General features: G+C 43.2%; 98 protein-coding genes, 9 tRNA genes and 1 pseudogene (2 of these 108 running past the window's edge). 34 read left to right on the plus strand and 74 right to left on the minus strand.

Features of this window, described 5'->3' with window-relative positions; all coding sequences use genetic code 11:
• The 3 genes in view from nrdA to yfaE are tightly spaced (at most 11 nt apart) and all read left to right on the plus strand, a layout consistent with a single transcriptional unit that may run on beyond the window.
• Positions 1–2,059 carry the 3' portion of a class 1a ribonucleoside-diphosphate reductase subunit alpha gene (nrdA, locus tag ACIH2S_RS12040; protein WP_108478595.1) on the plus strand. The gene continues 233 nt to the left of window position 1, outside the view, so only the last 2,059 of its 2,292 coding nucleotides appear in the window; the start codon falls outside the window, past its left edge; the stop codon is at positions 2,057–2,059.
• A gap of 11 nt (positions 2,060–2,070) precedes the next feature.
• Positions 2,071–3,207, plus strand: coding sequence for a class Ia ribonucleoside-diphosphate reductase subunit beta (gene nrdB, locus ACIH2S_RS12045; protein WP_036952796.1), 1,137 nt, complete (start codon positions 2,071–2,073; stop codon positions 3,205–3,207).
• A 2-nt stretch (positions 3,208–3,209) separates the two neighbouring features.
• Positions 3,210–3,473, plus strand: coding sequence for a class I ribonucleotide reductase maintenance protein YfaE (yfaE, locus tag ACIH2S_RS12050; RefSeq protein WP_108478594.1), 264 nt, complete (start codon positions 3,210–3,212; stop codon positions 3,471–3,473).
• Between the two features lie 162 nt (positions 3,474–3,635).
• Here yfaE and ACIH2S_RS12055 read toward each other — a convergent pair whose 3' ends face one another.
• A complete protein-coding gene (locus ACIH2S_RS12055) occupies positions 3,636–4,976 on the minus strand; it encodes an anaerobic C4-dicarboxylate transporter (protein ID WP_108478593.1) in 1,341 nt (446 codons plus the stop codon).
• Between the two features lie 483 nt (positions 4,977–5,459).
• Between ACIH2S_RS12055 and tyrP the strand changes: the two genes are divergently transcribed.
• On the plus strand, positions 5,460–6,608 hold the full coding sequence (tyrP, locus tag ACIH2S_RS12060) for a tyrosine transporter TyrP (RefSeq protein WP_230082430.1): 1,149 nt from the start codon (positions 5,460–5,462) through the stop codon (positions 6,606–6,608).
• 245 nt (positions 6,609–6,853) lie between these two features.
• Here tyrP and ACIH2S_RS12065 read toward each other — a convergent pair whose 3' ends face one another.
• Positions 6,854–7,396, minus strand: coding sequence for a YfaZ family outer membrane protein (locus ACIH2S_RS12065; protein WP_006661376.1), 543 nt, complete (start codon positions 7,394–7,396; stop codon positions 6,854–6,856).
• A 334-nt stretch (positions 7,397–7,730) separates the two neighbouring features.
• Here ACIH2S_RS12065 and ACIH2S_RS12070 point away from each other — a divergent pair, with 334 nt between their 5' ends.
• On the plus strand, positions 7,731–9,170 hold the full coding sequence (locus ACIH2S_RS12070; protein ID WP_036952784.1) for a catalase: 1,440 nt from the start codon (positions 7,731–7,733) through the stop codon (positions 9,168–9,170).
• 85 nt (positions 9,171–9,255) lie between these two features.
• Here ACIH2S_RS12070 and menE read toward each other — a convergent pair whose 3' ends face one another.
• From menE to ACIH2S_RS12100, 6 genes are all read right to left on the minus strand, one after another.
• On the minus strand, positions 9,256–10,671 hold the full coding sequence (gene menE, locus ACIH2S_RS12075; RefSeq protein ID WP_108478592.1) for an o-succinylbenzoate--CoA ligase: 1,416 nt from the start codon (positions 10,669–10,671) through the stop codon (positions 9,256–9,258).
• A complete protein-coding gene (menC, locus tag ACIH2S_RS12080; RefSeq protein WP_154609455.1) occupies positions 10,659–11,630 on the minus strand; it encodes an o-succinylbenzoate synthase in 972 nt (323 codons plus the stop codon). The genes menE and menC overlap by 13 nt, the downstream gene beginning before the upstream one ends.
• Entirely contained in the window at positions 11,630–12,487 is an 858-nt protein-coding gene (menB, locus tag ACIH2S_RS12085; protein WP_036952775.1) for a 1,4-dihydroxy-2-naphthoyl-CoA synthase, read from the minus strand. Before menB ends, menC begins: the two co-directional genes overlap by 1 nt.
• Positions 12,488–12,499: 12 nt before the next feature.
• Positions 12,500–13,282 (minus strand): 2-succinyl-6-hydroxy-2,4-cyclohexadiene-1-carboxylate synthase, encoded by a 783-nt coding sequence (menH, locus tag ACIH2S_RS12090; RefSeq protein ID WP_036952772.1) that lies wholly within the window; start codon positions 13,280–13,282, stop codon positions 12,500–12,502.
• The gene (menD, locus tag ACIH2S_RS12095) at positions 13,276–14,955 is read right to left on the minus strand and encodes a 2-succinyl-5-enolpyruvyl-6-hydroxy-3-cyclohexene-1-carboxylic-acid synthase (RefSeq protein WP_108478590.1); all 1,680 of its coding nucleotides are present in this window, start codon (positions 14,953–14,955) and stop codon (positions 13,276–13,278) included. The genes menH and menD overlap by 7 nt, the downstream gene beginning before the upstream one ends.
• 139 nt (positions 14,956–15,094) lie before the next feature.
• On the minus strand, positions 15,095–16,420 hold the full coding sequence (locus ACIH2S_RS12100; RefSeq protein WP_272533491.1) for an isochorismate synthase: 1,326 nt from the start codon (positions 16,418–16,420) through the stop codon (positions 15,095–15,097).
• Positions 16,421–17,068: 648 nt separating this feature from the next.
• On the opposite strand from ACIH2S_RS12100, the gene ACIH2S_RS12105 reads away from it, so the two are divergent.
• Complete coding sequence (locus ACIH2S_RS12105; protein WP_108478589.1) at positions 17,069–18,280, plus strand: alpha-xenorhabdolysin family binary toxin subunit A; 1,212 nt, start codon at positions 17,069–17,071, stop codon at positions 18,278–18,280.
• Between the two features lie 11 nt (positions 18,281–18,291).
• Positions 18,292–19,305, plus strand: a complete 1,014-nt coding sequence (locus ACIH2S_RS12110; protein WP_430247500.1) for an alpha-xenorhabdolysin family binary toxin subunit B — start codon at positions 18,292–18,294, stop codon at positions 19,303–19,305.
• Between the two features lie 78 nt (positions 19,306–19,383).
• On the opposite strand, the gene nuoN is transcribed toward ACIH2S_RS12110, so the two are convergent.
• From nuoN to ACIH2S_RS12180, 14 genes are all read right to left on the minus strand, one after another.
• Entirely contained in the window at positions 19,384–20,895 is a 1,512-nt protein-coding gene (gene nuoN, locus ACIH2S_RS12115; RefSeq protein WP_036952758.1) for an NADH-quinone oxidoreductase subunit NuoN, read from the minus strand.
• A gap of 9 nt (positions 20,896–20,904) precedes the next feature.
• Positions 20,905–22,428, minus strand: a complete 1,524-nt coding sequence (gene nuoM / locus ACIH2S_RS12120; RefSeq protein WP_036952755.1) for an NADH-quinone oxidoreductase subunit M — start codon at positions 22,426–22,428, stop codon at positions 20,905–20,907.
• A 19-nt stretch (positions 22,429–22,447) separates the two neighbouring features.
• Complete coding sequence (gene nuoL / locus ACIH2S_RS12125; protein ID WP_036952752.1) at positions 22,448–24,304, minus strand: NADH-quinone oxidoreductase subunit L; 1,857 nt, start codon at positions 24,302–24,304, stop codon at positions 22,448–22,450.
• Positions 24,301–24,603 carry an NADH-quinone oxidoreductase subunit NuoK gene (gene nuoK, locus ACIH2S_RS12130; protein WP_006660292.1) on the minus strand — a complete coding sequence of 101 codons (303 nt, stop codon included), beginning with the start codon at positions 24,601–24,603 and terminating at the stop codon, positions 24,301–24,303. Before nuoK ends, nuoL begins: the two co-directional genes overlap by 4 nt.
• Positions 24,600–25,145 (minus strand): NADH-quinone oxidoreductase subunit J, encoded by a 546-nt coding sequence (gene nuoJ, locus ACIH2S_RS12135; RefSeq protein ID WP_036952750.1) that lies wholly within the window; start codon positions 25,143–25,145, stop codon positions 24,600–24,602. The genes nuoK and nuoJ overlap by 4 nt, the downstream gene beginning before the upstream one ends.
• Before the next feature lie 12 nt (positions 25,146–25,157).
• Positions 25,158–25,700 carry an NADH-quinone oxidoreductase subunit NuoI gene (nuoI, locus tag ACIH2S_RS12140; protein WP_004259834.1) on the minus strand — a complete coding sequence of 181 codons (543 nt, stop codon included), beginning with the start codon at positions 25,698–25,700 and terminating at the stop codon, positions 25,158–25,160.
• A gap of 14 nt (positions 25,701–25,714) precedes the next feature.
• A complete protein-coding gene (nuoH, locus tag ACIH2S_RS12145; protein WP_036952747.1) occupies positions 25,715–26,692 on the minus strand; it encodes an NADH-quinone oxidoreductase subunit NuoH in 978 nt (325 codons plus the stop codon).
• Positions 26,692–29,424, minus strand: coding sequence for an NADH-quinone oxidoreductase subunit NuoG (gene nuoG / locus ACIH2S_RS12150; RefSeq protein WP_108478586.1), 2,733 nt, complete (start codon positions 29,422–29,424; stop codon positions 26,692–26,694). The genes nuoH and nuoG overlap by 1 nt, the downstream gene beginning before the upstream one ends.
• An 88-nt stretch (positions 29,425–29,512) precedes the next feature.
• Positions 29,513–30,874: an NADH-quinone oxidoreductase subunit NuoF gene (gene nuoF, locus ACIH2S_RS12155; protein WP_036952742.1), complete on the minus strand. Its 1,362-nt coding sequence runs from the start codon at positions 30,872–30,874 to the stop codon at positions 29,513–29,515.
• Complete coding sequence (gene nuoE / locus ACIH2S_RS12160; protein WP_230082422.1) at positions 30,871–31,443, minus strand: NADH-quinone oxidoreductase subunit NuoE; 573 nt, start codon at positions 31,441–31,443, stop codon at positions 30,871–30,873. Before nuoE ends, nuoF begins: the two co-directional genes overlap by 4 nt.
• Before the next feature lie 2 nt (positions 31,444–31,445).
• Positions 31,446–33,248 (minus strand): NADH-quinone oxidoreductase subunit C/D, encoded by a 1,803-nt coding sequence (gene nuoC, locus ACIH2S_RS12165; protein ID WP_181477305.1) that lies wholly within the window; start codon positions 33,246–33,248, stop codon positions 31,446–31,448.
• A gap of 74 nt (positions 33,249–33,322) precedes the next feature.
• Entirely contained in the window at positions 33,323–33,997 is a 675-nt protein-coding gene (locus ACIH2S_RS12170; RefSeq protein ID WP_004912254.1) for a NuoB/complex I 20 kDa subunit family protein, read from the minus strand.
• Between the two features lie 18 nt (positions 33,998–34,015).
• Positions 34,016–34,459 (minus strand): NADH-quinone oxidoreductase subunit A, encoded by a 444-nt coding sequence (locus ACIH2S_RS12175; protein WP_036952734.1) that lies wholly within the window; start codon positions 34,457–34,459, stop codon positions 34,016–34,018.
• 977 nt (positions 34,460–35,436) lie between these two features.
• A complete protein-coding gene (locus tag ACIH2S_RS12180; RefSeq protein ID WP_036952731.1) occupies positions 35,437–36,345 on the minus strand; it encodes a LysR family transcriptional regulator in 909 nt (302 codons plus the stop codon).
• Between the two features lie 809 nt (positions 36,346–37,154).
• Between ACIH2S_RS12180 and ACIH2S_RS12185 the strand changes: the two genes are divergently transcribed.
• A complete protein-coding gene (locus ACIH2S_RS12185; protein WP_036952728.1) occupies positions 37,155–38,369 on the plus strand; it encodes a pyridoxal phosphate-dependent aminotransferase in 1,215 nt (404 codons plus the stop codon).
• Between the two features lie 700 nt (positions 38,370–39,069).
• Here ACIH2S_RS12185 and ACIH2S_RS12190 read toward each other — a convergent pair.
• Positions 39,070–39,453 (minus strand): hypothetical protein, encoded by a 384-nt coding sequence (locus tag ACIH2S_RS12190; protein ID WP_108478585.1) that lies wholly within the window; start codon positions 39,451–39,453, stop codon positions 39,070–39,072.
• A 174-nt stretch (positions 39,454–39,627) separates the two neighbouring features.
• On the opposite strand from ACIH2S_RS12190, the gene yfbR reads away from it, so the two are divergent.
• Complete coding sequence (yfbR, locus tag ACIH2S_RS12195) at positions 39,628–40,209, plus strand: 5'-deoxynucleotidase (protein WP_108478584.1); 582 nt, start codon at positions 39,628–39,630, stop codon at positions 40,207–40,209.
• 95 nt (positions 40,210–40,304) lie between these two features.
• Here yfbR and ACIH2S_RS12200 read toward each other — a convergent pair whose 3' ends face one another.
• From ACIH2S_RS12200 to yfbV, 5 genes are all read right to left on the minus strand, one after another.
• Positions 40,305–40,724: a hypothetical protein gene (locus ACIH2S_RS12200; RefSeq protein WP_051422684.1), complete on the minus strand. Its 420-nt coding sequence runs from the start codon at positions 40,722–40,724 to the stop codon at positions 40,305–40,307.
• A 156-nt stretch (positions 40,725–40,880) separates the two neighbouring features.
• Positions 40,881–42,710, minus strand: a complete 1,830-nt coding sequence (locus tag ACIH2S_RS12205; RefSeq protein WP_036952721.1) for an SLC13 family permease — start codon at positions 42,708–42,710, stop codon at positions 40,881–40,883.
• Positions 42,711–42,797: 87 nt separating this feature from the next.
• Positions 42,798–43,472: a sugar phosphatase gene (locus ACIH2S_RS12210; RefSeq protein WP_036952718.1), complete on the minus strand. Its 675-nt coding sequence runs from the start codon at positions 43,470–43,472 to the stop codon at positions 42,798–42,800.
• 69 nt (positions 43,473–43,541) lie between these two features.
• A complete protein-coding gene (locus tag ACIH2S_RS12215) occupies positions 43,542–44,036 on the minus strand; it encodes a YfbU family protein (RefSeq protein WP_036952716.1) in 495 nt (164 codons plus the stop codon).
• Positions 44,037–44,197: 161 nt separating this feature from the next.
• Complete coding sequence (gene yfbV, locus ACIH2S_RS12220; RefSeq protein WP_036952713.1) at positions 44,198–44,653, minus strand: terminus macrodomain insulation protein YfbV; 456 nt, start codon at positions 44,651–44,653, stop codon at positions 44,198–44,200.
• A gap of 636 nt (positions 44,654–45,289) precedes the next feature.
• On the opposite strand from yfbV, the gene ackA reads away from it, so the two are divergent.
• From ackA to ACIH2S_RS12235, 3 genes are all read left to right on the plus strand, one after another.
• A complete protein-coding gene (gene ackA, locus ACIH2S_RS12225) occupies positions 45,290–46,492 on the plus strand; it encodes an acetate kinase (RefSeq protein WP_036952711.1) in 1,203 nt (400 codons plus the stop codon).
• 81 nt (positions 46,493–46,573) lie between these two features.
• Entirely contained in the window at positions 46,574–48,703 is a 2,130-nt protein-coding gene (gene pta, locus ACIH2S_RS12230; RefSeq protein ID WP_154600249.1) for a phosphate acetyltransferase, read from the plus strand.
• A gap of 138 nt (positions 48,704–48,841) precedes the next feature.
• A complete protein-coding gene (locus ACIH2S_RS12235; protein WP_108478583.1) occupies positions 48,842–49,969 on the plus strand; it encodes a hypothetical protein in 1,128 nt (375 codons plus the stop codon).
• A gap of 46 nt (positions 49,970–50,015) precedes the next feature.
• Here ACIH2S_RS12235 and yfcD read toward each other — a convergent pair whose 3' ends face one another.
• Positions 50,016–50,558: an NUDIX hydrolase YfcD gene (gene yfcD, locus ACIH2S_RS12240; RefSeq protein ID WP_036952704.1), complete on the minus strand. Its 543-nt coding sequence runs from the start codon at positions 50,556–50,558 to the stop codon at positions 50,016–50,018.
• A gap of 270 nt (positions 50,559–50,828) precedes the next feature.
• On the opposite strand from yfcD, the gene ACIH2S_RS12245 reads away from it, so the two are divergent.
• Entirely contained in the window at positions 50,829–51,734 is a 906-nt protein-coding gene (locus tag ACIH2S_RS12245; protein ID WP_036952702.1) for a TIGR01777 family oxidoreductase, read from the plus strand.
• An 18-nt stretch (positions 51,735–51,752) separates the two neighbouring features.
• On the opposite strand, the gene ACIH2S_RS12250 is transcribed toward ACIH2S_RS12245, so the two are convergent.
• From ACIH2S_RS12250 to pdxB, 10 genes are all read right to left on the minus strand, one after another.
• Complete coding sequence (locus tag ACIH2S_RS12250; protein ID WP_036952700.1) at positions 51,753–52,325, minus strand: UbiX family flavin prenyltransferase; 573 nt, start codon at positions 52,323–52,325, stop codon at positions 51,753–51,755.
• A 332-nt stretch (positions 52,326–52,657) separates the two neighbouring features.
• Positions 52,658–54,175 (minus strand): amidophosphoribosyltransferase, encoded by a 1,518-nt coding sequence (gene purF / locus ACIH2S_RS12255; RefSeq protein ID WP_036952698.1) that lies wholly within the window; start codon positions 54,173–54,175, stop codon positions 52,658–52,660.
• Positions 54,176–54,189: 14 nt separating this feature from the next.
• Positions 54,190–54,693: a colicin V production protein gene (cvpA, locus tag ACIH2S_RS12260; RefSeq protein WP_006660265.1), complete on the minus strand. Its 504-nt coding sequence runs from the start codon at positions 54,691–54,693 to the stop codon at positions 54,190–54,192.
• A 177-nt stretch (positions 54,694–54,870) separates the two neighbouring features.
• Positions 54,871–55,593 (minus strand): cell division protein DedD, encoded by a 723-nt coding sequence (dedD, locus tag ACIH2S_RS12265; protein ID WP_108478582.1) that lies wholly within the window; start codon positions 55,591–55,593, stop codon positions 54,871–54,873.
• A 5-nt stretch (positions 55,594–55,598) separates the two neighbouring features.
• Positions 55,599–56,888 carry a bifunctional tetrahydrofolate synthase/dihydrofolate synthase gene (gene folC / locus ACIH2S_RS12270; RefSeq protein ID WP_108478581.1) on the minus strand — a complete coding sequence of 430 codons (1,290 nt, stop codon included), beginning with the start codon at positions 56,886–56,888 and terminating at the stop codon, positions 55,599–55,601.
• On the minus strand, positions 56,878–57,846 hold the full coding sequence (accD, locus tag ACIH2S_RS12275) for an acetyl-CoA carboxylase, carboxyltransferase subunit beta (RefSeq protein ID WP_108478580.1): 969 nt from the start codon (positions 57,844–57,846) through the stop codon (positions 56,878–56,880). The genes folC and accD overlap by 11 nt, the downstream gene beginning before the upstream one ends.
• Before the next feature lie 161 nt (positions 57,847–58,007).
• Positions 58,008–58,715 carry a DedA family protein gene (locus ACIH2S_RS12280; RefSeq protein ID WP_108478579.1) on the minus strand — a complete coding sequence of 236 codons (708 nt, stop codon included), beginning with the start codon at positions 58,713–58,715 and terminating at the stop codon, positions 58,008–58,010.
• 35 nt (positions 58,716–58,750) lie between these two features.
• Positions 58,751–59,566, minus strand: coding sequence for a tRNA pseudouridine(38-40) synthase TruA (gene truA, locus ACIH2S_RS12285; protein ID WP_108478578.1), 816 nt, complete (start codon positions 59,564–59,566; stop codon positions 58,751–58,753).
• Positions 59,566–60,576: an aspartate-semialdehyde dehydrogenase gene (locus ACIH2S_RS12290; protein ID WP_108478577.1), complete on the minus strand. Its 1,011-nt coding sequence runs from the start codon at positions 60,574–60,576 to the stop codon at positions 59,566–59,568. The genes truA and ACIH2S_RS12290 overlap by 1 nt, the downstream gene beginning before the upstream one ends.
• 72 nt (positions 60,577–60,648) lie before the next feature.
• Positions 60,649–61,773 carry a 4-phosphoerythronate dehydrogenase PdxB gene (gene pdxB / locus ACIH2S_RS12295; protein ID WP_108478576.1) on the minus strand — a complete coding sequence of 375 codons (1,125 nt, stop codon included), beginning with the start codon at positions 61,771–61,773 and terminating at the stop codon, positions 60,649–60,651.
• Positions 61,774–62,039: 266 nt separating this feature from the next.
• Here pdxB and ACIH2S_RS12300 point away from each other — a divergent pair, with 266 nt between their 5' ends.
• Entirely contained in the window at positions 62,040–62,903 is an 864-nt protein-coding gene (locus ACIH2S_RS12300) for a hypothetical protein (protein WP_349487898.1), read from the plus strand.
• An 11-nt stretch (positions 62,904–62,914) separates the two neighbouring features.
• Here ACIH2S_RS12300 and ACIH2S_RS12305 read toward each other — a convergent pair whose 3' ends face one another.
• The gene (locus ACIH2S_RS12305; RefSeq protein ID WP_108478574.1) at positions 62,915–63,712 is read right to left on the minus strand and encodes a helix-turn-helix transcriptional regulator; all 798 of its coding nucleotides are present in this window, start codon (positions 63,710–63,712) and stop codon (positions 62,915–62,917) included.
• 98 nt (positions 63,713–63,810) lie between these two features.
• Here ACIH2S_RS12305 and ACIH2S_RS12310 point away from each other — a divergent pair, with 98 nt between their 5' ends.
• Complete coding sequence (locus ACIH2S_RS12310; RefSeq protein WP_036952672.1) at positions 63,811–64,731, plus strand: DMT family transporter; 921 nt, start codon at positions 63,811–63,813, stop codon at positions 64,729–64,731.
• Positions 64,732–64,903: 172 nt separating this feature from the next.
• On the opposite strand, the gene ACIH2S_RS12315 is transcribed toward ACIH2S_RS12310, so the two are convergent.
• Together ACIH2S_RS12315 and tctD are read right to left on the minus strand one after the other, a co-directional pair.
• Positions 64,904–66,340, minus strand: a complete 1,437-nt coding sequence (locus ACIH2S_RS12315) for a sensor histidine kinase (RefSeq protein WP_036952669.1) — start codon at positions 66,338–66,340, stop codon at positions 64,904–64,906.
• On the minus strand, positions 66,337–67,005 hold the full coding sequence (tctD, locus tag ACIH2S_RS12320) for a transcriptional regulator TctD (RefSeq protein ID WP_036952667.1): 669 nt from the start codon (positions 67,003–67,005) through the stop codon (positions 66,337–66,339). Before tctD ends, ACIH2S_RS12315 begins: the two co-directional genes overlap by 4 nt.
• A 374-nt stretch (positions 67,006–67,379) precedes the next feature.
• Here tctD and ACIH2S_RS12325 point away from each other — a divergent pair, with 374 nt between their 5' ends.
• The 3 genes from ACIH2S_RS12325 to ACIH2S_RS12335 are packed head-to-tail and all read left to right on the plus strand — an operon-like array spanning position 67,380 to position 70,315.
• A complete protein-coding gene (locus tag ACIH2S_RS12325) occupies positions 67,380–68,354 on the plus strand; it encodes a Bug family tripartite tricarboxylate transporter substrate binding protein (protein WP_108478573.1) in 975 nt (324 codons plus the stop codon).
• A 10-nt stretch (positions 68,355–68,364) separates the two neighbouring features.
• A complete protein-coding gene (locus ACIH2S_RS12330; RefSeq protein ID WP_036952661.1) occupies positions 68,365–68,796 on the plus strand; it encodes a tripartite tricarboxylate transporter TctB family protein in 432 nt (143 codons plus the stop codon).
• Between the two features lie 10 nt (positions 68,797–68,806).
• Positions 68,807–70,315, plus strand: coding sequence for a tripartite tricarboxylate transporter permease (locus ACIH2S_RS12335; protein WP_036952658.1), 1,509 nt, complete (start codon positions 68,807–68,809; stop codon positions 70,313–70,315).
• A 102-nt stretch (positions 70,316–70,417) separates the two neighbouring features.
• Here the strand turns inward: ACIH2S_RS12335 and ACIH2S_RS12340 are convergent, their stop codons facing one another.
• The gene (locus ACIH2S_RS12340) at positions 70,418–70,888 is read right to left on the minus strand and encodes a DMT family transporter (RefSeq protein ID WP_430247504.1); all 471 of its coding nucleotides are present in this window, start codon (positions 70,886–70,888) and stop codon (positions 70,418–70,420) included.
• A gap of 102 nt (positions 70,889–70,990) precedes the next feature.
• On the opposite strand from ACIH2S_RS12340, the gene ACIH2S_RS12345 reads away from it, so the two are divergent.
• Entirely contained in the window at positions 70,991–71,917 is a 927-nt protein-coding gene (locus ACIH2S_RS12345) for a LysR family transcriptional regulator (RefSeq protein ID WP_430247505.1), read from the plus strand.
• Positions 71,918–72,001: 84 nt separating this feature from the next.
• Here ACIH2S_RS12345 and ACIH2S_RS12350 read toward each other — a convergent pair whose 3' ends face one another.
• The 3 genes from ACIH2S_RS12350 to fabB all read right to left on the minus strand — a co-directional run bounded on the left by ACIH2S_RS12350 (position 72,002) and on the right by fabB (position 74,129).
• Positions 72,002–72,325 carry a hypothetical protein gene (locus ACIH2S_RS12350; protein ID WP_036952649.1) on the minus strand — a complete coding sequence of 108 codons (324 nt, stop codon included), beginning with the start codon at positions 72,323–72,325 and terminating at the stop codon, positions 72,002–72,004.
• Positions 72,326–72,579: 254 nt separating this feature from the next.
• A complete protein-coding gene (locus ACIH2S_RS12355) occupies positions 72,580–72,756 on the minus strand; it encodes a hypothetical protein (protein WP_154600210.1) in 177 nt (58 codons plus the stop codon).
• A 161-nt stretch (positions 72,757–72,917) separates the two neighbouring features.
• Positions 72,918–74,129: a beta-ketoacyl-ACP synthase I gene (fabB, locus tag ACIH2S_RS12360; RefSeq protein WP_108478571.1), complete on the minus strand. Its 1,212-nt coding sequence runs from the start codon at positions 74,127–74,129 to the stop codon at positions 72,918–72,920.
• Positions 74,130–74,330: 201 nt separating this feature from the next.
• Between fabB and mnmC the strand changes: the two genes are divergently transcribed.
• Positions 74,331–76,361, plus strand: a complete 2,031-nt coding sequence (gene mnmC / locus ACIH2S_RS12365) for a bifunctional tRNA (5-methylaminomethyl-2-thiouridine)(34)-methyltransferase MnmD/FAD-dependent 5-carboxymethylaminomethyl-2-thiouridine(34) oxidoreductase MnmC (protein ID WP_430247506.1) — start codon at positions 74,331–74,333, stop codon at positions 76,359–76,361.
• Positions 76,362–76,589: 228 nt separating this feature from the next.
• Here mnmC and ACIH2S_RS12370 read toward each other — a convergent pair whose 3' ends face one another.
• The 11 genes from ACIH2S_RS12370 to hutI all read right to left on the minus strand — a co-directional run bounded on the left by ACIH2S_RS12370 (position 76,590) and on the right by hutI (position 88,506).
• On the minus strand, positions 76,590–77,123 hold the full coding sequence (locus ACIH2S_RS12370) for a GNAT family N-acetyltransferase (RefSeq protein WP_430247507.1): 534 nt from the start codon (positions 77,121–77,123) through the stop codon (positions 76,590–76,592).
• Positions 77,124–77,127: 4 nt separating this feature from the next.
• Entirely contained in the window at positions 77,128–77,400 is a 273-nt protein-coding gene (locus ACIH2S_RS12375) for a YfcL family protein (RefSeq protein ID WP_430247509.1), read from the minus strand.
• Between the two features lie 30 nt (positions 77,401–77,430).
• A complete protein-coding gene (locus ACIH2S_RS12380) occupies positions 77,431–77,979 on the minus strand; it encodes an elongation factor P hydroxylase (RefSeq protein ID WP_036949374.1) in 549 nt (182 codons plus the stop codon).
• 17 nt (positions 77,980–77,996) lie between these two features.
• Positions 77,997–78,800: a TSUP family transporter gene (locus tag ACIH2S_RS12385; RefSeq protein ID WP_036949371.1), complete on the minus strand. Its 804-nt coding sequence runs from the start codon at positions 78,798–78,800 to the stop codon at positions 77,997–77,999.
• 176 nt (positions 78,801–78,976) lie between these two features.
• On the minus strand, positions 78,977–80,065 hold the full coding sequence (gene aroC / locus ACIH2S_RS12390; RefSeq protein WP_132495488.1) for a chorismate synthase: 1,089 nt from the start codon (positions 80,063–80,065) through the stop codon (positions 78,977–78,979).
• Positions 80,066–80,181: 116 nt separating this feature from the next.
• Positions 80,182–81,114, minus strand: a complete 933-nt coding sequence (prmB, locus tag ACIH2S_RS12395) for a 50S ribosomal protein L3 N(5)-glutamine methyltransferase (protein WP_108478567.1) — start codon at positions 81,112–81,114, stop codon at positions 80,182–80,184.
• A gap of 193 nt (positions 81,115–81,307) precedes the next feature.
• Positions 81,308–82,696 carry an amino acid permease gene (locus tag ACIH2S_RS12400; RefSeq protein WP_132495490.1) on the minus strand — a complete coding sequence of 463 codons (1,389 nt, stop codon included), beginning with the start codon at positions 82,694–82,696 and terminating at the stop codon, positions 81,308–81,310.
• 115 nt (positions 82,697–82,811) lie between these two features.
• Positions 82,812–84,344 (minus strand): histidine ammonia-lyase, encoded by a 1,533-nt coding sequence (gene hutH, locus ACIH2S_RS12405; RefSeq protein ID WP_108478565.1) that lies wholly within the window; start codon positions 84,342–84,344, stop codon positions 82,812–82,814.
• Between the two features lie 12 nt (positions 84,345–84,356).
• Positions 84,357–86,036: a urocanate hydratase gene (hutU, locus tag ACIH2S_RS12410; protein WP_036949358.1), complete on the minus strand. Its 1,680-nt coding sequence runs from the start codon at positions 86,034–86,036 to the stop codon at positions 84,357–84,359.
• A gap of 311 nt (positions 86,037–86,347) precedes the next feature.
• A complete protein-coding gene (gene hutC, locus ACIH2S_RS12415) occupies positions 86,348–87,079 on the minus strand; it encodes a histidine utilization repressor (protein WP_187129357.1) in 732 nt (243 codons plus the stop codon).
• Positions 87,080–87,270: 191 nt separating this feature from the next.
• Positions 87,271–88,506, minus strand: a complete 1,236-nt coding sequence (gene hutI / locus ACIH2S_RS12420; RefSeq protein ID WP_108478564.1) for an imidazolonepropionase — start codon at positions 88,504–88,506, stop codon at positions 87,271–87,273.
• A 279-nt stretch (positions 88,507–88,785) separates the two neighbouring features.
• Between hutI and smrB the strand changes: the two genes are divergently transcribed.
• Positions 88,786–89,331 (plus strand): endonuclease SmrB, encoded by a 546-nt coding sequence (gene smrB / locus ACIH2S_RS12425; RefSeq protein WP_036949350.1) that lies wholly within the window; start codon positions 88,786–88,788, stop codon positions 89,329–89,331.
• Positions 89,332–89,373: 42 nt separating this feature from the next.
• Here the strand turns inward: smrB and sixA are convergent, their stop codons facing one another.
• The 4 genes from sixA to ACIH2S_RS12445 all read right to left on the minus strand — a co-directional run bounded on the left by sixA (position 89,374) and on the right by ACIH2S_RS12445 (position 94,184).
• The gene (gene sixA, locus ACIH2S_RS12430) at positions 89,374–89,859 is read right to left on the minus strand and encodes a phosphohistidine phosphatase SixA (protein WP_108478563.1); all 486 of its coding nucleotides are present in this window, start codon (positions 89,857–89,859) and stop codon (positions 89,374–89,376) included.
• 231 nt (positions 89,860–90,090) lie between these two features.
• Positions 90,091–92,304: a fatty acid oxidation complex subunit alpha FadJ gene (gene fadJ, locus ACIH2S_RS12435; protein ID WP_108478562.1), complete on the minus strand. Its 2,214-nt coding sequence runs from the start codon at positions 92,302–92,304 to the stop codon at positions 90,091–90,093.
• Entirely contained in the window at positions 92,304–93,623 is a 1,320-nt protein-coding gene (gene fadI, locus ACIH2S_RS12440; protein ID WP_108478561.1) for an acetyl-CoA C-acyltransferase FadI, read from the minus strand. Before fadI ends, fadJ begins: the two co-directional genes overlap by 1 nt.
• Before the next feature lie 264 nt (positions 93,624–93,887).
• A complete protein-coding gene (locus ACIH2S_RS12445) occupies positions 93,888–94,184 on the minus strand; it encodes a YfcZ/YiiS family protein (protein WP_080675607.1) in 297 nt (98 codons plus the stop codon).
• A 352-nt stretch (positions 94,185–94,536) separates the two neighbouring features.
• On the opposite strand from ACIH2S_RS12445, the pseudogene fadL reads away from it, so the two are divergent.
• A pseudogene (gene fadL, locus ACIH2S_RS12450) lies at positions 94,537–95,862 on the plus strand (long-chain fatty acid transporter FadL).
• A gap of 524 nt (positions 95,863–96,386) precedes the next feature.
• Here the strand turns inward: fadL and mlaA are convergent.
• A complete protein-coding gene (mlaA, locus tag ACIH2S_RS12455) occupies positions 96,387–97,136 on the minus strand; it encodes a phospholipid-binding lipoprotein MlaA (protein ID WP_108478638.1) in 750 nt (249 codons plus the stop codon).
• A 392-nt stretch (positions 97,137–97,528) separates the two neighbouring features.
• On the opposite strand from mlaA, the gene ACIH2S_RS12460 reads away from it, so the two are divergent.
• Together ACIH2S_RS12460 and ACIH2S_RS12465 are read left to right on the plus strand one after the other, a co-directional pair.
• Positions 97,529–97,600: transfer RNA gene (locus ACIH2S_RS12460), tRNA-Arg, on the plus strand.
• A 116-nt stretch (positions 97,601–97,716) separates the two neighbouring features.
• Positions 97,717–98,088, plus strand: coding sequence for a hypothetical protein (locus ACIH2S_RS12465; RefSeq protein WP_036949337.1), 372 nt, complete (start codon positions 97,717–97,719; stop codon positions 98,086–98,088).
• Between the two features lie 26 nt (positions 98,089–98,114).
• On the opposite strand, the gene ACIH2S_RS12470 is transcribed toward ACIH2S_RS12465, so the two are convergent.
• Positions 98,115–98,531 carry a GNAT family N-acetyltransferase gene (locus ACIH2S_RS12470; RefSeq protein WP_108478559.1) on the minus strand — a complete coding sequence of 139 codons (417 nt, stop codon included), beginning with the start codon at positions 98,529–98,531 and terminating at the stop codon, positions 98,115–98,117.
• Positions 98,532–98,739: 208 nt separating this feature from the next.
• Between ACIH2S_RS12470 and ACIH2S_RS12475 the strand changes: the two genes are divergently transcribed.
• A complete protein-coding gene (locus tag ACIH2S_RS12475) occupies positions 98,740–99,975 on the plus strand; it encodes an SLC13 family permease (RefSeq protein ID WP_108478558.1) in 1,236 nt (411 codons plus the stop codon).
• A gap of 49 nt (positions 99,976–100,024) precedes the next feature.
• On the opposite strand, the gene ACIH2S_RS12480 is transcribed toward ACIH2S_RS12475, so the two are convergent.
• Together ACIH2S_RS12480 and ACIH2S_RS12485 are read right to left on the minus strand one after the other, a co-directional pair.
• Positions 100,025–100,762 carry a cyclase family protein gene (locus tag ACIH2S_RS12480; RefSeq protein WP_108478557.1) on the minus strand — a complete coding sequence of 246 codons (738 nt, stop codon included), beginning with the start codon at positions 100,760–100,762 and terminating at the stop codon, positions 100,025–100,027.
• A 157-nt stretch (positions 100,763–100,919) separates the two neighbouring features.
• Complete coding sequence (locus ACIH2S_RS12485; RefSeq protein ID WP_036949328.1) at positions 100,920–101,762, minus strand: MetQ/NlpA family ABC transporter substrate-binding protein; 843 nt, start codon at positions 101,760–101,762, stop codon at positions 100,920–100,922.
• A 242-nt stretch (positions 101,763–102,004) separates the two neighbouring features.
• Between ACIH2S_RS12485 and ACIH2S_RS12490 the strand changes: the two genes are divergently transcribed.
• The 5 genes from ACIH2S_RS12490 to ACIH2S_RS12510 all read left to right on the plus strand — a co-directional run bounded on the left by ACIH2S_RS12490 (position 102,005) and on the right by ACIH2S_RS12510 (position 108,381).
• A complete protein-coding gene (locus ACIH2S_RS12490) occupies positions 102,005–103,138 on the plus strand; it encodes a CMD domain-containing protein (protein ID WP_430247512.1) in 1,134 nt (377 codons plus the stop codon).
• 4 nt (positions 103,139–103,142) lie between these two features.
• Complete coding sequence (locus ACIH2S_RS12495) at positions 103,143–104,552, plus strand: FAD/NAD(P)-binding protein (protein ID WP_430247514.1); 1,410 nt, start codon at positions 103,143–103,145, stop codon at positions 104,550–104,552.
• Between the two features lie 54 nt (positions 104,553–104,606).
• Positions 104,607–105,620, plus strand: a complete 1,014-nt coding sequence (locus ACIH2S_RS12500) for a methionine ABC transporter ATP-binding protein (RefSeq protein WP_036949320.1) — start codon at positions 104,607–104,609, stop codon at positions 105,618–105,620.
• A complete protein-coding gene (locus ACIH2S_RS12505; RefSeq protein ID WP_036949317.1) occupies positions 105,617–106,285 on the plus strand; it encodes a methionine ABC transporter permease in 669 nt (222 codons plus the stop codon). Before ACIH2S_RS12500 ends, ACIH2S_RS12505 begins: the two co-directional genes overlap by 4 nt.
• A gap of 368 nt (positions 106,286–106,653) precedes the next feature.
• Positions 106,654–108,381, plus strand: coding sequence for a potassium/proton antiporter (locus tag ACIH2S_RS12510; protein ID WP_108478554.1), 1,728 nt, complete (start codon positions 106,654–106,656; stop codon positions 108,379–108,381).
• A gap of 244 nt (positions 108,382–108,625) precedes the next feature.
• Here the strand turns inward: ACIH2S_RS12510 and ACIH2S_RS12515 are convergent, their stop codons facing one another.
• The 7 genes from ACIH2S_RS12515 to ACIH2S_RS12545 form a co-directional block, all read right to left on the minus strand.
• Positions 108,626–108,925, minus strand: coding sequence for a helix-turn-helix domain-containing protein (locus ACIH2S_RS12515; RefSeq protein WP_430247516.1), 300 nt, complete (start codon positions 108,923–108,925; stop codon positions 108,626–108,628).
• 1,383 nt (positions 108,926–110,308) lie between these two features.
• A tRNA-Val gene (locus ACIH2S_RS12520) sits at positions 110,309–110,384 on the minus strand.
• A 21-nt stretch (positions 110,385–110,405) separates the two neighbouring features.
• Positions 110,406–110,481, minus strand: a tRNA-Lys gene (locus ACIH2S_RS12525).
• Between the two features lie 44 nt (positions 110,482–110,525).
• A tRNA-Lys gene (locus tag ACIH2S_RS12530) sits at positions 110,526–110,601 on the minus strand.
• 42 nt (positions 110,602–110,643) lie between these two features.
• Positions 110,644–110,719, minus strand: a tRNA-Val gene (locus tag ACIH2S_RS12535).
• 31 nt (positions 110,720–110,750) lie between these two features.
• Positions 110,751–110,826: transfer RNA gene (locus ACIH2S_RS12540), tRNA-Val, on the minus strand.
• A 27-nt stretch (positions 110,827–110,853) separates the two neighbouring features.
• Positions 110,854–110,929: transfer RNA gene (locus ACIH2S_RS12545), tRNA-Val, on the minus strand.
• Positions 110,930–111,284: 355 nt separating this feature from the next.
• Between ACIH2S_RS12545 and gltX the strand changes: the two genes are divergently transcribed.
• The 4 genes from gltX to ACIH2S_RS12565 all read left to right on the plus strand — a co-directional run bounded on the left by gltX (position 111,285) and on the right by ACIH2S_RS12565 (position 114,654).
• Positions 111,285–112,706 (plus strand): glutamate--tRNA ligase, encoded by a 1,422-nt coding sequence (gltX, locus tag ACIH2S_RS12550; protein WP_108478553.1) that lies wholly within the window; start codon positions 111,285–111,287, stop codon positions 112,704–112,706.
• Positions 112,707–112,900: 194 nt separating this feature from the next.
• Positions 112,901–112,976, plus strand: a tRNA-Ala gene (locus ACIH2S_RS12555).
• A gap of 49 nt (positions 112,977–113,025) precedes the next feature.
• Positions 113,026–113,101: transfer RNA gene (locus ACIH2S_RS12560), tRNA-Ala, on the plus strand.
• Positions 113,102–113,313: 212 nt separating this feature from the next.
• Positions 113,314–114,654: a flavin monoamine oxidase family protein gene (locus ACIH2S_RS12565; RefSeq protein ID WP_108478552.1), complete on the plus strand. Its 1,341-nt coding sequence runs from the start codon at positions 113,314–113,316 to the stop codon at positions 114,652–114,654.
• Positions 114,655–114,676: 22 nt separating this feature from the next.
• Here the strand turns inward: ACIH2S_RS12565 and ACIH2S_RS12570 are convergent, their stop codons facing one another.
• Together ACIH2S_RS12570 and ACIH2S_RS12575 are read right to left on the minus strand one after the other, a co-directional pair.
• Positions 114,677–114,892, minus strand: a complete 216-nt coding sequence (locus ACIH2S_RS12570) for a DUF3820 family protein (RefSeq protein WP_108478551.1) — start codon at positions 114,890–114,892, stop codon at positions 114,677–114,679.
• An 81-nt stretch (positions 114,893–114,973) separates the two neighbouring features.
• Positions 114,974–115,343, minus strand: partial view of a NupC/NupG family nucleoside CNT transporter gene (locus ACIH2S_RS12575; RefSeq protein ID WP_036949543.1) — the 3' end only. 815 nt of this gene lie beyond the right edge of the window; only the last 370 of its 1,185 coding nucleotides appear in the window; the start codon falls outside the window, past its right edge — the gene reads right to left on this strand; its stop codon occupies positions 114,974–114,976.

The following is a 115,343-nucleotide window of genomic DNA, read 5'->3' on the forward strand; positions in this document are numbered from 1 at the left end:
ATATCTTGCTGCACGTTTAGCGATTTTTAACCTGCGCAAAAAAGCCTATGGTCAGTTTGAGCCACCAAAATTATATGCCCACGTAAAACATCTGGTTGAGATGGGTAAATATGATAAGCATTTGCTGGAAGACTACACTGAAGCAGATTTCGAGCAAATGGATGGTTTTATTGACCATTGGCGTGATATGAATTTCTCCTACGCCGCTGTTAAACAGTTAGAAGGGAAATATTTAGTTCAAAACCGTGTCACTGGTGAAATCTACGAAAGCGCCCAGTTTTTATATATTCTGGTTGCCGCATGCTTGTTCTCTCATTATCCACAAGCAACCCGTTTAGATTACATCCGCCGCTTCTATGACGCGGTATCAACATTCAAAATTTCTTTACCTACGCCAATTATGGCGGGGGTACGTACACCAACACGTCAATTCAGCTCATGTGTTCTGATTGAGTGCGGTGACAGCCTTGATTCTATCAATGCAACCTCAAGTGCTATCGTGAAATATGTCTCTCAGCGTGCCGGTATCGGTATCAACGCGGGTCGCATCCGTGCACTGGGTAGCCCAATCCGTGGTGGCGAAGCATTCCACACTGGCTGTATCCCATTCTATAAGCATTTCCAAACTGCGGTAAAATCTTGCTCTCAAGGTGGCGTACGTGGTGGTGCAGCAACCCTGTTCTACCCTATCTGGCACTTAGAAGTAGAAAGTTTATTAGTGCTGAAAAACAACCGTGGGGTTGAAGGGAACCGTGTTCGCCATATGGACTACGGTGTACAGCTCAACAAATTAATGTACGAGCGCCTGATCAAAAACCAAGATATCACCCTATTCAGCCCGTCTGATGTTCCGGGCTTGTACGATGCATTCTTCGCGGATCAAGACGAGTTCGAACGCCTCTATGTGCAATATGAGCAAGATGAGAAAATCCGTAAATCCAGCGTGAAAGCGGTTGAATTATTCTCATTGATGATGCAAGAACGCGCATCTACAGGTCGTATCTATATTCAAAACGTTGACCACTGCAACACCCACAGCCCATTTGACCCACAGGTTGCCCCTGTTCGTCAATCCAACCTGTGTCTGGAAATTGCACTGCCAACTAAACCATTAAATAACGTCAATGACGAAAATGGTGAAATTGCCCTGTGTACGCTGTCAGCGTTTAACTTAGGCGCCATTGAAAGCCTCGATGAGTTAGAAGAGTTAGCTATCTTAGCGGTTCGTGCATTAGACGCACTGTTAGACTACCAAGATTACCCAATCCCTGCGGCGAAGAAAGGCTCTATGGGTCGTCGTACTCTGGGTATTGGTGTGATTAACTACGCTTACTATTTAGCGAAACACGGTGTTCGTTACTCCGATGGTAGCGCCAACAACCTGACGCACAAAACATTCGAAGCGATTCAATATTACTTACTGAAAGCCTCAAATGAATTAGCGAAAGAACAAGGTGCTTGCCCATGGTTCAATGAAACCACCTATGCACAAGGCGTGTTACCTATCGATACTTACAAACGTGAGCTCGATAAATTAACTGACGAACCACTGCATTATGATTGGGAAGCGCTGCGCCAAGAGATCAAACAGTACGGTCTGCGTAACTCAACGCTGTCTGCATTAATGCCATCAGAGACCTCGTCTCAGATTTCTAACGCGACCAATGGTATCGAACCACCACGTGGTTATATCAGCATTAAAGCATCAAAAGACGGTATCCTGCGCCAAGTGGTGCCAGATTACGAAAATCTGAAAGGTGCTTACGAGCTATTATGGCAAATGCCTTCCAATAGCGGCTATTTGCAGTTAGTTGGGATCATGCAGAAGTTTATCGACCAGTCGATTTCTTCTAACACAAACTATGACCCAACCCGTTTCCCGAATGGCAAAGTGCCAATGAATCAACTGTTAAAAGATTTATTGTTAGCCTACAAGTTTGGTGTGAAAACACTTTACTACCACAACACCCGCGACGGTGCTGAAGATGTTCAGGGGGATCTGGAAGAAGTTGTTGAAAGCGCAGATTCTGATTGTGAAGGCGGGGCTTGTAAAATTTAATAGGGATGGTTATGTCACATTCATACACGATTTTTTCTCAGAAAAAAAATAACCAGCTGCTGGAGCCGATGTTTTTCGGCCAGCCTGTGAACGTTGCCCGTTTTGATCAGCAAAAATATCCTATTTTTGAAAAACTGATTGAAAAGCAACTCTCATTCTTCTGGCGCCCAGAAGAAGTTGACGTGGCGCGCGACCGTATTGACTATAATGCGCTGCCTGATCATGAAAAACACATTTTTATCAGTAACCTGAAATACCAAACGCTGCTCGACTCTATTCAGGGTCGCAGCCCTAACGTGGCATTTTTGCCACTGATTTCAATCCCAGAATTAGAAACTTGGGTTGAGACTTGGTCATTCTCAGAAACAATTCACTCACGTTCATACACACATATTATTCGTAATATCGTGAATGACCCGGCGATTATCTTCGATGATATCGTTGAAAATGAAGAAATTCTCAAGCGTGCAAAAGATATTTCTGAGTACTACGACACGCTGATCGAAATGACCAACTATTACCATATGTTTGGTGAAGGGACCCATACGCTGGGTGGTAAACAAGTCACTGTTTCACTGCGAGCACTGAAAAAGCAACTTTATTTATGCTTAATGAGCGTTAACGCCCTTGAAGCAATTCGTTTCTACGTCAGCTTCGCGTGCTCTTTCGCCTTTGCTGAGCGCGAATTGATGGAAGGTAACGCAAAAATCATCAAGCTGATTGCTCGAGATGAAGCGCTGCACTTAACGGGAACTCAGCATATGCTGAACCTGTTACGCTCAGGTCAAGACGATCCTGAAATGGCAGAGATTGCCGCTGAGTGTGAAGATGAATGCTATCGCCTGTTTGTGGATGCGGCAGAACAAGAAAAAGAGTGGGCTGAATATCTGTTCAGCGAAGGCTCGATGATTGGTCTGAACAAAGATATTCTGTGCCAATATGTGGAATATATTACCAACATTCGTATGCAAGCAGTTGGCCTGAAATTACCATTTGAAGCGCGTTCTAACCCTATTCCATGGATCAACGCATGGTTAGTGTCTGACAACGTTCAAGTGGCGCCACAAGAAGTCGAAGTCAGCTCTTATTTAGTCGGTCAGATTGACGCTGAAGTTAACACCGATGATTTGAGTGATTTCGAACTGTAATTATGGCAAGTCATAAAATCACCCTGCGTCTTACGCAGGGTGTGCAAGTTCCCTACCACACGGATGTTCACACCAGTTTATTGGATGCCCTTGAAGATAGCCGAGTGCCTGTCGAGTACCAATGTCGAGAAGGCTACTGTGGCTCATGCCGCGTAACATTATTAAAGGGAAAGGTTGGATACAAACGTAAACCGCTCGCTTTTGTTCAAGAGGGTGAAATTCTGCCCTGCTGTTGTCACCCGCTATCCGATATTGAAATCGAGTAACGACGTTAGTAACACTGTGTATCTAACCATAATATAATACCCAAAATAATTCGAGTTGCAGGTAGGCAGCAAACGAAGATAGTCGGGGAGCATACACAAGTATGTGACCCGACTAGCTGAGTGCAGCTAACACCCCTGCAATTTGAAGTATGAAGGGTATTTTTATAGATAACCGTACATCGCAGCAAATACCCAACCAAACACACAGGATACACCCACCCCAATTAGACCAGGCAAGATAAAGCTGTGGTTGATAACAAACTTACCAATACGTGTAGTACCAGAACGGTCAAACTGAATCGCCGCAAGGTCACTTGGATAAGTTGGCAGGATATAGTAACCGTAACACGCTGGTGCAGAAGCAATAATATATGCAGGGTCAACACCAATACCCAGAGCGATTGGCACTACTGCCGCTAATGCCGCTGCTTGTGAGTTAACAAACTTGGATACCAACAGCAAAATCACCGCATACGCCCAAGGGAAATCTTTGACTAATGAACCTAAAGTGCCTTTGATTTCATCCATATGGGCACCGAACATGGTTTCTGCCATCCACGCGATACCATATACCGCCACGATAGCAATCATCCCTGACCGGAACACTTCGTTTTTAGAAATCTGTCCTGGATTGGTTTTACAGATGATAATGATCAGCGCACCCGCTAATAACATAAACATCTGGATCACTAACACCATCGATAACGGCTTACCGTTAATTAATGGTCTGAGCTCAGAAAATGCACCCAGTAATGCCACCACCACGATGGATGCTAAGAAAATCCACATTGCTACCCAGTTAATTTTTGGCAATTTTTTATCTAACAGCGTAACGCTATCACCATAAACATAGTCATGGTTTTCAGGCACTGAGATAAATTCTTGGAATACCGGGTCTTTATCCAGATCTTTACCGCGGAACCAGCTAAAGATACCTATCGCTAAGATACCGATTAAAGTTGATGGGATGGTGATTGCCAGTAAATCTAAAAATTCTAGTGATTTACCGTTGATGGACACGCCATTTAACATTGCGACTAAAGAAACAACTGCCACGGAAACAGGGCTGGCAATAATCCCCATTTGCGCCCCGATACTACTCGCCGCCATTGGTCTTTCAGGACGAATATTATTCTTGATCGCTGCATCGTAAATGATTGGCAAAATGGTATATACCACATGCCCGGTACCACACAAAATGGTTAAAATACAGGTAACGAAAGGTGCAACAATAGAGATGTATTTTGGATTTTTACGCAGTAAACGTTCTGCGATTTGTAGCATAACGTCCAAACCGCCTGATGCTTGTAAGGTTGCTGATGCTGCAACAACAGCAATGATAACAAGCATAACGTCTACAGGCGGTTTTCCTGGAGGCAAACCAAAACCAAAGACAAGTATAACTAGGCCAACACCGCCTAGCAGCCCGAGCGCCATACCCCCTTTTCTTGCTCCGTAGAACAAGCAGACAAGAATAATGGCAAGTTGAATCATAAAGTCCATAGGTCCATCCTTTATTTATAGGTTTCCCTTATTATCCAGATGATCTTAACGTATTAATTTGATTTATATTAATTTAAAAAACAATATTGTTTTATTTTCATTCCTAATATTTTGGTCCCATCACAAAATTCCCCTTTAGTTGCTGCCATAATGCTCAGTTAAATAATATAATGAGTAAAATCAATCTTATAAACCCCATTTTTTAACATTTAACCCTCATCAAGTTTCACTTCTTATTTTCATTCTTAACAAAAATTCACCCTTAGCGAGCAAGTTGTTACTTCCCCATACATTAATAGAATTTTTGACTCATTTAGACTGTTAATATTTATTTACACACACTGTAATTCAGATTTGACAGAGTAATCGCAATCGCATAATCTGCTTAAATTATTAATAACCCGAATTCAATCAGAGGAATTTGTGAAGAATCGTACCCTTGGCAGTATTTTGATCGTGGCAGGAACAACAATTGGCGCAGGAATGCTAGCAATGCCGCTAGCGGCAGCAGGTGTTGGCTTCACTGGAATAGTATGTTTGTTGATTGGTTTATGGATGCTAATGAGTTATACCTCATTACTACTAGTCGAGGTATATCAACATAATCCTGCCAATATGGGGCTCGGTAGTGTTGCGAAAAAGTACCTCGGTCCTGTCGGTCAAATTGTCACTGGTTTGAGTATGTTATTACTGATGTATGCTCTGACAACTGCCTATATTGGCGGGGCTGGAGTGCTTATCTCTGATAGCCTATCTTCTTGGTGGGGGATTACGGTTTCGACTCAAACAGCCATTATTATGTTCACCATTGTTGGCGGTGCTGTGGTCTGTGTGGGTACACACTCTGTTGATTTTATTAACCGTATTCTTTTCACCGCTAAGACGATTTTCTTAGTGATTATGCTTGCCGTTATGATGCCTCATGCCGAGGCGGTTAACCTAAGCACCATGCCGCTGGAAAAAGGCCTTATACTCGCCGCTGTTCCCGTGATTTTTACCTCTTTTGGGTTCCACGGAAGCGTACCTAGTTTAGTCAATTACATGAATGGTGATGTACGCAAGCTGCGTATCATTTTCATTACAGGGAGTGCAATTCCTCTGGTTGCCTACATTTTATGGCAAATCGCAACTCTCGGCGCTATCCCATCCAATACATTTATGGGGATCCTTGCCCAGTCTTCAGGTTTAAATGGATTATTAACCGCAATCCGTGATGTGGTTGCCACCCCTCGTGTGAATATGGCAGTTGCCCTGTTTATGGATTTAGCGTTAGCGACTTCCTTCTTAGGTGTGGCTTTAGGTTTGTTTGATTACCTTGCAGACTTATTTAAGCGTAGTAATGATTTTATTGGTCGTGCACAAACCACGCTGCTGACCTTCGTACCCCCGTTACTCGCAGCGTTGTTCTTCAGTAGTTTTGTTCAAGCATTAACTTACGCCGCTGTCGCATTATCAGTCCTAGCATTAATCATACCGGCACTGTTAACCATGCGCGTACGCAAGTTAGAAGCGAATGGCATTTACCGCGTCAAAGGCGGCACACCAATCCTCACTTTAGTTCTGCTGTGCGGTATCGCAGTCATCGCCATCCAATTCGCCATCGTGGCCGGCTTCCTACCAAACGTTGGTTAATCCCTAGAGTTTCATTCATAAAAAACACCCCAATTTGGGGTGTTTTTCTTGGCATTTTTTGATGTTTTTTTTGAAAAACTATCACTGCCATTTTTCAACTCATAATGAGCACTAGCATTATTCTCTAAATAGTTTGAATTGTGGCTAGGCGGCAAACGAGGATATCTTGGGGAGCATACATGAGTATGTGACCCGAGTATCCGAGTGCAGCCAACAACGCCACAAATCAAAATATGACGAGAATATTAGAAGGATAGGCCGGCGCCCACATACCATCCATCTGCCAACTTCTCATTACGATCATCATGCGCGCCTTTCATCTCAATCAGACGATAACCCGCATCAACCGACAGCGGTTTAAACACGGTATAGCGCGCACCTGCTTTCGCTTCCATGTAGGATTTGCTGCCTGAAGTCAGTGATTCTGGTGCGCCATACGCTTCACCGTAGAAACTTAATGATGGCAGTGCTTGCCAGCTTAAGCCACCACCTAATGCTGCCGCTGCACCGTTAGAACCATCTTCAGGAGATAAATACAATGCTTTACCACCTACATAGGCATTAAATGGTCCTAATGGCAGACCGAAAGTTGCGCCTAAGCTACCTAACTCGCCATTATGATCGCTACGAGCCCAAGAGCCATTAAATGCTAAACCGGAACCTTGAGTTCCTAAACCAGCACTTAATTCTGTAAAATGTTCACCCGCGCTGAAATCAGCAGAAATTGCTTGGGCAGCACCCATATAAAATGCAGAGGTCGCTGCAACAGCTAAAAGAACTTTGCGCATTATCATTTCCTTTATTATTAAAAATTAAAGTATCGTGACGATGTTACGTGATTTAGTGCACGTACTCAGTCTTTTTTGCTTAAATTTACGTTAGAACACCGTTTAACGCACAATAAGTGAAATTCATCAGTGGTTTACTTCAATCAATTCTTCATTTTCTGACTAAACTTCTTACTATGATTACAGTGATTGGTCAGAGCGATTAGATAATTAAATCTTTGCTTATTATACTGTTCATCAAGTTTATTATAGAGATGAAGTGATATTCTACAAATATTCATCCAGTTAGTTACTTTTGTGTAGTCTATAAATCTAATAGTTTGGGAGTATTGTGATGAAAAAAAGAGGTCTAACTACCGCTTCAGGCGCACCTGTTGTGGATAACAATAACGTGATGACTGCGGGCAAACGTGGTCCGATGCTGTTGCAAGATGTTTGGTTTTTGGAAAAGCTCGCCCACTTCGATCGTGAAGTGATCCCAGAGCGCCGTATGCACGCTAAAGGTTCAGGGGCATTCGGTACTTTCACTGTCACCCATGACATTACCCGCTATACCCGCGCAAAATTATTCAGTGAAATTGGCAAGAAAACTGATTTATTTGTCCGCTTCTCCACCGTAGCCGGTGAACGTGGTGCAGCTGATGCCGAGCGCGATATCCGTGGTTTCGCTATGAAGTTTTATACCGAAGAAGGCAACTGGGATATGGTGGGTAACAATACCCCTGTATTCTATCTGCGTGACCCACTGAAATTCCCTGACTTAAACCACGTTGTCAAACGCTGCCCTTATACCAATATGCGTAGCGCCGCCTATAAATGGGATTTCTTCTCCCACTTACCTGAAGCGCTTCATCAATTAACCATTGATGTCAGTGACCGCGGCTTACCGAAAAGTTATCGCTTTATGCACGGTTTTGGTAGCCATACCTATAGCTTTATCAATGCGAATAACGAACGTTTTTGGGTGAAATTCCACTTCCGTAGCCAGCAAGGTATCGAAAACCTTATGGACGACGAAGCAGAAGCGCTGATTGGTAAAGATCGTGAAAGCTCTCAACGTGACCTGTTCGATGCTATCCAACGTAAAGAATATCCTCGCTGGAACTTACAGATTCAGATCATGCCAGAAAAAGAGGCGTCAACCGTCCCTTATAACCCATTTGATCTAACCAAAGTGTGGCCACACAAAGATTATCCATTGATTGATGTGGGCTATTTTGAACTGAACCGCAACCCAGATAACTATTTCTCGGATGTGGAACAAGCGGCATTTAGCCCAGCGAATATCGTTCCGGGCATTGGATTCTCTCCGGACAAAATGCTGCAAGGTCGCTTATTCTCTTACGGGGATACTCAGCGTTACCGTTTAGGTATTAACCACTATCAAATTCCGGTGAATGCCCCACGCTGCCCATTCCATAATTATCATCGTGATGGTGCAATGCGCATTGATGGTAATAGCAGCAATACCGTGACTTATGAGCCAAACAGCGCCGGGATGTTCCAAGAACAACCGGACTACAGCGAACCACCATTATCTATCGAAGGTGCGGCTGATCACTGGAATCACCGTGAAGATGAAGATTACTTCAGCCAACCTCGAGCACTGTATGAATTGCTGGACGATGCCGAACATCAACGTATGTTCCAACGTTTAGCGGGTGAGTTGATTGAAGCGTCAGAAGAGACGCAAAAACGTCAAATCGAGTTGTTCAAGAAAGTGCATCCAGAATACGGCGCGGGTGTTGAAAAAGCGTTAAATGCGCTGAAATAAACAAGCATTTCCTGTTATGACCAAGCGCTAGAACTTTCTAGCGCTTTTTATTTATTCCTTAATTCATTCCGCGTTTAGTTCATCACTATCTTTGTGTTAACACCCATCGCTTCACCTGCTGGCGAGAAACTTTAATTCCCCCCGCTTTCAATTCAGGTTCTAGGTGATAAAACGCCATGGGGAATTGATACGGGGCTAATTTATCTTTTAGCCAATCAGCCAACATGTTCAAATTCATTGATTCATCCGCGTCAATCACTGCCACTGGGCGCTGTCCAAATTGCACATCATCAACAGGAACAATAAAGCTTTGGTGCACACCAGGATGAGCATTGATCACCGCTTCAATATCTTCAGGCTGCACACACTCCCCGCCACTAATGAATAGATTATCCAAACGACCTAAAACCTGATATTCACCCTCAATAAAGGCACCTTTGTCATTGGTTTTAAACCATCCATCCACTAAATTTAAAGGATGTAATTGCCCATCAAACCAATACCCTAAAGATTGGCTGTCCGACTGAATTTGAATTTCATCATCCACCAGCCGTACTTGTTTACCCGCTAATGGAAGCCCTACACCTTTCTTACCATCTGTACGTTTGGCACACACGGTTGACGCCATTTCTGTCATCCCATAACCACTCCAACATACAATACCACGTTGCTCGGCTAGCTCCGTTAAACTGGTTGGGATCATAGCCCCCCCCAACAAGACTTCTTTTAACGAAAGATTTAACGGCATCTCGTCATTCAGTAACCGCCATAGTTGAGTCGGCACTAATGATGCATGGGTGACACCCTGTAATGCTTCGGGCAATGGTGTAGAACGAATGGCGAGTTTTGCACCGCTCAGTAACCAACGCCATACAATTCCTTGCCCTGAAACGTGAAATAATGGCAATGAAAGTAGCCAGCAATCCTCTTGCTGATAATTCATGGCATCCAACACGCCAGCCGCACTGTTCAAATGCGCCGAAATACTGTGTACAGCCGCTTTAGGTAACCCCGTAGAACCTGAGGTTAAAATTAACGTTGCAGGTTGCTCAGCAATTTTCTGAAAGCTTACCGAAGGAAAATCGTCATATTCAATAAAATGATAATAAAGCTGGTGGTCCAAATGACGATAATTCGCGAGCGCGTTTTGTTCATCGGTAAAATCAATCACTGCGCTAATATCAAGATGTGGCAGTAATTCATCTAATAACCGTTCAGGAAGGCGAGGATTGATAGGCAAGACTTTCGCCCCACAAGCTAGCAACGCCAATTGACTGAGTAGCAGTTCAACGGAGTTTTTACCGCGCAAAGCGACACATTGCCCTTCTTGCACGCCTTGCATCGCAAAGTAAGTGACTAAATCGGCAATCTGCTGATTTAATGCCGCCCACGTTACCGCATCAGTATCCGTAAAAAGTGCAATGTTATTTGGTTGAAGACTGGCCCAATGCTGCCAAGGCCAGTCGGTAAAGCGGCTAGACGATGATGCTAACTCTGCCATACAACTGTCAGCTCATCTAACTGTTGAACAGGAATTTGGCATTGTGGCCAAGGTCTCACCAATTGAGATTGGATCAGTGAAACCGTATCTAAACCTGGAATGGTATTCGGCGTTAGCCAATTTGCGACCCGCGCTAATTGGGTTAAACCAAAGCTGCTTTCGATGGATGAGCTGATCACAGCCTGCATCCCTAACTGATGAGCTTGCTCCACCAAACTGCGGCAATAACTCAAGCTGCCCGTTAAGGTCGGTTTAATGATAATAGCCGCCACACCCGGTTGCGCTTCTACTTTGAAGTCATCTTCGCGCACACTTTCATCCCATGCGATGGCGATGCCAGTATCCGCAGAAAATTGCAAAGACTCCTCACGGGTTTTGCATGGCTCTTCAAGGAACGCAATTCGTGCACGGTAATCTGGATTCACATATTTAGCGAAACCATCTGCTTTTGCTCGGGTCCAGCTGCGGTTAGCATCTAAGCGCAGTTTTAGCTCAGGCACCGCTTCCAATAATAAGTTTGCCACCATGCCATCACGCACAGCTTCATAAAGCCCCACTTTCACTTTGGCGACTTTTTCCCCTTCCATGGCATCGAGGCTTAGGATTAGGTCATCAGGGTCACCGCTGCATAATGGCGCTTTACGATAATTAGCTTGTTGTGGAAGTTCACCGGTCAGCTCTGCTAATGCACAGCTACAGCCAAAGGCAACTGAAGGTAAATGGCTTGGCGTCATTGTGCCTTCATTCACCCATTCATTTAGCCATGCGATGGTGTCGGCTGTTGCTTCTTCCAACGTTTCACGGCTAAATTCTGGCAGAGGTGAAATTTCCCCCCAGCCTTCGCTATCCCCATCTTGTAAACAAACCAAAAGCCCATCACGGGTTTTTAGTCGTTGATAGCGAAGGATAACGCCTGCCTCCATCGGCAGGCTGAACGAGTAAAGTTTGGCTTTTCTCATTATGGATTACGCTTATATTTAGAAAAATCTGGCGCACGCTTTTCGTTGAATGCGTTACGCCCTTCTTGACCTTCATCGGTCATATAGAACAGCATCGTTGCGTTACCCGCTAATTCTTGCAGACCCGCTTGACCATCACAGTCAGCGTTCAGTGCCGCTTTCAAGCAACGTAATGCCATTGGGCTGTTTTCCAGCATTTCACGGCACCAGCGTACTGTTTCTTTTTCTAAGTCAGCATAAGGTACAACGGTGTTTACCAGACCCATGTCTAACGCTTCTTGCGCATTGTACTGACGGCACAGGAACCAAATTTCGCGGGCTTTCTTTTGACCGACGATACGCGCCATATAAGATGCGCCCCAGCCGCCATCAAACGAGCCAACTTTAGGACCCGTTTGACCGAAAATCGCGTTATCGGCTGCGATGGTTAAGTCACACATCATATGTAAAACGTGACCGCCACCGATGGAGAAACCGGCAACCATTGCAACAACAGGTTTTGGACAGGTACGAATTTGACGTTGGAAATCCAATACGTTCAGATGGTGCGTACCGCTTTCATCGCGATACCCGCCGTAGTCGCCACGAATTTTCTGGTCACCACCAGCACAGAACGCTTTTTCACCTTCACCCGTTAGGATGATAGTCCCGATATGGTCGTCATAACGCGCGTCTGATAATGCTTGGATCATCTCTTTTACGGTTTGCGGACGGAATGCATTGCGCACTTCAGGGCGGTTAATGGTAATTTTAGCAATCCCTTCAGGGGATTTGTGATATCGAATATCGTCAAAACCTGCTGAGCAATCTTGCCACTCAATCGGTGCGTACAGTTTTTCTTCGCTTGGATAAATCATTATCAAGTTCCTTTAACCACAGTGTGATAAAAAATAGTGAAGTGCAGCTGCATAATGTTGGGGATTTTCCCGATGCGCATTATGCCCTGCATTATCAATTAGCGTAAACGGCAATGCATATTGTTGCGAAACGCCTCGAAATTTTTGGTCTTTCTCACCGCAAAAATAACAGTAAGGGACCGATAATTGCTTTAATGACTCAGCTAAAAATGGTTGTTTGGATAGCGACGTATTTTCTAGCATATCGGCAACGGCCAATGGGTTATTTTGACCTCGGAGTGCTACCAATTTTTCACGCTGAGCCGATGTAAGGTCGGCAAAAACCGCTTGTTGATACCAATCATTCAAAACCTGTTCGATTGGTTGATGTCGAAAACGTTCTGCCCAGCGATGGTCGTTATCAGCTCTCGCAATACGTTCTTGTTCACTCTGTAAACCAACGTTGCCCCCTTCAATCACCAACCCTTGTAGCCCTTGATGAGTGCTAAAGCAGGCAAAGTGCATCGCTAAGCGGGCGCCGAGCGAATAGCCAATCAACACATATTGCGAAACAGAGTAACGCGCCAACAACTGAGTCAGTTGCGTATCAAAATCAACAAAACCTTGGCAGCCGATATTGCGTGAATCACCATGCCCCGGCAAATCGACCACTAAGCGCGGATAATTGGGGCAAGCCTCAACAATCGATGACCAATCATCGTGACTCCCTAATAAGCCATGAAGGAAAACTAGCCACGGTGTTTTTTTGCCGTTGGCAGGTTGTTCCTGACTCGGATAATAGTGCGCCGCTAGCACGGTAAACTTTCCACGTCTTGCAGTAATTGTTTTAGTGTTCGAGCACCTTCATCCCCATCAACCACTAACTCAATCAGCAGTGTACCGCGTTGCTTGAACCAGAATTCTTGCACTGTCTCTTTTAAGCTCGACCAATCTGTTGGCGCGCAGTATTGCAGACCAAACATCATCGCCGCACCTTCAAAGCTTACATTTTGTGGCATGCAATAATAGTTTTGGCGAGCTTCTGGGGAGGTTGGCAGCATCGAGAAAATTTGCCCGCCATTATTGTTCACAATAATCAACACACTAGGAGCAGAAGGTTCGCGCAACAATGCCAAACTGTTCAAATCATACAATGCGGATATATCCCCGACGATACCGAGTGTCGGTTTTGCTGTCGCTCTCTGTACACCAGCCATCGTCGAGATCAACCCGTCGATACCACTGGCGCCACGGTTACTAAATACCGGGTAACCCGCAGGCAATTGAGCCAGTGCATCAATTAAACGCACAATTAAGCTATTCCCCACGAAAAGTTGTCCGCGAGGCGGGAGAAGTTCAGGGAGTTGATGCGCTACCGCAGCTTCAGAAAATTGGTTTTGCAGCTGGGTTTGAACATGTTGCAAGGTACGATTTGTTAAGTCCGTTAAGCCTTCGCACCATGCACCGCGCGGTTGAGCAGGATGTTGCTCTATCCACCCTTTTACGCTGCAAGTGAGCTTACGACCCTGATGGTTGGCAGGATCTAAACGCCCGGGAATAGTATCAATTATCCAATACTCTTGAGGATGACACTGGCTTTGCCACTGTAATGCGCGTTTTCCTGTTATGCTGGAGCCAAACTGAACCACTAATTCTGCTTCATCTAACCAGGCTTTAGCGTTCGGATGTTGTAACCATAAATCAGCACATGGATAAGGTTGTCCAGTCTGAGAGAGCACATCACCGATAACTGGCCAGCCTAGTTCTGCCGCCCATTTTGCAACAAGCTCGCCATCATTGCTGCTCATACGCCCTGCGATCACGACCCCTTTTTTCTGACGCCAGAAATACCAGTCAGCCACTAATGCGACAGTATGGGTTAGAGGTTCGCTTAGCCACGGGTGAGATGATTGCCACCAATTACCTAAACTGGCTTGCCACTCGGTTTCCCCTTCAGTTTCACCATACAGCGGTTCAGCAAAAGGACAGTTCACATGGAATGCCCCATGACGCAGCTGATTCATCCCGTTATCTAGCGCAGAAACCAGCCACTTCGCTGAAATATCGCGCGTGGGTCTTGGTAGCATTAAACTTTCGAACGGATGGCTAGCAAAAATATGGGTTTGGCGGATAGCCTGATTGGCACCGCAGTCAATTAATTCTGGCGGTCTGTCTGCCGTGAGGAAAATGACTTTTTCCCCCGTTAATCCAGCTTCTATCAGTGAGGGATAAAGGTTAGCGACTGCCGTCCCTGAGGTGACAATCACGCCAACAGGTTCTCCACTCGCTTTCGCAAGCCCAAGAGCAAGATGACCTAATCCGCGCTCATCAAAGTGCGTATGGCAATGAAGTTTTGCATTATTCACAGCGGCTAACGTTAACGGCGTGGAGCGAGAGCCGGGAGCTATGCAGATATTTTTCATTCCGTGACGGGCTAGCGCCTCAATAATTACCTCAGCCCAACGGAGATTAAATGCTGAATTCGACATAATGTGCTCGGTAAATTATTCATGATGCTGAGTGTAATAGGATTGAGAAAAATTTCTTGATCTCAAAACAATTTTTCATGAACTAATTGAAAATAAAAAAGAAATAACCATTTTAGCTATAGGGTTTTTAGGCTATTTTTCATTGCGTTTTAAGTAAGGATTTCAGCCCAGCCGCTTTGTTTTCAATTTCTTCCCACTCTTGTTCAGGATCTGAACCACTCACAATCCCTGCGCCTGAATAGAGGGATATCTGGGTACCATCAATTTGAGCGCAGCGCAGAGAAACCGCAAATTCACTGCGATTTAAACTGACAAAGCCACCCGTTCCTGCATACCAACCACGAGAAAATGGCTCGTGCTCGGCAAGGAATTCACGAGCAACGCGACGGGGTAAGCCGCATACCGCTGCCGTCGGTTGTAAACGTTGCAAACAATCGCTGTCTGAGGGCGCTAATAGGGTCGCGGCAATGGAGCGATATAAATGTTGGATTTTTCTCAGGCGGATCACCTTCGCGGGGGAGACATCAATACCCGTTACCGCACCTTGTAATTGCTGACAAATATCATCAACCACCACTAAATTTTCATGCTGGTTTTTACTGTCTTCCATTAACCATTTGGCATTTTCAGCCGCAACCCCATCATCAACATGGTTAGCAACCGTACCGGCTAGTGCTTCAGAATTAAGTTGAGTGCCTTGGCGCAAGTAAAGGCGCTCTGGGGTCGATGACATAAAGCCGGAGTGCGCACTAAACGCCATCATAAAATGGTAGCAATGGTGATTCACTTTTTGGCTAGCAGATAAAAACTCTGCCGCAGTTATGGGCTTAGATAGTGACAATTTGGTTTCCCGTGCCATCACCACTTTCTCCATTTTACCTGCACGCATATCGTGAATTGCCCCAGTGAGTAACGCACACCATTCATCATGATCGGGAATATGCTGCTGCCCAATGATTTGAGTGGATAATGGGGATACGCTATTCGATACCGAATTTAACTGCTGTACAAAAGCAATAGCGGCTTGGAGATCCTGTGCACCATCAATATTTAGAGCAACAGTCACCGTTGAGCGCAAGCGGAAGATTTCTAATCGAGGTAGAAAATAGAATGCGGATTCTCGCTTAAGGGTTTCACTGATACCTTCGCCCACACCATTCCAACCATTGAGGCCCCATAATCGCATATCAGGGATTTCAGTATGCTCGGAGATAAATCGCTCAGCATCCATGATAGCATTAAATGATTTTACTGTGCCTAACGCACTACATTCCTCTGAGCCAGTACGGTGATACCAATAGAATTGAGGGTAGCTATCTTGGGACGATAACCACGCTAATCCAGGAAACGCCTCTTTTGCATCCATCTTCCACGCTAAGCGGGTATATTCGTTAGGATTGAGTACTAATGTAGACAAATGGGTCAGAATTTCAGCTAATAATTTATCAATTTTTGTTTTTGTCACTTTAGATTCCCACTGCACCATCACAACGACATCGATTTACTTACAATTATTATATATCGCAATGTAATTTATTAATACATTCATTATTAATAGCACAAGATGTTTAAAAAACCGTCAGATAGAAATCAAAAATGATAAGCTTACGACATGGGGGCATTTTCAAAATCATGTCATATCAAACTGTTAAATAAAGTCTCTCACCCTTCTTATTTGTATAACTCCACGATCAACTTATGAGTAAAATATAAAATTTCAATAATTCACCTTATAAACCACTTTTATTCTTTAATTAGTTCTAGATATTGAATCCTAATTAAGATTAATTACTTATTATTTGAAATCATAATATTCAGCTTAAGAACTCAGTGATGATCCTATATCTAAATTTTAAAATTGTAATTTATGTAATAAATGAATATTTAAAACTACAACCAATGAGTTATTTTTTAGCGCTGATTTTCATTTTTTAATATCAACATAAGCCCTGCGTTTCTAGTAGGTTATGAGTTATAAATTTGAACGTTACAAGCCCCTTATTTATTACTATTAAAAACGAAAAGTAAAAAATAAATTAATCATCAAAGCAACAAGATAATTAGCTATCTAATTTTATCATTCCACCTTCATTTAATTAATTGGAAATCCAGAATGAATACTCAGTCTAACTATGACAGAATTATTGAAAAGGAAAATATTGGTGATGCAACATTGGCATTGCTAACCAATCAAGACTCCTTATCCGCAAGATCAGCGGGTATATTCACCCTCGAAGATTTAATTAATATTCACCGACACGTCCAGTTTGCGCTAACCCTTCCTATCAAAGAAATTGATATTTTAAAATGGTTCGGAATTAATGATAAAAATGATTCATTACTACCAGCTAGTGAATTAACTGAGACGATTCTGAGTATTCGTAAACACGCTAACACCTGGGATAACGTTGAACTCAAAGTGAAAGAGCAATCCATTGATTTGTCATTAACAAGTCGTAACATCATACAAACTGGTGATCAAATTCTTGAATATATTAATCACATGCCGATTATTCAAAAAATCTCAGATAGCTTAGAGGATTTATCTGAAAGCGACTTAAACCAAATCACCTATCAAAATGACGACCAACAAATTGCCACTGAACTTTTAAGTATTTTGCAGTTAATTAAAGGAGATATAAAACAGCAATCGATTAAAACCATTAAAATTAAAAACACAGTCTCAGATTTTCGTGCGCATATTACCGGTGGATATCTTTCAGACTACACCCATGTAGATTCATTACTCTTCACAATAAAAGGACTATATCAACAATTAGAATCTAACGAGGATCCCAGCAATAACGAGTCATTTTATAAAGAGCTTATCGCCTTTAAGAAAAACGAACTATACCAATTAGAGCAGGAATATAGCCACTTTGTTAAGCTTTGCTTTACAGGTCTTGCGGGGGGCATTATTGGTTTAGTGATTACAGGCAGTATTTTTGGTGTAAAAGCAGAAAATATCCGTGATAGGAAAAATAAATTAATCAAAGAAATCGAAGGAATAAATCATAAGTTACATCAAGAACAGCTATTACAGAAAACTATCTTTGATATTCAAATTAATTTACAAAAAATTGAAAGTTTATTTAAAGATGCACGTCTAGCTATTGACCACTTAGATTATATGTGGCTCGTAATCCTCACAGAGATTAAACAATCTATTGATATATTTGCAAGGATAAACAATGCAGAAAAACTGATCCGGTTTATCACGCAATTCAAACGTATCATCACATCTTGGACTTCTATTCAAGATTATTCAGTTCATTTGATTAAGCTATTTGATGAGCTACAAATCAATGAAAAAAACTCACAATAAAAGGCGTTAATATGCATGATAACCTCGAATTACCTATGTTACCCTCCATTGATATCTACCAATTAAGGTGTATTTCAAATAGCATTAGCTCTTTTAATAAAAATATTCTTAACTACGACTATATTATTTATGGTCGCATTCAAAAAATTGCAATTAAGATTGAAAGACTCAATGAACTGATTAGAAACTCTGTTCCCATTCTAAAAATCAAATTGAACTATATTATTAAAAATGATGATTATGCATTGCTGACATATGAAAATAATGATGATGATGATCTATCTGATATTCGCCGAAAAATTGCAATTACAGGCTTTGTCGATGACTTAATGGATGTCAAATTTGAACTTGAAAAGCTTATTTCAAAAACACGCTATACATTAGAATCATTATTAGTTTTTCATCTAAATGAACCTAACAAACTGAAGCATTCTCAATATACCAAACAAAAAGAATTTCTTGTTAACTCTAAAAATAGTAAGCAATCTAAGATTAATGAATTAAATAACAATCTCTCTGTGATCCTCGCAGCAGAAGATATTATATTAAAGCATAAAATTACAGATTTCTTTGACCGATATTTTCAAGGGAAAGAGCTTATTGATTCTATTGATATCCAACCCAATAAAAAAGACATTCTGAAAGCGGCTATTAGTTATATTCGTAATTTATTAACGATGGTGGATGATGGGCTCGAGTTTAGTCAACTTGTTGATGTAAGGATCTATATCAGTGACCAAATTATTGAGGCGCGTGAAGAAATAAATACGATAGATAATAATATATTTCGACTCTCGCAGCTCATGAGCTATGCCAATGATATTAATCAGATAGAAACCCATAAACAGACCATTATCACTCAAGCCGGCGCTTTAAAATCTTATTGGGAGTCTTGGTGCGGTTTTATGAGTGAAAAAGTCTCAGAGGAGTGTTTGAATTTCGATCAAATTAAAACCGTTAGCCAAATGCTAATGACCTATTTGAACGATATTGAGTACCAATATCAACGACAATTACCAGATTAAAAAAATCCCCGTTACTGTTAAGTAACGGGGATTTTATCGGAACTGACTTGTTGACTAAACCTAGCTGTTTACTAAAACTTAGCTAAGTGCTGGCAGTGTTGATGTTGCAATATCAATAATCGGTTGTGGCCACAGACCAAACACAATAACCGCTATCGCACACAGCGCTGCAAACACAGTTCCCAACGTCATTTTTTCTGGTCCAGTATAGCGGTCTGCATGTTCTGCATCACGGCTATATAAGCTCGCCATAAAGCGCAAGTAGTAGAACAATCCAAGTGCACTACCTACCACCACAGCCCCTGTCAGCCACCACAATTGTGCGTATACGGCCGAAAGGATGGCATAGAACTTACCAATGAACCCAAGCGTAATAGGAATACCCGCTAGAGATAACATCATCACCGTCATCACCATCGCCAAGACTGGCTTGTGCCAGAATAAGCCGCGGAATGCACTGAAATCATCTTGGTCATCACCACGGTATGGGCTAGAAATTACGCTAACCACACCAAACGCACCCAAGCTCGCTAACAAATAGCTCACCAGGTAGATAGCAATGGTGACTTGTGCCAATTGAGCATCAACACGCATTGCCACTAACGTAACCAGTAAGTACCCCATATGAGCGATAGATGAGTAACCAAGCAGACGTTTCGCACTCTTCTGAGTCAATGCCAGCAAGTTACCAAACAAGATTGACGCAATCGCAATCACACCAACAACTGCTAATAATGTATCTGTTTGTGCGATGCCATCAACATGCGTAATTGGTGCTTCTAAGAAGATGCGAACCAACACCGCAAAGATAGCGATTTTACTGCCCGTTGCTAAGAAAGCGGCAACGGGTGCAGGTGCACCTTGATAAACGTCTGGGGTCCATAATTGGAATGGGAACAACGATAATTTAAAGCCAAAGCCCACAATCATCATACCTAAACCAACTAAAATCAGTGGCGCGTGAATGCTGCTATTCGCTAAACTTTGACCGACGACGCTGAAGCTTAAGCTACCTGATTCTGCGTATAATAAAGCGATACCAAACAGCAGGAATGACGACGCTGCTGCGGATAACACCATATACTTGATACCCGCTTCTAAAGTACGGCTACGTTCAAAGGTATAAGCCACCAGGCCAAATAGTGGAATAGAGATCAATTCAATACCGATGAACATCGAAGCCATATGGTTCGACATTCCCAGTAGAACACCACCCGTCACCGCAATGCTCAATAAGAGGTAAAACTCTTCTTTGTTATCATTAAAGCCTTCTAGCCAATGATAAGCAAAAATAGCGGTACCCATACCTGCGATCAGAACCAGTCCTGAGTAGAACAGTGCAAAACCATCAACTAACAGCAATGAAGTCACTGCTCTTGGTAGTAATGCTTCTTCGCCCACTGATGTAGGAATGGCATAGCCGTTAACCCAAATCAGTGAAACAAATGTCAGGAGAAAGCCAACAACCGTTATTCCGGCACTGGTTAAATGATCTCGCCGCCACGCAATTGACAGCATCACAATCACTGCAGTCAATCCAGAAAGGATTAACGGCAGCATTGCTAACAATTCTAAAGTTGTTATTGTCATGGCGAATTACTACCCTTGTGTTGAAAGTGAAGCAGAATACAGGTTATGCAGTGTTTCCATCGAACCCGCAGACGTATCTAAGATAGGTTGTGGGTAGAAACCAATGATAACCAATAAAGCCGCCAGAACCAGTAAAACACCAAACTCACGAGCCGTTAGCCCTTTCAGTTCAGTCTCTGATTTCGGCGTTCCGTAGTAAGTCTGCTGCATCATCCATAGTGCATAGATAGAGGCAAACACCACACCAAACACCATAATGCAGGTCACTAATGTGAATTGGCTGAAGCTACCGAAGAAGATCATGAATTCGCCGATAAAGTTACCTGTGCCCGGCATACCTAAGGTTGCTGCGGCAAAGAACAGGGATAAACCCGGTAACCATTTGATGCGTTTCCATAATCCACCCATCATGCGCATATCACGAGTCTGAGTACGTTCGTACAGCTGACCACTGATAATAATCAGCGCCGCACCCGACAGACCGTTAGTGATCATTTGCACCACAGCACCTTGATAGGCCAGTGTCGATGCTGCATAGATAGCCACGGTCACAAAGCCCATGTGCGATAAGCTACTGTACGCCGCTAAACGTTTAATATCCGTCTGTTTGAATGCTAACCATGCACCGTAGAAGATACTGATCACACCCAGCGTCATTGCCACTGGTGTAAATTGCAGTGAAGCTTCAGGGAACAATGGCAGTACAAAACGTAACAAACCGTATGCGGCTGTTTTCAGCATGATACCGGAGATATCGACAGAACCCGCCGTTGGCGACTGTTCTTGGGTATCTGCCATCCACCCATGGAATGGCACTAGTGGCATTTTTACTGCGAAAGCAATAAAGAAGCCCAGCATCAGCAAGAAGCCCGCCGTACCTGACAACGCACTTTCAGTACCTAGCAACGCGTTATAGTCGAATGTCAGCTCATTGAACGCAATCCAGTGAAGGATAACTAAGCCGATAATCGCCACCAGCATGATCAAACCGCTGACTTGCGTATAGATAAAGAATTTTGTCGCTGCCTTAACATGCTGGCGGTTACCTGACCCTTTGTGTCCCCAATTCGCAATCAGGAAGTACATCGGGATCAACATCATTTCCCAGAAGAAGAAGAATAAGAACAGGTCAACCGCCGTGAAGATCCCCATCACACCTGCAATAATCCATAACAGGTTAAAGTGATAAGCACCTTGGTTCTCTTGCTGCTCGCTCCACGAACTGAGGATTGAAAACGCGCCCATGATGGCGGTTAACACCACCATCAACAGCGATAATCCATCAACCGCTAACGAGAAATTGATACCTAGCGCAGGGATCCATTCCCTTGAGTATGTATTTTGCCACTCTGGAATACCTTGCGGGTTAACCAGCGAATAATCCCCTTGCGCCCAAAATAGTACCGCAAGGATAAGCGTGATCCCCATTGTCCCCAGCGCAACCCAACGAGGTGCACGGTGACTGAATCGGTCGGCCTGCCAGCTTAGCAGGGCACCGATAAAGGGAATAAGTATTAGCCAATATAATTGCATGGCGCAATGTGTCCCTTAATTAAACCAAAAGCAGCAGAGCAAGAATCAGCACTGCACCCAGCCCCAGAGAGGCAACATACCAACGGATCTGACCGTTTTCACTCACTGCAAGCCCTTTGTTTGCCCAACGTGAAAGATGTGCAGGGATATTCATCAGTGAGTTAATCGGATCGCTTTCGAGTAACCATGCAATTCCTTTGAAAGGTTTTACAAAAATTACATCATACAACCAGTCGAAGCCCCATGCGTGGTACCACCACGTTGAGAAGAAACGACCAATTGCTGTTTTCGCAATCGCATCAACGATAGAACGTCTAAACAGATAGAGGAACGTCGCAATCAACAGACCTGCGATAGCAAAACCACCCGAGATAGCTTCGATAAACAGTTTACCGTCTTCAGCTTCCATAGGTTTTGCAGGGAATACGCCCTCTAATGGCTGGTGGATCATCGCACCCACGAAGGTTGCAAGGATTGCCAAAATAGCCAGTGGTACAGTGTGAGTGATGCCTTTAACTTTATGCGCTTTGATTTTGGCTTCACCGTGGAAGACGATGAAAATCATACGGAAGGTGTAAATTGCGGTCATTAATGCACCGATGATACCCGCCCATAACAGCACAGTTTGCCCATCCACTTTCGCGCCCCACAAGATGGCATCTTTACTGTAGAAGCCAGAAGTAAACAGAGGCAACGCGGCCAATGCACTACCACCGATTAACATCACAATATAAACGAATGGAATTTGCTTACGCAGCCCACCCATTTTGAAGATGTTTTGCTCGTGATGACACGCGATGATCACCGAACCTGCGGACAGGAACAGTAACGCTTTGAAGAAGGCATGTGTCATTAAGTGGAAAATTGCCGCATCCCATGCTTGTACACCGAGAGCCAAGAACATGTAACCAATCTGGCTCATAGTAGAGTAAGCAAGAACACGTTTGATATCCGTTTGAACCAATGCTGCGAAACCTGCAAACAGCAATGTTACCGCACCCACAACACCCACTAAATGCAGAATATCTGGGGTTAATAGGAACAGACCATGAGTACGCGCGATTAAGTACACACCCGCAGTAACCATGGTTGCGGCGTGGATCAGCGCAGATACTGGCGTTGGACCCGCCATCGCATCAGCTAACCATGTTTGTAATGGCAGCTGAGCTGATTTACCTACCGCACCGCCTAATAACATCAGCGTTGCCCAGTTCAGCATCGATAAGCCTTCTGGAGACAACTGAGTCGCACGTTGTGCCATTTCGCTGAAGTTTAAGGTACCCAATTCGTTGTACAGGATAAACATGCCGATAGCCAAGAACACGTCACCGATACGGGTCACGAAGAAGGCTTTCATTGCCGCTTTGCCGTTCTCTGGATTGGTGTAATAGAAACCAATCAACAGATAACTGCACAGCCCTACCCCTTCCCAACCGAGATACATCAGCATCATGTTATCAGCCAGCACTAATACCACCATGCTCGCGATAAACAGGTTAGTGTAAGTGAAGAAACGTGAGTAACCTTCCTCGCCACGCATATACCAAGAGGCATACACATGAATAAGGAAGCCCACACCCGTTACCACACCTAACATGGTCAGAGAAAGACCATCAAGGGACAGGCTAAATGGGATGGTGAAATTACCCACAGACATCCAAGTCCATAACATTTGTGGGTATGGCTCATATCCACCATTAGCTAAAACAGGTTGGGCTAAAAATTCAGAGCCTGCATAAAATGCAACTAGAGCGGCCAGACCCACTGAGCCTGCACCGATAATCGCGGATACATTTTCTGACCAACGACCGCGGGAAAATGCGAGAAGCACAGACCCTAACAGCGGGAACAGAATCGTTAAATAGAGTAAGTTCATTCGCGCATCTCACTGACTTTATCAATGTTCAGGTTTTGACGATGACGATGGAGTTGCAGTAACAACGCCAATCCAATACTCGCCTCCGCTGCCGCCAGAGTGATTGCCAGAATATACATAATCTGACCATCTGGTTGCCCCCAAAAACTGCCTGCGACCACAAAGGCTAATGCCGTTGCGTTCACCATGATTTCCAGTCCGATCAGCATGAAAAGCAGGTTACGGCGAATAACAAGACAGCTCAGTCCCATTACAAAGATAATTGCCGCTAAAATCAGACCATGTTGAAGAGGTATCATTGTTTCTCCCCCGCATTACGGCTGTTGCTGACAAGATCAGCGCTGTTTTCTGAACGGTCACGACCCACGTGGAAGGCAACAACCAGACCCGCGAGCAATAATAACGATGCTAATTCAACGGCTAAGACGTAAGGACCAAACAAGCTGATACCCACTTCTTTCGCTGTGATAATCACACCTTCCGTTTTTTCTTGGTGAGAAAGGCTGGTGATCCCATACACTAAAATGCCCAGTAAAACGGCAGATAGCACTGCGGGACCAATCCACGTTTTCGGTGTTAACCAAGCGCGCTCTTGTTCTTGTACTGAGCGACCTAAGTTCAACATCATCACCACGAAAACAAACAGAACCATAATGGCGCCAGCGTAAACGATAATCTCCAACGCTCCGGCAAAATACGCCCCGAGCGAGAAGAACACCATTGACAGTGCCAACAGAGAAACCACCAGATACAGTAGCGCATGCACTGGATTGGTATTAGTAATCACCCTCAAAGTTGCTAGAACAGCAACTAGACCGGCGATATAAAATGTAAATTCCATGAATATCGCTCCTTACGGCAACAGGTCTTTGACGTTGATAGGTTTCGCTTCGTTATCCGCTTCGCCTTTATCTTTGCCTGCGATCGCCATACCTGATTTACGGTAAAAGTTATAATCAGGATATTTACCCGGTCCTGAAATCAACAGGTCGTTTTTCTCATAAACCAGGTCCTGACGACGCCAATCTGCCATTTCGAAATCTGGTGTCAATTGGATTGCCGTGGTTGGGCAAGCCTCTTCACACAGACCACAGAAAATGCAGCGAGAGAAGTTCACGCGGAAAAATTCGGGATACCAGCGTCCATCTTCGTGCTCAGCTTTTTGCAGTGAGATACATCCCACTGGGCAAGCAACCGCACATAAGTTACACGCAACACAACGCTCTTCACCGTCAGGATCGCGCGTTAGCACAATGCGCCCACGGTAACGGGGTGGCAGATAAACCGGCTCTTCTGGGTACATTTGCGTTTCCCGTTTATCGAACGCATGTAGACCCACCATCCAAATACTGCGTACTTGGGTGGCGAAACCGACCAATAACTCTTTTAATGTCATGGTTCAATCACCCCTTACTGAGCGTTGTATAAAATCACTGCTGCGGTACCCAGCAGGTTAAGCAGTGTCAGCGGCAGACAAATTTTCCAGCCGAAGGACATTACTTGGTCATAACGTGGGCGCGGTAATGAAGCACGGATCAAGATGAACATCATCATGAAGAAGGCTGTTTTAATCGCAAACCACAGGAAAGCAGGCAGGAATGGACCATGCCAACCACCAAAGAACAGTGTCACAATCAGCGCGGACACGGTCACGATACCGATATATTCACCCACGAAGAACAGACCGAATTTCATACCGGAATATTCTACGTGGTAACCGTCGGCAATCTCTTGTTCCGCTTCTGGCTGGTCAAATGGATGACGGTGACACACCGCGACACCCGCAATCGCAAACGTGATAAAACCAAAGAATTGTGGGATCACGTTCCACATACCCTCTTGGGAATTCACGATGTCGATTAAGTTGAATGAACCCGCTTGCGCGACCACACCCATCAGTGACAAGCCTAAGAACACTTCATAACTCACCGTTTGAGCCGATGCACGCATCGCACCCAATAAGGAGTATTTGTTGTTACTTGACCAACCAGCGAACAGTACCGCGTACACTGCCAGACCTGCCATCATCAGGAAGAATAAGATCCCGATGTTCAAGTCAGCGACGTGCCAAGTCGGGCTGACTGGCACAATGGCAAATGCTAAGAACAGAGAACAAAATGCGATAACCGGCGCAAGCGTAAAGATTTTCTTGTCCGCGAACTCTGGGATCCAGTCCTCTTTAAACAGCATTTTGAACATGTCGGCAATCAGTTGTCCCATACCAAATGGACCCACACGGTTAGGACCGTAACGGTTCTGGAATAGACCGAGAATACGGCGTTCACCGAGACTCATGTATGCCCCGCAGGTCACAACAACCAGCAAGATAACAACCGATTTAAGGATGGAAATCAGGACTTCCATCACCGCAGGAGAAATCCAATCCATCATGCGCCCCTCCGCAGATTATTCACTGACACGCCCGCCATTACCGGAGCAATTCCCGGCATACCCAGAGGTAAACCGATTTGACCCACTGCAAGGTGCTGACTAATGCGCACTGGCAGATTAAAGGTTTGACCTGCATGACTAAATTCAGCTTTCACGCCAGCATTTAGACCGAGTGTCGCCGCATCTTGCGCGTTCAACATGATATAAGGCTCTGGCATACGTTGCTGGATCACATCAGAACGTTGTGAAGTTTCATCACTACCAAATAGATGATAGTAAGGTGCCACAACCCACTGTGCTTCGCCGCTTTGGTAAGCCGCCGGAACCTCAGTGAAGTACGCCAATTTGCTTTCTTTCGAATTGAATAAACGCACACCCGGATCACCAAACAGTAAGTGTCCGCCCACCTCTGCTTGGAATTTGTTCCATGCTTGTGGTGAGTTCCAGCCCGGTGCCCATGCAAATGGAATTTGCTGGCGTGGCGCTTTCGGTTGGTTATTCCCTTCCATTGAGAACGCAAATGGTGAGTCGATATCTTGCGGTTGACGCGGTTCATGAACCGATTTGTCTGCCAGCATTGCCGTACGACCGCTGTAACGATGAGGTTCACGTGCCAGTTTCTGCCCACGAATGCGGAAAGAGGCTTTCGGTGCCGTATCTCTAATACCCGCAAATTGTGGCAGAGCTGCCACACACTCTTCGATAACGTGGTCTAATTGCGACCAATCTGCATCACGTTGCTGCGCTTCAGTTTGCAGTGAATGCATCCAGCGCCAGCTTTCGTTCATCACGATGCTGTTATCGTAGTAAGTTGGGTCAAAGACTTGGAAGAAGCGTTGAGCACGACCTTCTTGGTTGATAAGCGTACCGTCCGCTTCAGCAAAACTTGCCGCTGGCAGGACTAATGTCGCTTTATCCATGATGTCCGTGTGCTGGTGGTCTGCCACGATCAGGTGCTTCAATTTCGCTAATGCGCTATTGACAGCATCCACGGTGCTATGACGGTAAAGGTCATTTTCCATCACGATAGCCACATCCGCTTCATTAGCTTCAATGCGTGAGAACGCATTTTCTAATGGCAATGCGTTCATCATCGCAAGACCAAAGCTGTTGGCATGAGACGCGACATAAGACAGACCGACGTTCGCACCCTTCGCTTTCAGCGCAAATGCCACGTTAGCGGCGGCTTCGATCACCGCATCGCTAGCGCTATGGCTACCACTGATAATCAGAGGTTTTTTCGCACCCGCTAAGGCTTGAGCTACGGTTTCTACTTTCGCTTTCACATCAGCCGGTAAATCATTTACCGCCGGTGCGTCACCGTTGATCAGGTTAGCAATCGCAAAACCGAAACGTGCTTGATCAGTCACTGGCGCACGGTAGTTGTATGCGGCTACATCATCTAAACGCGTGTCATCCACGTTAGTGATAAACAGTGGATATTTGGCGTGTTGACCAATGTTTTGAATCGCTGCGATTTGCCAGTCAGCGACTTTCTGTGCTGCTGCCATTTCACGGGCTTTACCTTTCACCGCTTGGCGAACAGATAATGCCATACGGGCGCCTGTCTGAGTTAAATCTTCACCCAGAACTAATACCGCATCATAGCCTTCGATTTCACGCAATGTTGGGGTGTAAACACCGCCGTTTTGCAGAATGTTTTGCATCAACGCTAAGCGGCGCTGTTCATCCTTAGAAATACCGGAATAGAAGTTTTCAGCGCCAACTAAAGCACGCAGTGCATAGTTGCTTTCGACGCTAGCACGTGGAGAACCGATACCAATCACTTTCTTCGCTTGATTGATGATCTGTGCACCACTTTGCATTGCTTCAATCGCCGAAACCACCTGCTGTACGCCATCTTTGGTTAACAGCGCTTGGCGAGGACGGTCTTTACGGTTCACGTAACCATAACCGAAGCGACCACGGTCACACAGGAAGTAATGGTTTACAGAACCGTTATAACGGTTTTCAATACGGCGCAGTTCACCATAACGCTCACCTGGGCTGGTGTTACAACCGATGCTGCACTGTTGGCAGATACCCGGTGCAAATTGCATATCCCATTTACGGTTATAGCGTTCTGAATGCGTTTTGTCGGTGAATACCCCTGTTGGGCACACTTCGACGAGGTTACCGGAAAATTCACTTTCCAGCGTGCCGTCTTCAGTACGACCAAAGTAGACATAGTTATGCGCGCCATACACACCTAAATCGGTGCCATCGGCATAATCTTTGTAGTAACGAACGCAACGGTAACACGCGATACAACGGTTCATTTCATGACTAATGAATGGACCGAGATCTTGGTTTACGTGCGTGCGTTTTGTAAAACGATACTTACGCATAGTATGACCAGTCATCACCGTCATATCTTGTAAGTGGCAGTTACCACCCTCCTCACAGACTGGGCAGTCGTGTGGGTGGTTGGTCATCAGCCATTCAACAACACTTTCACGGAATTGTTTGGCTTCTTCATCATCGATTGAGATGTAAGTGCCTTCCGTTGCCGGTGTCATACAAGACATCACGAGACGACCACGAGTGTCATCTGCGTTTTGATACTGCTTCACCGCACACTGGCGGCAAGCGCCAACGCTTCCCAGCGCCGGATGCCAGCAAAAATAAGGAATATCTAGCCCCAACGATAAGCAGGCTTGTAACAGGTTTTCAGACCCGTTTACGTCATATTCTTTGCCGTCTACATATATCGTAGCCATAGTCAGCATGCTTCCCAAAGGCCCGCTTTAGCAGGCGTTAAACATAAATACGTTCTTCGTCAAAAATTCGTTTAGCGGTTGCTCAATCGCTAAATGCTTACCAACGCTGCTTGAGCAGGTTTGGCTGGATCCCGGCAATCTGCACGATGTTGCGCAGATCTTTTTTCGAGATACCCGCTTCGAACTCTCCACGGAAATATTTGATGGCGCTTTGTAATGGCTCAACCGCACCCGGTGCGTGTGCACAGAAGGTTTTGCCTGGTCCTAAGAAACGGCAAAGTTGTTCAAGAGTTTCGATATCCCCTTCTTGACCTTCACCTTTTTCTAATGCCTGTAGAATTTTTACGCTCCAAGGCAGACCATCACGGCACGGTGTACACCAACCACAGGATTCACGCGCGAAGAAGGTTTCTAAGTTACGTACTAAAGAAACCATGTTGATTTCGTTATCGACTGCCATCGCTAGCGCTGTACCTAAACGACTGCCTGCTTTTGCAATATTTTCGAAATCCATCGGTAAATCGAGGTGATCGTTGGTCAGGAAGTCAGTTCCTGCACCACCCGGTTGCCATGCTTTGAGTTTTAATCCATCACGCATACCGCCCGCGTAGTCTTCTAAGACTTCACGTGCAGTTGTACCAAATGGCAGTTCCCACAGACCCGGATTTTTCACGCGTCCAGAGAAGCCCATCAGCTTAGTGCCCGCATCTTTACTTTTGCCCGCGCTTAAATCGATATACCACTGGTCACCGTGCTCTAGAATTGCTGGCACGTTACAGATAGTTTCAACGTTATTAACGCAGGTCGGTTTACCCCATGCACCTGAACTTGCAGGGAATGGTGGTTTAGAGCGTGGGTTTGCACGACGACCTTCAAGGGAGTTAATCAATGCGGTTTCTTCACCGCAGATATAACGACCTGCACCGGTATGCACGAATAGCTCAAAATCAAAGCCCGAACCGAGAATATTTTTACCTAATAGCCCCGCTGCTTTGGCTTCTTCGATGGCACGACGCAAATGTTTAGCCGCTTCAACATATTCGCCACGTAAGAAGATATAACCACGATACGCTTTCAATGCATAAGCGCCGATAATCATCCCTTCCACTAATAAGTGTGGCAGTTGTTCCATCAGTAAACGGTCTTTGTAAGTGCCCGGTTCCATTTCATCCGCATTACATAAGAAGTAACGCAGTTTCATGTTTTCGTCTTTCGGCATTAAGCTCCACTTCAGACCCGTCGAGAACCCTGCACCACCACGACCTTTCAGTCCGGCGTCTTTGACAAGGTTAACCACTTCATCAGGAGCCATGCCTTTAAGGGCACGTTCGACACCTTTGTATCCGTTTTTACTGCGATACTCATCTAACCAGACTGGCTGCGCGTCATCGCGTAGACGCCAAGTTAATGGATGAGTTTCCGCGGTACGGATCACAGGGTTTGCGGAGAAGTTTGTCATGGATACTGCTCCAGTAGCTTTTGAATATTTTCAGGCTGCACATGACTGTGGGTATCGTCATCGATCATCATCGTTGGACCCTTGTCACAATTACCTAAGCAACAGGTTGGCAGCAGCGTAAAGCGACCATCAGCTGTGGTTTGACCTGGGCGAATACTCAGCTGTTTAATAATTTCAGCTTCTAAGCCTTGGTAGCCCGTAATATGGCAAACAACACTGTCGCAATAACGAATAATGTGGCGACCCACTGGTTGACGGAAAATTTGGCTATAGAATGTTGCCACGCCTTCCACATCACTCGCAGGAATGCCGAGAACTTCTGCGATAGCGTGAATTGCGCCATCTTCGACCCAGCCACGATTTTTTTGCACAATTTTCAGCGCTTCAATTGAAGCCGCGCGTGCATCTTCATAGTGGTGTTTTTCCCCTTCAATTTCCGCACGCTCATGTTCGGTTAACACAAAACCGTGATTGACTTGCGGTTCGAAGGTATTCACCACGTCAGACTGGCTGTTACAGCCGCATTGGCTCGTGCCACATTGACCTTGTTTATCTTGTTCATTATGCATGGTTAGCGATCCACATCCGACATTACAAAATCGATACTACCCAGATAGACAATTAAGTCAGAAACCAAGCTACCTCTGATTGTCGCCGGAATTTGCTGCAAGTGCGCATAACTCGGAGTACGAATACGTGTACGGTAGCTCATGGTGCTGCCGTCACTGGTTAAGTAGTAGCTGTTGATCCCTTTGGTTGCTTCAACCATCTGGAATGATTCGTTAGCTGGCATTACCGGCCCCCAAGACACTTGTAAGAAGTGGTTGATCAGGGTTTCGATATGCTGCAATGTGCGCTCTTTCGGTGGCGGCGTTGTCAGTGGATGGTCAGCTTTAAATGGACCTTCAGGCATATTCTTCAGACACTGCTCAAGAATACGGATACTTTGACGCATCTCTTCCACTTTGATCATTACGCGGTCATAGCAGTCACCGTTATGGGCGATTGGAATGTCGAATTCAAAGTTTTCATAACCTGAATAAGGACGTGCTTTACGTACGTCAAAGTCCACACCCGTTGCACGCAAGCCTGCACCTGTCACACCCCACGCTAATGCCTCTTCCTTGGTGTAAGATGCCACACCAATAGAACGACCTTTCAAAATGGAGTTTTTCAGCGCAGAGGTCACATAGGATTCTAGACGTTTCGGTAACCAGTCTAATAATTCACGCAGTAATTTATCCCAGCCACGCGGTAAATCGTGAGCAACCCCACCGATGCGGAACCAAGCTGGGTGCATACGGAAACCAGTGATTGCTTCAATGACGTTGTACACTTTTTGTCTATCAGTAAACGCAAAGAACACCGGCGTCATCGCACCAACGTCTTGAATATAGGTACTGATATACAGTAGGTGACTGTTGATACGGAACAGTTCAGACATCATCACACGGATAGTTTTTACGCGATCCGGTACTTCGATACCTGCCAGTTTTTCAACTGCAAGAATATATGGCATTTCATTCACACAGCCGCCGAGGTATTCGATACGGTCGGTATAAGGAATGTAGCTATGCCATGACTGACGCTCACCCATTTTTTCCGCACCACGGTGGTGGTAGCCGATGTCGGGAACGCAGTTAACAATCTCTTCACCATCCAATTGCAGCACGATACGGAATGCACCGTGAGAAGATGGGTGGTTTGGACCCAAGTTCAGGAACATGAAATCTTCGTTTTCATTTCCACGATCTAAGCCCCACTCTTCTGGTTTGAAAGTTAATGCTTCCATTTCCAGATCTTGCTTTTGCTTAGTCAGAACAAATGGGTCGAATTCCGTGGCGCGCGCAGGGTAATCTTTGCGCAGCGGGTGACCTTCCCAGCTTGGAGACATCAGCAAGCGACGTAAATTTGGGTGACCTTGGAAGGTGATCCCGAACATGTCCCACACTTCACGCTCATACCAGTTGGCATTTGGGAATAAAGAAACCACTGATGGCACGTTTAAGTCTTTCTCGTTAAGAGCCACTTTCAACATGATATCGCGGTTTCGGTCAATGGAAATGATGTGGTAGAACACACTAAAGTCCGCTTCAGGCAGACCTTGGCGATGAATACGCTGGCGTTCATCGACTCCATGTAAGTCGAACAACATCACATAAGGTTTAGGTAGCTTCTGTAAGAAATCTACAATTTCCAGTAATTGTTCACGGCGCACCCAAACCACTGGCATGCCAGTGCGGGTTGCTTGAACTGAAAAGGCATCCGGGCCAAATTGGTTGCGCAGTTCCAGAAGCACAGGATCATTAATGTGATCTTGTGTCTGCCATTCTGGCTGATTATGACTCGCTTGCGCTATCTGATCTGTCATCATTCTTCACCATAACGCTTGATCAGGTTTATTATTTCGCAACAACATTGCTCTGTTACGCTGTATGGCTAAAAGCCTTAAATTTCGTCAGGGGTACGCAGGTTGGTTACTGCAATACGTTCACCGTGTTTTCTTTCTCTTTCTGACTGCATATTCGCACGATAAACACCCTGATCACCGACAACCCATGAAAGTGGGCGACGTTCTTTGCCGATGGATTCTTGTAACAGAAGGAGAGCCTGCATATAGGCTTCAGGGCGTGGCGGGCAGCCTGGAATGTACACATCCACGGGAATAAATTTATCGACGCCTTGAACAACAGAGTAGATGTCATACATCCCACCGGAGTTCGCACATGAACCCATGGAGATAACCCATTTTGGTTCAAGCATTTGGTCATAAAGGCGCTGGATGACGGGAGCCATTTTGGTAAAACAAGTTCCCGCAACAACCATAAAGTCGGCTTGACGAGGAGAAGCACGCAGTACTTCCGCACCAAAGCGGGCTACGTCATGAACAGCCGTGAACGACGTCACCATTTCTACATAGCAACATGAAAGACCGAAGTTGTATGGCCACAGGGAGTTTTTACGTCCCCAGTTCACCACATCATGAAGTGCATGGGATAATTTCCCCATATACACGCTGTTTTCAACTTGCTGCTCAAGAGGATCAGTAACGATTTCTTGAGTTTGCAGTGGGTAACGGTCGTTCTCACCGTTCGGATCTATGCGGGTGAGCGTATAATCCATTGTATAATGCCTCGCTTTTTACTGCGGATGACGATTGCTGATTTTAATAACTTCACTAGGACCTTTAACTGCGCGACGTGAACGGATTGGAGTCCAATCGAGTGCACCAACGCGGATCAGATAAAATAATCCCGCCAACAATACCAAGATAAAAATAGCGGCTTCGATGAAACCGACCCATCCCGCTTCGCGGATGGCGACAGACCATGCAAATAAGAACATAGCCTCCACATCGAAGATCACGAAAAACATCGCGACCAAGTAAAACTTGGCTGACATACGAAGACGAGCACTACCGACAGAGTCAATACCTGACTCGTAGGGAACATGTTTTGTTCTGGCTTTAGCGCGGCTACCCAAGAAATGACCTGCGGTCAACATGAAAGCGCAAAGACCAATAGCGCCGAGAAGGAATATAGCAAAGCCCCAGTTATGGGCTAACTCTAGGATTGATGTAGACATACTCGTTGCTTACTCATTACTTATGGCACTTAACTGCTCTTTTTATAACACGGCAGTATTGCACCACAATTGCCCAGTTAATCGAGAAGAAAGACTAAAATTGACCTCTAAACTAAAAGATCCCCCAAACTAAAATCAGCCTGACGACTGCTGTTTGGTTTGCCCTTCTCTCACTACATTTTATTTTGCTCAAATGAGACAAAATAACCGTATTTATTACAAATAATTCACACGTCAAAAACATTTGTGAAACAAAAATAACTCATTAACTGCTAAAACGTGTCAGTGTTACTATACACAAATAAACACGCAAAGTAGTCTAACTGATTATTCGCTTTTACTACACTATTATCTCAGGAAAAACCTGTCTTAACAGACGAAAAAATGTGCTTTTTATTTGATCTAACGCACAGATTTATTGAAAAAATACTCAATTTGTTTACATAACATCCGAATTTAATTTAATAAGCGATAACGAATTTTTATTCATCATGCCCACTAAGCCACTGACTACTCTCAGCTATTTTATCAATTCAGCAAATAAATTTTGTTAACGGCGTAACAAATCGTTAACTAACTAATGAATTTCATGTTATGCCATATACATCACAATTATTTCATGCTCTTACGCGTAAATCCATACTCAATAAGTGGTTAATTCGTGTGTTTTGTCACCTATTGAGCAGAAACATTGTTCACTATTTTGTCACCTGAACTTTAAGTAAAATATCGTACTGGCAAAATCCCCTTCTTCCCCTATTAACCACTTAATGAGTATGGTCAGTAAATTTCAGTTAAAAACAATTTGATAACAATATAAATGCGTAAAATAGTCAGGTCGGTTTTAAGGAAGATATAGATGGAAAAAAAACGGCTGAGCCAGAATTAACTGACTCAGCCGGATAAACATATTTTGATTTATTTGATACTTATCTTTGATAAAAATCCTATTTTATCGATAAGGACAGTTCTCTATCTTATTGAGCGCCGTTCTCAACTTGTTCAGCGACAGAATAAGAGATTTTTTTGTTTTCAATTGCATTAAAAACAGTGAGCACGAAATCTTTTTGCTCATCCGCATTTTTATATAGCCAGTACTGAATATCTGGTAAACGAGGTAAGCCATCTGACTCGCCTAAAACACGCAGATCCGCATTTTGCATTTCCATTGGACGTGCAGTTACTCCAACTTCGGCATTCACCGCTGCGCGAACAGCAGGTAATGATGCCGCTTCATAAGCCACATGCCATGGTAATCCTGCTTCATCTAATGCATGAGTACATAACTTACGGTATGGGTTAGTTTCATCCATTACCACCAATGGGATTGGCTCATTTGGGCGTAGCTGAAAATCAGGTGCGCTGTGCCATAAAATCGGGACAGTTCTTAATGCTGTTTTTGGGTGCTGAGGAATACGACTTGTCGTTAATGCTAGATCAATTTCATGATTATCTAACATTGACTCAATAAACTGAGCACGTTTAATTCTCACTTCTACCGCGATGCGTGGAAATACGGAGGCAATACGGTTTAGTAAGAAAGGTAATAAGATATCGACGGTATCGTCGGATGCCCCGATACGCAATTCGCCATCTGCATCGTTATAGGTTAAAGATGCGGTGGCATCATCATTAGCGCGTAAAATTTGTCTCGCATAACCGAGTAATTGCAAACCGTGGGCGGTTAACAGCTTATTACGCCCGTGACGTGCAAATAATTCACGACCAACTAATTGCTCTAAACGTTGCATCTGCTGGCTAACAGCGGACTGGGTTCGACATACTGCGGCAGCAGCAGCGGCAAAAGTGTTAAGATCAGCCACTGCGACAAATGTGCGTAGTAAATCGAGATCTAAGTTCATTATGGGACGATTGGAATTTATCATCGTACATTCTCTTTATATAATTTTATGATACCTGGTGTTTCTGCTCTCCTCCGTGAGAATCAGCGAGTCTTAAAAATAATCCAACTTTTGCATTTCTAATCCGTAGATCTGCATTTATTGTATTCAATACTCTATATTGCTATATCTATTTGATAATTAACTTAAACAGCTTAATTATCCAATTAGTGTTTTAAATTTCTATCAATTAAAGCGGGGTTGATTAACGTAAAACTCAATAAGCGCGAAATAATTGAAGAAGACTAAATAGTAACATATTTAATGTAGTTGCAATTATTTTAATGTAAGCTGTTTATGTAACATATGATGTAAATTAACAATTTTATTAATTATCAATACACTAAACATTATAACCACGGTTTCACTAAGAATATTCTCATTAAAATAATCAATATTGCTAACAAAAAAAGTCAAAAAGCACCCAAAATGCCCCGACCAATAGTTAAATTTATTTCTAATTTAATGATTTAAGATGCAAACTTACAGAGTGATACAATTTTTGTTACTTTGTCATTATGCGACTTTTCTGCCATTTTTTTATAACTCATCCACTGACACACTCCAAAACAACGATAATTATCAGAATTAGATTCCAACTTAATAACTATAATTGGAATCATCATCTAACTTATTCAATACTTTAAGATAGCACATATCTGATTTATGTCTAAACCAACCTTTTACACCAAAAATTATCTAGCATCTTCAAAAGCTTCCGAGGGAGGAGTACAGTAGATAGTAACGCCGGAAGTCCCCTATGATTGCTAGCCCGTTAGGGTAATGAGAGAACCATGAATACGATAATGAAATCCAATAAGCTTGATAATGTTTGCTATGACATTCGCGGGCCAGTTTTAAAAGAAGCTAAACGCTTAGAAGAAGAAGGCAATAAAGTCCTAAAACTGAACATTGGTAACCCGGCACCGTTTGGCTTTGAAGCACCTGATGAGATCCTCGTTGATGTCCTGCGCAATCTGCCAAGCTCACAAGGTTACTGTGATTCTAAAGGCTTATATTCTGCGCGTAAGGCAATTGTTCAACACTACCAAGCCCGTGATATCCACGATATGACGGTTGAAGATGTTTATATTGGTAACGGTGTTTCTGAATTAATCGTTCAAGCAATGCAAGCGCTATTAAACAATGGCGATGAAATGCTGGTTCCAGCCCCTGATTATCCACTCTGGACAGCGGCTGTTTCGTTATCGGGCGGTAATGCTGTTCACTATATGTGTGATGAACAACAAGGCTGGATGCCGGATATTGACGATATCCGCAAAAAAATCAGCCCACGTACCCGTGGGATTGTCATCATCAACCCAAATAACCCAACAGGTGCGGTGTACAGCAAAGAACTATTAATGGAAATCGTCGAGATTGCTCGCCAACATAGTTTGATTATCTTTGCCGACGAAATTTACGATAAAATTCTGTATGACGATGCGCAGCACCACTCTATCGCAGCATTGGCTCCTGACTTACTGACAGTGACCTTTAACGGGTTATCAAAAACCTACCGTGTCGCAGGTTTCCGCCAAGGTTGGATGGTATTAAATGGTCCGAAAAAGCAGGCCAAAAGTTATATTGAAGGCTTAGAAATGTTAGCCTCCATGCGCTTATGCGCTAACGTGCCAATGCAACACGCTATCCAAACAGCATTAGGCGGTTACCAAAGTATCAGTGAATTTATCCAACCGGGTGGTCGTTTATATGAGCAGCGTAATCGTGCATGGGAATTGATTAACCAAATTCCTGGTGTCTCTTGTGTTAAGCCACAAGGCGCTCTGTATATGTTCCCGAAAATTGATATTAAACGTTTTAATATCCACGATGACCAAAAAATGATCCTTGACCTGCTACTGCAAGAAAAAGTGCTATTAGTTCAGGGAACTGCATTTAACTGGCCACATCCAGACCATTTCCGTATTGTCACCCTGCCTTATGCAGATGATTTAGAAATGGCGATTACCAAGTTCGGGCGTTTCCTTAGCGGATATAAGCAGTAATTAGAACATTACTAAGATTTTTGTTAGTCAATAAATAGCTCCTCAGTGAGCTATTTATTTTTGATAGCCTATAAAATGAAATATTACTGTTATAACTAATTAAAATGACCCATCCTATAATCAAAGTTATCTCAAAATACTTTAAATTATTTAAGCGTGATTAATTTCAGGATGAGCAGGCAAATAGAATAGTCCTAAAAGAACCATTCTATTTATTACATATCATCTCTTAATACGACTATCTTTATCTGATATTTAAATGATAGAAATAAGATAAACTGCCGCAAGAAAAAACAACACTAATATTACTGGAAAGTATTTCATAAAAACCTCGATTAGCTGACAAGTTAGAATAATATCGATGATTATAAATCATTCTTCCTTTATATCAATTAATCGTTCAATAAATTAATTTCAATCCATTTAAGAGCATCCTTATGAGATTGACTGAATTCCTATTTATATATAACAATAAATCCATCCTTAGATTAACCATGTACTACAGCTATTAGAATGTATAAACACCACAGATATTGTTTTAGCATAACCATTTATGGATTAAATCTCTAAAAACTCAAAACCATTCAAATTAATATACTCTGCATGACACTATTTATTTCTTTTTTCACCCTACTTTACATTAAGCTTATGGTTAGCAAAATTATGTTTAACGACTGTTAAATCTTTACACTAGAAACTTTCAAAGGTAATACATAGACATTTTTGTCGAAAAAGTTCCTGATACTGGGTATGTAACATTTAATTGCTTGTTTTTACCATCAACGGATAATTTAACTCGCCCTATTTTTTTATCTTCCTCACTAATTGAGCAAAAAAATCCGTCAGGCGTAGTATAAGAACCCGACAACGTTACAATATGAACACGCCAGTAATCACTTGTTTGTCCAACATCATGTTGAATAATATATTCAAATGCATTTTCAATCAGTTCATTATTTTGTATACCCCCAAGTGAAATTGAAGCCAATCTAATTGAAGTGTGCTGTAAATTAGCCATCAATATCTCTTCTCCCCAATGGTTTTCAAATGAGGCAATACCACCACTTAGTTTTTCTATGTTCATACATCCTCCTTTTTAGATAGAGTCTCATCATAGCGGTATTTAAGTAACCTTAAACCACTTGTATTTATTAGTTTTTTATAAGAAAAGCCCTCTTAAGCCTGACAAAATAAACTTACCAGCCTCATAAATTTTGAGATATAATTTAGACCATCACCGGATCACTGAAGAGGGATTATGAGTTATTTTTTTGCCCACCTTGCTAGAATGAAACTTATTCATCGCTGGCCACTCATGCGCAATGTGCGTACCGAGAATGTCTCCGAGCATAGCTTACAAGTTGCCATGGTAGCACATGCTCTTGCGGTCATTAAAAACCGCAAATTCGAGGGAAATGTCAACCCTGAAAAAATTGCGCTATTTGCCATGTATCATGATGCCAGTGAAGTCATCACTGGTGACTTACCAACGCCAATTAAATATCACAATCAGCAAATCGCCCACGAATATAAAAAAATCGAGAAATTTGCCCAGCAAAAATTGTTGGATATGCTGCCAGAAGAGTTGCAAGACGATTTTAAATGCTTACTGGTAGAAGATCTGCAATCCGAGGAAGAACATTTTATTGTAAAACAGGCAGATACCTTATGTGCCTATTTAAAATGTTTAGAAGAGCTATCCGCAGGTAATAGCGAATTCAAGTTAGCCAAAAAACGTCTTGAAAAAATGTTAGCGGAGCGCAATAGCCCTGAAATGGAATATTTTATAAAAACGTTTGTACCTAGCTTTACTCTGTCTTTAGATGAAATAAGCAATTAATATATAAGTAGTGGTATGCGATGCCCACTTATATAGTATATTTATTGTTCTACCAATCTAAAAACTTCAAGTCTAAACTCGTCTAACAAAAGAGCTTAATCAACCTTTTCTAATTTTACATTACAACCTATCATTACAGAGAATGCAATATAAAATGTTTTTGCATCCCCATTAATACCCAATATTACAAACTCAGAATCATCAATTGAAATAGTACAACGTAAAGGTTCTTTCGTTTCATAAACCTCTCCACTCTTCGTGACTAATTTTAATGACCAAAAATCATATGAATCTATTTTATTTCGCTCAAATAATATAGTGAACACCTTTTTCAGTTCAGCCTTATTCGGAATGTCATATATTTCTTTTGAAGTTAACAGTTTTTTAGTTATATCAAAATAACCAGAGACAAAGTGAGTTAACACAACATGTGATAAATCCTCCCCCCAATAATTTTCAAAATCGCAATAACCGTAAACAAACTTCTCATTACCCCACGATTCATTTTTACTCATATCATCCGCCTATAATTAATAGATATTGAATTGAGGAGAATATCAACAAAAGATTTATCATTAAAACATATTAAATATTATAAATTTATTATTTTTAATATAAAAAGAGCCCTAATATATAATAGAGCTCTTTATTGATACTATTTTTGTATTTACTTAAAAAGGAAATAAGATAGGAATAACTGCCACACTGATAAACATTACAATTATCGTAAATGGCACGCCGATCTTCAGAAAATCTGCAAATTTATAACCACCGGGACCCAATACCAATGTATTCACAGGGGAAGAAACAGGGGTCATAAACGCAGCGGATGCCGCAATACCAATCACCATCGCAAAAGGTAATGGAGAGACATCCATTTGATGCGCGGCGGCAATCGCAATAGGCGCCATGAGTACCGCAGTAGCCGTATTGGAAATAAATAAGCCTATCGTCGCGCATAAAATAAACAGGCAGACTAGCATCACATGAGGACCTAATCCGCCAGCTACCTTCATTAGTGCATCTACCGCAAGGGCTATCCCCCCGGTTTCTTGTAAAGCGATAGCGAATGGCATCATGCCAACAATCAAAATAATACTCGGCCAATGAATCGATTTGTACGCGCTTTCCATATCAATACAGCGAAATTTTCCCATTAATAAACAGGCAATCAACGCTGCAATAAAGTTAGGGATTTCATTGGTAACCATCATCGCCACCATGAGCGCAAGGCAAAATAACGCATGAGGGGCTTGTGAGGAGGCAGGGGCAACAGCTTCGACTTCGGCGGCTAAGTTCAATACGATAAAATTACGCGGTTTTGTTGATAGAACACGGATCAATTTCCAATCACCGATGACCAGTAAAATATCCCCCAAGCGCAAAGGTTCATCCACCAGTTTTCCATCAAGCGCTTTTCCATCGCGACGGATCCCGACGACGTTTAAACCATATCGGGTACGAAATTTAATCTCTCGTAAACTTTTACCTAGCAATTCCGAGTCCGGGTTCATGGAAACTTCCGCCATCCCCACATCCCTCGATTGCTCGGAAAAATAATCCCCACGCAAAATCATCGGCTCAAGAAGCTGTTCACTACAAAATTGGCGCAGTTCATCGTCAGTCACTGAAATATCAATTAGCAAAACATCACGCTCACGTAGCTCCGTTCCCCCCGTTGCACTCACCATCACACGGCGAAACTTACGCCAGCGCTCAATCCCCACAACGTTTGCACCATAACGGGAACGCAAATGAAGCTCATCAAGCGTATGTCCAATCAGTGAAGAACCTTTACGAATCGCTAATCGGCGGGCACGCCCAGCCAGTTTATAATCGCGGATCAAATCACGAAAACTACGTTGATATTTAACAGGTTGTTTATCCGGTTCATTGCTACCCAACCAGCGACGAGTCAGCCACATATAGCCAATACCCGCGACTAAAATAAGAAGTCCTATTGGGGTGATTGAGAAAAATTGAAAGCTGGGTAATCCTTCGCGAACTAATTCACTGTTGACCACCATGTTGGGAGGAGTTGCGACTAATGTCATCATGCCGCTGATTAAGCCAGCAAAGCCCAGCGGCATCATTAATCGACTTGGTGAGGTTTTCATCCGTGCTGCGACACTGAGCACCACCGGAATAAAGATAGCGACCACGCCAGTGGAGCTCATAAATGCACCGAGCCCCGCCACCGTCATCATTAAAAAGACGAGCATTTTACTTTCGCTGCTGCCTGCAACTCGGACGAGCCACTCCCCCATTTGGTAGGCAATTCCGGTACGAACCAGACCATCACCGATGACAAACAGAGCGGCAATCAACAAAACGTTAGGATCCGCAAAACCCGCCGTTGCCTGTTGTAAGGTCAGTGTATCGCTTAATACAAACGCCACAATGACTAATAAGGCAACCACATCCATGCGGACTTTATTGGTAGTAAATAGAACAACCGCGATCAATAGTAGGGTTAGCACCCACAGCAATTCTCCGTTCAAAGTATCCCCTTTCGACGAAAAAAAACAGGCTAAAGATTTTAGTTAGTTAACCATGTTTTTCAGAGGATTTCTTTGATTAGATCGCAATTAGACGTTTTTCGACACGAAAAGCTCAAAATAGCCGTTATCGTCAGGACCTGTCACGGAAATTTGTTCTAATGTACTAATAATCGCAGAGATTTCATCTCTTCTCGGCATGCCTTCTGGAGCGTGAACTGCAATAACTTGGCAGCCCGCACTTAATGCTGAATGGATCCCCGCTGGCGCATCTTCAAAAGCAATGCACTCTTCAGGAGGCAGTTCGAGGCTTTTCGCCCCTAATTGGAAAGGTTCTGGGTCTGGTTTACCTTTCGAGACTTTTTCAAACGTGACCCAATGTTTAGGTTCAGGTAAACCCGCTGCTGCTCGGCGTCCGTGAGCAATGGGTACTGTACCTGATGTCACAATCGCCCAAGGGGCGCCTAATTTATTCAATAAAGATAACAGCGCTATTGCACCTGGCAGTGCAACAACCCCCTCCATATCTTCACTTTCCATCTTCTCTAACCAACGAAAATGGCTTTGCAGCTCTTCTTCGCTCGCATTAGGTAGGAAATGGCGCAATGTGGTCATTGCAGGTTTTCCATGAATGTAGTCGATAATCGCTTGCTTATCTTCACCAATTCTATCGCCGAATAAACACCAACAGCGCTCAACAACAGCGAGTGAGTCCGCCAACGTGCCATCGAGATCGAATAAAAAACCTTTTGCTTTTAACTTCACATCAAACCCTTTTTCAGAAAATCGTGCTACCTAATGCAAGACGTAAATGTGTCTACCTAAAAAGATAGGTTAAGCATTGAGAATTTGAGAAACCTCAACCGCTGAAAGGTGATATTGGCGAGGGCAAGCTTGCCAAATTTTCAGCATTCTTAAATATTTATCCCACATTGGTGTTTGTGAGTTAAAGCCATGAGTTCCGCTATCGAAATGGGTATATCGCCCTTCTGTATTAACCATAAAGCGCACGTAACTCAGATAACGCGCTTCCGTTGCGGCATCAAAGCCCAAAAACTGCACACGACGACCATCCACACCATGTTTGTCTTCCATGTTGCCGTAAGAAACTTGCAGCGCATGGTACATTTCCATCACTTCAATAACTGTACGACACGTTTGCTCGCTGAGTTCACCAAAATCCCTATCCAGCTCGCGCATTTGTAAACCAAATCCACGCTCAATGATAGTTTGCAGACGGCGGTAACGCTCCGCGTTATCTGGGTCTAACATGGTCATCATTTTATATTGATTGGATAAAATTAAGCGTTCAGCATTGGTCATTTCCATCACAGCTCTCCGTAGATAATTTTCTGCAATCTTCGCATTCAATGTTGATAATGCACAGATTAAATATCACTTTTATTGATCTAAACAGTTATTTTGCGTTAATTACTGTTAAATAAAGGTTTGTTATCAAATTGAATGCTAAATAAGGTTCAATGAACCGTTTAGATATCTTCCATAAAGGTATGATCTAACTGATTGAACGCTTTTTTCAAAAGTTCGGCTAGCGCCATATAGTCAGGCTGCTGCTCAACGGGTGCCATCGCGATTCCCGCTTCGGTAAATTTATCGCGAATTTCATAGAACCAGCTTAATAACCCTGCCGGTAATGGTGTGACGGCACGCTTACCTAACCACCATAATCCTTGCATTGGCAAGCTGCAGGCAAATAGCGCCGTTGCGACAGCTGGACCTAACTGCCCGCCTAACGCAATTTGCCAAGCCAGCGTAAATATCGCAATGGGCGGCATAAAGCGGATCCCAAACCGAATCGCTTTATTGATACGTAGTTCAGGAAACAGTGGCGTTAGCTTTTTTTCCATAGGGAAAACCTTCAGATAGTGATTACCTAATCTGAAGCGTTTGAAAAAACCCGGAGGGGTACTCTGCATTGTGCTCATCAATTAATTTCCTACTACTATTGATTTTCTACTGCCATTCATTTTCTGTCGCTATTCATTTCTGGATGTCATCACAAAAACAATATCAATCTATGGCTAGCTTACGTCAAATTGAGCGTGAACGCACACTCAGTTTTTAAGTTAATTTTCACAAATTTAGCTTTAATTAAGCTAACTTAAATGAAACCCGCTATTCTCTTGAATGCGTAACTCACCGCTATAACTACACTTTATATGGCATTTATGATTTTAATCAACCAAACGCCCTATTTTTAAAAAAAACGTATAAAATATAAAATAGTTTTAGTAGAATCGACCGTAATTAGAATTACTGCCGAACTATGTTACTTAATAGTTCTCTTTAATAAGTAAACAACAGTGATATATTGGGGTTCTGCGCGTTATTTCAACACGATACTGTGACTTATTTCTCACAGTTATTTAACAGCATCACGTAACGTTTGCGCGAGAAAACCCTGTAAAATCATCGACCCATGTACTTTTTTGCACATATCATGATATCAATCATGAATTGGTCGGATATAAATGCGCTAGGCTCTAGCGAATTACATTTTTCAACTAAGTCTGTGTGTCCTCATAACGGGCTTCACAACATCAACTAAGATAGGTATTTCCATGTCAAGTAAGCTGGTACTGGTTTTAAACTGCGGTAGCTCCTCACTGAAATTTGCAATCATCGATCCGACTAATGGAGATGAATTTCTATCAGGTTTAGCTGAATGTTTTAATTTGCCTGAAGCCCGCATTAAATGGAAAATGGACGGTGAAAAACATGAGGCACCTTTAGGTGCAGGCGCTGCGCATAGCGAAGCACTGAACTTCATCGTAAATACGATTCTTGCTGCGAAGCCTGAATTGTCAGCACAAATTTCCTCTATTGGTCACCGTATTGTTCATGGTGGCGAGAAATTTACTTCTTCTGTTGTTATTGACGACGAAGTTATCGCGGGTATTAAAGCAGCAATCCCATTCGCGCCTTTACATAACCCAGCTCACCTTATTGGTATTGAAGAGGCGAGAAAATCATTCCCTCATCTGATCACCAAAAACGTAGCGGTATTCGATACAGCATTCCATCAGACCATGCCTGAAGAAGCTTACCTGTATGCACTGCCATACGAATTATATTCCGAGCACAGCATCCGTCGTTATGGTGCGCACGGTACTAGCCATTTCTACGTTTCTCGTGAAGCCGCGAAAAAACTGAACAAGCCAGTTGATGAACTGAACGTTATCACTTGCCATTTAGGTAATGGTGGTTCAGTATCTGCTATCGTTAACGGTAAATGTGTTGATACATCAATGGGTTTAACTCCATTAGAAGGCTTAGTCATGGGAACTCGTAGCGGCGATATCGACCCTGCGATTATTTTCCACTTGCATGATTCATTAGGCATGAGCGTTGACCAAATCAACAAAATGCTGACCAAAGAGTCTGGCTTACTGGGCTTAACTGGCGTGACTAGCGACTGCCGTTATGTTGAAGATAACTACGGCACCAAAGCGGATGCAACCCGTGCAATGGATGTGTTCTGCCACCGTTTAGCAAAATATGTTGGTGCGTACAGCGCGCTGATGGAAGGTCGTCTTGATGCAATTATCTTCACTGGCGGTATCGGTGAAAACTCTGCGCAAGTGCGTGAAATCACGCTGAAGAAACTGGCAATTCTTGGTTTCGAATATGACCACGAGCGTAACTTAGCTGCACGTTTCGGTAAAGAAGGTGTTATCACCACCGACAACAGCCGCCCGGCACTGGTTATTCCAACCAATGAAGAGTTGGTGATTGCCCAAGATGCTGCACGCTTAACAGCATAAAGACTTTCTTGCCGCCAGCCTTATGCTGGCGGTACTGCTTTAGAGTAACCAAAAAACGAGGTTCCTGTGTCCCGTACAATTATGCTAATTCCTACTGGCACCAGCGTTGGTTTAACCAGCGTTAGTCTCGGTGTCGTCCGCTCAATGGAACAAAAAGGTGTCCAGCTGAGCGTGTTTAAACCTATCGCACAACCACGCGTTTCCGGTAATAAAGACCAAACTACCGAAGTTTTACGTTCTCACTCCAGCATCACAACCATTGTTGAGCCTTTAACAATGGAATATGTTGAGTCTCTACTGACTTCATCGAAGAAAGATATTCTGATGGAAGAGATCGTGGCGCGCTACCACGACCACACTAAAGATGCAGAAGTGATCCTGATCGAAGGTTTAGTCCCAACTCGCAAACACTCTTTTGCTCAATCACTGAACTATGAAATTGCTAAAACCCTAGGTGCTGAAATTGTATTTGTTACTGCACCGGGCAATAGCTCAATCCAGCAAATGCAAGAGCGTTTAGAGCTGGTTCGTAACGAATTTGGTGGCCAACGTAATGAAAGCATCATCGGGGTTATCGTTAACAAAGTTAACGCACCCGTTGATGAACAAGGTCGTACTCGCCCTGACCTGTCTGAAATCTTTGATGATTCAACCAAAGCGACTGTGGCAAATATCGATGCCAAAGCGCTGGAGTGTTTAAATCTGCCCGTTTTAGCGTCAATTCCTTGGAACTTTGACCTGATTGCCACCCGTGCAATCGACATGGCAAAACACTTAAATGCAAAAGTCGTTAACGAAGGTGAAATCAATACTCGCCGCGTTAAATCCGTCACTTTCTGCGCACGTAGCATTCCACACATGCTAGAACATTTCCGCCCAGGTTCATTATTAGTGACCTCTGCGGATCGCCCTGACGTACTGGTATCTGCCTCTTTAGCAGCAATGAACGGCGTAGAAATCGGCGCTATCTTATTAACAGGCGGTTATGATATCGATGCACCTATTCGCAAACTTTGTGAACAAGCATTCGAAACTGGCTTACCTGTGTTTATGGTGAACAGCAACACATGGCAAACTTCACTGAATCTGCAAAGCTTCAGCCTTGAAGTACCTGCTGATGACCATGAGCGTATCGAGAAAATTCAAAACTATGTGGCTCGCCACATTAGCAGTAACTGGATTGAATCTCTGGTTGCTGATTCTGAGCGTCCTAACCGTCTGTCTCCTCCGGCGTTCCGTTACCAGTTAACTGAACTGGCTCGTAAAGCAGGCAAACGTATCGTCCTGCCAGAAGGTGATGAACCACGTACCGTTAAAGCAGCATCGATTTGTGCTGAACGTGGTATCGCGACCTGCGTATTGTTAGGTAATCCTGATGATATCCGCCGTGTTGCAGCATCTCAGGGTATCGAATTAGGCGCTGGCATCGAAATCGTTGACCCAATTAAAGTTCGCGAAGAATATGTTGCACGCTTAGTCGAACTGCGTAAGAGCAAGGGCATGACCGAAGTGGTTGCTCGGGAACAATTGGAAGATAACGTTGTTCTGGGCACATTGATGCTGGAAAAAGGCGAAGTGGATGGTCTGGTCTCTGGTGCGGTTCATACCACCGCAAACACCATCCGCCCACCACTACAGTTAATCAAAACTGCGCCAGGTAGCTCATTAGTTTCTTCTGTATTCTTTATGCTGCTGCCAGAGCAAGTGTTTGTTTATGGTGACTGTGCGATTAACCCAGATCCAACGGCAGAGCAACTGTCTGAAATCGCAATTCAATCTGCGGATTCAGCAAAAGCCTTTGGTATCGAGCCTCGCGTTGCGATGATCTCTTACTCAACGGGTAATTCCGGTGCGGGTAGCGATGTTGAGAAAGTGCGTGAAGCAACACGTTTAGCGCAAGAAAAACGCCCTGACCTGATGATCGACGGTCCGTTACAGTACGATGCTGCAGTAATGGCAGATGTGGCTAAATCTAAAGCGCCAAACTCACCGGTTGCAGGTAAAGCAACTGTGTTTATCTTCCCAGACTTGAACACCGGTAATACTACCTATAAAGCAGTACAACGTTCTGCTGACTTAGTCTCTATCGGTCCAATGCTGCAAGGTATGCGTAAACCCGTTAACGACTTATCCCGTGGTGCACTGGTAGACGATATTGTTTACACCGTTGCACTGACTGCTATTCAAGCGGTACAAAACGAAAACGCATAATCTTAGTTATTAAGTATTGAGTTAAAAGGTCAATCCAGAAATGGGTTGACCTTTATTTTTTCATCGCTATCTGAAAATAACATCCTCCCATTTCCATATCATTAACCTCTATATTTTCACAAAATATTGAGGTTAATTATGATTCTTTCCCATAGAGTTCATATTAAGTTTGAACAGATAAAATTAACAGATCATTTTAAAAACACCGCTGAGAATGAGTTTTCCCGCAATATAATTGGCATTAAAAATATCCAAGAAGCCGAAAAAGGTGTCTGTTATGGATTAACACATGCTTTCTTATTTTATGCCCATGCAAATGATGAAAAAAAATATATAAAAAATCTGGCACACGCATTAAAAAAAACACATAACGCCAAAGAAAACACTCGTCACTATCGTACTTTTTTAAATGATGCTTTCTGTCAAATTATTTATAAACAAGCATCGGTTGACTATGCCCTTCACATTGACAACGCCATAAAAAAGTTTGATTTTTCAAATGATAGTCATGAATTAAAACAAAAAAAAATGCTTAACTCCATCAGTGAAATCTTTTTAAAAAATAGCGCATTGTTACTCGATAATATAAAAGAAGATGATGCTATCAACTTAAAAAAAGCATTACATCAGCTATATTCTTATGCATATTCTACATCCGCAAACGCCAGGGAAGACATATTAAAAGGGAAAAGCCACTTTGAATGTCATTTAATAAAGTTAACCGCTCGAGAAATTAAGAGAAAATGTTCTAATTTTGCAAAAACTGACTTATCACTCAAAGGTATGAAACCTTTTTTTGAACTGGTTAAAAATCACCAGAAAAAAATCATTAAGTACCAAATAATACAAAAAAATAGCCAATATAATATAAAGTATGACACCTATACGATTATTGATAATGATATAAAATTAAATCCGCAAAATTATATAACCTTCGAGCAATTCAAACAGCGTATTAATAATCGGCTACAGCAACAGAAGGATACCATTTGTGATTTTATTACTAAAAATCATGCCATGGGGATCACAATTAAACATATCAACGATAAAGTTATATTCAAGTTCTTTGAACCTAATAAAGGGCTTTATATAACAAAAAATAAGAAAAAGTTTTTTAATCTCATTGAGAAAACAATGTCTCAGCAAGCATGCTTAGTTAATGCTCAACACGAGAAAATCATCGAGGTTAATACTTCCTACGCCGATAAACTTCATCAATATCCGCTATCCAATAAAATCAAAGAACCTAAATTTTATAAATCATAAAAATACAAAAGGACTACCAAGGTAGTCCTAATTTCAATACTCGCATTTACTCTGGGTTTGAACAACTAATCGCCTTATCCGCTTCATTATTACGTGTTAACCATAATGACAGCGCTTTGAGTGAATCTGGCGTGAACTCATCGCAACGAGCGGTAATTTCCTTAGGTGTCAACCAACTTACTTCCGCGACTTCACTTTCTTGCAAAGCAAAAGGACCGTGGCTCACACAACTAAATAATCCACCCCACACACGGCAAATTTCATTTTCATAGTAAAAAGTGCCATGCTCTGCAAACGGAACGCCAGCAATCCCCAATTCTTCTTCAGCTTCGCGCTTAGCTGATTCAAGGATCTGTTCATCTTGCATCACGACACCGCCCGCCGTTGCGTCCAAAAGCCCTGGGTAGAAATCTTTAATGTCTGTTCTTCGTTGCACCAGAATTTTACCCATACCATCGTGCACCACGATATAGGTCGCACGGTGGCGTAAGTTTTCTGCACGCATTTGGCTACGAGTTGCTTGCGCTATTACATTATTATCTTCGTCAACGATATCTACCCATTCGACGAATTCGGTCTGTTGTTCCATCCTGAAAACCTTATTTAGCTTGCCCACCAAAATACTTTGATACAAGGTATTCTTTTCGTATATATGTTGCAAGGGATCCTAACCAAATTTGACCTTGCTTTCCATCACAAAAATCAATGCATCTCTTTAAGATACAGTACAAAATTCTTTTTTGTGAAGCGTTAACTGAAACCCAACAATTCCCATTTGCAAATGCTATAGTTATCTTTACAGGGTGGTAAAAATTGGATTATTTAGAGTGTGATAGCGCTTTAAATAGGGGGATAAAAAATGAGAATTCTAATAACAGGCGGAACAGGGTTAATTGGTACCCAACTAGTTCAAACGTTAGTGATGCATTCACATCAGGTCACTGTGTTAAGCCGTTCACCACAAAAAGTATACAGTTTATTTTGTAAAGCCGTTGAATGCTGGACAACCCTTCAAGATAAAACCTCTCTTGATGGCTTTGATGTGGTCATCAACCTTGCCGGTGAACCTATCGCAGAAAAACGTTGGACGGCAGCACAAAAACAGATCCTTTGTGATAGTCGCTGGAAAATCACGCAACAATTGACGAATTTAATCAAAGCCAGTCAAAACCCACCGAGCGTATTCCTGTCAGGTTCTGCTGTTGGTTACTATGGCGACCAAGGTCAATCGGTCGTGACGGAAGAAGATCAACCTCATGATGAATTTACCCATCAACTAGCTGCTCACTGGGAAGCTATCGCCCAAGAAGCGCAATCGGATAAAACCCGAGTTTGTTTACTACGTACTGGATTAGTTTTATCCCCTAACGGCGGTTTGCTCGCTAAAATTCTGCCTATTTTTAAAATGGGTGCTGGTGGACCGATTGGTCACGGAAAACAATTTATGCCGTGGATCCATATTAACGATATGGTGAAGGCGATTTTATTCCTAATGGAGACGCCAACCCTCTCCGGCCCATTTAATATGACCTCGCCTTACCCTGTCCATAATGATCAATTTGCCGCCATGATGGGGGATGTTACCAACCGCCCTTCCTTTATCCGCACCCCAGCATTTGCAGTCAGGGGTGTACTTGGGGAATCCGCGACATTATTACTTGGTGGACAACAAGCCATACCTAAACGTTTAGAAGAGGCTGGCTTTGAATTTGAATTTATTGAGCTGAGAATTGCACTTGAAGATTTGTTAGCACCAAAATCATGATTATTTTAAAAACAGGCACTATTTAGCGCCCTGCCAACGGGTAAATAAATCTTGTTCAAGCTCGATATCAAATTGGTCAAGAACGCGGTTAACAGTCTGGTTAACAATATCTTGAATAGATTGAGGCTGGTGATAAAACGCAGGCATTGGGGGCATAATCACCGCTCCCATTTCTGCGGCTTGTACCATCAATTTCAAATGGCCAATATGCAGCGGTGTTTCACGCACGCCCAGCACCAACTTTTTCCCTTCTTTCAAAACGACATCTGCGGCACGGGTAACTAACGTGTCTGTATAGCTGTGAACGATGCCAGAAAGAGTTTTCATGGTACACGGCATGATGACCATGCCCGCAGTACGAAAAGAGCCTGAGGAGATAGCAGCGGCGATATCGCGGCTATCATAAACATGGTCCGCAAGCTGTTGTACATCTTTAACACTGAATTCTGTTTCCAGTGCTAATGTCTGACGCGCAGCTGCACTCATCACTAGGTGGGTTTCCACATCCTTCACAGGTTTGAGCACTTCCAGCAATCTAATGCCATAGATTGCTCCACTTGCGCCTGTTAACCCAATGATCAATTTTTTCATGTTCAGCCCCAATTCACGTAATTTCTTGCATTATATATTAAATATCGTGAAGTAGTGAGTGAGAGGCGAAGTGTGGAGGTCAGGATAGTGAAAATACAGAGCAAAACTTTACTCACTGAATAAGCAGTCATCAATAAAGGAAACTTGAACGGAGGGTAATTCAGACTAACTTCATTTTCAGCTTAGTTTTAAATTTAATCCTCTAAATAATTCATGTTGTAGCTAGGCGGCAAGTTAGCTAATCCCTAGGAGCATACACAAGTATGTGACTAGGGTTAGCTAATGCAGCCAACAACGCTACAGCGTGAAGTATGACGAGGATTCCCTAACGTTTAGCCTTCGTTGTAAATCTCTAAATCCTCAACATCACTCTGATCTTTCAACTTCAACTCATCATCTTTGCGCAGATTTTCTAGATAGTCTAAATAGCTTTGGTCGATATCTTTGGTCACGTAGATGCCATCAAATACTGAACATTCAAATTCATTGATTTCCGGATTTTCTTCACGAACCGCATCGATGAGGTCGCTGAGATCTTGGAAAATTAGACCATCTGCGCCAATCAGCTTACGAATTTCATCCACTTCTCGACCATGTGCAATCAACTCATTCGCATTTGGCATATCGATTCCGTAGACGTTAGGGAAGCGAACTTCTGGTGCGGCTGAAGCAAAGTAGACATTCTTTGCACCCGCCTCACGAGCCAATTCAACGATCTGTTCTGATGTGGTACCGCGCACAATAGAGTCATCCACCAGCAGAACGTTTTTATCACGAAACTCTGCACGGTTAGCATTCAGTTTACGGCGTACGGATTTACGACGTTCTTGTTGCCCAGGCATGATAAAGGTACGTCCAACATAGCGGTTTTTCACAAAACCTTGGCGATACGGTTTATCTAGGATATGGGCGATTTCTAACGCGATATCGCATGAGGTTTCAGGGATTGGGATCACTACATCAATATGCAGATCCTCCCATTCACGAGCAATTTTCGCGCCCAATTTTTGCCCCATACGTAATCTTGCGTTATACACCGAGATTTTATCGATAAACGAATCTTGGCGAGCAAAATAAACATATTCAAAAATACACGGTGTCAGCTGCGGGTTCTCTGCACATTGGCGGGTAAATAATTTGCCATCTTCAGTGACATATACCGCTTCGCCTGGTGCAACATCACGTAGGAATTCGAAACCTAAAGTATCGAGAGCCACACTTTCAGAGGCGACCATGTATTCATGTTCGCCAGTCGCTAGAATACGGCGACCAAGGACTAATGGGCGAATACCGTGAGGATCACGGAATGCCACCATCCCGTGACCAATAATCAATGCCACGCAAGCATAGGCACCACGGATTTTTTTGTGCATTGATGCTACAGCACTAAAAATGTTGTCGGGTTCGAGAGGAAAATGATCAAACTTATCTAATTCGTATGCTAATACGTTTAGAAGAATTTCGGAGTCTGACGTGGTATTCACATGGCGACGCGCTGTTTCAAATAGGCTCCGAGCAAGTTCGTGAGCATTTGTCAGGTTACCATTATGCGCAAGGGTGATACCAAAAGGAGAGTTAACGTAAAAAGGCTGGGCTTCGGATGCGCTGGAACTACCCGCAGTTGGATAACGCACATGTCCAATACCCATCGAGCCTTGAAGGCGCAGCATGTGGCGCGTTTCAAAGACGTCTTTTACTAAACCATTTGCTTTACGCAAACGGATATTGTTTTTACCATCAATAGTCGCAATACCCGCTGCATCTTGCCCACGGTGCTGTAGCACCGTTAACGCATCATAAATTGATTGGTTTACCGGTGAAACACCGGCGATACCGACAATACCGCACATTTAGTCTTTCCTCATCAGCCAGACGGAGAGATATTCTCCGGTAGGAAACTTGACGCATTTTGCAGGTAGTCAAAGAACCACCTAATTATATGACTGAACTGCGGAATAAGCTGTGAACGATGCCAGTCCTCACTTTGAGGAAGCGGTGTAAATGTATCGAGAAAGAACAATAGCGCCGATACAATTAATACCCCACGCAACGCACCGAAGCAGATCCCCAGTACACGATCTGTACCCGATAATCCGGTTTTTTGTACTAATGAGCTAATCACATAGTTCACCACTGCACCGACAATCAATGTCGCGATAAACAGCGCTGCAATCGCAATACCATTACGAACTAAAATATCCTCAAAGTTCGTAAAGTAACTAGCTAAATAAGGGTAAAACGTACTTGCTACGAAGAACGCACAACCCCAAGTGATTAACGATAATGCCTCACGTACAAATCCACGGATCAGGCTTACCAGTGCCGAGAAGCCAATAATGGCGATAATTGTGTAATCAATCCAGACCATATTTCATTCCAAAATTCGCATTCACGTCAGCGGCGAATGCATTCTAACAGAAAACGAAAACGTTTGCGTAACCATTTTTCATCGAATTTAAAAAAATCAGCGGCGAAAAGAAAAAATCATAATCGCCGCAGTAAGTTACTAAATACCCTTATTTTTTAGGGATAACTGAATGTCAATTTAAGGCTTAAAGGCTTGGATTATCCCTTTTGTACCGGTAATTGCGTTCAGTTCAGGTAAAGCCGATTCAAGCTTCTGCCTTGATGCTTCTGGTCCCACATAAATACGAGTTAATTTGTTGTTCACTGGTTGCGCTGGCACCGTATAAACCTGATACCCAGACAATCTTAGCTTCGCCACAATTTCTTCAACCTTGCTGGCATTATTGAGGGCAATCACTTGCACCACATACGCTTTACCTTGAGGTTCTTGTTTCGGCTCTGGCTTCGGTTCAGGTTTAGGTTCTGGCTTTGGTTCCACCTTAGGCTTAGGCTCAGGTTTTGGTTCTGGCTTAGGCTCCGGTTTAGGTTCTACTCGTGGTTTTTCTGGAGTGACATTAGCTGGAATGGCACTTCCATTTTGATTCACCACGTTTTGGCTGTTATTACTTTGATTTGCACTGTTTGCGGCTACAGGAGACTGCTCACTTTGCTTTTGCTCAGTAATAGCTTCCGATAGCATCGCTTCAGAAGTTCCTTCCGAAGACGCGGTCGATGCACTGTGTGTAATTGGTGCAATTGACTCAATATCTTCTTCATCACCCGGTTTGGGAATAATCGGAATGGCTGCAAATTCATTCTCATTGTATTTTTTATCGCCATCCAGCAATGCAGGCAATACGATGACCCCTGCAGCGACTAAAACAATGGCGCCAGCAAGACGATTCTGGAATTTACTAGCCACTGGCTTTATCCTTCTGTTTTCTCTAATAACATCATGACATGAGCCACGGTATGGAATGACCCACACACCACAATCACATCTTGTGGTCGCGCATCCGCACATGCTTGTTGCCAAGCTGCTTCCACCGAATCAAACTCATGGGCACCGTCAACGTGCTGACTAAGCTCCGTCACATCTGCACCACGAAACTCTCTTAGCGGTGCAAGATACCAGTCAGTTACTTGTTGGGATAAACAGGTTAATGTCCCTTGAATATCTTTATCTCCCAGCATTCCCACCACCGCACGAATTCGACGACCTTCTGTCACTGGTAATTGCGCGAGTTTGGAGACTAAATAGCCTGCTGCATGAGGGTTGTGGGCTACATCCAAAATCATTAACGGGTGTTCGCCAATGACCTGAAAACGTCCTGGTAACTGAGCCGTACTTAAACCTTGGTGGATAGCTTGGTCAGTGATTTTCTGCGTTAACTGGGCATCAATCTCCATCAAGCAGCTGATCACACCCATCGCGGTTGCTGCATTAGCCAACGGCACATTCGGTAACGGTAAATTAGCCCATGAACGCTGAGAACTTTCCCAAGACCAATGTTGCCCCTGCTCTTGGTAATGCCAATCCTTGCCACGACGAAACAGTATGGTACCTATTTTATCGGCATAAGCGCCTATAGAGGCTGGCATATCAGGCTCGCCCACCACACCATAATGACCTTGACGGAAAATACCCGCTTTCTCATGACCAATATGCTCACGGTCAGAACCTAGCCAATCGGTATGATCAAGTGCAATACTGGTGATTGCCGCGATATCCGCATCCACGACATTAGTTGCATCAAGGCGACCGCCTAACCCTACTTCAAGGATCACAATATCTAACTCAGCTTGCTTAAATAATTGTAGTGCAGCTAAGGTGCCATATTCAAAGTAGGTTAATGAAATATTTCCACGCTGCGCTTCGATAGTCGCAAATGCTTGGCAGAACTCACTTTCAGTAAGCTCTTTACCTTGGATTCGAACGCGTTCCGTGTAACGCACTAAATGTGGGGAACTGTAGACTCCCACCTTCAAACCCGCAGCCATCAAAATAGACTCAAGTGTATGGCAGGTTGTACCTTTACCGTTTGTGCCGGTGACAGTGATGACGCGAGGAGCAGGTTGAGTGAGATGCATTTGACGGGCTGCTTGCCCTACTCGTTCCAACCCCATATCAATATTTTGGCTATGCAGGTCAGTGAGATAAGAGAGCCAAGCCTCCAATGGAGACTTGGCTGTAGGAATGATTAGATTACTCATCATCTTTTTTATGTTTAGCGCCTTTTGCTTTATCTGCACCATCGACAGCATCAGCAAGGTCAATTTCCACGTCAACCACTTCAACAACCAGCGCTGGCGCAGTGTTCAAACTTGGTTGGTTGGTTAACATCGCTAGGACATCAGCCAGACGATCACGCATATCTTGACGACGCACGATCATGTCAATTGCCCCTTTTTCCAGCAGGAATTCACTGCGCTGGAAACCTTGAGGTAATTTTTCACGAACGGTCTGTTCGATAACGCGAGGACCCGCGAAGCCAATCAGTGCTTTAGGTTCAGCCACGTTGATATCACCCAACATTGCTAAACTTGCAGAAACACCACCCATGGTCGGGTCGGTCAGTACAGAAATGTACGGTAAGCCACGTTCTTGCATTTTCGCCAGTGCAGCACTGGTTTTCGCCATTTGCATCAGGGACAGCAGCGCTTCTTGCATACGCGCACCACCACTGGATGAGAAGCAAACTAATGGACAGTTATCTTCCAAAGCTTGTTCTACAGCACGGACAAAACGTGCCCCCACAACCGATGCCATTGAACCACCCATAAAGGAGAATTCAAATGCAGCGGCAACAACAGGCATCTCTTTGAGCGTACCTTTCATCACGACGATAGCATCTTTTTCACCCGTCTCTTTCTGGGCGGAGCTAATTCTGTCTTTGTATTTTTTAGAGTCGCGGAATTTGAGCACATCTTTTGGCTCTAATTCACTACCTAATTCCGTTGTTGAGTTTTCATCAAGGAAAGATTCAAGGCGTTGGCGAGCATGAATACGCATATGGTGGTCACATTTTGGACACACTTGTAGGTTACGCTCAAGCTCAGCACCGTAGAGGACTTGCCCACAGCTATCACATTTAGTCCAAACACCTTCAGGGATGTTTGCTTTATGGGATGGGGTTGAAGTACCTTTTTTTAAAATTTTCTCAATCCAGCTCATTAATGGACCTTTTCGTCTGATTGCACTCTGACGACACTTCGAATAATACCATCACTGAATTTCAGGTGGTGGTTATATAAGAAGCATCTATCAGTATGTTATTTTTTTGCCATTAAACCACAATGATATCTCACTGTAGATAAAAACTTTTTTCAAACCGATTATTGGTTATCGTTTTTTTGCGTCGCCGCACTCTTTTCTTTTGCCACTGCATTTTTTTCTTTTGCAGCAGCTCGACGGTGGCGAATAATTTCAATGACACCCGGCAGAATCGAAATAAAGATAATCGCGACTATCAGTAATTTCAAATTCTTTTGTACTATCGGTAAATCACCGAATAAATACCCTGCATAGGTAAAGAGTAGCACCCATAATAACGCACCTGCCACATTATAAAAGGCAAAATGACGGTAAGACATTTTACCCATACCTGCAACGAAAGGTGCAAAGGTTCTCACGATAGGCACAAAACGCGCCAAAATAATCGCTTTTCCGCCATGTTTTTCATAAAACTGATGGGTTTTATCTAAATAGCTACGACGGAAAATTTTTGAATCTGGGTTTTTAAACAGTTTTTCACCAAAGATACGTCCAATGGTGTAGTTCACTGCATCACCAATAATTGCCGCAATAATCATCAACAACACCATGACGTGTACGTTTAAATCATTACTTGGCAATGCTGCTAACGCACCCGCGACAAATAATAAAGAATCCCCGGGAAGGAAAGGCGTAACCACCAGCCCCGTCTCACAGAATAGGATCAGGAATAAAATTCCGTAAACCCAAACACCATATTCGGCGACCAATTCCGCAAGATGCACATCAATATGTAAAATAAAATCAATGATAAAACTGATAAACTCCATGGGGTTCCTCATGTGGAGATTTATATTAACGACCTTTACAGCAGCTCATCCGCAAGAAATAGAGGCCCCATCACATTCTGTGGTAGGTCAAATTTTTCAGGATAATCCACGCTCACTAAATACAGTCCTTCCGCTTTGGCTGTCGCCGCCGCTTTCGTTCTATCTTTTAATTCTAGAAGATGTGCCATCCAATCAATGTCTTGATTACCACAGCCTATCTCCAACAAACTGCCAACAATATTTCTCACCATATGGTGTACAAACGCATTGGCTTTAATATCCACAACCACATAGTTTCCGTGACGCGTTACATTAACGTGCATCACATTACGCCAAGGGCTTTTTGACTGACACTGCACCGCGCGGAATGAGGTAAAATCACGCTCGCCCAGCAATGCTTGTGCCGCTTGGTGCATACGCTTTTCATCAAGGGGAAAATGAAAGTGCGTGACACCATTCGATAAAATTGCAGGTCGATAACGGTGATTAAAAATCACATAACGATATCGACGTGCCGTTGCACTAAAACGCGCATGAAACTCATCATCCACAGGTTTACACCAGCGAACCGCAATATCTTCAGGAAGATGGGTATTTGCCCCCATCGTCCACGCAGCCTCTTTGCGGTTAGCTGAAGTTTCAAAATGTACCACCTGCCCAGTCGCATGAACACCTGCATCTGTACGTCCTGCACAATTGACAGTGATTGGTTCCGCTGCAATTTTAGACAGGGCGCCCTCAAGACAGCCCTGTACACTTTTCACTTCTTGCTGGCGTTGCCAACCATAATAACGGCTACCGTTATACTCAATTCCGAGGGCAATGCGATGCAACTTTGGGGACTCCGACATTAGTAATACAGCTCCTGAGCCAGTTTTTCTGCTGTCTCAACCGCCATTAACGCACCACCAAAACGAACGTTATCCGCCACTGACCAGAACTGTAAAATTTCCGGTATACCATAATCATTACGAATACAGCCAATGCTTAAGAAATCATTACCTGATGCGTCAGTCACTTGAGTTGGATAATCACCCTCTTCTGAGACCTGAATATCATCAAAACGTTCAAATTCTTCGCTCGCTTCTTCTGCGCTAACTGGGCGTAGTGTTTCTAAGTGCACCACTTGCGCATTACCATAGAATACCGGTGACTGAATAAAGCTTACGGAGACTGGCAAACCGTCGTCTTGCAGCACTTTACGAACTTGCTCGACTAAACGGCGCTCTTGCACAACACTGCCTTCACCATCCGCTAATAATGGCAGCATGTTAAAGGCTAATTGCTTAGTAAAACGCCCTTCTTCCGCAGGGATACCATTCAATAAACGTGCGCTTTGGCCTGCTAATTCATCAACGGCGGCTTTACCGTACGCTGACATCGATAGCATATTGGTAAGTGTAATACGTCCTACACCAGCCGCATCCACTAACGGTTTGATAGATGTTAGTAGCTGGCTAACGTAACTGTCTGCCACCGAAATAATATTGCGATTACGATAATCCGCTAATACTTGCGGGTTAACACCCGGTACCACTAACGGCACATCAGGGTCTAACGCAAAAACACCGCTGTTATCAATCACAATGCAGCCTTCTTGCGCCGCTAATTCCGCATACTGTGCTGCGGCTTCCTCGCCTGCCGCGAAAAAGGCAATTTGTGCCTGCGACCAATCGAAATCCGCGACATCTTGCACTAGATAACTTTTACCGTTGAAGCGAATGCTCTCCCCTGCACTACGCTCACTGGCTAGTAAATAAAGCTCACCAACGGGAAACTCTCTTTCTTGAAGCAGGGAAAGAATACCTTCGCCCACTGCGCCGGTTGCCCCGAGTAATGCAATATTCCAACCTTCTGTCATGGTTTTTCCTCTAAAAAATCAAAGTGAAACAAGCCGTGATTAGCCGCTTATTTCACCTAAAAGAATCTGTTATTAAATTTTTGCGTTAAAGCCTAATTCGCTCAGTAACTGGGCTGTCTCTTGGCTATCGCATTGAACTGTTAACGATGACCATTCACGGCGTTCTTGGTAGTGTTTACGTAATTTATCGAACTCACCGGGAATGCCAGCCACTGCGCGCAACGATGCATCATCACGGCGCACATCATACACGAGATGCACTAATCTTTTGAGCTGGCTTTGCGTTAATTTACCATTGAAATTAATGCAGTCGATATCCGGTTTCGGTAACAGCGATGCCAGAGATACATTAGTAGGCTTACCTAGGAATTCGCAATAAGCTTCAAAGACTTGGGTTGTTCCTCGTGCTTTACCCTCTAAAGTATAGCCTGCAATATGCGGCGTACCGATATCCACATACGCCAGTAATTCTGTATCCAGATCAGGCTCAGGCTCCCACACATCCAATACCACACTCAGCGGCTTACCTTGCTCAAGCAACTGTAATAGCGCTTGGTTATCCACCACTTCACCACGGCTCGCATTCACCAAAATGGTACCGTCGCGTAAATTTGCTAGTCGAGATTTATCCATTAAATGGAAGGTAGAATATTCGCCTTCCATGTTGAGCGGTGTATGGAAGGTTAAAATATCAGCCTGCTCCAGTAGCGAATCGAATGGAACAAAAACTTCTTGGTCGCCTTTATCTGCTCGAGGAGGGTCACATAATACGGTATTCACGCCCCACGCTTGCAGACGTTTATACAAACGCCCTCCCACATTACCAACCCCGACTATCCCAACGGTTTTATCGCGTAAATCAAAATTATCGCGTTCCGCCAGCATCAGTAATGCAGAAAAAACATACTCAACGACAGCAATGGCATTGCACCCTGGCGCTGAAGAGAATCCAATATTGGCTTCGGCAAGCCACTGGGTATCAACGTGGTCAAACCCTGCTGTTGCCGTGCCGACGAATTTTACTGGCGTATTACTCAGTAATGATTTATTCACTTTGGTAATTGAGCGCACCATTAATGCATCTGCATCAACCAGTTCCTGTTCTGGCACTGGGCGCCCTGGTACTGCTTTAACTTCGCCTAGCTCACTAAACAGTGTTTGAGCATATGGCATGTTTTCATCAACCAAAATTTTCACGGAATTCGTCCCAATAGAATGTGTGTCATGCCCGATTTGGCTGCCACACTATACTCCAAATCGTCGATAGGCTGAATCATTTACATGACAATGCTTTTGGTTGAAATTGATAGTCTATTCGGCGACATTTAATTTTTCTTTTTATTAAACAATCTTACAGATGAGTCTGACTATCTAATCTAAAGAATTTCATGTTTAATCAGCAAAACCACATTAAAAGTTATTCATTTTTCAGGAAGGCATTTATTTTGAAAGGCATATTGATTGTGAAAAAAGTATTACTGTCGCTTCCCCTAATGTGCTCGTTTTATGCCTATGCTGGCGACCAAAACTGCTCGACGGACACCATCGCCATCAACAACTTTAATAATTTCGTCTTTGCCCAAGAGCGCCCATTTAACGACTCATTAAAAGCAATGAACTCACGCACCACCAGTCAAGATGATTACATCAACAATACGGTTCAAACGAAGTTTGATGATTGTGGAGCACTAATCGAGTTAACGGGTCATGAAGTTGTCAAATTCAGCATCCACGACAGTGTATCCGTCAAATCCATTGATATGAGCATGAAAAAAAGTGGTAACGGATGGGACTACAAATCCGCATTTAAACTGTCTGTTATTAATCAAGATAATGTTGAAAAAACTATCTTGCAGCAAAAAATGAACGGGAAGTTTTTCACTGATCAGAATGGAAAAATAACCGAAGCCAAAGATTCTTCTTATACGACAACCCTCGATAAAGAGCGAATGTTAACAAGAGCAGTCACCACTTTTTTAGCTGATGATAAAGGACGATTATCTGAATCCAACCGAGTCAGTACGCTAGAAAATGATAATGTGAAAACAGCCTTCCTCTATGATGCGAAAAATCGTTTAGTTCGCATGCAGTCTGACTCAACCGTCAAAGAGTTTACCTATGATGATGATGACAAAATGTTAACCAACAAAACCATTGAAGAATTTTTTACCACCGAAACAACTGTGACGACCTGTAAAAGCTGGAATACGTTCGGAAGATGCACCGACGCGGAAAAAAATATCACCACATTAATTAAAGATGAACAAGGCGGAAAAGATAGCGTGTACAACTACCACGCTAATATCAAATACGATTATGTATATTGATTTTCCCTCTACTATGGGGTCAACTCTTTCATCCGAAACCGGTCTGGAGTGACCCCTGATATTTGCTGGAACATCGCAATAAATGCGGACGCCGAGCTATACCCCACATCCAAAGCAACTTCATGGACACTTTTACCTTTATCCAATCCAGCCACTGCATGTAAGTAACGTAGTCGCTGGCGCCACTCGCTGAATGACATACCCAGCTCTTGTTGGCAACGGCGAGATAATGTTCGCTCCGAGGTATAAGCCCGCTTTGCCCACTGGGCAAGCGTTGTATTATCCGCAGGATCTTGCTGTAGCTCCGCTAAAATCGGCGCTAACAATTTATCTTTGCTGGTGGGTAAATAGGTATCTTGGCATGGCGAAATAGCAAATTGGTCAATCAATACCTCCCCCAAACGAATATCCTGCTCGGTTTCGGGCTGAACAATGCCCCGTTGATACATATCCGTCATGATCGTATGGAAAATGGGGCTTAACCTAACAACGCATGCCTTACTGGCAAGTCGCGGTGTATAAGATTGGGCAAAATCAATAATCCGAAATTTGACACTCTGCTTATTAAAACTCGCATGTTGGGTATTAGCGGGGATCCAGATGCAAAACTCTGGCGGTGCCATATAATGTTTGCCTTCCACTTCCATTTCCATAATCCCGCAGACCACATACAGCAATTGACCAAAGGTATGGGAATGGGATTTGTATTCGGTTTGCTGGTTGATTTGTTCATGACGCAAGGCAATAAATTCAGGCTCAATAATATTGCATTCGTTAATTTGCAGAACATCATTTTTTAAATTATTCATAAGCTGTCTGAAAAGCGTTATCGATTGTCTGAATATCAGTATATATAATATTTCGGACAGATGTATACTCCTGTGACTGATTAGGGAGAACGTTGTTAATGAAATATTTCCTGTTTCCGCTGACCGCGGTTTTATTATGGTCCATCAATGCCATCGTCAACAAAGCCGCTGCAACGGCGATTGACCCTGCTGCCATTTCGTTTTATCGCTGGGCTCTGGCATTTTTAGTCATGACCCCATTTGTTCTGCGCTCGGTACTGCGCAATGCCAAAGTGGTTAAACAACATTGGTGGCAACTGGCCATCTTAGGTGCTTTGGGGATGATGCTGTATCAAAGTTTGGCTTACTATGCCGCACACACAGTAAGCGCGACATTTATGGGTGTTATGAACTCATTTATTCCGCTATTAACTGTGGTGATTAGTATTTTCGTTCTGAGGGTGATCCCAACCGTTGGGATTGTTATTGGTTCCGTTCTATCTTTGTTTGGATTGGCTTGGTTAGTCAGCCAAGGGAACCCAAGTTCATTACTGGATAATGGATTGGGTCAAGGCGAATTGCTGATGATCGTCGCTTCCGCCGCTTATGCCCTATACGGAGTATTAACTAAGCGTTGGTCTATTCAGCTATCGAGTTGGGATTCACTGTACGTACAAGTCTTCTTTGGGGTTTTATTATTAATTCCAAACTTCTTGATGGCGGATGATGTGAGCCTTAACAGTAATAATATCGGGTTAGTTTTATTCGCAGGGATTGCCGCATCGATTCTGGCTCCAGCAATGTGGATCCAAGGCGTGCTCCGCTTAGGCGCCAATACCACCTCTATCTTTATGAACCTCGCGCCGGTATTTACTGCCATTATCGCGGTATTCACACTTGGGGAAGAGTTAAAGAGTTACCACTTAATTGGGGGCGGAATCGTGTTACTTGGCGTGATGTTAGCTCAACAGCTGCGCACCCCACTCACTCAGCTATTTTCTCGCAAGAAAAAAGCGTTAGAAGAAGAGACTTGCCAGTAAGCCACATTAATAGTTCGATTGATTAAAAGCCCCATAAACCTACTTCAAGGTTATGGGGCTTTGTTTATTTTATGCCTTTCCGGCTAATTACACAGATCAATTGTACCTAAAAAGGTGTGTAAATTTGATAATGACCGTTTTTAGGTGCAACTAGATAATAACAGAGTAGCCACTAAGCTTTCTTCGGTGCCCGGCTCGCTTTCAAAGTGATACGTACCAACAGGCCGCCGAGATGCTCACTCTTTAACAGCTGCAATTCTGAGCCGTGATAACTGGCGATATCTTTTACAAGCGCCAAACCCAACCCTGAACCTTCCAGCCCTTTGGCATTATTCAAGCGCATGAAGGCTTTTAATGAGCGGTGAATATATTTATTTTCGATACCAGGTCCTGAGTCTTCAATTTCCAACTTGATCATCGACTTATGACTTTCATCTGCAATAATACGTACCGTGACAACCCCCTTCTCTGGGGTATATTTAATCGCATTATCGATTAAGTTCGCGCACATTTCCGCCAGCAAAATAGCATCCCCTTTCACCCAACAATGTTCTAGCCCCTCATAGCCTAAATCAATCTGCTTACTTTCGGATTGCCCTAAGCGGGTAAAACAGACTTGCTGAACAATTTCGACCAAATTAACTGCACGATAAAGCCTGATCGCCTCTTTTTCGTGCTCTTTTAAACGGGCAAGCTGCAATAACCGATCAGTTAATACAATGGTGTTATCCAAAGTTTTATTAATCGCCTGCAAACTTTGCTGTTTCTGTTGCTCATCATCGCTATTAAGAGCCACCGAAACTTGAGTTTTTAATACGGCTAACGGGGTTTTTAATTGATGGGAAGCATCTGCACTGAAACGCTCTTGGCGTTTTAACATACGCCTTAATCGCTCCACATAGCGGTTCAATGCATCCACCAGAGGCGAAAGTTCTGACCATGGCAACACATTCGGGATTGGAGTTAGGTCATTCGCAGCACGACCCAACATGAGATTAGAAAGTTTTTTCAACGGTGTTAATAACTTACGTAATAGCAAATACGCCAATATCAGCGTCACAACCACCACAGTACCTTGGCTCATCAAAGCCGAGATCAGCAATTGATTGGCAAAATCTTGCCGAGCATACACCGTTTCAGCGACGCGGATCTCCACCATGCCTTGGATCCCACCTTCATTAATCGGTTGGAAAAAGGTCGCTACGCGAATAGGAAGCCCCATATATTCCGCATCATAAAAGTAGACTAAGGCCGTGTAATGTTGAGAGCGCATCCAGTAAGGGGGGATTGGCGGTAGGTCATCATAGCCAGAAATGGTCTCCCCATGAGGAGCGATGACTTGATAAAACAGGCGGTCATTATTGTTCAGTTCAAAGCTATCGAGTACCACGTAAGGCACATTCACGGAAAGATGTTCATCCACAACTTGTAATCGCTCCGCCACCGTTCTCGCCGACGCCAGTAATGTCCGGTCATAGGCGAGGTTAGCGGCGTTTTTAGCGCTGTAATAGTGGGTATAAACGGAGAAACTTCCCAACAAAATGAGGGGGATACCGAAAAAAAGCAGCAACTGATGAAAGAGAGAGCGTGGATGAGAGACTAATTTCATACACTACACTGCTCTAATCGGTATCCCAATCCGCGTAAAGTATTGATATTAACATCTGAACCCGCGAGTTTTTTGCGAACCCGATGCACATACAATTCAATACTTTGTAAGTTGGCTTCATCCGACAGTGAGAATACCTGTTCAAATAATTGTGTTTTTGAAACAGGTCGCCCTCTGCGATGAAAAAGTGTATTCAATACCGCGTATTCTCGCGGGGTTAAACCTAGCGGCTCCGTCTTCAGTGAAAAATAACCCTCGTCATGAAAACAAAGATCACCAAAACATTGGTCGCTATTCGCATTCCCTTGGCTACGACGTAATAGCGCGCGCACTCGGGCTTCTAATTCGGCAATATCAAAGGGTTTAGTCAGGTAATCATCCGCCCCTGCATTCAGCCCTTTTACGCGGTCAGCCACATCTGAATTCGCCGTTAATAGCAGCACAGGTGTTTCTTGATGCCGCTTGCGCATCTGGGCTAATACATCCAAACCACTCATCCGTGGCAATGAAACATCCAATACCACCAACGAATAATTTTCAGTTTGTAATAACTGGTCAGCACTATAGCCATCACTGGCAATATCAACAGCAAATCCCGATGCGGTTAAGGCTTTTTGTAACCACAATGACAACTCGTCATGATCTTCAACCAATAACATTCTCATCCGTCGCCCACTCATTATGATTATTTATGCGTATAAGTTGGCACTCTCTCAATTGAATGAAAAGTGTTAAACGTGATTTTTACCGAAGCTATCACAACTATCCTTCGTTAACCTGCTACTACAAATAGAAATTAACATTAAATTAACAAATATAAGAAGAGATAATATAAAACAATCTGATATGTATCACATAAAAATAATTTTATTTGTTAATGAAAGGTAAATGAAAGGTTCTCAATACAATGATGAGTGGCGAACAAACATCGCCCACAGTTATTTATCTACAAAAACATATTCATCTACAACGGCATATCCATAACGACATAACCAACAACAACCAAGTAACTTAATTATTGTCTAGTGAGGAATGAAGTATGAAGAAGTTCACAATCAATACCTTAGCTGCAGCAATTTTTTTAGTTGGCGTTAACCAAGCAATGGCGTTACCCGAAAGAACCGAATGTATTGCCCCAGCCAAACCTGGCGGTGGCTTTGACTTAACCTGTAAACTCGTTCAAGTCTCCATGCTGGAAACCAAAGAAATCGAAAAACCGATGCGTGTAACTTACATGCCAGGTGGAATTGGTGCCGTTGCCTACAATGCCATTGTGGCTCAACGCCCAGCTGAGCCGGGAACCATCGTCGCATTCTCTGGTGGCTCCTTACTCAACCTTGCACAAGGTAAATTTGGTCGTTACAACGAAAATGATGTTCGCTGGCTAGCGAGTGTTGGCAGTGACTATGGCATGATTGCCGTGCGTGCAGACTCCCCTTATAAAACCTTAGGCGAACTGATGGACGCCTTCAAAAAAGATCCAAACAGCATTGTCTTCGGTGCTGGTGGCTCCATCGGTAGCCAAGATTGGATGAAAACGGCGTTGCTCGCCAAAGCGATCGATTTAGACCCACGAAAAATGCGCTATGTTGCTTTCGAAGGCGGTGGCGAAACACTGACAGCCCTGTTAGGCAACCACATCCAAGTGATCTCCGGTGATATCAGTGAAATGACCCCCTATATCAGTGACGGAAAAATCCGCATCCTAGCGGTATATGCGGATAAACGCCTACCGGATGGGCTCGCTAATATCCCAACCGCTAAAGAGCAAGGCTATGACATAGTTTGGCCAATCATTCGCGGATTCTACATGGGACCAAAAGTATCCGATGCCGATTACAATCAATGGGTTGAAGCCTTCCAAAAATTACAACAAACCGATGAATTTAAAAAGCAGCGTGAATTACGTGGCTTGTTTGAATACAACTTATCGGGCCCAGAACTGGACGCTTACGTGAAAAAAGAAGTTGAGAACTACCGTGAGCAAGCGCGTTCCTTCGGGTTAGCAAAATAACGGAGTCACCATGAGCCAACGCATATTTGCCATAGTCTGGCTAATACTGTGTGGTATCGGGCTATATATCGGCTGGGGCATCCAAAGTGAGTTTACCTATGAACCACTGGGCCCCCGCCCCTTCCCGATTGCCATACTGTCATTAATGACCCTGTGCGCACTCGCACTCCTGCTGGGTCGCCAAGAAGCGGTTGAATGGCCAAAGCCCTATGTCTTGCGCCGTTTAGTCTTGTTAATCATTGCATTAGTTATTTATGCATGGGCGTTTGAGTGGTTAGGATTTCCATTATCGACCACTTTGTTGACCATCAGCGTTGCCCTGTTATTTGGTGCAACCCCGATAGCCGCCCTGATTTCCGGTCCAATCCTAGGCATTTCCCTATTCTATGCCTTTGACCGGTTACTCGATGTGACATTGCCAATCGGCGAGCTTTTTAGCTAAGGAGAAAAGTATGGAAACGTGGATGTATTTATCTCAAGGCTTTGAGGTCGCGCTGATCCCTCAAAACATTATGATTGGGCTGATTGGCTGCTTTATCGGTACCATTGTCGGTATGTTACCGGGTCTTGGCCCAATTAACGGTGTCGCAATTCTATTGCCATTGGCATTTGCACTAAAGTTACCGGCTGAATCTGCCCTAATTTTGTTGGCAACCGTTTATTTAGGCTGTGAGTATGGAGGGCGAATTTCCGCCATCCTATTGAACGTTCCCGGTGACGCCGCGGCGATCATGACCACGTTAGATGGTTATCCGATGGCGAAGCAAGGTCAAGGCGGTATCGCGCTCTCGATTTCTGCCGTCAGTTCATTTATCGGTTCCACAATTGCGATTGTTGGGATCATTTTATTTGCACCTTTACTGGCACAATGGTCACTCGCATTTGGTCCTGCTGAATATTTTGCATTGATGGTTTTTGCTATCGCGTGTTTAGGCAGCATGATGAGCCAAAATCCCGTCAAATCGCTACTCGCAGCGTTGATTGGTTTGGCACTAGCAACCGTCGGTGTCGATGCCAACTCTGGGGAATACCGCTTTACCTTTGACAGCGTTAACCTATCCGATGGCGTCCAGTTTATCGTCGTGGTTATTGGTCTGTTCTCTGTCAGTGAAATATTACTCATGCTAGAAAGCACGGCAACAGGACAAGGATTGATCCGCAAAACGGGTCGAATGTTATTTAGCAAGAAAGAAGCCAAGGCCTGTGCTGGTCCAACATTACGTTCCTCATTTATTGGCTTTTTTGTGGGGATTTTACCGGGTGCAGGGGCGACTATCGCTAGTGCCATCACCTATATGACAGAGAAAAAAATTGCAGGGGATAAAGGGACATTTGGTGAAGGGGATGTTCGCGGTGTCGCGGCACCTGAAGCCGCCAACAACGCCTCTGCCTGTGGGTCATTTATTCCGATGTTAACCCTCGGTGTTCCGGGTTCAGGCACGACGGCAGTAATGATGGGGGCGCTGACTCTGTATAACATCACCCCAGGTCCAGGCATGTTTACTGAACAACCACATATCGTTTGGGGATTAATTGCTGCACTGCTTATCGCTAACGTCGTGTTGTTGGTAATGAATATTCCGCTCATCGGTTTATTCACTCGTATGCTCACCGTACCACTGTGGTTCTTAGTCCCTGCCATTGCTTGTGTCTCTGCGGTGGGCGTTTACGCCGTACACAGCACCACTTTTGACCTACTGTTAATGATGGGGCTTGGGGTCTTCGGCTATATCTTGCGGAAGATGAATTTCCCGCTATCTCCGCTGATCCTCGGGTTTGTTTTGGGTGAAATGTTAGAGCAAAACCTGCGACGCTCGTTATCTATCAGTAATGGGGATTTTAATATTCTCTGGAGTAGCACTATTTCTAAGAGCTTATTAATTCTGGCGGTGCTGGTTCTGGTGTTACCACCGATTGTGAAGCTTATTCGCAAACGTCGTCATCAAACCGCGCAAGCCTAATTCCAAATTGTACGTTATGACTGTCAGGCTTCGCCCCATGAAAATGGGGCAGGTCTACTGATAAATCCCCTAGTAAAAATGCATTACTTAGGTGCGATACCCTTACTTTCGTGAAAATTGGACGCATAAAACCCCTAGAATCACTAAACCAATACCCACCACTTTCTCAATTGGAATGGGATTTCGATTCATACCAAACCAGCCAAATTGCTCAATAAGCGCAGAAATAATTAATTGACCCGCAATTACCAAAACAAAAAATGTCGTACTGCCAATCTTAGGGACTAAAATCAAAGCCGAAGTGAGATAGAGCATCCCTGCGATACCACCAAACCAGATCCAGATGGGTTGATTAAATAACTCGGCACTAAAATGGGGCTTTGGTACCTTAAAAATAATTAATAGTGGAATTAACACAATTAAACTGATCACAAGTGATGTCGCGCTCGCCCATAATGGGTGACCTAATTGCCGAGCAAGTATGGCATTACTTGCCGCTTGGATTGGTACAACCGCGCCTGCCAATAATGCAACAAAGGCAAGTATGATACTTGTGATTGAAAATGCTGACATCGAAACCTCTTCATTAATATTGACTTAAGTTGATTGGTTGCCATAGTAAAGAGAGATAACGACATTGGAAAATGAACAATTTTATAAGGCACTATTCGTAGGATGAATAACTTAAGAAAATTAGATTTAAATCAACTCGTGACGTTGTCAGTCTTATTACGGGAACGTCATGTCAGCCGAGCGGCAGAAGCTTTACATAAAAGCCAGCCCGCGGTCAGTCATGCATTAAATCAATTGAGAGACATTTTTCAGGACCCATTATTGGTTCGCCGTGAAGGCCAATATCAATTAACCAGCAAAGCTGAGTCTCTTTGTCTCCCATTAAATGAAGCATTAAACCAGTTAGATGGTTTGATTGCCCAAAAACAGTTTTCTCCGCTCAGCTGCCAAAGACGCTTTAATATCGCGATGTCCGACTACGGCGCGGCTTTAATTACGGTAAAATTGGTTTCTTATTTACGCAAATATGCCCCCAATATTGATCTCAATATCTGGCACTGTAGTCGGGAAGAAATGCAAAATAAATTGCATGAAGGGAGCTTAGATTTAGCATTCGGTATATTTAATACGTTGGATTATTCGTTACGAAATCAAACTGTCTTTACTGATAAATTTGTCTGTCTGGTTGATCATCAACTCGGCTCACAAGGCAAAATGGATTTAGTTGATTGGCTATCCCATCCCCACATTTTAGTGAGTATGAAGCCTTTTGATGCTAACGAAATAGACCATCAACTCCAATTAATTAACCAACAGCGCCGTGTCGCAGTGACTGTGCCTTACTGGCAAATTGCCCCCCAATTATTAACAGGAACTGACTTGATCCTAACGGTGGCGGAAAAAGCGATACCTCAATCAATGTTAGGCAAGTTTACGTTATTTTCGCCTCCATTATCTCTTCCTGATTTGGATTTCCAAATGGTATGGCACCAACGTAGTGATACTGATAAAGCATTAGAGTGGTTTAGAGGCATTATCGCTGAACAATTAAAAGATGACCGCAAGTTTTATGGCGAAAACGAGGGTTAACAAGGGGCAGGGTTTCTACTATCTATCAGAATTTATAAAAAAAGCGAAAGCCTTGACTCTCACTTTTTCTTCACTTGACCTATCCTAGATGTCTTGTTTCGGATAGCCCTGCTCGCGTAACCATTCGCGACCCACATCAATGGTTGGTGTTTGTACAATAAAGACAAACAAGGCACCAATCATACCGCCTAACAATGCGCCACCTAGAAAACCACCGGAAAAGAAACCAAAGAAAAACAACATAAAGGCTAATACAGCGGAAAGTAAAACCGCGAGTCCAGTGAGCTTCCAATATTTCGCGCCCATGCGTTTTTTACCTTCTTTCAGGCATTGACGAAATAGGCGTCCTTGCTCTTTTCTCTCTAATCCTGCTAATTCGGGAACACTCTTCGCCGTCCAATACGCCATCTTTTTTACCTTTCTTTTTGACTATTTTATGTATTGAGCATTTATACGCAGTTTGAAGGTAAGATGCTCGCGGATAACTCTGATAATCGTCGAAGGAACTTCAATATTCAATGAGTAGTTCGGGTTGTCGTGAACAATAAAGTTTGCCCCATAAAGATTTCGGGGCAAACTTTTTGATTAATAAAAGGGATACTACGTGTAACTCAGCGAAACAACGTTTTTATTATCTGCGTTTTTGCCAATATAAACATATTTTAGCCGTGGCGCGGAAACATCGTCTTTTCTTCTTGCTTTCCAAAAAGTGGATACATGATATTAGTATTAAATGCACGCTTAACTTTGGCAGGAAACAGCCCCTTAATACTTTTAATTAGTGCATTACCCAAAAGTTTTAAATCATTTTTCCAAATCTTACACCGTGTGAAATCCATATTAACTCCTTATTGATACATTAATAGAGCAAATATCATGGCACTATTTTCATTACGGTAATTTAATAAAATGATGATTATGGTGGCGGCAATAATTGAGTCATAAAAAAAGCGAGAGCCTTGGCCCTCGCTTTCTATTTTGTGCATTTCAGTGAAGAAACTTACGCTTTGTATTTGCTCATCACTAACGTTGCGTTAGTACCACCGAAACCGAAGCTGTTAGACATCACTGTATTCAGTGCTTGTTCAGTTGGTTTGGTGATGATGTTCAAGCCTTTCGCTTTCTCATCTAAATTCTCAACGTTGATGCTTGGTGCGATAAAGCCATGCTCTAACATCAGCAAGCTATAAATCGCTTCTTGAACGCCTGCTGCACCTAAAGAGTGACCTGTCATCGCTTTGGTTGCAGAAAGTGCTGGGCAATCATGACCAAACACTTCTTGGATAGCTTCTAACTCTTTAGTATCCCCGACTGGCGTTGAAGTACCATGAGTGTTGATGTAATCGATTTTATCAACACCGTGCATTGCCATTTGCATACAACGCACTGCACCTTCACCCGATGGCGCCACCATGTCAGCTCCGTCAGAGGTTGCACCGTAGCCAACCACTTCTGCGTAAATGTGTGCACCACGTGCTAATGCATGCTCTAACTCTTCAACGACGACGATACCGCCACCGCCTGCAATAACAAAACCATCACGGTCTTGGTCATAAGTTCTTGATGCTTTTGATGGGGTTTCGTTGTACTTAGTCGACAACGCACCCATTGCATCGAACTCACAGGTCATTTCCCAGCTCAGTTCTTCACCACCACCAGCAAACACAACATCTTGTTTGCCCAGTTGGATCAGTTCAACCGCGTGACCGATACAGTGTGCAGACGTTGAACATGCAGAGCTGATTGAGTAGTTAACGCCTTTGATTTTGAACGGCGTTGCTAAGCAAGCAGAAATACCGGAAGCCATTGCACGAGTCACCATATATGGACCCACACCACGCAGACCTTTTGCACGCATACCGTCAGAGCCAGCGACTTGGTTACGCGGTGAACCACCACCAGAACCAACAACAACACCCGTACGCAGGTTAGACACTTGGTCTTCCGCTAAACCTGAATCTTTAATCGCCTGTTCCATTGACAGGTAAGCATAGACAGAGCAATCACTCATGAAACGGCGGACTTTACGGTCAATCAGACCTTCAGTATCCAGCTTTACATCACCCCAGACATGGCTACGCAGCCCTGCCTCTTTAAATTCTTCTGAGAAAGTGATCCCGGAACGACCTTCCTTCAGAGAAGCCAGTACTTCTTCCTGGTTATTACCAATGCTGGAAACAATACCTAGGCCAGTTATGACTGCACGCTTCATTCGTTACCTCATGTCTATAATTATATGATTACGGGATTACAGGTGTCACTTTAGCTTACACTTGTACGCTGAACAAGTCCGATCAGGGTAAATATTTGTATTTTTTTTATCATGACACAAATAAGGCTTTTATGTGACGGTAGCCTTACAGTGATATCAGCGTTAGAATTTGAATATGATTTTGCAATAACGGGCTTAAACGTGAAAAAGACAGCTGTACAAACCGCTCACCTCAGTTGGAATGAGGAAGGCACACCGATTTCAGAACAGTTTGAAGACATCTATTTTTCTAACCAAAATGGCTTAGAAGAGAGTCGCCATGTGTTTTTGCAGGGAAACCATTTTCCACAGCGATTTCTAACACACCAAGATGAAACTTGTGTGATTGCCGAGACAGGATTTGGTACCGGATTGAATTTTCTCGCTTTATGGCAGGTTTTCAATCAATTCAAAACCGAAAATCCCAATGCAAAATTACAACGATTACATTTTATTAGCTTTGAAAAATACCCGTTATCAAAAGCCGATTTGATCGCCGCGCACCGTTGTTGGCCTGAATTAGCTGAGCTCTCAGAGCAATTGTGTGAACAGTGGCCACCCGCCCTACCCGGTAACCATCGAATTATATTAGAAAATGGCGCAATCACCCTCGATTTATGGATTGGTGATGTAAATACGCAAGTATCCATACTTAATGACAATTTAAACAATAAGATAGATGCGTGGTTTTTGGATGGTTTTGCACCGTCCAAAAATCCGCAAATGTGGAGCGAACAGTTGTTCGCTGCAATGGCAAAATTTGCGCGTAAAGGCGGTACATTTGCCACCTTTACGGTAGCCGGATTTGTCAAACGTGGATTACAACAAGCGGGCTTTACTATCATGAAGACCAAAGGATTTGGTCAAAAGCGTCAAATGCTGACGGGAGTACTAGAAAATAATCTGACTCGCCCGATGGCGCCTTGGTTTGCGCGTCAACCCGCATCTCATACTGATGATATCGCGATTATTGGCGGTGGAATTGCCAGCCTCGCCTTAGCCAATTCACTCAAAAAACGCGGGGCGAATGTCACGATTTATTGTCAAGACCAGCATGTCGCGCAAAACGCATCTGGAAACCGTCAAGGCGCAGTCTACCCTCTCTTAACCGGGAACGATAATGCTTTAGAACGCTTTTTTGTCAGTGGTTTCCCGTTTGCAACTCGTTTTTATCAGCAACTTAGTACGCAAGGTATCGAATTTAATGGGCAATGGTGCGGGGTAAGCCAAATGGCGTATAACCCTAAATCCACAAAAAAAATCGACAACATGCTGCAAACTGACTGGCCAGAAGAATTTGCCGTTGGTAAAGATAGGCAACAACTCAGTGAACTTAGTGGTGTGGATGTCAACCATCGAGGTATTTATTACCCCACTGGTGGCTGGCTCTGTCCTGCGCAATTATGCGAAAGCTTAGCGCAAAAACTCGCTGAAGAAGGCGTTAATTTCCACTTTGGTCTGTCAGTCACCGACTTACAGCGCTCAGGGGAAGATTGGGCGCTGACACTCAATAACCAGAAAAAAGCCCATCATCAAACCGTGGTGATTGCCAATGGTCATTTATTGAATCAGTTTGAGCAAACAAAAAACTTGCCTATCACGCCTGTGCGCGGGCAAGTCAGCCACATTCCGACTAACCCTACGTTGCAGCAATTAAAAACTGTGCTGTGCTTCGAAGGTTATATGACACCAGAAGATGCTACAAACCAGCATCACTGCTTGGGAGCTAGCTATCAACGAGATATTTTGAGCCTTGAATACTCCGAGGAAGAGCAGCAAGAAAATCTGCAAAAGCTGCTCACCAGCCTACCGGATGTGGACTGGACGTCGCAGGTGGATATCTCTGGTCAACAATCACGCCAAGGGATCCGCTGCGTAATCCGCGACCATATGCCGTTACTTGGTAATGTCCCTGACTTCGATGCCCTGATGCAGCAATATGCGAATTTACCCGAACAACTTCACCGTCAACAACCTGTTGAACCCTCTCCAGCCTATCCTAACCTATTTGTGTTCGGCGCATTAGGAGCACGAGGGCTTTCCACTGCACCACTTTGCGCTGAAATATTAGCCGCACAAATTTTTGACGAGCCGATGCCTGCTGACGATGACGTACTTGCTGCATTACATCCAAATCGTTTTTGGGTAAGAAAACTGCTGACGGGACGTCCAATCACGACAAAAGAGGCGTAAACAAAAGACGCATAAACGAAAAAGGGCTTCCATTTGGAAGCCCTCAGACCATTGACAAACCCATCAGGTTTGGAAATGGCTCTTTTGGGTTGTAAAATTAACGAGGAAAATCAATTTATTGATTTTCGCCTGATATCACAAAGAGGGAAAAACCACGCTTTTATCCCTCTTTGTCATCAACCTCAAGGGCTTCCATTTGGAAGCCCTTAGAACGAAGTAATATTGAGATTAATTCACGCTCAACTGCATGGCGCAGCGATCAATGCTTTGAAACCCTGCATCCACTTCGTGTTGCAAGATATCTTGTAATTCGCGCGTCAATTGCGCCTCTTCCATTATCGAAAAACCAAGGCGCTGATAATACGGCGCATTCCACGGAATATCACGAAATGTGGTTAGTGTAACCTGACCAATCTGTTGGGACTGAGCGAACTCAATAACCTGCTGAATAAGCCGCTTACCTAAGCCCTGCCCTTGCGCTGACTGCTGAACTGAAAGCTCCACAATATGCAGGCTATCGCTCAAATGCTCCGCCATAATAAAGCCAACAGGCTGATCATGATTATCCACAGCGAGCCACTCTAAGCCATTCGCAATACACTCAATATGGTTTTCTTCCGGTTGAACTTCACCTTGGGCAATCCAATCAAACTTCGAATGCCCAGCAAAAGCCTGCCCCGCAGACGCTTCTACCTCAGGTAAAAATTGGGCATCTTCATGGGTTGCTAATCGAATAGAATACATGCGGTCAATAGAGTCCATAAAACTAACGCACGGTATCTAACAATGTTTTCCACATGCCCAGCACCAAAATTTGGTCTGGCGGGGTCAATTCACCTGCTTTGATGGCGTTTTGGATACTCAGCTCAACGCGCTGATACAGTGCATCAACACTGGTTTCGTTCTCTTCTTCCAGCTCTGCTACACCAAGGGTTAAGTGACCACGCAGATAGCCACCAGCAAACAGCTCATCATCGCTGGCGTGTTCAACCATATCATCAATTTTTGTCAGTATGCGTGTTTCAAAATCCGCAAGCATGCTTAATCCTTACTGTAGTGAGTGATTCTATTAGGCGAAAATATCTTCCGGATAAGGAAACAGTTCCGCGCAAAGTGGGGGTGTATTGTAAAACGATTGTAACGCATTAATAAAGCGCAGTGGTCTCTCTGGAATACCTTTTTCAAGGTACTCCATCACTTGACCATGCACTTTGCGCATAAAGGCAATACGGTCAGGTTCAAAATCCCCTTCCAAGTTGTCACAACTCACATTAAATGGGATACCTGTTGCCACACAGAAAAACCAATCCAATGCTTGAGGTTTGATTTCGACCACTTCAAAGTCACACTGAGTTTTTTCATCGCGACCATCTGGGCAGTACCAATAACCGTAATCCACTTGCTGGCGGCGTTTTTCCCCCGCAATGCACCAGTGAGAAATTTCATGGAGTGCACTGGTAAAAAAGCCATGTGCAAACACAATTTGGTTGTATGGTGTGGTGTCATCGGCAGGTAAATAGACAGGCTCGTCGTCCCCTTTTACCAATTTGGTATTGTACTCTTCGCCGAAACACTGTTCGAAAATATCAATAAGTTGCTGATAATGATGTTGGGTCATGGAACGCTTAAATCATCTTAAAATAATGTGAGAAACCAAGCTTTAATATCGTCACCGTGGCTGTCATTTAACAGCTTAATACTCATTAAGAGTGAAATCACGACGATCATCGGCCTGATAAGTTTTTGTCCTTTGGTTAACACTAAGCGAGCGCCAAGTCTCGCACCAACCATTTGGCCGGCAAGCATAACAAAACCGAGCACCCAAAGAACATGACCTCCGATAATAAAAAAGATCAAAGATCCGAAATTGGAGGCGAAATTTAACAATTTAGCATGGGCGGTAGCTTTGGCGAGGTTATACCCTAATAGCAGGACATAAGCGAGCGCTAAAAATGAGCCAGTTCCTGGACCAAATGCCCCATCATAAAAGCCGATACTCATCCCCGCAGCAACCCCAAAGATTGGCATGCTGACGCGCTGAGGTCTATCTTGCACACCCAAAGAGGGTGTGAGTAAGAAATAGAGACCGACACAGATGACCATTACTGGCAACAGCTGTTTCAAAAATGCGGTATCGATGGATTGAATTAAAATTGCCCCGAGCATTGCCCCTATTATGGTCATGACCACCGGGAAAATTTGCTCTCGCAAATTAATGGCTTTACGTCTTGCAAAATAGAGTGTGGCAGAGAATGAACCGCCAATGGCTTGTAATTTATTGGTCGCCAAGGTTTCGACAGGGGTGATCCCCACAGAAAGCAGCGCAGGAATCGTCAGTAAACCACCGCCCCCAGCGATAGAGTCAATAAAACCAGCAAGTAGAGCGACAAAAAACAGCAGAGCGTAAACTTCAGGCGCAACGGCGGTAAGCCAATCCATTTCACATTCCAGATAAGTAAACTATCACGATGCAGATTTGTTATTTATTGGTTATCTTATTGAAAGTTAAGCAATATCACAGCCCGGATGGATTATAATCGAGGTTTCATCCTAACCTTTAACTCACAGTGGATACCCTTGCCAAGCAAGAATATCCACTGAAAAACGTCAATGACTTATTCGAATGGCGCCATTGCTGGCACAACATCCGCACATTGCCCACGGTGACGCAAAAAGTGATCCATCAGCACAATCGCCATCATGGCTTCCGCGATAGGCACCGCGCGAATGCCCACACAAGGGTCATGGCGACCTTTGGTGATCATCTCAACCTCTTCACCATCACGATTCAAGGTTTTTCCTGAAACGGTAATGCTAGAGGTCGGTTTCATGGCGATATGGGCAATAATCGGCTGGCTGCTGCTAATGCCCCCTAAAATTCCGCCTGCGTGGTTAGATGTAAAACCGTGGCGGGTGATTTCATCGCGGTTTTCACTGCCTTTTAAGCTCACCACACCGAAACCATCGCCAATTTCAACGCCTTTTACTGCATTAATGCTCATCAGCGCATGGGCGATGTCGGCATCTAAGCGGTCAAAAACTGGCTCGCCTAAACCCGCGGGAACGTTCTCAGCCACAACGGTGACTTTCGCACCAATGGAATCACCCTCTTTTTTCAAGCCACGTAACAGCTCATCAAGGGCATCCAATTTGCTTGGATCAGGGCAGAAGAATGGGTTTTCTTCGACAATCGACCAATCTTTAATTTCACACTCTACGCTGCCCATTTGGGTCAGACATGCACGAATTTGAATGCCAAATTTTTCTTGCAAGTATTTCTTGGCAATCGCCCCCGCAGCAACACGCATCGCGGTTTCACGGGCGGATGAACGACCGCCACCGCGATAATCGCGCAGACCATATTTCTGTTCATATGTGTAATCGGCGTGCCCTGGGCGGAACACGTCTTTAATCGCACCATAATCTTGGGAACGTTGATCGGTATTTTCAATTAATAAACCGATACTGGTGCCTGTCGTCACACCGTTAAAAACCCCCGATAGGATTTTCACTTGGTCAGGTTCACGGCGCGCAGTGGTATAGCGCGATGTGCCTGGACGACGGCGGTCTAAGTCGATTTGTAAATCTGCTTCTGTCAGCGCTAATCCCGGCGGAACACCGTCAACGATGCAGCCTAATGCTAGCCCGTGTGACTCTCCAAAAGTGGTCACACGAAACAGTTGCCCAATTGAATTTCCAGCCATTCCCTGTTTCCTATTTGCTTGCGATTCTTATACTTGTTAAGAAATATGATGTTATGCGTAACTATTATGTTTTATTTGATTATGCCGAGTAACGCAACTCTTTATTAATTAATATATTAATCAATATAAAGATCAAAGTGCTCGTGATGTTCCACCAACTGTTCACGGGTTAACATAAACACGCCGTCACCACCAAATTCGAAATCTAACCAGATAAATGGAATATCTGGATATTGGTCAATCAGATGCACCATGCTGTTACCCACTTCGCACACCAAAATCCCCTCTTCAGTTAAGAAGCGCGGAGCGTTAGCGAGAATGCGGCGAACCAGTTTCAGACCATCGCTACCAGCCGCCAACGCCAGCTCAGGCTCGACACGGAACTCTTGTGGCAGATCGTCCATATCTTCGGCATCCACATACGGCGGATTGGTGACAATCAGGTCATATTTAACGTCTGGCATATCTCTGAATAAATCAGAACGAATTGGGATCACACGGTGCTCTAAACCATGATTCGCAATGTTTTGCTCAGTCACAGCCAAGACATCCGTAGAGATATCCACGGCATCCACTTCAGCTTCAGGGAATTCATGGGCGCAGGCAATCGCAATGCAGCCACTTCCCGTACACAGGTCAAGGATGGTTTGTGGTTCATCAGATAATAAACCCACAAAATGGTTGTTAATCAGCTCACCAATTGGCGAACGCGGGATCAGCACTCGCTCATCCACATAGAATTCATGTCCACAGAACCACGAACTGTTAGTCAGATAGGCAACTGGAATACGGTCATTGATACGGCGTAATACGCGCTCAATAATGCGGTGACGCTCCGTTGGAGTCAGGCGCGAAGTTAGTAGCTCATCCGGTAAATCCAGCGGTAAATACAGGCTTGGCAAAACTAACTGTAAAGCTTCATCCCATGGGTTATCGGTGCCGTGACCATAATAGATATTGGCAGCATTAAAGCGGCTCATGGTCCAACGTAAAATGTCTTGAATGGTATGAAGTTCTGCGACGGCTTCATCAACGAAGATCTTTTCCAAGAAGGGATTCTCCTGCCTGTGGATTAAAAGGGAAAATTTGAATGGCTAAAGTTTGCCACGAAGTGAAAGACAAATCAGCAGATTAATGTAAGAAAATACGCAGATAAGCACTTGTTTGCGCATTTTGGCGCTAAAAATAACCGCGCCCCGGATTTTCATCAAGGGCGCAGTGTTTATCATGATATTAAAAACGTTACGCTAATTCTTCGACTTCTTTCTCGGTTTCTTCCGGTTTTTTCACCCATACCGCGTAAGCAATAGTGAGTAACAACAACCAACCGATCCCCACATACAGCGCAATTCGAGTACTTTCGAAATAACCTAATACACCGAAAATAAACACCATAAAGGCAATTGCAAGGATAGGCGCAACTGGCCACATCGGTACTGGGAATTTCAATTGCTGAACTTGCTCTGGCGTCATCTTACGGCGCATCGCAAATTGTGCCAGTAAAATCATGAACCAGACCCAAATCGTGGCAAACGTGGCAATCGAAGCGATCACTAAGAACACATCTTCAGGGATCAGATAGTTCAGTACCACACCAATAAACAGTACCAGCACCATGACTAACACCGTCATCCATGGCACCCCATTTTTGGTTAACTTAGTGAATGATTTAGGCGCCTGCCCTTCATGAGCCATGCCGTACATCATGCGACCGGCACCAAAAATATCACTATTAATTGCCGAGATGGCGGCGGTGATCACCACCACGTTCAAGATATTTGCCGCAGCTGAAATGCCTAAACTATCAAAAATCTGCACAAACGGGCTGCCATTTTGGCCAATTTGATTCCATGGGTAGATGCACATCAGTACAAACAACGTTAATACGTAGAACAGTAAGATACGTACAGGCACCGCATTAATGGCTTTAGGAATAGTCACTTCTGGGTTTTTGGCTTCGCTCGCCGTGATCCCGATGACTTCAATTCCCCCAAAGGCGAACATGACCACGGCAAATGAGGCGATGACCCCGCCTATGCCATTTGGCATAAACCCACCATGGTCAAATAGGTTTGATACCCCAACCGCATGTTCAGAGGCTTGACCGAAGCCAAACATCATAATGGCAGCGCCACCGACGATCATCGCGACAATCGCCCCCACTTTCACTATCGACAACCAAAATTCCATTTCGCCGAATGTTTTGACGTGGCACAGGTTAATGGCACCGATAAAACAGATAATACTGAGCACCCAAATCCACTGAGCCACATCAGGGAACCATAATTTCATATAGACCCCAAATGCCGTCACGTCAGCCAAGCAGACAATGAGCATTTCAAAAACATACGTCCAACCTGTGAAAAAGCCCGCTCGCGGACCTAAATAGTGGCTAGCATATTGGGAGAATGATCCTGCCAATGGGCTACGAACCGCCATTTCACCAAGAGCACGCATCACCATAAAAACAGCGGCGCCCCCAATAATATAAGCCAGTAAAACGGCCGGACCGGCAGTTTCAATGGCTTTGGCTGAACCATAAAATAACCCCGTTCCTATTGCTGAACCGAGGGCCATAAATCGGATGTGGCGCGCAGAAAGCCCACGCGCAAGTTGTGATGTGCTTTGCATGTTGTGTCCTTCGTATTTTTATCAGTCGTTTCGAAGAGAATTCGCAGCCGATACATAGTCGGCTGCTTCTAAAACACTTACTTATAGGAACTATCGGTATATGAACGACAAGTTTTTATGAATGAAAAACCGAGTTTGCTGCAAACAACGTGGCAAGTTTATGTTGATCAATAAGCGAGATAGCCGCCTCGATATCCGGTGCGAAATAACGGTCTTTATCGTAATACGCGACTTTATCACGCAGGGTTTTACGGGCTTTTTCCAGTTTTTCGCTCGATTTCAAACCGTCGCGGAAATCCATTCCCTGACACGCAGATAACCATTCAATGGCTAAAATGCCTGTCACGTTTTTCGCCATTTCCCATAAACGGCGACCTGCTGCTGGTGCCATGGAAACGTGGTCTTCTTGGTTGGCGGATGTTGGTAAGCTATCCACGCTAGATGGATGCGCTAATGCTTTGTTTTCACTGGCTAATGCTGCTGCCGTCACCTGTGCAATCATAAAGCCGGAGTTCACGCCACCATTGTTAACTAAGAATGGCGGTAATTGGGACATGTGCGTGTCCATCAACATCGCAATGCGTCGCTCTGATAATGCACCTATTTCGGCTAATGCCAGCGCGATATTGTCCGACGCCATAGCAACTGGCTCCGCATGGAAGTTACCACCAGAAATAATGTCGCCATTATCGGTAAACACCAGCGGGTTATCGGATACCGCATTAGATTCAATTAAAATAACTTCTGCCGCTTGACGGATTTGCGTTAAACACGCGCCCATCACTTGAGGCTGACAGCGTAATGAATACGGGTCTTGGACTTTAGAACAATTTGCGTGAGATTGGGACAGTTCGCTGGTTGGCGATAACACATCGCGGAACAGCGCAGCCACATCGATTTGACCTTTTTGACCACGAACTTCTTGGACTCGCGCATCAAATGGCTTGCGAGAGCCTAATGTCGCTTCTACGCTTAACGCCCCACACACAATGCCGGATAACAGCAGATTTTCCGCCGCAAACAAGCCTTTTAACGCAAACGCGGTTGAGGTTTGAGTACCGTTCAGGAGTGCCAAACCTTCTTTAGCTTCCAGAGTTAATGGTTTCAAGCCCGCTTTTTCTAACGCTTTTTTCGCAGGTAGCCATTGACCTTCAAAGCGCGCCTGCCCTTCACCAATCAGAATTAAGCTCATATGTGCTAGCGGTGCTAAGTCACCCGATGCGCCCACTGACCCTTTTGCAGGAATATATGGGTAGACTTGTGCGTTAACCAGTGCAATCAGCGCTTCAATCACTTCTAAGCGAATGCCTGAGAAACCACGCGCAAGGCTGTTTATCTTTAATACCATAATCAAGCGAACCAGATCATCGTCCAGTGGCTCGCCAACACCAGCCGCATGGGACATCACAATAGAGCGCTGTAAAGATTGCAGATCTTTGCTGGCAATACGGGTGTTAGCAAGTAAACCAAACCCAGTATTGATGCCATACGCGGTTTTATCTTCCGCAATAATTTGATTTACGGTCGCAACGCTTTTGGCAATGACGCTGTGGGCATGTTTATCTAACACAACAGTCACTGGTTTTTGGAAAACAACGCGTAATTCGTCGAGTGTCATTTTCCCTGGATGGATAGTTAATTTAGTCATCAATGGCACTCCTTAACGTGTTTTTAGCATAGGTAGGTTTAAGTTTTTCTCTTTAGCGCATTCGATAGCGATGTCATAGCCCGCATCCGCGTGGCGCATCACCCCTGTCGCTGGGTCATTGTGCAGTACGCGAGCAATACGCTCCGCCGCTGCATCTGTACCATCGCAGACAATCACTACGCCAGAATGTTGAGAGAAGCCCATTCCAACACCGCCACCATGGTGTAATGACACCCATGTCGCGCCGCTCGCCGTATTTAATAGCGCGTTGAGTAACGGCCAATCAGACACCGCATCCGAGCCATCTTTCATCGCTTCAGTTTCACGGTTTGGACTCGCTACCGAGCCTGAATCTAAATGGTCACGACCAATAACAATCGGTGCAGAGACCTCGCCACTTCTGACCATTTCATTGAACGCTAAACCTAACTTGGCACGATCCCCCAAACCAACCCAGCAAATACGTGCTGGTAAGCCTTGGAAACTAATACGCTCACGCGCCATGTCCAGCCAACGATGCAGATGTTTATCGTCTGGCAGTAATTCTTTCACTTTGGCATCTGTTTTATAGATATCTTCAGGATCCCCTGATAACGCCACCCAACGGAATGGACCAACACCGCGGCAAAATAGTGGGCGAATATAGGCTGGAACAAATCCAGGGAAATCAAATGCATGTTCAACACCCATTTCCAACGCCATTTGACGAATATTGTTACCGTAATCGAATGTTGGAATACCTTGGGCTTGGAAAGCCAACATCGCTTTCACATGTTCTGCCATGGATTTTTTCGCCGCCAGCGCAGTACCTTGCGGGTCTTTCACACTCTTTTCGCGGTACTCATCCCAGCTCATACCAATCGGCAGGTACCCATTGAGCGGATCATGGGCACTGGTTTGGTCGGTAACCATGTCTGGCTTAATGCCACGACGAACCATTTCAGGTAAAACTTCAGCCGCGTTAGCACATAGTGCTATAGAAACGGCTTTGCCTTCTGATGTGTACTTTTTGATGCGCGCTAATGCGTCATCCAGATCAGTGGCTTGTTCATCAACATAACGGGTTCTTAAACGGAAATCGATACGGCTTTGCTGGCACTCAATATTTAATGAGCAAGCTCCTGCTAATGTAGCCGCTAATGGCTGTGCGCCCCCCATTCCACCTAGACCTGCTGTTAATACCCAACGCCCTGTAAGATCGCCATTGTAATGTTGGCGCCCCGCTTCAACGAAGGTTTCATAGGTACCTTGCACAATCCCTTGGCTACCAATATAAATCCAGCTTCCAGCGGTCATTTGACCATACATGGCTAAGCCTTTTGCATCCAACTCGTTGAAATGCTCCCAATTCGCCCAATGCGGTACAAGGTTAGAGTTAGCGATTAATACACGGGGGGCATTTTCATGGGTTTTGAATACGCCGACAGGTTTCCCTGATTGCACCAGCAGAGTTTCGTCGCTATCTAGCTGTTTCAGGGATTCAATAATTTGGTCATAGCATTGCCAGTTACGGGCTGCGCGACCAATCCCACCATAAACCACAAGCTCATGGGGATTTTCTGCCACGTCAGGATCGAGGTTGTTCATCAACATGCGCAGTGGTGCTTCTGTCAGCCAACTTTTAGCTGTTAAGGTCGTTCCACGAGGTGCTCGAATTTCAATATTACGATATTTGTTATTTAACTTTGTCACGAATATACCCTCACTTAGATGCGTGTTTGACTTATTGCGTCTCCTTATAGATATAGTTGTATATACATGTACAATCAATTTATTTTTTAACAATTGTGATGACTAAAACAGACTCTAACGAAAAATATTATTCATTAAAAACAATGAAATAAAAAAACACCCTTTGATTTTACTGATGTTTTTTTATTCTAAATCTGCCTACCAGATCACATTTAGTTCACAGTTATTTTACATTTATCTTAGGGATGATAGAGGTCAGCACAGCCATAATGGCTGCGCTCATGTCGACGGAATGGTCTTATTTCATACCACTAGGAAGAAAAACTGCCTTTCAGTTTATATCGATGACCGGGAAACAATAACTTCGTACTGGTCACGATATGGCTTTGTGACCATGTTCGGCGGGTAATTTGCAGGCAGGATGCGCCCACATGCACTTGCAAAAGCCGAGCACTGCGGTCATCCGCCTCTACCGCTTCAACAATATGCTCACCCTGAGTCAACGGCGCAACACGGGATAAATAATCGTGGGGAGTGATGGTCAGAAAGTCTTGTTCCAGATAATCCGGTGCTGCCAGCGCATTCACAAAACGATCTTCAATTTGCACAGGAATATCATTCTCCAAATGGACAATCACGGAATGATAAACCGGCGTTTCTGGGGAAATATTTAACTCTTTTGCCAGTGTGACTGATGCACTGACTTTCTCTAACTTGTTAATTTTGCAGCTGTATTGATGATTTCTGGCGAGGATCTCATCTTCAATGCTGTGGATTTCAAACAAAGCGGATTGCCCTTTAGGTTCGGCAACAAAGGTGCCAACCCCTTGAAGACGCACCAATAACCCTTCAGCGGTAAGCTCCCGTAAGGCTCGGTTTGCCGTCATTCGGCTACAATCAAACTGCACAACTAACTCGGCTTCTGAAGGCACACGGTCGTTGGCTTGCCACTCTCCTGCTTGTATTTTTTCAATAATTGACTGCTTAACTTGCAAATACAATGGAACAGGAGTTTTCAGCTTCGGTTTTTTTTCGGCTGTCACGTTTATTTCCAAATAAGTAATGTGTGTGAGTCGTCAACATTGAAAATCAATCAAAATAATTACTGCCTATAGTGGAGGTGATATTCCTAGGCAGCAATCAGAACTTTATGAATACATCAGAATTTTATGAGCAAATAATATTATAACCTGAAAAACAGAAACGCTTTTTCTATTTTAACTAAAATAAACCATTAATTTTTATGGGTGACTTTTCCTTGATAAACACGCTGATTTAATGGATTGCTGCCCTGTTCATAAATCATTTCTACCGGATCCTTGGCATCCCATACCACAAAGTTAGCTTGATAGCCGACGCGTAATTGCCCAAGACTGTGTTCTCGCCCTAATGCTTTCGCCGCGTGACGTGTTACACCAGCCCAAATTTCTTCAGGGGTTAATCTAAATAATACCGCCGCCATATTCATCACCATACGCAGTGAGGCAAATGGGCTGGTACCTGGATTGAAATCCGTGGAGATGGCCATAGGTACTTGGTTTTCACGCAATAATTCAATTGGTGGTAATTTGGTTTCACGTAAAAAATAGAACGCTCCGGGTAATAATACTGCCACGGTTCCACTACGCTTGAGGGCTTGAATACCTTGGAGATCTAAATATTCAATGTGGTCGACTGATAGCCCGTTAAATTCTGCCACCAGCTCGCTTCCCCCTAAATTAGAGAGTTGCTCCACATGTCCTTTTACGGGAATTCCTAGTTTTTTCGCTGCTAAGAATAATTTCTCGCTTTGTTTAAGAGAAAAGCCAACACTTTCACAGAATACATCCACCGCATCAAATAGCCCTTTCTTCCATAGCTGCGGTATAATTTCATCGCAAATAAGATCAAGATAATCGTCAGCTTTACCTTTATATTCTGGCGGAACAGTATGCGCGGAAAGTAATGTCGAGCTCACGTCGATCGGATAAGCTGCAAATAATCGTTTTGCCACTGACAGTTGTTTCTCTTCATTGACAAGATCTAAACCATAACCCGATTTCATTTCAACGGTGGTGACGCCTTCACGGATCAACGCCTCTAAACGCGGTTTTGACACCTCAAATAACTCATCTTCACTCATGGCTCGCGTGGAGCGAACGGTGGAATTGATTCCGCCACCTTGTGCGCTAATTGTTTCATAGGAGACGCCATTCATACGTTGTTCCCACTCTGCGGCTCGGTTACCACCAAACACTAAGTGGGTATGGCAATCAATCAGTCCCGGTGTGATTAAGCGCCCTTCTACATCGATAATGTGGCAGCCGTTGGCATCAACTTGGTTGCTTGGGTGAATGGCAATGATCTGCTCACCACGAATGATTAAATCGTAATTTTCCAGTAACCCGTATGCCGTTCCAAGTTCACTATTCATTGTGGCGATCCGCCCGTTACGCCAGATCACATCATTTGCGTGTGCTTTAAATAACATAAATCATCCCATGGCAGCAGAAACCCGATTCGGCTTCACATATGAAAGGTACAGATATAAACGTATAGATATGTATATACAATTAGACTACTTATCGGTCTGTTGTCAATGTCTACTCACGTAAAAGTTATAAATTTGTTACGCAGCGCTAAAAATATTCTATGATAACCGTTCATGGGAAAAATGGGTTACACTACGATCCGTTTTGTGGATCCGTTTTGTGGATCCTGTTTTGCCCATCCAAGAAAGCATCATTTATTAACAATTGATTTATAAACAATGACTAAAAATAAATTCGCCTTAGAAGACGGCGACATCAATCTCTTTAAAGACGCTATTCAAGGTGCTAAGAAAATTCACCAAGACCAAATAGTGCATGCCCCTATTCGTGCGAAAGTCACTCAACCATCCAGTAAAAAAGTTCAGCAAGAACAAGTGGATGCTTCGTTTTATTTTTCTGATGAATTTCAACCACAGCTAGATAATGAAGGTCCTACTCGTTATTTAAGACCGGATGCCAACCCGTATGAGCTGAAAAAATTACGTCGTGGAGACTATGTGCCGGAGTTATTTCTGGATCTCCATGGGTTAACCCAAATGGAAGCGAAACAAGAAATTGGCGCGTTAATTGCAGCCTGTAAGCGGGAAAATGTGCATTGTGCCTGCATCATGCATGGACACGGTAAGCATATTTTGAAGCAGCAAACACCTCTATGGCTTGCCCAACATCCTGATATTGTCGCTTTTCACCAAGCCCCTAAAGAGTGGGGTGGCAATGCTTCGCTGCTATTATTAATTGAAACGACTGAGAGTGCTCGCCGTTAAGCACTCACTTCGTTTAGTTTTCATCCCCTAGGGTGCTCAAACTTAAGATTGGGCCAACGAAATCTGCGATGGGCTGAGCATCCATTCTAAGTGACACTTCATCTGCTCAGTATCCACCTCAACGCATGCAATCGTCGATGTTGTAAACATTGGTGGTGCTTCGTGGGGACATAACTCCGAGACCAAATAGCCGACCAGTGGCAGGTGCGAAACCACCAAAACTGCCTTGGCACCACTAAATGCATAATCTCGAATTTGAGAGGCAACCCAATCCGCATTTCCTCCGGGGGTTAGCCCTTCCATGATTTGCGCTTGCGCTGGCAACGATAATTCCTCACGCATCACTTGTAATGTCTGTTCCGCGCGCAAATAGGGGCTCACGAGTACTGTATCAATTTGAGGTTGGCGGGCTTTTAGCCATTTCGCCATCAGTACCGAATCATCTTTTCCCTTTTGGGTTAATGGTCTCGCTGAATCACTCGCCGCCTGAATTGCAGCATCACCGTGACGCATAATATAAACTTGCATAATTCACCATCTGTGCCGCAGTCCCACAGGAGAACGCGGGTCTTTTTGTTAAGATAATTATTGTTAAAGATAACCATCAGTTGGGGTGAGGAGAGATTCTGCAACAAACCCGTTGCAAATAAAATGATTTACATTGTTTTTTACTGACATTTTTCGTTATTCAGCCATAAAAAAACCTGATAACCACAGCGTTTAACTGCGGCATCAGGTTGATTAGACAGCGATTATCGCTTAATGAATATCGCTATTTTCTTCCGTCGAAGATGCATTTTTTTCATGATCATTCACCGAATAAAACGTGCGGTTAGACTGTGCCATTTCAATCAATAAGTCGCATGGCACAAACTTATCACCATGTTTTTCCGCTAAGTGTTGCAACGTTTCCACGGTTTTACTGAGGCCAAGGCTATCCATATAACGGAAAGGCCCCCCAAAGAATGGCGGGAAACCAATTCCAAATACCGCACCAATATCCCCATCTCGCGCGCTACGGATAATCTTCTCATCTAAACAACGTGCAGCCTCATTGAGCATTAACATAACGCAGCGTTGAGCAATATCCGTTTGGTTCGTTGACGTTGAGGGGTGAATGTTAATCAGTGAATAAATACCCTGGTCAACTTGACGTTTTGTGGATTTTTTCCAGAAAGCCAGCTTACTTTTTGGCTGCCCGTAAACATAAAAACCACGACCGTTTTTCTTCCCTTTACGGTCATCGTTGACCACTTTGTCGAGAGCGTCAGGGGCTTTAAAGCGGTTGCCAAAACGTTCAACGAGAATCGGTAAAATTTTGGTTCCAACATCAATACCCACTTCATCAAGTAGATGGAAAGGTCCAACAGGGAAACCAAATTTCACTAATGCCTTATCAATATGGTCAATCGCCTCGCCTTCCACAAGACATTGAGCCGCTTCACACAAATAAGGTGCCAGAATACGGTTCACATAGAAGCCCGCATCATCACCAACGACGATGGCTGTTTTACCTTGGCGCTTAGCAAAGGCAACCGTGGTTGCGATAGTAGTGGCATCCGTTTGCTGATGAGGGATCACTTCCACCAGCGGCATTTTATCCACAGGACTAAAATAGTGCAGCCCAATCACTTTCTCTGGATGAGGGCTACCTTCCGCAATACGATGGATAGGTAACGAAGAGGTATTTGAGGCAAAAATCGCTTTGCCATCTGACATTTTTGCGGTTTCTTGCACCATTTTACGTTTCAGTGCCAGATCTTCAAACACAGCCTCCACTACAATGTCTGCTGACTCTAATCCTTGATAGGTCAATGTTCCCGAGATTCGAGCCATAATCGCATCCCGCTCCCGAGGCTGTAAGCGCTTTTTACTCACTCGCTGAGAAAGCAGATCCCAGCTATAACGCAGAGCTTGAGCGATACCCTTGTCCGAAATATCTTTAATGCGTACCGGATATTTACCCAATACCGCACTCACATAAGCGATCCCGCCGCCCATCAAGCCACCACCAAGCACACCCACTTGTTTGATAGTTTTTGGTTTAGCGTCCGCCCCAGTTTCATTTTTCAATGCGGTAGAGGCAAAAAATAAACTACGTAATGCGGCAGATTCTGGTGTCATCGCCAGTTCACCAAACGCTTTAGCTTCTTCGGCGAATCCCGTTTTTAGCCCGCTATTCATACCCGCTTTCACCACCTGAATAATCTTTTCTGGTGCCGGATAGTGTCCTTGGGTTTTACTTAATGTTTTCTCTTTCGCGCTGGAGAAAACTTTATTACGCAATAACTTGCTACTGAGTAAACGCTGTTGCCAAGGGAGAGGTTTACGTTTTACGCCCCCTTTCTGCGCCAGCTCAACCGCCGTGTCCAGTAGAATCGAAACCGGAACTACGTCATCGATTAATCGCATTTTTAACGCTTGCTTACCTTTTAATTGGCGTCCTGTCAGCATCATGTCTAAGGCATTTGGGATCCCAATTAAACGCGGTAAGCGCTGAGTGCCGCCAGATCCTGGCAGTAACCCTAGCTGCACTTCTGGTAAACCCAGTTTGGTTTTATCGTCATCAGAACAAATGCGCGCATGGCAAGCGAGCGCTAACTCCAAGCCACCACCTAGGCATGCACCGTGGATAGCTGCAATAATCGGCAGCGGATAATTTTCAATCTTATCGAACAGAGTGTGCCCCTGCTTAGATAGCTCACTCGCCTGCTCTTTACTGGTGCAGTTAGCTATCATGCTAATATCTGCTCCTGCGATAAAACTGTCTTTTTTACCGGAGGTGATCACCAAGCCTTTCAGACCAGATGTCGATTGTGCTTGTTGTAAAATGGCATGAAATTGCTGCGCAAACTCCGCCTTTAGGGTGTTCACTTTTTCATTAGGAACATCAATATAAATCACCCCAACATTGCCATTGACTACCTTTAACGTGAATGCAGGTTCTGTGATGACTGCTGAATGTTGCGTCATTATTCCGCCTCCAAAATCATTGCCACACCAAGCCCACCCGCCGCACAAGCGGTAGTTAGCCCAAACCCGCCACCACGTCTACGTAGCTCATTCAATGTTTGAGTCACCATTCTCGCCCCTGTCGCGGCAAAAGGATGACCATAAGCAATAGAACCGCCCAGCACATTAAATTTGTCCATATCAATTTCCCCAATCGCCTTCGACAAGCCAAGCTTTTCCTGGGCAAATTTTTGACAGGCAAACATTTGAATATTGGAGAGAGTTTGAGCTGCGAACGCTTCGTGCATATCAATTAAAGTCAAATCTTGCAGAGTAAGCCCTGCTCTTTGTAAGGCAATCGGTGTGGCATAGGATGGTCCCAGTAGCATATCTTCCCACACATCAATTGCCGAGAAAGCATAACTTTTGATGTACCCTAACGGGGTATAACCTAATGCTTTTGCTCGAGATTCGGTCATCATCAACACAGCAGCCGCCCCATCCGTTAATGGCGTGCTGTTGGCTGCGGTAACGCTACCGTGTTTTCTATCAAAGGCAGGTCTGAGTTTCGCATAAGAAGCGAGCACGGAATTTTCACGCACGTTATTATCCTGCGAGAATGCCTGCTTGTATGGTGGCATATATGCGGTCATCACTTCTTGCTCTAACACCCCGCTTTTCCAAGCTTTGGCAGCCAGCAAATGAGAACGATGGGCTAATTCATCTTGTTGCTCACGGCTAATATGGTAACTTTTCGCCATCTGTTCGGCGGTGTCTCCCATGCGTAATCCAGTGGAGTATTCCGCGACACCAGGTGCAACTGGCGCTAAATCTTTCAGGCGTAATTTACTGATAAGCGATAATTTTTGCCCAAATGATTTGGCTTTGCTTAGCGCCAATAGTGTGGCTGCGAGCTTTTTTGATACGCCGATAGGCAGCACAGAGGATGAATCTGCGCCACCCGCGACACCCACGGAAATATCCCCCACCATCATGCTTTGCGCGACATTCACAATCGCTTGAAAGCTGGTCGCACAGGCGCGAGAAACACTGTAAGCATCCGTCGATACGCTCATACCCGTACCCAACACAATTTCTCTCGCAATATTAGGTGCTTCAGGCATTTGAACCACTTGTCCAAAAACCAATTGCTCAATAATCGACGGGTCAATATCACTACGATGTAATAGTTCTGCAACGACGGTTTTGCCTAAATCCACGGCTGGAATATTGAGATAAGCGGTAGATTGCTTAGCAAAAGGCAAACGTAATCCACTAACGATAGCAATCCTTTCTTTTGTGGCATGCTTATTATCGCCATGGTGGGAGAGTTGATTCATGGTCGCTCCTGCTAAAAGAAAAATAAGTAGAATTGTTGTGATTAAATTAAGAGGTCTGACCTGTATCGATTGTTAACATATTCTTCACATTTATCAATCAACGTCGATAAAAAATGCGAGCTCACACACAAGTTACAATTAATTGGCAATAAAGAGGGGAAATTAGGTAAGTTTTGAGTAATAAAAAACCCATTCACTTCTAAAAATGACGCATCCGCGAAATAATAGAGTTAATGGGCTTCAAAAAGGAATTCAAACGTTTGATTAACGTAAGCCTAATTGGAAAATCAGACTTTCTGCTTCACAGCTAAATGTAAAGTGAGCCGATAACTCTACACCACCCGCAACAGGGTTGATTGAGTGAGCAATTTCACACGGTTCTGACTCAACAGATTTGGCTTTTTCTGTGAGTGTTTTCAGCATCGCTTCAGCTTCTTGCTGAGTCGCAAAAACATGCTGATACGATGCGGTGCAATCTTTATTTTCCAGAACTGTACCCACATCTACACAGCAGCACGCAGCTGTTTCATCCGCGCTACAACGTTTAATCGCATCAGTCATTTTATTCTCCCAATGAACAAACTGTTAAGTAAGTATCATAACGCTGAAAAAGTGCCAAACACTAGTGATATCAAATTTAGTTGCTAATAATTCAATATAAGTTTGATCTAGCTCCTTATATGAGCACTTATTACTCGTTAAGCTCACACAAATGTTGCCATTTTGTTAATTGCATCGCATTTTCGAAAAGAAAAATCGCACAAAAACAAAACAACCTTGCAACATCCCCAGTGGTCAGACCTATACTCATTGAACTGGTCTGATTTGTCGTAGAGGCAAGCGACCCTACAATTCAGCGCTTCTTGCGATAGAAGTCGCTTATTTAAATAAAACATACAAGAGGGTTTTGGTCATGAACCAGAAAAACCTATTTGCTCGATCAGCTTTAGCAATCGCAGTGGCTGTTATTTCTTCCAATGCAAGTGCAGCTGGTTTTTTGCTGAATGAATATTCAACCTCAGCCCTAGGACGTGCATTTTCAGGCGCAGGAGCCGTCGGCGACAACGCAAGTGAAGGCAGCCGCAATCCAGCTGCAATGATGTTATTTGATCGACCAACTATTTCTGTTGGTGCAGTTCACATTAACCCAAGTGTTGATATTAAAGGTAAAGGTGGCTCACCACTTAATAGCAATACTACAGCCAACGATATCGCCCCAAGTGCGCTAGTCCCTAACGCACACTTTATCTTCCCAATTAATGATAAGTGGGCTGTCGGTACCTCAATGACCACTAACTTTGGTTTAGCTACCGATTTTAATAAAAATTATGCAGCAGGCCCTATCGGTGGAAAAACGGATTTAAAAACTGTTAACTTGAATTTAAGTGGCGCTTATCGTATTAACGATAATTTTAGTTTTGGTGTAGGTGCGAATGCCGTTTATGCTGACGCTGAAATCACTCGCCATGCTGGTGACTTAGGTGCATTAGCGCCAATTATCAGTCACGGAGCACTTCCCCCCTTCCCAGCAAGTACAACTATGGCAAAGCTTAAAGGTGATGACTGGGGCTATGGCTAGAATGCTGGCTTACTATATGAAATCAACCAAGATAACCGTTTAAGTTTTACCTACCGCTCAAAAGTAAAAGTAAAATTTGAAAATGGTAAGTTCTCTAACGATCTACCAAAAGGCCTACTCAACGGCACTGGTGGAGCAACAGAAAAAGGAACTTTAGACTTAAATTTACCTGATATCTGGGAGTTCTCTGGCTACCATAAAGTTGACCCTAAATGGGCGCTGCACTATAGCGTTGCCTATACTGGCTGGAGCACCTTCAAAGATTTAACAGCTTATAGAAAAAGTGATGGTGAAGTCCTGTTCCACAAACCAGAAAACTTTAAAGATGCATGGCGTTTAGCTGTCGGTACGACCTATTTCTATGATGATAATTGGACATTCCGTACGGGTATTGCTTACGATGAAAGTCCGGTACCATCTAAATACCGTTCAATTTCCATCCCAGATCAAGATCGTTATTGGTTAACTGCAGGAACCACCTATGCATTTACACCAAATGCCTCTGTAGATCTTGGATTAGCTTATATGTACGGTAAAAAAGTCAATATCAGTGAAAAACTGATCGAAAGTGACAAACTTCCTATCGCTTCACCTGTATACAACTTTAAATCAGAAGGTTCAGCGTGGTTAGCAGGTATTAACTTTAACTATACATTCTAATCAGTTATATCTTATCGGGGGAGTTCGGTCCCCTGATATCTCCTTTTCTATCTCTTCCTTTGCCCACTTTCCTTTTATGCTCTTCGCAGAAAAAACATCCTCAAGCCAAATTTTTTCTTGACTTTTTTTTGTACAGATTTATATATTAATTATAGCCCGATGTTATTTTATTGTTAAAAACATTCCCGCGGCTTATTCATGTACTGATCCCAGTCATAAATATCCACTCAATCATTTTGATATCGATTTTTAACTGCAATGCTGCCCTTCATTTTTTTGACATGAAGAAGCAGTAGAGTTGCTCACTAAGCTACCATCTGAGGAAAATCATGGAAAAAACATAGGAGGGCATTATGGGAACATTATTCACTATAAGCTTTGTTAGCGTGTTAGTCGTCAGTGCCGTGATTGACACAGTCATCCAACGAGGAAAACAGGACAATGACTAGCAGTTTATTTATCACTCTCTGATGTCTAAAAAACATAGAGAGTGATAAACCCCACCAAATCAATCGATCAACTAATTAATCAATCGAATCCAGCTCTCCTTCAATGACTGCCGCATTTGGGTTATTTGCTGGTTGCAGCGTTCCCCCTCTTGATAAGAAATCATTACGTTGGAAGTAAGCTTCGCGGAACATTAAGTAAGGGTCGGAAGAGCTTTTCAGCAATCCATCCGAATCAAGTAATCTTGCACGGGTTTCAATCCCTTCCAGTGCCCATTTACCCGCAGACATCCAGAAAGTTAAATAACTCAGCATTGGGTAGAGATCGTCCGCTAGATCACCACCTTGCTCACGCAATGTTGCGCTGCCATAACCCGGTAAAACCACATATGGGCCATAACCCACATCATAGTAGCCTAGTGTATTCCCGAAACGCTTTGGCTCTTCTTTGACTAACTGAGGGTTTGCCATGCCAGCAACATCAATTAAGCCACCGATACCAAACACTGAGTTTAAGAAGAAGCGGTTAAAGTGCTTAAAGCCTTGCTCCACTTCTCCACGGAAAAAGCTGTTTAACATACTGGCCGGTTCTTCAAGGTTGCCAAGAAAGTTACTGAGTCCGTTTCGAGCAGGCATTGGCACGTAATCATTCCAAGCAACGGCTACAGGTCTTAAGACATATGGGTCTAAGACATTATAGTTAAAGTTAAACATTGCTCGGTTAAAGCCTTCTAACGGGTCTGAACGCTGCTGCGTTTCTGGGTCAACGCTCGCACATCCAGCCATTAAAACTCCCGCGAGAAGAACGCTACTTATGCGAAACTTCATCATTCTCTCCATCCTTTATTCCACCTTGCCATGGTGTTTTTATCGTTATTACTAATCGCTTTATCATAAAAGCAAATAGAAAAACATGCTAAGCGTTTTGAGTGGTTTAATTGCCATATAGATATAATTATAACCTATTTAATTATCAACTTATCATAAGAAATACATACGAATCCCCCCAAACGCCAGGGTTGCTTCAGTAAATGTCATTAATTAGTGTATTAACATAGAGATAGACTTATCTGAAATAATTTTAGGCTAAACTGCAAGATGCTTAAAAAACCAACAAAGAAAAGAATAAAAAAGATAAAAGCAGAGAATTTGGCTGTAACAGCTTGATTCAATGGAGGGTGGCCAGTAAAATGCCAAGCGCTATTACGCAGCATCTCAATGTCCCCTTAGTTAAATGGATATAACGAGCCCCTCCTAAGGGCTAGTTGCAGGTTCGATTCCTGCAGGGGACAGATTCCTGCACTAAGCACTCCCCCAAGAACTTTCCCAATCTTTCTTCGCCCTATTTCGCTTTTACTTCTTCCCCTATAGTATTTTGCTTATATCCCTATTTGATGGACTGACCACGATGCGAACACTTTTTGCCTTATTAATTGGTATTCTTCTGATAGGTTGTACGATGGAAAAATCGCCTTCTGTTGTTATGACAGGGATGACATCAAACCAAGTGATGCAAATAGAAGGAACGCCGGATGAGCAAACGAGGCAGGATGGTTATCAGCTAATGGTTTATCATGATAAACAACAACCAGAAGCCACAGTAAAAATAACAGACCGCTGGTTTATTTTTAAGAATGGATACTTGTTAGAATATTCTACGCAATATTTAAATTCGTCTAATGCGACAAATACACCATTGAGATTAACTGCAAAACAAATATTATCTCAATGGATAGATAGCCAATCCTTACCAACAAACCCATCAGCTCACATGAACTAAAAGATAAACTGGTGCCATGAAGATTGTTATATTTCTTTAGAAAGATAATGGCGTTGCATGCCTAATTCCGGAAAATTAGGGAGAGACATTTGTTTCACGTAACCCAGTTTTTCATAAAATGGCAAAGCTTGGAAACTAAAAGTATCCACTAATGCATTGTGGCAGCCGAGTTTTTTACTCTCTTCTTCTGCGACGTGCATTAATTGGCTACCTAATCCATTCTTACGCATTGACTCATCCACCCACAGATAATCAATACATAACCATCGACCTTTAATTGACGCGAGAAGCCCACCCTGCATGATCCCATTTTCATCCTTGCTATACACACCAAGTTGCCCAAAATAGCTATTTTGCAAAAAAGATCGGTTGTAGCTTCTTAGACCAGTAAATAACTCTTCTTTATCTTCAGGGGTAATATCATGTGTAACTGTAACTTTCATAACAACCTCATTTTATTTATCGATATTTTTATGATGTAGAAAACATCCCGCCAACAAATTAATTATCGCTTACTGTCCGTATAACATCGTATTACGAATATCCTAGTTAGACACCATTTACTTAATTAAAAACTAAACATTTTTTATCTTGCCTGTAATTTTATTCACCGTAAAATCCCCCTAATCTTTCAGAAAAAATGTGAATAATATGACGCTTACCATTATTATTTTTGTGTTGGTCTATATCGCCATGGCATTTGGCAAACTACCCGGCTTTAAAGTTGATAGAACGGGCGCCGCCGTCATCGGTGCATTAGCCATGATGGCCATCGACAGCATCACGCCACCTCATGCCTGGAATGCCATTGATTACCGCACTATCGGCATGCTATTTGGTTTGATGGTGGTCTCCGCTTCGTTTGTGGTTTCCGGCTTTTATAGTTGGACCGCCGATCGCGTGGCGATGCTCAAAGTCAGTGCGCCTACACTGCTTGCCGTACTGATCGCCGTTGGCGGATTACTTTCCGCACTGTTAACCAACGACGTGGTTGTCGTCGCGATGACACCATTATTGGTCTCCATCACACTATCTCGCGGGCTTAACCCCATTCCGTTTCTGCTTGGATTCTGTTTTGCCGCCAACAACGGTGCAACCGGCTCGCTGATTGGTAGCCCGCAAAATATGATCGCGGCACAGGGGCTAGATATTTCCTTTGTGGGCTTATTACAATCCTCGGCAATACCGGCATTATTATCTTTACCGCTCACCTGGCTGGTATTGGTGTGGTTATATCGCAACCGCTGGTACTTAGCTAAAGAGCCGACTAATACCCCTAAAACGGTCTCTCCTCCAACACCACTCGATACATGGGAAACTGCTAAAGCCGGTGTGATCACACTCGCCGTGATTGTGGCTTTTGTGGTGAGTGATATACCAAAAGAGTTAATCGCATTAACGGCAGCGGGTTTCCTATTACTGAACCGCTCCATTGCATCTAGCGATATGCTTAAGTTAGTGGATGGGAATTTATTACTATTAATCATGGGATTATTTGTCGTCAACGCGGCATTTGCTGGAACAGGATTACCGCAGCAAATGTTGAATGATTTACGCGCTCATGGTGTTGAACTCAATAACCCATTCATTCTATTTTTAGTAACCGGCGTTCTCAGCACTATTGTCGGAAATAACCCCTCTGTCATGCTGCTGGTGCCTTTTTTAACGCCTGACGGTAACGCTGATGCATTAGGCGCCGCATTAGTCCTTGGCTCTGGTTTTTCCAGTAACTTGTTTGTGTTTGGTAGCTTGGCGGGCATTATTGTTGTGGAACAAGCGGCGGCTTATGGTGTGAAAATTTCATTCTCAGAATTTGCAAAATCTGGGGGAATTGTTGCCGTTCTCTGTATGCTATTAGCCACTGCATGGATTTTATTCGCGTTATAAAACTAACGCCTTTCTCAGCCTATTTAACTGAGAAAGGCGTTTAGGATTTTCAGGGAAGAATAGCAAATGAGCGCACAGGAAACCCACTAGCATTATTGGGTTTCGCCACAATATTAAAAATCACAGCACCACGAGTCGGTAATTGATCTAAATTCGCCATCAACTCTATTTGGTAAGTATCTTGTTCTAATACGTAATATTCACCTAATAGCGCGTTATTTTGGCGAAAATCTTTCGCTGCATCAGTATCAAATGTCTCATGCCCAATGGCTTTAATGCCACGCTCTTCAAATAAAAATTTGAGCGCATCCATACCCCATCCCGGGATTTGATTATTACCTTCTGCGTCTTTATTATCCATGGCTTCTTGAGAAGGCCAGCGCTTATGCCAATCTGTGCGTAGTGCTACAAAACTATCCGGTTCGATTCGCCCATGTTCACGCTCGAAAGCTAAAACATCTTCGCGAGAAAATGCAAAATTAGGGTCTTGTGCCGCTCGCTCAGATTGGTTGATAACGATCAGCGGTAAGACTAACTCTTGCAGCTCCAATTCATGTAAAAAGCGTTTTCCTTCAACAAAATGGCAAGGTGCGTCAATATGCGTGCCGTATTGCCCAGGAAAGGTAAATTGCTGAGCAAAAAAGCCGTCAGAGTAGCCAAATAATGTTTTAAATTCTGCAGAGTCAAACATAAAGAAATGAGGAGAATCTTTATCAAAGCTGTGCGTTAAATCCACCCATTTTTTGGATTTTAATACCTTTAGTGCATTTAAAACTTCGTTAGCCATCATTTTCCCCTATCTGGTTTTAGTCTTTATCAAGACAATTTTATTTTGCTATTTTTATTTATTCTGAATAGGTAATAACCAACTCTATGACGTTTGTCTATCTTTCTAAACAATCCGTTGCCAATTTTTCACCAAATTGGCAACGAAGATTCGAATATTATTTAGAATAATTTGCCCATGCAGCAGGTTCAATAAAACCATCATAAATACGCTGAGAGCGAATATAATCTGCATACTCTTTTGATTCAAAAGCCTCTTTTAAATCTTTAGCCCATTGAGTGTCGAGATCTTTTTGTAGCACAGAAACCACAACGCGATGCTCAAGCGGTGAATTTTCAACAACCAAACCATCCGCAATACGCTGCCCTGCACTCGCCACATAATTACCATTCACTACTACAAAATCCACATCATCCAATAGACGTAAACCTTGCGCGGCATCTGTTTCACGGATATCGAGCTTATATTTTGCAGGTTCAATGTCATTGACGCTAAAGCTGAGCGTACTGACATTCGGTTTGATTTTAATCCAACCCAGTTGCTCTAAAATTCGAGCTCCACGTTCCGCGTTTACAGGGTCATTTGACAGCGCGACAATCATGCCATCTTGCACATCATTCAGCGTTTTGTGTTTATTCGAACGTAAACTCTGCGGTGCGCTTGGTGAATCGGCCAATGCGACCATATTAATATTATTTTTTTGGTTATACGCTTCCATATAAGCGCGACTTTGGTTTACTGATGCGTCAATTGCCCCTTCTTCAAATGCAGGGTTAATTTGCCTGTTTTGTGAAAACTGACGTAACGTCACTTGGTAACCTTTTTTCTCTAAAATAGGTACAATGCCTTTATCGACTTGGTCGATATAATTCCCAACACCGAAGCCAATAGTAATTTGCTTTTTATCTGAGCTGTCTTTTTCTTTATTATCACCACATCCTGCCAATAAAATGATTGCGGTTGCCACTAAAGATAAATTTATTATTTTTTGTTTGAACATTTGAAATTTCCTATGGTGATTACTTTTTAATTACTTTCAGCTTTTAATATTGCCAATCGACCGGAGTATAAACAGGATTTATTTAACGTCTTAGATCCGTTCGTTATAACTTAAATAGAAATGAATATAAAAATGAATCAAACCAAAATGGTTATAACGATATAACAAAATGGTAGTTCGAATAATGATGTGATTGATATGTAATAAAGGAGATAAAAAAATTTAAATAAAGTGAGTTATTTATGACAGTAAAATTTGATTTAATTAACAATATTCTTAACCTGACACCAGACTCAGAATTAGCGAAAAACCGCGCAGAAAGACCGGTTGCAACAGAAAATACTCAAGCCGCTTTTGAGGCTGTTTTTTCTGTGCCATCTCAAATATTGCCTCTAAATGTGAAATACTATTTTGCGCTTTCCGTGGCGAAAATTACTGGTTCAATATTACTCGCAAAATATTATGCTGAATTATTATCATCACAATCCATCGTCGAAATAACACCTGAGATTACGCTTGCAGAGAAATATCTGCGAATATTAGCCAGCAATCCAAATCAAGCTGATTATGCTTTAACACAACAATTTATTCAGCAAGGATGGTCTGAGCCCGATATTATTTTATTGGCTCAGTTAATTACCTTTGTCACTTATCAATCCCGCTTAGTTGCTGGCCTGGAATTATTAATTGGACAAAACCAGAATTCAGATAATAAAGCAGACCAACACTTTCCAATTTTGGCAGGAAATTGGAACCACGCAACGACAACACAGTTAGGGCAACCATCACCGACCGCCTTTACACAGCAGCAATTAGGTTGGGAGTCTTGGTTATCTGCGCGAGATGTCAATTCGTTAAGTGACGATGAAACTCAAACGCTGAAAAAACATGGGCAATTAAATTCTGAATATTTCCTTCTGTTAGCTCATCAAAGCGAGATTTTAGCGCTACGTACACAGATAGACCGAGGTATTTTTTATACCTCAGGTGGGCTACCTCGCTGGGAGAGAGAGTTTGCTGCTGCTGCGGTCAGTAAAGTGAATGGCTGCATTTATTGCGCTTCAGTTCATGCGCGCAAAGCTAGCCAGTATGCAAAAGAACATCTCGGTGATGTCGAGAAACTGCTGGCGACACCCGCAGGAAATGTGCTTGCTGAAGGCTATGAATCGAGGCTTTTAGCTATCGTTTCTCTTGTTGCTTCGCTCTCTACTACGCCTATTCAAGCCTCAGTTGAGCAAATCGATCAGCTACGCTCATTAGGGTTAACGGAACTAGAGTTACTCGATTTAATTCAATCCAGTGCATTTTTTTCATGGGCTAATCGCTTAATGCTGACATTGGGAGAACCGTTTGAACTCCCTGAAAATAAGGAGTAATACCATGGATAAGGTCATTGGATTAGCGGCTCTAGAGGCGCAAATAAATCAGGATTTGCAGTATCTTAATTTACCGATTAGCTCATGGTCGTTGTCAGATGAAGATCTTGATAAACAAAAGATTAATGTCGCCATTATCGGTGGGGGCATGTCGGGAGTAACGGCGGCTTTTGCCTTAAAATTACGGGGAATTAACGCTATCGTTTTTGACCAAGCGCCCTCAGGCAAAGAAGGTCCTTGGCAAACGCCAGCCTTGATGGAAACCTTGCGGTCACCTAAACAGGTTGTCGGCCCTGCTCTTGCATCCCCCTCTTTAACATTCCAAGCCTGGTTTAAAGCTCAATTTGGCGATGATGTGTGGGAAAATCTCGATAAAATCCCACGCTTACAATGGGGTGAGTACCTACAATGGTTTAAAACCATGACGGCACCCACACTGCTAAATCAGCACCAATTAGTTGATGTTAAATTAATCCCTCAAGGCCGTGAGTTAACGTTTGACACTCCCAATGGGCAGACCTCTTTTGTTGCTCAGCATGTTGTCATTGCAACCGGCATGGAATCATTTAGCGAACCTAACATCCCAGAATTTATGAATAAAATTCCAACTCAATACTGGGAGCATTCATATGCGGGTAGCAACTATGAGAGATTTAACGGGCTAGATATTGGCGTTGTAGGCTACAGTGCGGGGGCTATGGACAGTTCAGCCACTGCATTAGAACATGGTGCTAAGTCTGTTGAGTTATTGATCCGAGCAAAAGAGATGCCCCGAGTAAACCGAGGAAAGGTCGCCGGAAGTGCCGGTTTTACCAATGCCTATGGGTATTTTACCGATGCGCAAAAATGGCATTATGCCGATTATGTTTTGAAAGCGAAAACCCCTGCCCCTCATGGTAGTACACTACGAGTTTCTCGTCATACACATGCTTATTTTAACTTCAATACACAAGTCAATGATGTCACCGTCAAAGAGAATAAATTGCACGTTTCCACCAACCAAGGGGATTTCTCTTTTGATTACCTCATTTTAGCGACTGGCTACCGACTAAATTGGCAAAAATACAGCCCATTTCATCGCCTAGCGCCGTTTATTAAAACGTGGAGAGATGTTTATACCCCACCTAAAGGTGAGGAGAATGATGAACTTGCCGCGCATCCCTATCTTGGTGAACACTTTGAATTGCAAGCAAAATCGGGTTACGAGTTTCCGTTTATCGACCACTTTTATTGCTTCAATTTAAGCGCTTCGCTCAGCATGGGCCCCTTAATTGGCTTGATCCCAGGCACCAATACCGGAGCTGAGCGTTTAGCGGATCATATTGCTGCCAAGTTGTATCTAGCCCATCGGCAACAGCACCTTGAGTTGGTTAAAACCAGTACAGAAAATGAGTTATTAGGTGATGAATGGTAACCTGCCTTACCACCCGCTCAGCGTGTACAATTGATTGAAAATGTGGAGTAAAGGATGATTGAATTTAACAATGTCCAAAAGATTTATGAAAAAAATGGGCAATCCTTAGTCGCTCTACAAGATATTAATTTGCATATCAATAAAGGTGATATTTTTGGTTTTATTGGTTATAGCGGTGCAGGTAAAAGTTCCTTGATCCGCTTAGTCAATCAATTAGAAAAGCCTACCGGTGGCGCCATCAAGGTCGATCAGCACAATTTGGCGGAGCATACCCCATCGCAAATACGGACACATAAAAAAAGTATCGGAATGATTTTCCAACATTTCAATTTGTTGGAAACCAAGACTGTCGAACAGAATGTTGCTATGCCCCTGGTTTTACTTGGCATTGATAAGCACGAAATTGCCCGTCGCGTAGATAACATTCTTGAATACGTTGAATTAAGCGATAAGAAACACCAATACCCTAACCAGCTTTCTGGTGGGCAAAAACAGCGTGTTGGAATAGCGAGAGCGTTGATTAATAATCCACAAATCTTGCTGTGTGATGAGGCAACATCTGCCTTGGATCCGCAAACGACCGCCTCTATTTTGGCATTACTGCAAAAAATCAATCGTGAGCAGAAAATTACCATTTTATTGGTCACTCATGAAATGGAAGTCATTGAGCAGATTTGTCATCGTGTCGCCGTCATGGAATCCGGTCGCATTGTTGAAGAAGGCACAGTACTTGATATTTTTGCCAATCCTCAACATCCAACCACGCAAAAATTTGTGGGTACTGTGCTCAATGAAAAAATTCCGGAGCGTGTACTCCATCAGCTTGAACATCAAGAGGATGTATATCGATTAGAATTTTTAGGCAAATCCGCTCAAGAGCCTGTGGTGAATGAACTTATTATCAAAAATATTATTAAAATCAATATTCTATTTGCCAATATGAAAGAGATCAACGGCGTCGTTTTAGGCAGTATGTTTGTTCAGATGTTAGGCGATAAACAGCACATTGATGAAGCCGTAGCCTATTTACGCCATCGTGGCGTTGCAGTGAATAAGGGGACAGTATGAGTGAGTTTTTTGAAACAGCACTGACAAGTAAACAATTTTTATTGGCCATGTCAGAAACATTCACTATGGTGAGTATTGCGCTTGTCCTCGGTTCGCTATTCGGGATCTTATTGGGAATTTTATTAGTTATTACTCGCCCAGACGGAATTTGGGAAAACAAACGTATTTATCGCGTTATTAACCCTATTATTAATATATTCCGTTCACTACCTTTTATTATTTTATTAGTGGCTATAATCCCATTAACACGCTTTGTGGTAGGAACATCTATTGGCACCACCGCGGCGATAGTCCCTTTAGTCATTTATATTGCGCCATATACGGCAAGATTGGTTGAGAATTCATTGCTCAGTGTCCATTCGGGTATTATTGAAGCTGCCGATGCAATGGGGGCGACCAACTGGCAAATTGTTTGGCACTTTATTCTACCGGAAGCAAAGTCATCATTAATTTTAAGCTTAACGGCTGCCAGTATAACGCTGGTTGGGGCAACGGCGATGGCTGGAGCCGTTGGTGGCGGCGGTGTTGGTGATCTTGCGCTAAATTACGGTTATCAACGCTTTGATAATGTTGCTATGGCAATTACGGTTGTGACCTTGGTGATTATCGTGCAAGGAATACAGTTTATTGGTGACACTTTGGCAAGAAAGGCGCGTTTTCACTAGTTAATATAAAGTCGATGAAATATCTTCATCGACTTTTATTTATTTTTCATACAATTAACCATCTCTCTTCCCTTTTCAATTCCTCCGCAAAAAATATTTACACATAAAAAAGTCGCTATTAACACGAGTTTAATAAAAAAACAGGCTATTTCTAAAAATTAAATTTTAAAAAATGCAGTAAAATACCAATATATTTTAAATGATTCATATATAATCATAATACTATACATCATAATGTTTATTTGACCACTTGAGACCAAAAACACTATGAAATGTATATTTTAGTCACTTTGATAACATCTTTAGCTACCTCGCGCGCTTTACGATGCATCGTCAGCGTTTTATTAACCTCTAACTGAAAACTGATTATGCCGACTATCGAACAACTTATATTGCTTTCATCCATATTGATTTTACTCGGTATTTTTTCGAGTAAATTGTCTGCAAGACTTGGTTTACCAATGTTGGTTATGTTTCTCTTTATTGGCATGCTGGCAGGTGAGGATGGCTTAGGGAAAATTACCTTTGATAACGTCAATGTATCTTATGCTGTTGGCTCTCTCGCCCTTGCTCTAATCCTTTTCGATGGTGGGCTACAAACCTCAGTAAAATCAATTAAGCTAGTCTGGAAACCTGCATTCACCTTAGCTACCGTTGGTGTTTTGATTACTGCGGGTATCACTGGGTTAGCCGCTGCCTATATTTTAGGTATTCCACTTCTTGAAGGGTTGCTTTTAGGCGCCATTGTTGGCTCAACGGATGCCGCCGCCGTATTTTCACTGCTACGCAATGCAGGCATTTACCTAAATGAGCGTTTACAGGCGACTTTAGAGATAGAGAGTGCAACCAACGACCCGATGGCCATATTTTTAACCGTTGGACTACTGCAACTGCTAATGAACCCACAAGCCTCTGGCAGTGAATTAGCTTTATTATTTGTTAGCCAAATGGGAATTGGTGCTGCTGTAGGGGTAGGTGTTGGTTGGATTTCAATAAAGATCATCAACAAAATTAAGTTACTTGCGGCAGGTCTTTATCCCGTTTTAGTGGCGGCTTGTGGTTTGTTTTCATTCGGTGTCGCCAGTAATTTAGATGGAAGTGGCTTCTTATCTATTTTTGTCACGGGTGTGGTTATTGGTAATCACTCATTTGTTTTCCAGCGCAATACCTTTCTATTCCATGATGGGCTTGCATGGTTAAGCCAAATCATCATGTTCGTGATGTTAGGCTTATTGGTTAACCCTAGCTCATTAATTGAGGTATGGCAGGAAGGGTTGCTCATTGCGCTGGTATTAACCTTTGTTGCAAGACCGTTGGCGGTTGTCCCTGTACTCAAACTATTTCGCTTCACTCGAAATGAGATAGCACTTATCTCCTGGGTTGGACTAAGAGGCTCTGTTCCGATTATTTTGGCTATTTTCCCCTTCATTTTTGGGTTACCGGGGGCCAACCTCATTTTTGATGTTGTTTTCTTCGTGGTACTCATTTCTGCAACGCTACAAGGTTCCACGCTGCCTTACTTTGCTCGCAAGTTAAATCTTATGCAACCACCACCGCTTCTGCCCGCTGCGACATTAGATATTACTGCTGTCGACCAGATTGATGCTGACTTGGTCGAATATACGCTGGGCGAGGACTGCTCTGCGGTAGGACGAAGGTTATCTCAATTAGCCCTGCCTGACCAAACCGTGATTGCGATGATCACCCGAGAAAAAAGTGTATTGCCACCACGCGGCTCAACAATCTTAATGGCGAATGATCATTTGTTTGTCGTACTAAAACCGCAAAATCGCCTATTCTTAGAAAGATTATTCTCCGAACAAACTTCTTCAGAACCAACCGTTATGGAGCTACCTGAATCAGGTTTAAGCTTAAAAGGCACAACGCGATTAAATGAAATTTATGAGTCATATGGGATTTTGATTGAAGTTGATTCCGATAAAACACTCAATCAATTTATTCACGTCAATACTGAAAATGAACCCTCTCAAGGGGATGTGATTAAGCTAGATGGCATACAAATAAAAATTGATGAAATGATCGGCCCACGTATCGTTACTGTTATTTTAGAGCCAGTAAAAATCCAGCAGGAATAATATGTTAAAAATAGTGATAATCCATTTTCATTTTTCCACGCTTATTTTCTAAATTGTATGCATAAAAAATAAAAGCCCCAAAGGGGCTTTTATTTTTGCAAGTACTCTATATAAGAGGGAGATTAATATATTCAATGACTTTTACTAACTAACTTGAGTTAATTAATTTTATCGTTCTCAATTGAAACAATTTAATTACTGTACTTAATTTGTTTCATTATGAAACGTATACATAGAATAGATATTATACGAGAGAATAAAGTGAGTCGTTAAACCCTTTAGATTCTCTTTCCTCAGACGCGTTGATATCATCCTGGAGAACTTCACTAAAGAACTCACCCATATTTACGCCTAGTACCTTTAATACGCGAACTAAGCAATCTATATCAATACGATTCACACCTCGTTCATAACGAAATAGTTGTTGTTCACTGATGTCGATCTCTTTAGCTAATTGGAAAACCGTATAGCCTTGAGCTTTTCTTAAAGACTTAATTTTTTGTCCAACTGCACAAGCGACAGGATATTTTGTATTTATAAACATTCTCGCTTCAATCTATATTAATTGAATAAAAATCAGCAGGTATTTTCTGCCATTTTCATTGTTATTTTATATGTACTATATAGTTCATCGATAAAAACATGGTGATACATCCAACATCACTAAGAGAATGATATACTAGCCTTCTAATTAGTTTCAACTAGTCCAAAAATGACATTGCAACTATGTAACAAAATATTTTTTTCTATACAAACAAGACGAGTTAGCAAATAAATCCTTAATTATCAATCTATTATGCAAATTGATAGCCAGTGAATATCACCGAGTAAACTCAGGTGAAAGAGCACATCGCAAGACAATTCACTAAAAACCAACCACTTTCCCGCCAATAAATCCAAAAATAAAGGAAATAAACAGAATAATTTAACACTGTAACAAAGTTAATCGTTTCACGATAACATTGGTAGTTTTTTGAGTCAAAAACCACATTAAGTGAGCATTTTCTGTAAAAGAAAGTAAAAAATATGTGTTTTACATATATAACTATTTTGCAACATAAAACATCAATAACTTACATTTTTGAACCGCATGCTACAAATTAATTAAACGCTATATTTTTAAAGTAACTTAGTGAATTTAATGCACCTACATATTCAACATAACAAAACATTAACGTTAAGGAAGCCGAACATTCACTTTACTTGATGAATATCACAAAAATATGAACATTACTGATTATCGATAATCTTATTTTAATATTATGAATACATGAACACTCAGAAATTATTGAACTTTAAGATTATCAAAACGTGAATAGCTAGAATTATTCACTAATATACTACTTTGAAGATATTCTTTTACTGTAATATCAATGAAAGTTTTGTTTGTTATTTCTTTAATATCATCTAAGAATATTCTTAATAATTTATTTAATCCAAACCAACATAAGGCTGTTCATGGGTATCGCATAATTTAGTTTCTAACGCAGTTACATTACCGCCATAGTTTTAAATAAAAATTCATTTCAGATAAAACTATTAATGCATTAATCCTTTAACATCTCCATTTAGGTAATTTCACTTAAGGCGTTAACATTCTTTATTTTTATTAACTAGATTTTGATTTTAACCAAATTGAGACTTATTCAATGCAAGGAAAAATCTCGTTATCGTTTCATTGAATATATTGATTCATAAAAAAACAAAAGTTTATATTAATAATATAATGGTCAATATAACGCCATATTCAATCTTAATAGGAATAATACTTAATGAGTAATATGAATATTTAAGCAAAATCAACGAAGGATCATAGAGAGAGGATGATGAAAATTTATTGAATGTAACTATACACAAATTAACTAAAATCAGTAAGTTATATCTTCAATTGACGTTTTTAGAGAGGCGCTTTTTGAGAATGATGAAGTGGTGGGCGATAGCGGGCTCGAACCACTGACCCCCTCCTTGTAAGGGAGGTGCTCTACCAACTGAGCTAATCGCCCACTTCATGACGCTGTACTTGATGGTGGGTCGTGCAGGATTCGAACCTGCGACCAATTGATTAAAAGTCAACTGCTCTACCAACTGAGCTAACGACCCATATTCAAGTATCTGTACTGCTTGAATGACTTATTTCATTTAGATGGTGGGTCGTGCAGGATTCGAACCTGCGACCAATTGATTAAAAGTCAACTGCTCTACCAACTGAGCTAACGACCCATCTGTATTTCTGAATTGTTTTTAATGCAAGAAAAGATGAAGTGGTGGGCGATAGCGGGCTCGAACCACTGACCCCCTCCTTGTAAGGGAGGTGCTCTACCAACTGAGCTAATCGCCCACTTCATAATAACCACATTGTCATAAATAATTGGTGGGCGATAGCGGGCTCGAACCACTGACCCCCTCCTTGTAAGGGAGGTGCTCTACCAACTGAGCTAATCGCCCAATCATTTATGTTTTCATCGTCAACGGTGGTGGGCGATAGCGGGCTCGAACCACTGACCCCCTCCTTGTAAGGGAGGTGCTCTACCAACTGAGCTAATCGCCCCGTCGTCGATGGAGGTGCATTATAGGGATACTGCGTTCTGAGTCAACGGTTTTTGAATAGATTTTTTCTGTTCGTTGCAAAAATAATCAAGATGTTTTAATTATCACCTAAGAAGTACCCTTTTTAATCAATTAACTACATTATCCTACTAAATTTTATTAGAAAAAAATCATCCGAAGCTCACCAGACTAAAAATTTCAGCGGTTATTTTCCCAATTTGATGATTTTCTTTATCTGTATAGAGAGAAGCAGATTGAGGATTCACTACAGGGTGATAGAATAGAGGAACTTTTAGCAATGCTTACGATGAACATAAGCGCATAAGAAACAACGTTTCGCAATTAAGGCAATCTCGATGAGTAAAATCAAAACCCGTTTTGCACCAAGCCCAACTGGCTACTTGCACGTTGGTGGTGCTCGTACCGCCCTGTATTCCTGGTTATATAGTCGCCACAATCAGGGCGAATTTGTCCTGCGTATTGAAGACACCGACTTAGAACGTTCAACTCAGGAAGCTATCGACGCCATTATGGACGGTATGAACTGGTTGAATTTAAATTGGGATGAAGGTCCTTACTATCAAACTAAGCGTTTCGACCGCTACAATGCGGTAATTGATACCATGTTAGAAGCAGGTACCGCTTACCGCTGCTACTGCTCTAAAGAGCGTTTAGAAGCGTTACGCGAAGAACAAATGGCAAAAGGCGAAAAACCTCGCTATGACGGGTGTTGCCGTGACCATGAACATAACCACACTGCGGCAGAACCGCATGTTGTTCGCTTCCGTAACCCACAAGACGGTTCTGTAATTTTCAATGACACCATTCGTGGTCCAATTGAATTTAGCAACCAAGAGCTGGATGACTTAATCATCCGTCGTACCGATGGTTCTCCAACTTACAACTTCTGTGTCGTTATTGATGACTGGGATATGGAAATTACCCACGTCATTCGTGGTGAAGACCATATCAATAACACCCCTCGCCAAATCAACATTCTCAAAGCATTAGGCGCGCCAGTGCCTGAATATGCTCACGTTTCGATGATTTTAGGTGATGATGGTAAAAAACTGTCTAAACGCCATGGCGCTGTTAGCGTTATGCAATATCGCGATGACGGTTACCTGCCACAAGCACTATTAAACTATTTAGTACGCTTAGGCTGGTCACACGGCGACCAAGAGATCTTCTCAATTGAAGAAATGAAAGAATATTTTTCTCTTGATGCTATCAGCAAATCAGCGAGTGCATTCAACACTGAGAAATTACAGTGGCTGAACCATCACTACATCAATACTCTGCCAGCTGAAGAAGTGGCAACCTACCTTGCATGGCATATCGAACAGCAAAATATCGACACCAGCACAGGTCCACAGTTAGTTGAGTTAATCAAATTACTGGGTGAGCGCTGTAAGACACTGAAAGAAATGGCGGAATCTTGCCACTACTTCTATCAGGACTTTGAAGAGTTTGATGCTGATGCAGCGAAAAAACACTTACGCCCAGTCGCACGTCAGCCATTAGAAGTGGTGAAAGACAAATTAATCGCTATTTCCGATTGGACGGCCGAGAATGTCCATCAAGCGATTGAAGCGACCGCGGCTGAATTAGATGTGGGTATGGGTAAAGTGGGAATGCCTTTACGTGTAGCGGTAACTGGTGCAGGCCAATCACCTGGGTTAGATGTTACCGTTCATGCTATCGGTCAGGCTCGTTCTGTAGCTCGTATCGAAAAAGCATTAGCGTTTATCGCAGAACGCGAAGCATCCGCACAATAATTTTCTAAATTAAGAAGCCTTTCTATTTTACTGCCTCTTAAATTAAGAGGCAGTTTGCTTTTCAGCTCCCGCATTAAATGGGAATTGATTGCAAAATGTTCTATATTTCAGCAGTTAAACCCGAAAAACATATTAATATATTGACACTCCAATCGAGCTTGAATATGATGCCTCCCGTCCAAAAGATTTTGTTTGGGGCTATAGCTCAGCTGGGAGAGCGCTTGCATGGCATGCAAGAGGTCAGCGGTTCGATCCCGCTTAGCTCCACCATCTAAAAACCAGTTTAGATGGCTGAATTTCATAACAAAAGACTACGTTTGGGGCTATAGCTCAGCTGGGAGAGCGCTTGCATGGCATGCAAGAGGTCAGCGGTTCGATCCCGCTTAGCTCCACCAAACTCTTTCTTATCTCCCTTTAATTCACTCTTTCCTTTTCCAAATTCTATTTGCAGTTTATCTTAATAATTTAGCCTAACTCACTTTCCCCTACTGTACCGTCTATTCACATTTGATTTACTCATATATAATTAGCTTATAATTTTATTTAAATAGAATTATTCAGATGTGTCATCGCACATCGTCCCTATTCCATTTCAACTAGGTGAGTTATGCCACACATAGATGCCGATATCATTGTGATAGGAGCAGGCGTTTCAGGTTTATCAGTCGCAAATCAATTACAGTCACAACCCCCCCAACATAAAAAAGTCCTTATCTTAGAAGCACGCGACCGTCTTGGTGGGCGTATTCATACGCGTGAAATTGATAACCAATTTTATGATTTAGGCGCTTCTTGGATCCACGGTATTACCGACAATCCAATCAGTGCAATCGCACAACAGCACCATATTCAAACCGTTGTTTTCAATTACCAAGACGCTATTTTCTATAAAAAAAATGGCTTGGTTTTGTGTGAGAACGAAAAAGAGGCTTTTGAAGCGGGTCTTGACTATTTAATGGAACAGTTTGAAACCATTTCATCACCCTGCCAATTTAACAATGCAGCCGAAGCGTTAAATAGTTGGTTGCAAAGCCCTGAATTCCACCATTTATTGACAGTAGACCACCATGCAAGTCAATCCCTGTTTGAACAGCTACAAACAGGTTTACATGAGTTTTTTGAAGTTATCGCTGAAGATCCCTGTGCTTGCACATTAGAGACATTATCTCCCTATTTTTTACAACTTGAAGGCTTTTGTGAAGGCGATGAAGTGATCTTCCCTCGCGGATATTCCCAAATTATCGAAACGCTATCAAATGGGCTGGATATTCGCCTTAACCATCCAGTTGAACATATTCATTACTTCGATAATTATGTCACTATCACCACGCTTAATGGACAACAATTCAATGCCCATAAAGTCGTTGTCACCGTACCGCTAGGGGTGTTGAAGAAAAACAAAATTCATTTTACGCCTGCACTGCCTGAAAAAACTCAAGAAGCTATTCATCAGTTAGGTTTCGGTGTATTCAACAAGTTATTTGTCACCTTTGAACAGGCTTTTTGGCGTAAAAATTCACTCAACAACGTCAATAGTATGTATATTCATGAGTCTGATTATTGGCTAAATTTTATGGATGTAAGCGCGATTTACCAAAAACCAACGTTGCTGTTTTTATTTGGTGGGTTGTCCGCAAAATGGCTTGAAGAGTGTGATGAATACGCCGCATGGCATGAACTGCAACAATCGCTCAGTAAGGTATTTGATAATGTACCCGCACCTATACAGCTGATAAAAACCGAGTGGGAAAAAGATATTTACGCTTATGGCTCGTTTAGCTACCCCGCACCTAACTATTCAGCGGATCAAATTGCCCAATTAAAACAGCCTATTGATAACAAAGTTTTCTTTGCAGGAGAACATTTAGCACTATCAGGAGCTGGTACCGTACATGGTGCTTATCAATCGGGTATAGATGCCGCCAACAGCCTGCTTAATACGCTTTAATTATCGATTAAGCCTCTAACCCTTACTTTCGTTTTAGGGGCTTAACAATGCTATCTAGCCCTTCTATCTTCAGCCCAAGAGTTATCTCCATCAATTCCCCTAATCGCCCTGCAGGAAACTCCCCTTTTTTATAAAACCACAGCAAGTATTCCTCAGGAAGATCAATCAGGACACAACCTTTATATTTACCAAATGGCATCGATGTATTGGCTATATCGAGTAAGTCTTGTTTTTCCATTTATCCGCTCTTGTTTTAAATATAAAAAAAACGGCATTCACTGAATGCCGTTTCTCACTGTAACACTTTTTATCGTAATGACTACAGGATTAATCCAACCACCGCAGCAGATAAGAAGCTTACCAGCGTTGAACCGTACAATAATTTCAGACCAAAACGTGCAACGGTATTACCTTGTTTTTCATCTAACCCTTTAATAGCACCAGCAATAATACCGATGGAAGAGAAGTTAGCGAATGACACTAAGAATACAGATAAGATACCCACAGAGCGGTCAGATAAACCCGATGCTACGGCTTTTAAGCCATCCATTGCCACGAATTCGTTGGTCACCATTTTCACTGCCATGATACCGCCAACTTGTAACGCTTCATTCGCAGGGATACCTAACATCCAAGCAAATGGATAGAACACATAGCCCAGCATAGTTTGGAAGCTAACATTGAAAATA

This window comes from Providencia lanzhouensis, assembly GCF_050469745.1.
GTDB classification, from domain to species: domain Bacteria; phylum Pseudomonadota; class Gammaproteobacteria; order Enterobacterales; family Enterobacteriaceae; genus Providencia; species Providencia lanzhouensis.

What these genes read in the sequence shown, in the direction of transcription:
- nrdB (WP_036952796.1), top strand. Translation starts at nt 2,071, where the DNA reads ATGTCACATTCATACACGATTTTTTCTCAGAAAAAAAATAACCAGCTG.
- yfaE (WP_108478594.1), top strand. Translation starts at nt 3,210, where the DNA reads ATGGCAAGTCATAAAATCACCCTGCGTCTTACGCAGGGTGTGCAAGTT.
- ACIH2S_RS12055 (WP_108478593.1), bottom strand. Translation starts at nt 4,976, where the DNA reads ATGGACTTTATGATTCAACTTGCCATTATTCTTGTCTGCTTGTTCTAC.
- tyrP (WP_230082430.1), top strand. Translation starts at nt 5,460, where the DNA reads ATGCTAGCAATGCCGCTAGCGGCAGCAGGTGTTGGCTTCACTGGAATA.
- ACIH2S_RS12065 (WP_006661376.1), bottom strand. Translation starts at nt 7,396, where the DNA reads ATGCGCAAAGTTCTTTTAGCTGTTGCAGCGACCTCTGCATTTTATATG.
- ACIH2S_RS12070 (WP_036952784.1), top strand. Translation starts at nt 7,731, where the DNA reads ATGAAAAAAAGAGGTCTAACTACCGCTTCAGGCGCACCTGTTGTGGAT.
- menE (WP_108478592.1), bottom strand. Translation starts at nt 10,671, where the DNA reads ATGGCAGAGTTAGCATCATCGTCTAGCCGCTTTACCGACTGGCCTTGG.
- menC (WP_154609455.1), bottom strand. Translation starts at nt 11,630, where the DNA reads ATGAGAAAAGCCAAACTTTACTCGTTCAGCCTGCCGATGGAGGCAGGC.
- menB (WP_036952775.1), bottom strand. Translation starts at nt 12,487, where the DNA reads ATGATTTATCCAAGCGAAGAAAAACTGTACGCACCGATTGAGTGGCAA.
- menD (WP_108478590.1), bottom strand. Translation starts at nt 14,955, where the DNA reads ATGTCGAATTCAGCATTTAATCTCCGTTGGGCTGAGGTAATTATTGAG.
- ACIH2S_RS12105 (WP_108478589.1), top strand. Translation starts at nt 17,069, where the DNA reads ATGAATACTCAGTCTAACTATGACAGAATTATTGAAAAGGAAAATATT.
- ACIH2S_RS12110 (WP_430247500.1), top strand. Translation starts at nt 18,292, where the DNA reads ATGCATGATAACCTCGAATTACCTATGTTACCCTCCATTGATATCTAC.
- nuoN (WP_036952758.1), bottom strand. Translation starts at nt 20,895, where the DNA reads ATGACAATAACAACTTTAGAATTGTTAGCAATGCTGCCGTTAATCCTT.
- nuoM (WP_036952755.1), bottom strand. Translation starts at nt 22,428, where the DNA reads ATGCAATTATATTGGCTAATACTTATTCCCTTTATCGGTGCCCTGCTA.
- nuoL (WP_036952752.1), bottom strand. Translation starts at nt 24,304, where the DNA reads ATGAACTTACTCTATTTAACGATTCTGTTCCCGCTGTTAGGGTCTGTG.
- nuoK (WP_006660292.1), bottom strand. Translation starts at nt 24,603, where the DNA reads ATGATACCTCTTCAACATGGTCTGATTTTAGCGGCAATTATCTTTGTA.
- nuoJ (WP_036952750.1), bottom strand. Translation starts at nt 25,145, where the DNA reads ATGGAATTTACATTTTATATCGCCGGTCTAGTTGCTGTTCTAGCAACT.
- nuoI (WP_004259834.1), bottom strand. Translation starts at nt 25,700, where the DNA reads ATGACATTAAAAGAGTTATTGGTCGGTTTCGCCACCCAAGTACGCAGT.
- nuoH (WP_036952747.1), bottom strand. Translation starts at nt 26,692, where the DNA reads ATGGATTGGATTTCTCCTGCGGTGATGGAAGTCCTGATTTCCATCCTT.
- nuoG (WP_108478586.1), bottom strand. Translation starts at nt 29,424, where the DNA reads ATGCTGACTATGGCTACGATATATGTAGACGGCAAAGAATATGACGTA.
- nuoF (WP_036952742.1), bottom strand. Translation starts at nt 30,874, where the DNA reads ATGACAAACTTCTCCGCAAACCCTGTGATCCGTACCGCGGAAACTCAT.
- nuoE (WP_230082422.1), bottom strand. Translation starts at nt 31,443, where the DNA reads ATGCATAATGAACAAGATAAACAAGGTCAATGTGGCACGAGCCAATGC.
- nuoC (WP_181477305.1), bottom strand. Translation starts at nt 33,248, where the DNA reads ATGATGACAGATCAGATAGCGCAAGCGAGTCATAATCAGCCAGAATGG.
- ACIH2S_RS12170 (WP_004912254.1), bottom strand. Translation starts at nt 33,997, where the DNA reads ATGGATTATACGCTCACCCGCATAGATCCGAACGGTGAGAACGACCGT.
- ACIH2S_RS12175 (WP_036952734.1), bottom strand. Translation starts at nt 34,459, where the DNA reads ATGTCTACATCAATCCTAGAGTTAGCCCATAACTGGGGCTTTGCTATA.
- ACIH2S_RS12180 (WP_036952731.1), bottom strand. Translation starts at nt 36,345, where the DNA reads ATGATAAATTCCAATCGTCCCATAATGAACTTAGATCTCGATTTACTA.
- ACIH2S_RS12185 (WP_036952728.1), top strand. Translation starts at nt 37,155, where the DNA reads ATGAATACGATAATGAAATCCAATAAGCTTGATAATGTTTGCTATGAC.
- ACIH2S_RS12190 (WP_108478585.1), bottom strand. Translation starts at nt 39,453, where the DNA reads ATGAACATAGAAAAACTAAGTGGTGGTATTGCCTCATTTGAAAACCAT.
- yfbR (WP_108478584.1), top strand. Translation starts at nt 39,628, where the DNA reads ATGAGTTATTTTTTTGCCCACCTTGCTAGAATGAAACTTATTCATCGC.
- ACIH2S_RS12200 (WP_051422684.1), bottom strand. Translation starts at nt 40,724, where the DNA reads ATGAGTAAAAATGAATCGTGGGGTAATGAGAAGTTTGTTTACGGTTAT.
- ACIH2S_RS12215 (WP_036952716.1), bottom strand. Translation starts at nt 44,036, where the DNA reads ATGGAAATGACCAATGCTGAACGCTTAATTTTATCCAATCAATATAAA.
- yfbV (WP_036952713.1), bottom strand. Translation starts at nt 44,653, where the DNA reads ATGAGCACAATGCAGAGTACCCCTCCGGGTTTTTTCAAACGCTTCAGA.
- ackA (WP_036952711.1), top strand. Translation starts at nt 45,290, where the DNA reads ATGTCAAGTAAGCTGGTACTGGTTTTAAACTGCGGTAGCTCCTCACTG.
- pta (WP_154600249.1), top strand. Translation starts at nt 46,574, where the DNA reads ATGCTAATTCCTACTGGCACCAGCGTTGGTTTAACCAGCGTTAGTCTC.
- ACIH2S_RS12235 (WP_108478583.1), top strand. Translation starts at nt 48,842, where the DNA reads ATGATTCTTTCCCATAGAGTTCATATTAAGTTTGAACAGATAAAATTA.
- yfcD (WP_036952704.1), bottom strand. Translation starts at nt 50,558, where the DNA reads ATGGAACAACAGACCGAATTCGTCGAATGGGTAGATATCGTTGACGAA.
- ACIH2S_RS12245 (WP_036952702.1), top strand. Translation starts at nt 50,829, where the DNA reads ATGAGAATTCTAATAACAGGCGGAACAGGGTTAATTGGTACCCAACTA.
- ACIH2S_RS12250 (WP_036952700.1), bottom strand. Translation starts at nt 52,325, where the DNA reads ATGAAAAAATTGATCATTGGGTTAACAGGCGCAAGTGGAGCAATCTAT.
- purF (WP_036952698.1), bottom strand. Translation starts at nt 54,175, where the DNA reads ATGTGCGGTATTGTCGGTATCGCCGGTGTTTCACCGGTAAACCAATCA.
- cvpA (WP_006660265.1), bottom strand. Translation starts at nt 54,693, where the DNA reads ATGGTCTGGATTGATTACACAATTATCGCCATTATTGGCTTCTCGGCA.
- folC (WP_108478581.1), bottom strand. Translation starts at nt 56,888, where the DNA reads ATGATGAGTAATCTAATCATTCCTACAGCCAAGTCTCCATTGGAGGCT.
- accD (WP_108478580.1), bottom strand. Translation starts at nt 57,846, where the DNA reads ATGAGCTGGATTGAGAAAATTTTAAAAAAAGGTACTTCAACCCCATCC.
- ACIH2S_RS12280 (WP_108478579.1), bottom strand. Translation starts at nt 58,715, where the DNA reads ATGGAGTTTATCAGTTTTATCATTGATTTTATTTTACATATTGATGTG.
- truA (WP_108478578.1), bottom strand. Translation starts at nt 59,566, where the DNA reads ATGTCGGAGTCCCCAAAGTTGCATCGCATTGCCCTCGGAATTGAGTAT.
- ACIH2S_RS12290 (WP_108478577.1), bottom strand. Translation starts at nt 60,576, where the DNA reads ATGACAGAAGGTTGGAATATTGCATTACTCGGGGCAACCGGCGCAGTG.
- ACIH2S_RS12305 (WP_108478574.1), bottom strand. Translation starts at nt 63,712, where the DNA reads ATGAATAATTTAAAAAATGATGTTCTGCAAATTAACGAATGCAATATT.
- ACIH2S_RS12310 (WP_036952672.1), top strand. Translation starts at nt 63,811, where the DNA reads ATGAAATATTTCCTGTTTCCGCTGACCGCGGTTTTATTATGGTCCATC.
- ACIH2S_RS12315 (WP_036952669.1), bottom strand. Translation starts at nt 66,340, where the DNA reads ATGAAATTAGTCTCTCATCCACGCTCTCTCTTTCATCAGTTGCTGCTT.
- tctD (WP_036952667.1), bottom strand. Translation starts at nt 67,005, where the DNA reads ATGAGAATGTTATTGGTTGAAGATCATGACGAGTTGTCATTGTGGTTA.
- ACIH2S_RS12325 (WP_108478573.1), top strand. Translation starts at nt 67,380, where the DNA reads ATGAAGAAGTTCACAATCAATACCTTAGCTGCAGCAATTTTTTTAGTT.
- ACIH2S_RS12330 (WP_036952661.1), top strand. Translation starts at nt 68,365, where the DNA reads ATGAGCCAACGCATATTTGCCATAGTCTGGCTAATACTGTGTGGTATC.
- ACIH2S_RS12335 (WP_036952658.1), top strand. Translation starts at nt 68,807, where the DNA reads ATGGAAACGTGGATGTATTTATCTCAAGGCTTTGAGGTCGCGCTGATC.
- ACIH2S_RS12340 (WP_430247504.1), bottom strand. Translation starts at nt 70,888, where the DNA reads ATGTCAGCATTTTCAATCACAAGTATCATACTTGCCTTTGTTGCATTA.
- ACIH2S_RS12345 (WP_430247505.1), top strand. Translation starts at nt 70,991, where the DNA reads ATGAATAACTTAAGAAAATTAGATTTAAATCAACTCGTGACGTTGTCA.
- ACIH2S_RS12350 (WP_036952649.1), bottom strand. Translation starts at nt 72,325, where the DNA reads ATGGCGTATTGGACGGCGAAGAGTGTTCCCGAATTAGCAGGATTAGAG.
- ACIH2S_RS12355 (WP_154600210.1), bottom strand. Translation starts at nt 72,756, where the DNA reads ATGGATTTCACACGGTGTAAGATTTGGAAAAATGATTTAAAACTTTTG.
- fabB (WP_108478571.1), bottom strand. Translation starts at nt 74,129, where the DNA reads ATGAAGCGTGCAGTCATAACTGGCCTAGGTATTGTTTCCAGCATTGGT.
- ACIH2S_RS12370 (WP_430247507.1), bottom strand. Translation starts at nt 77,123, where the DNA reads ATGGACTCTATTGACCGCATGTATTCTATTCGATTAGCAACCCATGAA.
- ACIH2S_RS12375 (WP_430247509.1), bottom strand. Translation starts at nt 77,400, where the DNA reads ATGCTTGCGGATTTTGAAACACGCATACTGACAAAAATTGATGATATG.
- ACIH2S_RS12380 (WP_036949374.1), bottom strand. Translation starts at nt 77,979, where the DNA reads ATGACCCAACATCATTATCAGCAACTTATTGATATTTTCGAACAGTGT.
- ACIH2S_RS12385 (WP_036949371.1), bottom strand. Translation starts at nt 78,800, where the DNA reads ATGGATTGGCTTACCGCCGTTGCGCCTGAAGTTTACGCTCTGCTGTTT.
- aroC (WP_132495488.1), bottom strand. Translation starts at nt 80,065, where the DNA reads ATGGCTGGAAATTCAATTGGGCAACTGTTTCGTGTGACCACTTTTGGA.
- ACIH2S_RS12400 (WP_132495490.1), bottom strand. Translation starts at nt 82,696, where the DNA reads ATGCAAAGCACATCACAACTTGCGCGTGGGCTTTCTGCGCGCCACATC.
- hutH (WP_108478565.1), bottom strand. Translation starts at nt 84,344, where the DNA reads ATGACTAAATTAACTATCCATCCAGGGAAAATGACACTCGACGAATTA.
- hutI (WP_108478564.1), bottom strand. Translation starts at nt 88,506, where the DNA reads ATGTTATTTAAAGCACACGCAAATGATGTGATCTGGCGTAACGGGCGG.
- smrB (WP_036949350.1), top strand. Translation starts at nt 88,786, where the DNA reads ATGACTAAAAATAAATTCGCCTTAGAAGACGGCGACATCAATCTCTTT.
- sixA (WP_108478563.1), bottom strand. Translation starts at nt 89,859, where the DNA reads ATGCAAGTTTATATTATGCGTCACGGTGATGCTGCAATTCAGGCGGCG.
- fadJ (WP_108478562.1), bottom strand. Translation starts at nt 92,304, where the DNA reads ATGACGCAACATTCAGCAGTCATCACAGAACCTGCATTCACGTTAAAG.
- fadI (WP_108478561.1), bottom strand. Translation starts at nt 93,623, where the DNA reads ATGAATCAACTCTCCCACCATGGCGATAATAAGCATGCCACAAAAGAA.
- ACIH2S_RS12445 (WP_080675607.1), bottom strand. Translation starts at nt 94,184, where the DNA reads ATGACTGATGCGATTAAACGTTGTAGCGCGGATGAAACAGCTGCGTGC.
- mlaA (WP_108478638.1), bottom strand. Translation starts at nt 97,136, where the DNA reads ATGAAGTTTCGCATAAGTAGCGTTCTTCTCGCGGGAGTTTTAATGGCT.
- ACIH2S_RS12465 (WP_036949337.1), top strand. Translation starts at nt 97,717, where the DNA reads ATGCGAACACTTTTTGCCTTATTAATTGGTATTCTTCTGATAGGTTGT.
- ACIH2S_RS12470 (WP_108478559.1), bottom strand. Translation starts at nt 98,531, where the DNA reads ATGAAAGTTACAGTTACACATGATATTACCCCTGAAGATAAAGAAGAG.
- ACIH2S_RS12475 (WP_108478558.1), top strand. Translation starts at nt 98,740, where the DNA reads ATGACGCTTACCATTATTATTTTTGTGTTGGTCTATATCGCCATGGCA.
- ACIH2S_RS12480 (WP_108478557.1), bottom strand. Translation starts at nt 100,762, where the DNA reads ATGGCTAACGAAGTTTTAAATGCACTAAAGGTATTAAAATCCAAAAAA.
- ACIH2S_RS12485 (WP_036949328.1), bottom strand. Translation starts at nt 101,762, where the DNA reads ATGTTCAAACAAAAAATAATAAATTTATCTTTAGTGGCAACCGCAATC.
- ACIH2S_RS12490 (WP_430247512.1), top strand. Translation starts at nt 102,005, where the DNA reads ATGACAGTAAAATTTGATTTAATTAACAATATTCTTAACCTGACACCA.
- ACIH2S_RS12495 (WP_430247514.1), top strand. Translation starts at nt 103,143, where the DNA reads ATGGATAAGGTCATTGGATTAGCGGCTCTAGAGGCGCAAATAAATCAG.
- ACIH2S_RS12500 (WP_036949320.1), top strand. Translation starts at nt 104,607, where the DNA reads ATGATTGAATTTAACAATGTCCAAAAGATTTATGAAAAAAATGGGCAA.
- ACIH2S_RS12505 (WP_036949317.1), top strand. Translation starts at nt 105,617, where the DNA reads ATGAGTGAGTTTTTTGAAACAGCACTGACAAGTAAACAATTTTTATTG.
- ACIH2S_RS12510 (WP_108478554.1), top strand. Translation starts at nt 106,654, where the DNA reads ATGCCGACTATCGAACAACTTATATTGCTTTCATCCATATTGATTTTA.
- ACIH2S_RS12515 (WP_430247516.1), bottom strand. Translation starts at nt 108,925, where the DNA reads ATGTTTATAAATACAAAATATCCTGTCGCTTGTGCAGTTGGACAAAAA.
- gltX (WP_108478553.1), top strand. Translation starts at nt 111,285, where the DNA reads ATGAGTAAAATCAAAACCCGTTTTGCACCAAGCCCAACTGGCTACTTG.
- ACIH2S_RS12565 (WP_108478552.1), top strand. Translation starts at nt 113,314, where the DNA reads ATGCCACACATAGATGCCGATATCATTGTGATAGGAGCAGGCGTTTCA.
- ACIH2S_RS12570 (WP_108478551.1), bottom strand. Translation starts at nt 114,892, where the DNA reads ATGGAAAAACAAGACTTACTCGATATAGCCAATACATCGATGCCATTT.